Raw genomic sequence first — 115343 nt, forward strand, 5'->3', positions numbered from 1 at the left:
GCGCTGCTCCTGCGGGCGGACGGCCGGGCCGAGTACCTGCCGACGCCCGGTGGACTGCTGATCGGGGCCTTCCCCCAAGCCTCCTTCACGACGATCCGCACCGCCCTCCACCCGGGCGACACGCTGTTGCTCTACACCGACGGCCTCACCGAGGCACGCACGGGGGAGAAGAGCGACCTGTACGGCTACGACGCGCTGCAGTCGTTCGCCACCGAGCTCGCCCCCGCGGACCCGCGCACCGTGATCGACGCCCTGATCCGGCTGCTCGTCAGCTTCGGCGACGGACTCGACGACGACACGGCCCTCCTCGCCCTGGGGCGCCCGCGGCACTCCGGCACCGCACCGACCGGGACCGTGGCCGGGTGAACGGCTACGCGGCTTCCGGCGGGGCCGAGCCGGCGGACGCGCTCAGGGTGGCGCCGACGCCGCGGACCGCGGTGGCGTGGCTGCCGCCGCCGGAGCTCTGGCCGGCGATCCAGGAGATCCGCTGGGAGCACGATCCGCAGGTACGCCGGTGGCCGCCGCACGTGAATCTGCTGTTCGGCTTCGTACCGGAAGAGGAGTTCGAGCGGGCCGTACCCCTGCTGTCCGCCGCGGCGGCGGGGAGTACGGCGTTCACGGCGCGCCTGGCCGGGGTGCGCCACTTCCGGCACCGGCACTACGCCACGGTGTGGCTCGACCCGGCCGCGTTCGACCCGGCGCCCTGGGCCCGTCTCCACCGGGAGCTGAGGCGGCGGTTCCCGTTCTGTCAGGGACGCGGGGAACGTTTTACCCCGCATCTGTCCCTCGGCCGCACCCAGGACCCGAACCGCCTGGCCGCCGAGTGTGCCGTGCGGCTCGGAGCGCTGTCGGCGGTGGTCGAGGAGGTGGTCCTGCTCTCCCGGCGCGACGACGGGCCCATGCGCCCGCGGGCCGTGATCACCCTGGGCACGGGCGAGGTGCACCGGACACAGGAGTACTGAGGTGCCGTCCCGGCGTCCCGGGCCGATGCCTGCCCGGCCCGGCTGGTGAGGCGGGTCGATCCCCTCGCGGACCACGGCGGCCGGGCGGCGTCGGGGGAAACCGCTGGCCGGACCGATCGGCTCGAGGCCGGGATGGGCCGATGCGAGGGGATGCGAGACCGCTCCCCGCGGCGGGGCGCCGGTCAGGGCAGCGGGGTGCCGCCGGTCGCGTTGAGGATCTCGGCCGTGATGAAGCTCGCCTGGGGCGAGGCGAGATACACGTAGGCGGGGGCCAGTTCGGCGGGCTGGGCCGGGCGGCCGAGGGGGCTCTGCTTGCCGAACTCCGCCGTGTCGGGCATGGTCGACGGGATGAGCGGGGTCCACACCGGTCCCGGCGCGACGGCGTTGACCCGGATCCCGCGTTCGGCGAGCATCTGGGCCAGCCCCTGGGTGAAGGTGACGATCGCGCCCTTGGTCATCGCGTAGTCCAGCAGGTGCGGGCTGGGCTTGTACGCCTGCACCGACGTGGAGTTGATGACGCAGCCCCCGGCCGGGATGTGCGGCAGGGCGAACTTGGTCAGCCAGAACATCCCGTACAGGTTCGTCCGCATCACCCGGTCGAACTGCTCGGTGCTGATCGCCTCGATGCCGTCGGGCTGGGACATCTGGTAGGCGGCGTTGTTGACGAGGACGTCGATGCGGCCGAACTCGGCGACCGCCCGGTCGATCAGCGACCGGCAGTTCTCCTCGTCGCGGATGTCGCAGGACACGGCCACCGCCTTGCGGCCCGCGTCCTCCACCAGCCGGGACGTCTCGCGGGCGTCCTCCTCCTCGTCGGCGAGATAGGTGAAGAGCACGTCGGCGCCCTCGCGGGCGAAGGCGAGCGCCACCGCCCGGCCGATGCCGGAGTCCCCTCCCGTGATCACGGTCTTGCGGCCGTCGAGACGGCCGGCGCCGCGGTACGACTCCTCGCCGTGGTCGGGCGGCGGGTCCATCGGGCCGGTCCAGCCCGGGTGCGGCTGGTCCTGGGAGGGGAAGTCGGGGCGGGCGTGCTGTGTGACCGGGTTCGGGCGGTCACCCTGCTGGTCCGTCACGGTGTCCTCCTGCGTCTCGGGGGACGGAACAGGTCACCGGGTTCCCTCATGGCGGCGGGCGAAAAGCGGCCCTCGCCGGTCAGGCCGTGGACGCGTCCGGGCCGCCGGAGCGCATCCGGTCCCTGCGGGCGAGGTTGTAGATCCGCAACAGGTGCTTCGCCACGGCACAGGGAGCGGCGTCGGCGTGGCACTGGCGGCAGGTCCGCATGTGCTGCTCATAGGTGAAGCGCGCGTTTTCCAACGCGTCGTTGACAGAGGACATCGACTTCTCCGGGCAGGGCGCGCCGCGGGGGACGGCGCAGAGTTGACTGACTGGTACACCCGGAACTAGGTGATCATGTTACTGGCGGTACTGGGAAACCCGTACCGCGGTCTTTCACTCCGGCGGGGCCGAAGCCGAAATTCCGCTTCCTCGTTGTCCCAGGTGACCCGGTACGCACGGCCGGCGAACCAGGCGAATGGCGCCGCACCTCAGGCACGTCCGCAACGGCGGCCGGCGCCGCGAGGTGACCGTCGCCGTGCGCGACACCCGCTCCGAGCCCGAGGCCGCCCGGCTGCGGTGCGCGCGCTGGCGGTCGGGGTCGGCGCCCGCATCGTGCTCACCATGGCCGGGACCCAGGTGCTGCCGGCCGTGACCGACGCCTGCGAGAGGGCGGCGGTGCCGTGCGTGTCCACGACGTTCCCCTGGCCGTGCTGGCGACGGCCCGCCGGCCCGAGGGCGCGGCGGCGCGGCGGCCGGGGGCCTCACGGCGACGCAGGCGCTGGATGGCTGTACCAGCCATGCGGTGGCCGCCGCCGGTGAGGCCGACGTCGCCGGCCGGATCGCGCCCGGCCGCCGTGCCGACCTCACCGCGCTGTCCGTCGACCCCGTGCAGGCGTCCGCCGGCGAACTCGCCGACGCGCCGGTGGTGTTGACGGTGACGGGTGGCCATGTGGTGCACCAGGGGCCGTCGGCGCCGGGGCGGTAAGATCGTCGTACGGCATCGCGTGTCGGTCACCGGCCGGGTGAGGCATGGAGGTGCCCGTGAGATTGCCCTCGGAGGCATTCCACTCATGTCAGTCGAGCTGAACCACACCATCGTCCACGCCCGGGACAACCGGGAGTCCGCCGCGTTCCTGGCCCACGTCCTGGGGCTGGAGGTCGGGCCCGAGTGGGGCCCGTTCGTCCCGGTCGCCACCGGCAACGGGGTGACCCTGGACTTCGCCACCGTCCCGGCGGAGTCGATCGTCATGCAGCACTACGCCTTCCTCGTCTCCGACGAGGAGTTCGACGCCGCCTTCGCCCGCATCCGGCAGGCGGGGATCACGTACTACGCCGATCCGCACGGAAAGCAGCCGGGCGAGATCAACCACCACCACGGCGGCCGGGGCGTGTACTTCATGGATCCGGCCGGACACGGCATGGAGATCATCACCCGTCCCTACGGCAGCCACTCGCAGCCGGCCGAGTCCTGAGCAGGCGGGCGGGCCGGGGTCTCGGTCCCGGCCCGCCCGGTCGGCCGCTCCCGGCGGCGGCACGGCAGACTGTGGGGGTGAACGACCACCCTCTGCTCGACCAGGACCCCGCTCCGGAGTGGTACGGCCGGCTGCGGGTGCGGACCGACGACCTCTCCCCCGCCGACTGGCTGACCGGATCGGGACAGGGCGCGTTCGGCACCGTGGCGGGCGTCGCCGCGCCGGGCTTCGCCGCCTACGCACGGATCCTGCATCCGGCCCGGCTGGACGAGCGGCCGGTGCGCTGGTCGACGGTGGCCGCCGCCCATGGCACGCGCGTCACACCGGTCACCCGCTGGCACGAGGTCATCGGGGCGGACGACGCCTACGCCGACCGCTCCGACCACGGCCTGCCCGGCGTGTGGGACGAGCATCCCGAGGAGGGGCCGACCCCGCCGGATGTCGCGCGGGCGCTGCTGCCCGTCCTGGCCCGGCACACGGGGACCGCGGACCGGTGCTGGTTCGGACTGTGGTGCGGGTACGGCCGCTGGGACTGGGGCCGGTTCCCGACGTTCGAGACGCCGGGCCGGGACGAGGTCCTGCTGGCCGGCCGGCTGGCCGACGCCGGCTCCCCCGTGACGCTGGACGAGTTCGCCGAGCTCCCCGACCTGTGGTGGCCGCAGGACCGCGCCTGGATCGTCGGCGGAGACGTGGATCTGGTCAGCACGTATGTCGGCGGTTCACCGGAGCTGGTCGCCGACCTGCTGGCCGCGGCGGAGCTGGAGACCCATCCGGTGTCCCCCGACGACCCGGTCGGCTGAGCACGCTACGACCGGACGGAAGCGGGAGGCCGCCGACGGCGGCCTCCCGCGTTCCCTCGCCGGGGAGCAGTGGCTACGGCGTCACGACGCTGCCGCCGAAGGTCACCACCAGGTGGCCGTCGGAGGCGAAGGACCAGCCGAGGGCGCCCGCGTACGAGGAGCAACGGGAGCCGTTGCCGCCGGTCCAGAACTGGTTGGAGCCGTCGGCGTTCCCGACGGTCTTGTCGTTGGACCCGCTGACGGCGAAGCGGCAGGAGGTGTTCGTCCGGAACACCGAAGTCCCCGCGTCGAAGGAGAAGTTGCGCTCGGCGTTGTCGACGCCGACGTTGTCGGAGATCGTCATCGTGCCGGGGTTGCTGTTGTAGGTGAACCCGTGGTGGCCGTTCCTGTAGGCGATGCTGTGCCGGACGACGTGGTTCACCGCGATGTCGTCGCCGCCGAGCTTGTAGCCGTTGCGGTCGCCGTTGGAGTTGACGGTGCCGTCGCTCAGCGTGCCGTTGCCGTAGGACAGGGAGTACTCGATGGTCACCGGGCCGATGGCACCGGTGTCGGTCTTGGCGTACAGGTCCCAGCCGTCGTCGATGTTGTGGTGTGAGACGTCGTAGCGGAAGACGTTCCCGGTGCCGGTCGTGAGCTTCGCGGCGAAGCCGTCGGCGTCCTCGCCGTCGGAGTCGGCGTTGTCGTGCGACTCGGAGCTGACGATCAGGTTGCTCGAAGGCCACTGGGAGCTGGGGGTGGTGGAGGCGATCCGGCCGAGCTGAAGCCCGGTGTCCCGGTTGTAGGCGGTCACCACCCGCTCCACGATGTTGTTGCTGCCGCCGACGTAGATCCCGTTGTCCCCGGCGTGCTCGACCGTGAGGCCGTACAGCCGCCAGTAGTCGGCGAAGAGCTGGATACCCCGGTTGGACGAACTCTCGCTCTGAGCCGAGAAGTTCAGCACGGGCTTCTCGCCCGGGTAGGCGGACAACGTGGTGCGGGCACTGGCGGTGCCGTTGCTGCCCGCCGGGATGGTGATCGTGGAGGAGTAGCCGTACGTCCCGCCGCGCAGGTAGATCGTGCCGCCGGGGGTGATCCGGCTGATGGCCGAGGTGAGCGTGGTCGGGGCCGACTCCGTGCCGGCCGCGCCGTCGGTACCGGCCGGTGACACGTAGAGCACGGCGCCGGTGGCCGCCGTGGCCACGTCGACGTCGAGACAGTCGAGGTTGGGCAGGCCGTCGGCGGTGGTCGGAGTGAGGCGGATCGTGTTGCTGCCCGCCTTGACCGGCACGGTGAGCGTCTTGGTCGTCCAGGTGGTCCAGGCACCGGTGGCCTCGAACGACGCGGTCGCGGCCGTCGAGCCGTTGACCGCGACGGTGGCCGGCCGCGCGGTGGCCGTGCCGTTGGCGAAGCGGACGCCCAGGGTCGCGGTGCCCGCACTGGCGGCGTTCACCGTGAACTGGGCGTAGGCGCCGGAGGCGTTGGTGCCGTTGCAGAACCCGCTGCCGGAATAGCCGGTCCAGTCGGAGTCGATGGTGCCGGTGCAGACCGCGGTCGAACTCTCGGCCTCGTACCTGGTCGTGGCGGCCTGGGCCGTGGTGCCGGACAGCGCTACGAGCGCGCCGGCGAGCAGACCGGCGCATGCGAGGGCTGGTCTCAGGAACATCGGCTTGTCTCCCTGCGGGTTGGCTCGGCTATCGGATGCGAGTGGTCCAGGGGGGTGAACCCGGCGACCGGTCATGGCATGGTGAGCGGTGACGGTAAGCGCTTTCCCCTGGACCTTCCCGACGGTAGGGAGACGTCATGCACACGTCAACAGTCGTGTACATGATTCCTATTCAGATGAGTGAATCCCTGGAGGGGGGTGGGGAATTACTCGCCAGGGGCGAGGGTGCGGGCCACGACGGCCGCCGCGTCGGCGATCAGCGCCTCGTCCACCGGCGCGTCCGGGGTGGTCCTGCTGGACAGGACCACCAGCACGAGAGGGGTCCGCCGGGTCGTCCAGGCCACGCCGATGTCGTTGGCGGTCGCGTAGTCGCCGGTACCGGTCTTGTCCGCCACCACCCACTCCCTCGGCAGCCCCTTGCGGAACCGTGCCGAACTGGTGGTGTTGCCCTTCAGCCAGCCGACGAACCGCTCACGGTCGGCGCGGGCCAGCGCCCGGCCCAGGGTGACGCGCTCCAGGCTCGCGGCGATCGCCTCCGGAGTGGTCGTGTCGCGCGGATCCCCGGGGATGGCGGTGTTGAGCTCCGGCTCCCAGCGGTCGAGCCGGCTCACCTCGTCGCCGAGCGACCGGTAGAAACGGGTGAGACCGGCCGGGCCGCCCAGTTCCCGGAGCAGCAGGTTGCCGGCCGCGTTGTCGCTGTACTGGATCGCCGCCGCACAGAGGTCGGCCACGGTCATGCCGGTCGCCAGATTCTCCTCCGTCCGCGGCGAGTTGGGCAGGATGTCGTGCGGCGGGTAGTGCACCACCCGGTCCATCGGCGCGCAGTCGGCCTGGTCGCGCAGGACCGCCGCCGCGGCGAACGCCTTGAACGTGGAGCACATCGCGAACCGCTCCCCCGCCCGGTGGGACACGGTCCGCCCGGTGCGGACGTTGCGCGCGTACACGCCGAGCCGGGCGCCGTAGCGCCGCTCCAGCTCGGCCAGTTCGGCGTGTCCGGCGGGCGACTCGGCGTGCGGGGCGGCGGAGGCGGCGGGTGCGGACAGCGCGGTGGTGGTCATGGCGGCGCCGGTGAACGCGAGGCCGGCCTTGATCAGGCGGCGGCGCGGCAGCCGGACGGGGCGGTCGGCGTTGGTCATGAGTGAGGTCCTCCAGGTCGGTCCGTCATCGGGGTGGTCTTCGGCGTCGGTTCCGGCGCGGGTCTTCGCCGGCGGTCGTCGACGGTGACAGCGAAACAGCGGGAGCCCACTCATGTCCAAGAGAGAACTTTGAAGGTCCCATACCGTATTGATATGAGTGCGGGGTGGATCTCCTGGCACACCTAGAGGCGTATGTGGCGACGGCCGACGAGGCGAGCTTCTCCCGGGCGGCCGATCGGCTCGGGATCGCCCAGCCGCTGCTCAGCCGCCGTATCAAGGTGCTGGAGGAGCACTTCGGCGGCTCGCTCTTCGACCGGTCCCGGCGGCAGATCGCCACCACCGAGCTGGGGATGCTGCTGCTCCCGTACGCCCGGGACGTGCTGGACCGGACCCAGCGGTTGCGGCAGGTCGCCCGCTCGGCCCGGCGGTCCCGCGTGTGCGCCGTCGGAGTGCCCGCGGACTGCGCCCCGGCCGCGCTGGCCCGCGCCATCCGCGCCGGCGCCGAGCACGGGATCACCCTGGGCATGCGGGAACTGCCGCCCCGGGAGCGGGCCTCCGGGGTGGCCGACGGTTCGCTCGGGTACGCGCTGGTGCGGGCCGCTCCGGAACAGGCCGCGTTCCGGGTGCCGTTGGGGCTGGCGTCCGCGCCGGGACCGGAGGGCGGCGCGAGCGGGGCTCCACCGCGTACGGTCCACCTCGAAGAGCTACGGCCACGCCGCGGTCGCACCGCCGGGGCCGCCGCCCCGCCGCCCCTGCTGCTCCTCGGGGAGGACCAGGTGCCGTACTTCGAGGATCGGTTGTACCGGGCAGCCGCGCGCGCCGGACTGCCCGAGAGCCGGATCCGGCCGGCCGGGCCGGCGGCCACCGCGCTCGCCGAGACACTGGCCGGGAGCGCGCTGCTGCTGTGTGCCGAGCCGTTCGCGCGACAGCACGGGGCCCATTGGAGACCCCTCGCCGACCGCGCCCTGCACCGGGGGTACGACGTGAGCGCCGCCCCGGGCCACGCCGGCACGGGAGCCGCCCCGGGCTGGCTGACCTCGCTGCTCACGTCGGCCGTGGGCGCGGTGCCCGCCCGGCGCGGTGGGCCGGGGCCGGGGGCCGGGGACGAGGACGCTCGCACACGGCTGGCGGCTCGCGGGTGAGCGGGGTCTGGGGCTCGTGGATGGGTGGGACAGAGGGCTTGCGGATGAGCGGGGTGGAGGGCTCGCGGATGATCACGGCAGGCGGCTCGCGGGGGAACACGGCAGGTGGCTCGCGGGGGAACACGGCAGGTTGCTCGCGGGGGAACACGGCAGGCTGTTCGCCGATGCATCCCGGCAGGCGGCTCGCGGATGGACACAGCGGGCAGCTCACCGATGAACCGGCAGGCAGCTCACCGATGAACCCGGGAGGCAGCTCACCGATCAACACAGCAGGCGGCTCACCGAGAGGCACGACGGGTCGATGAACACGGCAAACCGCTCAACGATCGGCACGGCAGCGGCGCACCGGCCGGTGTACGTCGGCGACGACAGTGCCCTCCTCGACGTCGCCGAGGCCATCGCCGCGGACTGGGCGGCGCTCGGTGTCCGCGGCTCCTTCCTCGCCCGTAACCTCGACACCGGCGAGCAACTCGGCTTCGACGCCGAGGAGTCGACACCCCTGGCGTCGGTGGTGAAGGTCCCGCTGGCCCTGGTCGTGCTGGACCGGATCGCGAACGGGGACCTCGACCCGGCGCACCCGGTCACGGTGGACCCCGGCGCCAGCAGCGTCGGCCCCACCGGGCTCGCCGCCTTCCGGTACCCGGCCACCGTGGCCGTCGGCGACCTGCTCACGCTCATGCTGTCGGTGAGCGACAACGCCGCCGCGGACGCGCTGCTCGACCTGGTGCCGGTGGCGGACGTCGACGCGCGGCTGCGCACCTGGGGCTGCGACGGGATCCGGATGCGGCACCGGATGAACCACCTGTACGAGTGCGCCGCCGGTGCCGCGGGCAACGACTTCTCCCTCGCGCTGGAGCTGGCCGTCCGGGACGAGCGGGCGGGCCGGCACACCATCGAGACCCTGGACCCGGCTCATGCCAACGCCGGCTCGGCCGCGGCGCTCGTCGGCCTGCTGGAGCGCGTGTGGTGCGATCGGATCGCCGGTCCCGGGGCGACGGCGGAGCTGCGGCGGCTGATGGGGCTCCAGGTGTTCACGCAGCGGCTGGCGAGCGAGTTGCGGACGGACACGCTGCGGTGGAGCGGGAAGACGGGCACGTTCCTGCATCTCCGGCATGAGATCGGGGTCGTCGAGGCCGAGTCCGGGGAGCGGGTGGCGATCGCCGCGCTGACCCGTGCGGGGCGCCGAGCGGGGCTGGCACCGGACATCGACCTCGCAATCGGGGTGGCGGGGCGGGAGGCGTTCGAAGCGTTGCGGAAGTAGGTGCCGGGCGCGCCGGCGCCATACGGCGACAGGTCGTCACGCGACCGCCGGCTTTCCCGCGGCCAGGCGCATCGGCGCCATGCGACGGCGAGCGCCCCTTGCCGGGCGTCTGTCCGGGTCGGCGTTCCGTGGCATCGGTCAGGTCAGCAGGCGTTGTTCCTTCGCCACCGCCACTGCGCCCGCCCGCGTGTCCACGCCGAGCTTGTCGTAGACGCGGCGCAGGTGGGTCTTCACCGTGGCCTCGCTGATGTAGAGGGCGCGGGCGATGGCGTGGTTGGAGAGGCCGCGCGAGAGGTGGGTGAGGATGTCCAGTTCGCGGGGTGTCAGCGTGGGGCGGGGGTTGCGGAGACGGGACATGACGCGGTCGGCGACCGGGGGCGAGAGGGCCGGGCGGCCCTGGGCGGCGGCGTGGATCGCGGTGAACAGGTCCTCGGCGCGCTCGGCCTTCAGCAGATAGCCTGTGGCGCCCGCGTCGACGGCACGGGTGACGTCGGCGTCGGTGTCGTACGTGGTGAGGACCAGGACGTAGAGCGCGGCCAGCAGCACGGACAGGGCGATCACCCAGGGGGTGTGCGGTCCGTCGGCGTGCCGGGCCAGGTAGCGGGCGACGGACGCGGACAGCAGCACGAAGAACGCCGTGTGCATGACGACGGTGAGGGCACGCGTGTCGTCGCGTTCGGGTACGGGCACCGCGGGCACCTCCCTCTCCGCGCTGAACTGGGCAAACACCCTCCATTGTGCCCACCCCCAGCCCCTCCGGGGTCATCCGATCGGATGACCCCACAGGCAACCGGTCCGGCGACGGAACCCGGCCCGTCCGGGGCCGAGGATCGGTTCCGGGAGCGACTCCGCCCCCGCCCCCGCCCCTACCGGAAGGTTCCGCACCATGCCCAGCCGTAAGAAGCCGTCCCTCCGTGCCCGCGTCCTGGTGGGCGGCGCCGCCCTGGCCGTCGCCGGTGCCGGTGTCGTCGGCACGGTCGCCGCCAACGCCGCCGATTCCACGGACGCCACGCCCGACGCCGCTCCCGTCGCGGCCCGGAACGGCGAGCTGACCCAGAGCACGCATCTCACCCTGGACGCCGCGACGAAGGCGGCGCGCGCCGCGGTCGAGGCCGCCGAGAAGGACGGCCGGCACGTCTCCGTGGCCGTCGTCGACCGGAACGGCAACACGCTGGTCACCCTGCGCGGCGACGGCGCGGGCCCGCAGTCGTACGTCTCCGCGGAGCGCAAGGCGTTCACCGCGGTGTCCTGGAACGCGCCGACCTCCGAGCTGACGGGGCGGCTGGCGCAGGCCCCGACCCTGAAGGACATCCCGGGCACGCTGTTCCTCGCGGGCGGCACCCCGGTGACCGCCAAGGGCGCCCCGGTCGCGGGCATCGGTGTCGCGGGCGCCCCGTCGGGCGACCTGGACGAGCGGTACGCCCGGGCGGGCGCGGCGGTGCTGGGCCGTTGACGCGCCCGGTCCCGCCGGAAAGCAGGACGTCCGGGCCCGCCCAGCGGGGCGGACCCGGACGTCCTGTTCAACGGGTCGGGCGGGATGCGACCGGTCGGTCAGACGAGGTCGAAGCGGTCCGCGTCCATGACCTTGTTCCAGGCGGCGACGAAGTCCTTGACGAACTTCTCCTTCGCGTCGTCGCTGGCGTAGACCTCGGCGAGCGCGCGCAGCTCGGAGTTGGAGCCGAAGACGAGGTCGGCACGGCTGCCGGCCCACTTCACCTCGCCGGTGACGGCGTCGCGGCCCTCGAACGTGGTCTGGTCCTCGGAGGTCGCCTTCCACGTCGTACCCATGTCGAGCAGGTTGACGAAGAAGTCGTTGGTGAGGACGCCGGGCGTCGTGGTGAGGACGCCGAGCTGCGACTGCTGGTGGTTGGCGCCGAGGACGCGCAGGCCGCCGACGAGGACGGTCGTCTCCGGGGCGCTCAGGCCCAGCAGGTTCGCCTTGTCGAGCAGCAGGTACTCGGCCGGGAGGCGGTTGCCCTTGCCGAGGTAGTTGCGGAAGCCGTCCGCGGTCGGCTCCAGCGCCTCGAAGGACTCGACGTCGGTGTGCTCCTCGGTCGCGTCGACACGGCCCGGCGTGAAGGGCACCTGGATCTCGTAGCCGGCTTCCTTGGCGGCCTTCTCCACTGCGGCGGCACCGCCGAGGACGATGAGGTCGGCCAGGGAGACCTTCTTGGCGCCGGAGGAGGCGTTGAACTCCTGCTGGACGTTCTCCAGGGTGCGCAGCACCTGGGCCAGCTGGTCGGGGTCGTTGACCTCCCAGCCGCGCTGCGGGGCGAGGCGGATGCGGGCGCCGTTGGCGCCGCCGCGCTTGTCGCTGGCGCGGAACGTCGAGGCGGACGCCCACGCGGTGGTGACCAGCTCGGACACGGACAGGCCCGATTCGAGCAGCTTGGTCTTCAGGGCGGCGATGTCAGCGTCGTCGATCAGCTCGCCCTCGCGCTCCGGCAGCGGGTCCTGCCACAGCAGCGTCTCCTGAGGGACCTCCGGGCCGAGGTACAGCGACTTCGGGCCCATGTCGCGGTGGGTCAGCTTGTACCAGGCGCGGGCGAAGGCGTCCGCGAACTCCTCCGGGTTCTCGTAGAACCGGCGGGAGATCGGCTCGTAGATCGGGTCGAAGCGCAGCGCGAGGTCGGTGGTCAGCATCCGCGGGCGGTGCTTCTTCGACGAGTCGTGCGCGTCCGGGATGATCTCGGGGGCGTTCTTGGCCACCCACTGGTTGGCGCCGGCCGGGCTCTGCTCCAGCTCGTACTCGAACTCGAACAGGTTCTTGAAGAACCCGTTGCTCCACTGGGTCGGGGTGCTGGTCCAGGTGACCTCCAGGCCGGAGGTGATGGCGTCCCCGCCCTTGCCGGTGCCGTAGGTGCTCCTCCAGCCCAGGCCCTGGTCCTCCAGCGAGGCGGCCTCGGGGTCGGGGCCGACGTGGTCGGCGGGGCCGGCGCCGTGGGTCTTGCCGAAGGTGTGGCCGCCGGCGATCAGGGCGACGGTCTCCTCGTCGTTCATCGCCATGCGGCGGAACGTCTCGCGGATGTCGCGGGCCGCGGCGATCGGGTCCGGGTTGCCGTTCGGGCCCTCGGGGTTGACGTAGATCAGGCCCATCTGCACGGCGGCGAGCGGGTTCTCCAGCTCGCGCTCGCCGGTGTAGCGCTTGTCGTCCAGCCAGGTGGTCTCGGGACCCCAGTAGACGTCCTCCTCCGCCTCCCAGACGTCCGCGCGGCCGCCGCCGAAGCCGAAGGTCTTGAAGCCCATGGTCTCCAGGGCGACATTGCCGGTGAGGATCAGCAGGTCGGCCCAGGAGATGCTCTGGCCGTACTTCTTCTTGACCGGCCACAGCAGACGGCGGGCCTTGTCGAGGTTGCCGTTGTCCGGCCAGCTGTTGAGCGGGGCGAAGCGCTGCTGGCCGGCCCCGGCGCCACCGCGGCCGTCGCTGATGCGGTAGGTGCCCGCGCTGTGCCAGGCCATACGGATCATCAGCGGGCCGTAGTTGCCGAAGTCGGCGGGCCACCAGTCCTGCGACGTCGTGAGCACCTCGGCGATGTCCCGCTTCACGGCCGCGAGGTCGAGCGACTTGAAGGCCTCGGCGTAGTCGAAGTCCTCGTCGAGCGGGTTGGCCACGGCAGGGTTCTTCGCCAGGATCTTCAGGTTGAGCCGCTCCGGCCACCACTGGCGGTTGCCACCACCCTGGGCCGGGTACAGGGCCCGGTCATGCGCGACGGGGCAACCGCCGCTCCCCTCCTCCGACTTCGAGTCTGTGACGATCGCGTCGTGGTTCTCAGTCATGGCAATCCTTCCGAACTGTGCGGAACTCGGTGCTCAGGAACTGCGGCCGGTGGAACAGTCGGGGCACAGGCCCCAGTACACGACCTCGGCCTCGTCGATGGCGAAGCCGTGGTCGTCGGCGGCGGTCAGGCAGGGCGCATCACCGACGGCACAGTCGACGTCGGCGACGGCACCGCAGGACCGGCACACGATGTGGTGGTGGTTGTCGCCCACACGCCCCTCGTACCGGGCCGGGTGGCCGGCCGGCTCGATACGGCGTACGAGACCCGCCGCGGTCAGCGCGTGGAGGGCCTCGTAGACGGCTTGCAGGGAGATGTGGCCTACGCGATCGCGGACTCCGGAGGCGATCGCCTCGACGCCGAGGTGGTCGCCGTCCCGGACGGTCTCCAGCAGCGCGACGCGGGCTGCCGTCACGCGCAGGCCGGCACCGCGGAGCTCCTCGGCGGTGGTCGGAGTCGGGGAGGCGGTCATGCCGGCGAACCTATCCTCATAAACACGAGGGATTCAAGAAAACGAACGGTGCAATTTTGGCCGCGTGTCGTCGCCCCACGTCCACTTCCGCGCCCTCCCGCCCGCTGCGCCGCTCGCCCGGGCGTACGTTCACGCATGCGCCTTCCGGGCCGGCCGGAGGCTGGTCCCCGCATGCCCGCATCATGTTGCCCCGACCGGGCGCGATCCGCACGGCGAGCCGGACGGTCCTCCGAACCGGTGATGCGGGTGCACTCCGGGCAGGCCCGCCGCACGGCACATAACCCACCGTGCGGAACATAAACCAAAAGAGCACATGAACCCGCCCAAGTGAGACACTCAGAGCCCGTCATCGAGATGGCCGTCGAGAGGGGCGCTCATGGACCTGGACGCCGTCGCCGACGAGCTGTACGGACTGCGCCCGGAGGAGTTCGTGGCCACCCGCGACCGCCGCGCCCTGGATGCCCGCAAGGCCGGTGACCAGGCCCTCGCCAAGGAGATCGGCGCGTTGCGGCGGCCGAGCCTGGCCGCCTGGGTCAGCAATCTGCTGGTGCGCCGGCAGCCGGAACAGGTGCAGCCGCTGCTCGGCCTCGGCGAGGAGCTGCGCCGGGCGCACCGCGAGCTGGACGGTACACAACTGCGCAAGCTGGCCCGCAGGCAGAACGAGGTGATCGGCGCGCTGGGACGGCAGGCCCGGCAGCTCGCCGCCCAGGCGGGGCATCCGGTGGGCGAGGGCGTCCAGCGCGAGGTCGAGGAGACCCTGCACGCCGCGCTCGCCGACCCGGAGGCCGCGCGGGAGTGGGCGGCGGGCCGGCTGGTGAAGCCGCTCAGCTCGATGATCGGGTTCCCCGCGGCCGACGAAGTCCTGCTCGGCCGCCGGCCCACTCCCGAGCCGAGGAAGCCCGCCCGGGGCAAGGGCCGCAAGGAAGACGAGGCCCGGCAAGAGGACAAGGCCCGGAAGGAGCGCGAGGACAGGGAGAAAGAGGAACAGCGCCGGCGCCTCGCCGAGGCCCGCGAGGCCGAGCGGGAGCTGCGCGCACAGCAGGAGGTGGCCGACGCCGCCGCGCGGGCGGTGGTGGAGGCCGGCGCGCGGCTGGCCGAAGCGGAGGAGCGGGTCCGTGAGCTGCGGGAGCGGCTGCGGGACGCCGAGGAGGAGCAGCAGCGGGCCCGGGCCGCAGAGCGGGACGCGCGGGACCGGGAACGGCAGGCCGGCCGCGCCGTCCGGGAGGCCCGGCGCCGGGCCGAGAAGGCCGCCGCAGAGCTGGAGCGCCCGGCGGCGGGTGCGGGCTCCCGCGGCTGACGACGTGGCCTTTCGACAGCGCCGGGCAATCTCCTGGTCCGCCGCCACGGGCGAGCCGAAGCGGGCCGGCACCGGGCCGGCCCCCTTGGCTGCTCGACTATCGGCCGTGGCCACCCCCACCGTGACCGCCACCACCGTGACCGCCACCGCCATGGCCACCTCCGCCATGACCGCCGTGGCCGCCGCCACCGTGACCGCCATGACCTTCATGACCGAATCCGCCATGACCGAATCCGTCGTGACCGTATCCGCCGTGGTCATAGCCGCCGTAGCCGTGACCGCCGTACCAGCCGTAGTCCTCGACGTCGTACCGGACGTTGTCATAGCCCCGTCCGTAGCCGCCGTAGCCGCCGTAGCCGCCGTAGCCGCCGTGGTCACCGTGGTCGTCGACGGTGTAGTGGGCTGCCGCCGGGGAGGCCGGAGCGGCGGAGGCCGACGCCGCGGCACCACCCAGAGAGAGGGCGAGACCTGCCAGGGCAGCGAGGGGCCACTTCGCAAAACGCATAACTAGTCTCCTATGGAGGGTATCTGAGGTACTGTCAGGCGAATTGGACGTGAGGGACCGCCAGACCACCGGTTCGCCAAAGGACTTGGGATGGACAGCGGCCCGCCCACACGGACACCCATACGGGCATGTCCGTTTCGTTCTCTTATTTCCTTTTTCAACCGTGCGTCGGCCGAGATGAAGGGGCAAGCGGTGAGGGGGGTAGTGGCTCTACCCGGCTGAGCCAGGGCATGACGGCGCACGGAGCAGGGGTGCGAGGGCCACCGGGAACACCAGGGTCCGCAACGGCAACGGCCGGCCGTCCAGGCCTGCGGTCGTCAGCTTCGGCCGTACGGAGTGACCGAACGGTCGTACGCGCTCCTCCCGCGCGACTCGTGCCGGTGAGGCGAGCCGGCGGTCCGGCGCGGCGGTGTCGGTGAACCGGACGACGGCGTGGTAACGCCTGCCCTGAACTCGGCCTCCCTGCCCGGCTTCACCTCCCAGGTGAAGACCACGGTCACCGCTTCACGAGCCACTGACGCGATGTCTCCCATACCAGAATCGTACGGTTGCAGCACTTTTGAGGCGGCATGAGAATGAAAATGCCCGTTTGTTGGAGGTGACCCATGTCTGTACACGGTCCATCCCTCACCCAACGTGGGCACACACTCGCGGAGCGGGGCCCGGGACCGGTCAGGGTCACCCTGTCGGTGAACGGCGTGGAGCGTTCTCTGGAGATCGAGCCTCGCGTCAGCCTGCTCGACGCCCTGCGCGAGCACCTTTCCCTCACCGGCGCCAAGAAGGGCTGTGACCAGGGAACCTGCGGGGCCTGCACCGTCTGGGTGGACGGCACTCGCGTACTGGCCTGTCTGACGCTCGCCCTGACGTGCGAGGGGCGTGCGGTCACCACGATCGAGGGGCTCGCCGAGGGGGACCAACTGCACGCCATGCAGCGGGCGTTCATCACCGAGGACGCCTTCCAGTGCGGCTACTGCACGCCGGGTCAGATCATGTCGGCCGTGGCACTGCTCAAGGAGGGCCACGCCGGCGACGACGCCGAGATCAAGGAGTGGATGAGCGGCAACATCTGCCGCTGCGCCGCCTATCCGCACATCCGGGCCGCGATCCGCGCCGTCCGCGACGGAACCTAGGAGCCCTGCCGTGCAGCCGATCACGTACTCCCGGGTCACCGACCCCGCGACCGCGGTCGCCGCCGTCAGCGCCGATCCCACCAGCGACTTCCTCGCCGGCGGCACCACCGAGATCGATCTGCTCCGCCAGAACGTCCTCCACCCCCGGCGGCTCGTGGACATCAATCACCTCCCGCTGACCGGCATCGAGCCGACCCGGGAGGGCGGCCTGCGCATCGGAGCCCTCGCCCGGATGAGCGAGGTCGCCGCGTCGCCCGTGGTGCGCGAGCGCTTCCCGCTGATCTGCCAGGCCCTGGAACTGGGTGCCTCGGCACAGCTGCGTCACATGGCGTCGATGGGCGGTAACCTGCTGCAACGGGTGCGGTGTTCGTACTACCGGGACGCCCGGTCGCCGTGCAACAAGCGCGATCCGGGCACGGGCTGCTCGGCGCTCGACGGCTTCAGCCGCGGGCACGCCGTCCTCGGCACCAGCAGGCACTGCATCGCCACGCACCCTTCGGACGTGGCCGTGGCCCTGATGGCGGTGGACGCACGGGTGCACACCCTGGCCCCCGACGGCGAGCGGGCCTATGCCTTCGAGGACTTCTTCCTGCTGCCCGACGACTCCCCGCACCGTGAGCACCCGATGGAACACGGGGAGTTGATCACGGCGATCGAGGTGCCCGCGATGCCCGTGGCCCGCCGTTCGCTGTACCTGAAGGTACGGGACCGCGAGAGCTACGAGTTCGCACTCGTCTCGGTGGCGGCCGCGCTGTCCCTGGTGAACGGCACGGTGGCGGACATCCGCGTGGCGCTCGGGGGTGTGGCCACGAAGCCCTGGCGGGCCCAGCGGGTCGAGGACTTCATGATCGGCGCCCCGGCGAACCGCGTCAACTTCGCCCAGGCGGCCCTGGCCGAACTGGCCGCCGCCCGGCCGACCCCCATGAACGCCTTCAAGGTCGAACTCGCCCAGCGCGCCATCGTGCGCGCCCTGGAGACCCTCACCGACGACGGCACCGGGAGCCCGGCATGACGACCGCGACGGCCATCGGACAGCCCCTCGACCGCGTCGACGGCCGGTCCAAGGTCACCGGCAGCGCCCGTTACTCCGCCGAGATACCGATCCCCGGCACGGCCTACGCCTGCCTGGTCGGGTCCCGGATCGCGAGCGGGCGCGTGACCGGGATCGACGCGAGCACCGCCCTGGCCGAGGACGGCGTGCTCGCCGTCCTCACCCATCAGAACCTGCCGAGGATCGCGGAGCAGCCGCCACTGACCCCCTCACTGGCCGGCACCGCGGCGCCCGGACAGACGTTCTTCCCCTTGCAGGACGACGTGATCCACTACGCGGGCCAGCACATCGCGATCGTCGTGGCGGACACCTGGGAGCGGGCCCAGCACGCGGCGAGCGTGCTGCGCGTCCGCTACGAGGAGACGCAGCCGGTGATCACCCTCGATCAGGGCCGCGACCGGGCGTACGTGCCCGATCGCATCTTCGGCGGCTGGCTGCCGGGCCGGATCCGGCGCGGGGACGTCGAGGCGGGCCTGGCCGAGGCGGACGTACGGGTGGAGGCGACCTACACCTACGCCGCGAACCATCACAACCCCCTGGAGGCATCGAGCACCACCGCCGCGTGGGACGCCGACGAGCTGGTGCTTCACGACTCGACCCAGGGCGTCAACGCCACGCAGATCACCGTCGCCCGGCTGCTCGGGACCCCGCTGTCGAAGATCCGGGTCGTCAGTCACCACGTGGGCGGAAGCTTCGGCTCCAAGGCCATGATCCACGACCATGCCGCGCTGGCCGCGCTGGCCGCCCGCGAGGTCGGCAGGCCGGTCAAGCTGGTGCTGACCCGCGAGCAGATGTTCACGTCGGTCGGGCACCGTGAGGAGCAGGAGCAGACCATCGCCCTGGGCGCGACGCGTGACGGCCGGCTGACCGCGATCAGGCACCACAAGCTGTCGCCGACCTCGCACTTCGACGACTGGGCCGAGCCGTCGATCGGCGTCTCCTCGGAGATCTACGCCTGCCCGAACTTCGACGGCGTCTACCGGATCTTCCGGGCCAACACCATGACCCCGACGTTCATGCGGGCACCCGGCGAGGCGAGCGGCATGCTCGCGCTGGAGTGCGCGATGGACGAACTGGCCCAGGTACTCGGCATGGACCCGGTCGCCCTGCGCCTGCGCAACCACGCGGACGTCAGCCCCTCCTCGGGCCTGCCCTGGTCCAGCAGCGGCCTTCGCGAGTGCTACGAGCGGGGTGCCGCGCGCTTCGGCTGGGAGGGCCGCGACCCTCGGCCGGGTGTGCGCCGCGAGGGGAACTGGCTGATCGGCACGGGCATGGCCAGCGCCGGCTATCCGGTCGCCCCGCCCGCCAACCCGCAGCGCGCGCGTGCCCGCGTCTACGCCGACGGCACCGCGGTCGTCCAGGCCGCCACTCCCGACTTCGGCACGGGTGTCACCACGGTCATGACCCAGGTCGCCGCCGACGCCCTCGGCCTGCGGGTGGACCGCTGCCGGTTCGAGAACGGCGACACGGACCTGCCCAACATCGCGGCCGCGGTGGGCTCCGCGGGGGCGGGCATGATCAGCGCCGCCGTGCACAGTGCCGGGGTCGCGCTGCGCGACCAGCTCGTCCACCGGGCCGTCGCCGACGCCGGCTCCCCGCTGCACGGTGCCGACCCGCTCGACGTGGTCGTGCGGGACGGGGTGATGACCTCCGGGACGGCCTCCGAGTCGTACGCCGGTCTGCTCCAGCGCACCTTCCAGCCCGACGCCGAGGCACTCGGCGTGTGGAGTCCGCCCGGCCAGGGCGCCGAGTTCGCGATGATGACGTTCGGGGCACAGTTCGCCGAGGTGGCCGTCGACCCGGAGCTGGGCCTGGTCCGGGTGCGGCGCATGACCGGGGCCTTCGCTCCCGGCCGGGTGCTCAACCCCAAGACGGCCCGGAGCCAGCTGATGGGCGGCATGCTCTGGGGGCTCGGCCAGGCGCTGCTGGAGGCCAACCACATGCATCCGCGCACCGGGCACTGGGCCAGTGCGAGCCTGGGCGAGTACCTGGTCGCCGTCAACGCGGACGCCCCCGACGTCGACGTGGAACTGGTCGAGGTCGGCGACAGCGTGGTGAATCCGTTGGGCGTCAAGGGCGTCGGGGAGATCGGTCAGGTGGGTGCCGCCGCCGCGATCGCGAACGCCGTCCGTCACGCGACCGGCCGCCGGGTGCGACGGTTCCCGATCACCATCGAAGACCTGCTGTGACGTCCGGCTGCGCCGGGCCGCGCGGCTGCGTCCCTCAGCCGGCGGCGAGCGCTCCGTCGCGTTGTACGACCATCATGGCCATGTCGTCGTGGACCAGGCCGCCGGCGTGGTCGCGCAGGTCGGCGACGATCTCCCGCAGGAGCGGGCCGGGGGCGAGCTCGGACCACTTCGCGAGGCGTTCGGCGAGCGGGTAGAACGCGCCGTCGCTGTCGCGGGTCTCGGTGACGCCGTCGGTGTAGAGCAGGATCCTGTCCCCGTCGTGGAAGGGGAAGGTCGCCGCCGTGTACGCCGTGCTGTCGGACAGGGCGCCCAGACCGAGCGGCGGCGCCGGGTCGGTGACATGCAGGGCGGTCGCGGTCCCGGACGAGCGGCACAGCAGGAGGGGCGGCGGATGCCCGCAGCTGATCATGTGCACCACGGGCTGGTCGTCCGGGATGTCGAGCACCACGGCGGTCACGAAGCGTTCCCCGACGTCCGGGTCGACTTCCGAGAACTCGTTGAGGCCCCAGTGGACGGCGTCCTCCACGTAGGCGACGAGTTCCGGCAGCGGGACGGGGCGGTGGGCGACGGCGCGGAAGGCGCCCAGCACGATGGCGGTGTCGCTGATGGAGGCGAGGCCCTTCCCGCGGACGTCCCCGATGACCAGGCGGGTGGAGCGGGAGGTCCGGGCCGCGGCGTAGAGGTCCCCGCCGATGTAGGTGTCGGCCTCGGCGCTGTGGTATTCGCTGGCGAGGGACAGTGGTCCGGCGCGCGTGGGGAGCGGACGCAGGACGACACGTTGTGCGGTGTCCGAGACGGCACGCGCTCTGAGCAGTTCCCGTCCGCGCCGGTCCCGCAGGTGGGTGAAGGCGACCAGCAGCACGCAGAGCGCCGCGAGCGTGCACAGTTCGACCAGCACGCTCTCGGTGACGAGGGTTCCCCGCTCCGTGCCGGCGGCGATCAGCGCGAGGACGGCGAGTGCGCCGACCAGCGACGTGGCTCTCGGGCCGTAGGCCATGGCGGTGAACGCGGTGGCGACGACCAGGAGGTGGGCGAGATGGATGTCCGGCGGCAGGAACGCGTCGGCTGTCGGGATGGCGATGACCAGCAGCAACGGGACGGTCAGCCAGAGCGGGTGGGGTGATCCCCGGTTCCAGGCCGGCAGGACCTCGGTGGTGGATGTCTTCGTCGTCGCAGCCGTCACGTCGTGCTCCGGTCCGGGGTGCGGGATCCGTTACCGCAGGAACCGTCGGTGCGGGGTCCGTCGGTGCGGGATCCAAGTGTGGCGCCGTCGTCGATGAGCCGGGTGAGCCATTCGGCCAGCAACGCTCGTTCCGCGGGTGTGAACGATCGCGGAGGGTCGCAACGCAGCAGCGCCGCCAGGGTGGTGGCGGCCCGCTGCGTGCCGGCCGACGGGGATGTGTCGCCCGCGGACGCCTCCGGCGTCAGGACCCCCGCCAGCACCACGTCCCTGACCCGCGCCGACAGGTCGGTGTCGGGCCGCGTGCCGGGCCGGGTCAGCAGGGTGAGGGCGACACCGGTGTTCGCGGCGATCACGATGTCGGCCGCCCGGTCCGGCTCGACGGCGAGACACCCGGCCTGTGCCACGCGCTCCAGCGTGGCGTGCAGCAGCGCGTGCATCTCGTCGATCGCCTTGGGTACGCAGGCCGGCCCCGGGTCGGCCATCAGGCGGTACAGATTGGGATGCTCCAGGGCGAACTGAGTGTGCTGGTCCCAGCCCCGCCGTAGGTCCGCGACCGGGTCGGCGGTCGGCTCGGCGGCCCGTTTGGCGACCAGATACCGGGCGAACCCCTGATCCACGACAGCGGCCAGGAGGCTGTCCTTGTCGCCGAAGAGGCGGTAGATGACAGGCTGCCGCACACCCGCCTTCTCGGCGACGCCTCGGGTGGCCACGTCACCGGTGGGTGACGCCTCCAGCAGTTCGGTCGCCGCCTCAAGGATCAGCGATCTATTGCTCATGTTATCAACGATACCGGAGGTTATTTAATCCGAACATACTTATCTTTTTCCAGATTTCCGCCCGCGTCGGCGGGGACAGCGGTTCAGCGAAGAGCTCGGCGACCAGCTGTTCGTGGACGGTCTTTCCGTCAAGCTGCCAGGTGACCCGTCCGGCGGCGGTGTCGATGGTGATCTCGCAGTGGTGGAGCTGTCCGGGCGCCGCGGAAGGGCTGTACAGCGGGTCGCTCACCACGCGGGTGAAGGGTGAGGTCACCCCGGGGTACGGCAGGCGTTCGGTGATCGCGAACGCGGTCTCGCCGCTGGTGCAGAGGTCGTAGACCCAGCCGTTGACCGGATCGCAGAGCACGAAGGCCGCGAAGCCGTCGCGGTGGTCGTACGGCGTCGCGTTGATCGCCTCGGCTGCGATCGAGGCGGAGAAGCTGAGCCTGCCGGCCTCGGGCAAGGTGAAGTCCTCGGTGGAGAGCACGAGGAACTTGCAGTTGTCGGCCGTCTGGACGGGGTGGCTCTGGGTGAACCGGTCGACGGCGATCCGCACACCACCATCGCCGACCGTGACGTTGGCTCCCGGCTCGTCAGCGACGAACGTCGTGCCGTCCGGGAGTGGGTCTTTCCCTTCGCGCTGACGATCTGGCCGTGATGGGCGTCGAAGCGGGCGGTCTGCACGAGCCGCCCGACGCCACAGTTCACTTTTGGCCAGGGGTCAGAGGACAACCAGTGCCCTCCGCGACGGTGGGACGGCCAGTACCAGGCGAAACGGCTGTCCGGCGGACACCATGGTCAAGTGGGCGGAACCGGCCCGGCTCGCAGGGCTGGGGACCTCTACGCGGAGCCGCCCGGCGCAGTCGCCGACGAATCCGCTGACCATGCAGGAGACCCACGGGAACGCCCCGGACAAGACCGACCAGGAGTGCACCCACGCTGCTGTTCCGGGAGGGCGCTGCGGCCGGGGACCTCAACGCGGAAGCAAGACGGCCCGATCGTCACGACGGGGACAACAGACCGGGCCCCGAAGGCGAGGGGCCGTCGGCGCGGACGCCGTTCGTGACCCGCAGGAACTCCAGCTTTTCCGCGTCGGCGGAACCCGCGGCCACCGTGTAGACGACGAGCCGGACGTCGCAGCCCGGGACGGTGAGCACGTCGCAGTCGCACGTCACCTCGCCGACCTGGGGGTGGACGATGGTCTTGCGGGCCGAGACGTGCGGACCGACCGCGCCCTCGTCCCACAGCCGGGAGAACTCCGCGCTGGTGGACCGCAGTTCCTCGACAAGGGCGGCCAGGCCACGGTCGCGCGGGTAGTTGACGAGAGCCGTGCGCAGGTCGGCGACGAGGGCGGGGCTGAGGGCGTCGTCTTCCTGGAGCACGGGCCAGGCCGCGAGCCCTGAGGGCGCTGCGGTGAAGACCGCCCGCACCAGGTTCCGCTCGTCGTGTGTCCGTGCGCCGGGGTCGCCCAGCAGCGCCGCCCAGGCGGGAGTCCAGGACAGCAAGGTCCAGTCGGCGCTGAACACACCCACGGGGAACTCGCCGAGGCGAGCCAGCATCCGTTGGACCCCGGCTGGAACATGCGTGGAGATCGTCCCCTCCTGGGGAGGGAGGAGGCCGGCCAGCCGGTAGGCGTGATCGCGTTCCATGGGCTGCAGCTGCAGAGCCCTGGCCAGGCTCGCGACGACCTGTGCGGAAGGGCTCGTGGCGCGCCCCTGCTCCAGCCGCACCACGTAGTCGACCGACAGTCCCGCGAGTTCGGCCAGTTCCTCGCGTCGCAACCCCAGCGCACGTCGTCCGGGCCGCGAAGTCCGCCCGACGTCGAGGGGAGAGAGCCGGTCGCGCCAGCGGCGCAATGCCGTACCCAGGGTTTCGTCCACGCGACCATTGTGTCCGCCGGAGAGCCGTCGTGCCTGGTACTGGCTGTCCTACCGTCGCAGGGGGCACTGGTTGTCGTCGTAGCACGGGCCGACAGTGAACCCATGACCACAACATTCATCACAGGAGCCAACAAGTCCCTCGGGTACGAGACCGCCCGCCGCTTGATCGAGGCCGGCCACACCGTCCTCGTCGGCGCTCGTGATCCAGAGCGCGGCCAGGCGGCCGCCGACGCGCTCGGCGCCCGTTTCGTCCAGATCGATGTGACGGACGACGCGTCGGTGGCCGCGGCCGCCGCCGACGTCGAGGCCCGCGAGGGCGGCATCGACGTCCTGATCAACAACGCCGGTGTTCTCGGGACGCACAGCCCCGCCGACCAGATCACCGCCGCCGACGCGAGCGAGGTGTTCGAGGTCAACGTCGTGGGGATCGTCCGGGTGACGCACGCGTTCCTGCCTCTGCTGCGCAAGTCCGCGAACCCTGTCATCGTCAATGTGTCCAGCGGTATGGGGTCGTTCGCGGCCACCCATGACCCCGAGCGCGTCGAGGGCCGGGCCGTCGCACCGCTCTACACGGCGTCGAAGGCCGCCGTGACCATGCTGACCACGCAGTACGCGAAGTCCTTGCCGGACGTGAAGGTGAACGCGGCCGACCCGGGCTACACCGCGACCGACTTCAACGGGCACAGCGGACCGCAGACGGTGACCGAGGGGACCGACGCGATCGTCGGACTCGCCACCATCGGGTCGGACGGCCCGACCGGAACCTTCCGTGACCGTCACGGTGAGATGCCTTGGTGATCCAGTGATCCACCTCTGAATCCGGGCGCGCCCGGCAGGAAGGAGGGTTATGACACTCGTTATAGACCGGGGTAGGCTCAGCTCGCCGAGACACTGACGGACGCCGTGCTCGTGCCCGAGGTCGACCAGTTCGCCCCGGCCGCGCGGGTCGGATTCCAGGTGCACTTCACCGAGCGGGAGCCCGACATGATGGCCGTCGGCGGCCGGCTGCTGGCGGATGCGGGACCGGCCGCCGACGCGATGGTGATCGACGTCACGGTGATGGACGGCGACTGGCGCCAGGAAGTCCGCGCCGAGGTCCTCAAGCGCGTCCTGGCCGCGATGGCCGACGCCTGCGGTCCGGCGGAGCCGTCGCCGGCCTGGTGGGTCACCTTCCGCGTGATCGACGAGGGCAGCTGGGGCTCGCGCGGCGCCGTGCTGTCCGTCCTCTCCCTCCTCGACAGCGGCGTGTTCACCGAGGAGAAGGCCGAGGCCGTCCGCACCGCGCTCAGCGCGTGAGAAGCGCGCGGCCGGCGCCCCGCGCTCGCCGCGTGGGGCGCCGGCCGCGTTGTTTGATCACGGCACGTCCAGGAAGGAACTGGCCGGCTGAACTGTCCGGGGGTTCACGGATTGCACCCGCCACCGCGGTGAGCGGGCTCACCCGGGCGGGCGCACCCGGTCCCGCCGTCCGTGGCATGCGCGGTGGTCCGTCGTTCGGCAGCAGTGTGATGTTTCGCATGCGACGTGATGGACCGGGGGCCGGCGGGCAACGTACCCCTTCATGCCCCACGCGAACCCCCTGCGGCAGGTGATGTGATGACCACGGCGACGACCCCGGCGCTCCGGACGCCACCCGCCCGGACCGGCGCGGCGACCGCCGGGTCCCCCGCACCGGCCGCCCTGCCCTCCCTGCCGTCTCTCACCGGGCTGCGCTGGATGGCGGCGCTGCTGGTGTTCGGACTGCACGTGCACAACTTCGGCTGGTTCGGCGGCACCGGTGGCCGCCTCGTGTCCTGGGCCTTCGGCGCCGGCGCCACCGGAGTGTCGTTCTTCTTCGTCCTGTCCGGATTCGTCCTGACCTGGTCGGCGCGGCCCCACGACCGCGCGCTCGCCTTCTGGCGGCGGCGCGTCGCCCGGATCTACCCGGTGCATCTGGCCACCCTCGCCGTCGCTCTCCTCATGGCGTACACGCTGACGCACCAGGCACGGCCCACGGCGAAGCAGACGCTGGCGAACGCGCTGCTGCTGCACTCCTGGTGGCGCCCGTGGTGGCAGACGCTGAACCCGGTGAGCTGGTCACTGGCCTGCGAGGCGTTCTTCTACGCCGCCTTCCCGCTGCTGATCCTGCTGCTGCGCCGGCTCGGGGCGCGCGGCTCGGCCGCGCTGGGCGGCCTGTCGGTGGCGGCGGTCCTGGTGCTGGCCTGGGCGGACGCCCACCACTGGTGGACCTACTCGATCTACTCGTTTCCGGCCGCGCGGCTGCCCGAGTTCGTGCTCGGTGCGGTCACCGCGCGGCTGGTGCTGCTCGGCCGCTGGCGCGGACCCGGTCTGGAGGCCTCGCTCGCCCTGGCCGTCATCGGCTACTTCATGGTCCCGCAGGTCACGCCCGGCTACGCCGCCACCGTGTGCACCATCGCCGGGTTCGCCCTGCTCATCCCCGCGGCGGCGGTCGCCGACCTGCACGGGCTGCCGTCCCTGTGGCGGGGCCGGCGGATGGTACGGCTCGGGGAGCTGTCCTTCGCCTTCTACATGATCCATCTGCTGGTGCTGCGCGCAGCGACGGAGCTGCTGGGCAAGAAGCCACATTTCGGCGCACTGCCGGGGCTGGCGGTCACCGCGACGGCGTTCACCGTGTCGCTCGCGCTGTCCTGGGCGCTGTACGAGGGAGTGGAGCGCCCGGCACGGCGCCTGCTGCTGCGCCGCCGCCGTCCTTCTCCGCAGCCGGACCCCGTACCGGTCCGCCGGGAGGCCCCGGCACCGGCGCGTGACTGACCCCTGCGGTCACGGCCGGTCGCACGCACGGGTGACGTCCGCAACAGCGAGGAGAGTCCCGCGGGTTTCGGGGTAGGCGGCTCACCGACACCGGCCCGACGGCACACGTCGGCGGGCCGACACCAGGTGAACGCACCGAAGGAGCCGAGTCGACGTGCGCGGGAAGCAGATCGGGGGGAGCGCCCGGCCGGGGACGGCCGGGCCGTGCCCCTCCCCTGTCCGTCGACTGGTCCGCGCCGCGACGGAACACGACGCTCCGCGCCGCGGCACGGAGTCCTACGGCACGGCCCGCGCCGCACACCGCGACCCGGCCCGTGCCCCGCACCACGGCACCGCGGCGTACGCCCCCGCCCGTCCGGCCACACAGGCGTCCACGGCCACGGCCCCGCTGCCCCTCGTGAGCACGGGACCGGCCTTAACGTCCCGGGCGGCGCGGTGGCGGTCGGCACGGTCACTGCCGGCGGCGTCCGCCCGATGTCCCCGGCCAAACGACGCTGACCTGGGGAAAGTTGCCGTTGTCGCACAGTCGGGACCGGGTTTGGCCCGGCCGGACGGCGAGAGCTACGGTGGGCGGTCGGCAATGATCGATTCGGATAGCCGGCCGACCGGCGGACCTGGCTGTGCGAGAGGAGAGGATGAGAGTGCCCGAGCAGGAGACGGCCGAATCGGCACCGCAGGTGGTGAGTTCCTTCCTGGAACGGCGCAAGGAGCAGATCGCCCAGCGCTGGGCCGACGCCCCCCTGTTCCGTTCGGTCTTCACCGTCTCCCGCGACGAGGCGGTCGAGGCGTGCAAGGCCGTGGTGGACGCGCTGTCCGAGGTGGCCGTCAGCGGACGGCTGGAGGACATCGGGGCGCCCGGCTTCGCACCGGTGCGTGACCAGTTGGGGCGGATGGCCCAGACCCGGACTCGCACCGGATCCACCCCGGCCCAGATCGCCGACGAAGTGGCCGGACTGCGCGTCCCCGTGGTCGAGTTGCTGCGCGAGGAGTTCGCCGACCCCGCCACCCCTCAGGCCCAGGAGTGCGTGCTGGCGCTGACGCTCCTGCTGGGCACGCTGCGGCTGGTCGTGCTGGAGACGGCGCTGGACGCGAACGCCGAGCTGATCGAGCGGCAGCGCCAGCAGCTCCTCGAAGTGGCCACCCCTGTCATCAAGTTGTGGGAGGGCACGGTCGCCGTACCGCTGATCGGGACACTGGACAGCGCGCGCAGCCAGGTCGTGATGGAGTCGCTGCTGGAGGCCATCGTCGACCAGCGGGCCCGGTACGCCATCCTGGACATCACCGGCGTGCCGACGGTCGACTCGCTCGTCGCGCAGCACCTGATGAAGACGGTGGCCGCGGCGCGTCTGATGGGCGCGGAGTGCATCGTGTCCGGGATCCGGCCGGCCATCGCGCAGACCATCGTGCAGCTCGGCATCGACCTGGGCTCGGTGCTCACCCGCGCCTCGCTGTCCGACGCGCTGGCCTACGCGCTGGGCAAGCAGGGGATCGAGGTGTCCCGTGCGGACGCGGGTGCGAGCGCCCGGTGAACCAGCCCACTCCCGCCCAGCCGTCCCAGGTCCCGGTGCTCGCCCTGGGCGACATCCTGCTGGTCTCCCTGCAGGGCGAGCTGCACGACGGCATGGCCGAGCAGTTGCAGCACGACATCACCGAACGCATCGCCACCAGCCGGGTGACCGGTGTGGTCCTCGACATCTCCGGCGTGGACATCGTCGACTCGTTCCTCGGCCGGGTCCTCGCGGAGATCGCCTCCACGGCCAGCCTGCTGGCGGCCCGTACGGTCCTGGCCGGCATGCGGCCCGCCGTGGCGATCACCCTGGTCGAGCTGGGGCTCACCCTGCCCGGCCTGGTCACCGCCCTGGACGTCGACCGTGCCATGGAACTGCTGTCCCAGAGGGGGAGCTGATGCAGTCGTCCGGCCAGGCTTCCGTGACGAGCCTGCCCATCGGCTCGGACGCGGATCTGGCCTGGGTCCGGCAGCAGGTGCGGCAGTGCGCGGCGCAGCTCGGCTTCGGTCTGGTGCAGCAGACCAAGCTGGTCACGGCGGCGAGCGAGCTGGCCCGCAACACGCTGGTGCACGGCGGCGGCGGGCGGGCGGAGATCACGCCGCTGGACAACGGTCGCAGCCGTGGTCTGCGCATGTGTTTCATCGACAGCGGCCCGGGCATCCGCGACCTGGAACTGGCCATGACCGACGGGTACACCAGCGGTGGCGGCCTCGGACTCGGGCTGAGCGGAGCGAAGCGGCTGGTGCACGAGTTCAGCGTGGACACCGAGCCCGGCCGGGGCACGACCGTCACCGCCGTCGCCTGGGTGGCCCAGGTGCCCGCGTCGCGTCCGGGGGTGGGATGAGCCGGGTGTGGGAGATCCCGGTGCACGACTCCACGCGTGTCCGGGACGCCCGGATCGCGGCCCGTGAGGCGTGCGGACAGGCGGGCCTCGCCGCCGCGCGCACGGCGGCCGCGGAGCTGGTCGCCACCGAGCTGGCCACCAACCTGCTCAAGCACGCCGGTGGGGGCCGCATGGTGGTCAATCTGGTGATGGCGCCGGCCGGCGGGGAGGACACGTCGGTGCAGCTCTTCTCGCTCGACAACGGTCCGGGCATCCCCGATGTCGGCGCCGCGCTGCGGGACGGCTGGTCCACCGCCGCCGGCTCGCTCGGCGCGGGTCTGGGGAGCTGTCAGCGCAGCGCCAACGCCTTCCATCTGTACAGCCTGCCGGGCCGTGGGACGGTGGCGGCGGCGCGGATCGACCCGGAGCCCGGCCGGCGCGGGACACCGGCGGCACCGGTGCCGGCGGGCGGCATCACGATCGCCCTCACGCAGGCCGAGCACAGCGGTGACGCGTGGAGCTGGGTGCGCTCCGGGAGCCTGCAGACGCTGCTGCTCGCGGACGGTCTGGGGCACGGCCCGAAGGCCGCGCACGCCTCCACCGCCGCGGTGGAGGAGCTGCGCCGCACCGCCCATCTGCCGCCGGCCGACATCCTGCGCCGGCTGCACACCGCGCTGCGGCCCACCCGGGGCGCGGCGGTCACGGTGGCCCAGGTGGACACGGACCGGGCGGAACTCAGTTTCGCGGGCGTCGGCAACGTCGGCGCCCGGGTGCGCACCGGGGACTCCTGGACGTCCCTCGTCTCCCATCCGGGGATCGTCGGCGCGTACTTCCCGGCGCACGTTCCCGTGCGCCGGGTGCCGTGGCGCCGGGACAGCCTGCTCGTCGTGCACAGTGACGGACTACCCAGCCGATGGCGTCCGCCGGAGGACCCCCGGCTGCTCGCCGACGACCCGTCGTTGGTGGCCGCGGCCATCCTGCGCGACGCGGGCAGCCCGGCCCGCCCCGCACGCGACGACATCAGCGTGGCCGTACTGGCCCCCGACCGCCGGACCAGCGCCCATGACAGCCGCCTCTGAGAACTGGACCATCGCCTCCGCCGCCGACGCGGCCCGCGCCCGTGCACTGCTGGCGCGGCTCACCGCGGACGCCGGGGTGCCCGCGCTCGACCGCGCCCGCTTCCTGGCCGCGCTCGGCGCCCGGCTGCGCCGTGCCCTCGGCACCGGCGGCGCGGACCTGGCCCTGGCCGCCGAGGCGGGCGGGAAGCTGCGGGTCGCCCTGGGCGGTCCGCAGCCCTGGCAGCACACGCTCGTCTGCCCCGCCCCCGTGACCGGCCCGCTGCCCGGCCTGGACGAGGCCCCGCTCGCCGAGGCCCTGCTGGGCGCCGACGAGGACACCGCCGCGCTGCTGGCGCACCTGGCGGAGACGGAGAAGCTGCTGCGGTTCCACCGGGAGGAGCTGCACCAGACCAACCAGGGCGTGCTGGCGCTGCACGCCGAGCTGGAGGCGGCGGCGCTGGCACAGCGCGAACTCCTCGACGCGGAGCGGGCGGCACGCGCGGAGGCGGAGAAGGCCCGCCGTCTGCTGACCTTCCTGGCCAACGCGAGCGCGGTGCTGAACGCCTCCCTCGATCACGAGGACATCCTGCGCCGGCTGCCCGAGCTGCTGGTCCCGGAGTACGCGGCGCACGTCGACGTCTGGCTCGTGGACGACGAGCGGATCCTGCCGGCCGAGCGGGCGGCGGCCACGGTGACGGCGGCGCGCACCGGCCGCCCGCAGCACGCGGGCCCCCACCCCGGTGACCTCCCCGGCGTGGACGACCTGCCGGCCTCCGCGCTCTCCCCGGACCGGCCGCTGCTGTGCCTGCCGCTCGGCGCGCGCACCGTGCAGGGGGTGCTGACGCTGGCGGCGCCCGGCGAGCGCTTCGACCCGGACACCACCGTGATGCTGCTGGAACTGGCCCGGCGGGCGGGCATCGCCCTGGACAACGCCCGCCAGTACGAACAGCACCGGGACGTGGCCGAGGCCCTGCAGCGAGCGCAGCTGACCGAACTGCCCGCCACCCCGGGCCTCGACCTGGCCGCCCGCTATCTGCCGGCGACGCACGGTCTGAACATCGGCGGCGACTGGTACGACGCCTTTCCGCAGCCGGACGGCAGTGTGCTGGCGGTGATAGGGGACGTCACGGGGCACGGGCTGCGCGCGGCGGTGATCATGGGCCAGCTGCGGACCGCGCTGCGCGCCTACGCCGTGGAGGGCAACGGCCCGGCGCGCATCCTCACCCTGCTGCACCGGATGCTCCGCCATCAGCAGCCGGAGTTGTACGCGACCTGCGCGATCGCCCGGTTCACACCCGGGGAGCCCGGAGTGGTGTGGGCGGCGGCCGGACATCCGCCGGCCATCGCGCGCGGTCCGCACGGCGAGGTGCGGGTGCTGGAGGCGAGACCGGGGATCATGCTGGGGGTTCCGCTGGCGTTCTCGTACGAGGAGCACACCCTGGAGCTGCCGGTGGGCTCGACGCTCGCGCTGTACACGGACGGTCTGGTGGAGCGGCGGTCCGCGGGGATCGACGCGGGCATCGACCGCCTCGCCCAGGCCATGGAGGCGCTCGGCCGGTCGGATCTGGCGGATCTGGACGGGGCGGCCGACGCGCTGCTCAAGCCGATGCTTCACGACTCCGAACACGACGACGACATCTGCCTGTTGCTGTGCCGCACCACGGCTGAGTGAACAGCCGGACGCCGGCTCCCGGTGGTGCGGGAGCCGGCGCGGGACCGCCGTTCGATGCTGCGACGGGTGCGGACGACTGTCCGAAGACCGTCAGGCGGCGGACGGGAAGCGTTCCCAGACCCGGTGGGTGCCGAGCAGCTGGGTGAGCTGCTGGAACGCGGCGGTGGCGGTGTCGTCGGCGATGACACCGGGCGCCTCCAGCGGGATGCCGGCCGCCTCCAGGGCGCTCTGTCCGCCCTTGGCGGCGCCGATGGCCTTCCCGTGCCGGAAGGCCTCCGCCAGCAGCAGCCCCACCCGCGGGTCGGGGGTGGCCGGGTGGCCGTTGGGCCGGCCCGCCTTGGCGTCCCGGGCGCCGTAGGCGTCGGCGCCGACACCGGGGGTGCCGGCCACCAGCAGCGCGTCGAACTCCACGGAACGCGCGGTGGCGTAGGTCCGCTGGACGGTCAGGGCGTCCTCGCCGTCGCCGAGGGTGCCGCCGGCCGGTGCGACGATCAGCGGGACCATGCCGGCGTCCAGCACCTCCTGGCGTACGGCCCGTACGCCGTCGAGGTCGCCGTCGGGGCCGGTGACGATGCCGATGATCCGGCCGTCGGTGGGCCAGGTGTGTCCGATCTGGGAGAGGGCGGGGCTGGGCTCGACGTCGGCCAGCGGCACCGTGGGCGCGGGGGCGGGCAGGCCGAGGCCGGCGGCGACGCCCTGGCACAGCTCCGGGTCGATGTTGGCCAGGACCTGGAGCGCCCGTTCCCGGATGGCCTGCTCGTAGCACTTGCCGAGTTCGAAGGTGTAGGCGCCGATGATGTGCTCGCGTTCGGGCGGGCTCATGCTGAGCCAGAACCGGCGGGGCTGGCTGAAGTGGTCGTCGAACGACTCGGGTGCCTCGCGGACCTTGGTCGCCTCCGGGATCCGCACGGGTGTCTCGACGTAGGCGCCGTCGAGACCGGCTCCGGGGGTGAACGGGCAGCCGCCGTCGAGCGAGTTGGGGCGGTACGGCGCCGTGCCGCGGTGCACGGCGGTCTGGTGCATGCCGTCACGGAGCATGTCGTTGACGGGTGCGTGTGGCCGGTTGATGGGGAGCTGCGGGAAGTTGGGGCCGCCGAGGCGGGTGATCTGGGTGTCCAGGTAGGAGAAGAGCCGGCCGGCGAGCAGCGGGTCGTCGGTGATGTCGATGCCGGGGACGAGGTGGCCGACGTGGAAGGCGACCTGCTCGGTCTCGGCGAAGAAGTTCGACGGGTTGCGGTTGAGGGTGAGCAGCCCGATCGGCTGCACGGGGGCCAGTTCCTCGGGGACGATGTTCGTCGGGTCCAGCAGGTCGATGCCCTCGAAGGTCTGGTCGGGGGTGTCGGGGAAGGTCTGGATGCCGAACTCCCACTGCGGGTAGGCGCCCGCCTCGATGGCGTCGGCGAGGTCCCGGCGGTGGAAGTCGGGGTCGACGCCGTTGATGATCTGGGCCTCCTCCCACACCAGGGAGTGCACGCCCAGCTTCGGCTTCCAGTGGAACTTGACCAGGGTGGTTCCGCCTTCGGCGTCCACCAGGCGGAAGGTGTGGACGCCGAAGCCCTCCATCGTGCGGTACGAGCGCGGGATGCCCCGGTCGGACATGTTCCACAGGGTGTGGTGGGTGGCCTCGGTGTGCAGGGTGACGAAGTCCCAGAAGGTGTCGTGGGCGCTCTGCGCCTGCGGGATCTCCCGGTCGGGGTGCGGCTTGCCGGCGTGGATCACGTCCGGGAACTTGATGGCGTCCTGGATGAAGAACACCGGGATGTTGTTGCCGACGAGGTCGAAGACGCCCTCGCTGGTGTAGAACTTCGTCGCGAAGCCCCGGGTGTCGCGGACGGTGTCGGAGGAGCCGCGGGAGCCGAGCACGGTGGAGAAGCGGACGAACACCGGTGTCTCGACGTCCTCGGCGAGGAAGGCCGCCTTGGTCACGTCAGCGGCGGTGCCGTAGCTGCGGAAGACGCCGTGCGCGCCGGCGCCGCGGGCGTGGACCACGCGCTCGGGGATGCGCTCGTGGTCGAAGTGCATGACCTTCTCGCGCAGGTGGTGGTCCTGGAGGAGCACCGGGCCGCGGGGGCCCGCCTTGAGCGAGTGGTCGGTGTCGTAGAGCCGGGTGCCCTGGGCGTTGGTCAGGTAGCTGCCGCTCTGCGCCATCCGCGCCTGGTCGGCGCCGGTCGGCTGCCCGGTCGGCGAGACCGTGTCCGGGCCGCTCTGGTCGGGCTTGGGCGGGTACGGCTCATGGGGGTCGGTCGGCTCGGCGACCGGCGGAGACTTGGGTCCCGGCTTGCCGGGGATACCGTCCTCGGGGCCCGCCGGCCCGCCCTGCAGGGCGTCCGCCACCTTGTCCGCCGCTCGCTTCAGGGGATTCGTCTCGCTCATCAGTTCCAATTCCTTCGCTGGTCACGGGGCGGGCCCGGCAGGGGGCGAGGTGGGTGTCCGAGGCGTGGCCGCCCGCACCGGGGCATGCGGCCGGCACCAGGGACGTACCGGGCGAACTTCGATTGAAAGGGATACGACAGGACTCGTACCGAGGTCCCCGGGCCGGGGCGTCCGAAACCGGGAATCACGGGGATTTCCGGTCGGGGTGAAGTCGGGCCGTCTCCCATCGAGTTGCCGGGGCGGGAGGCCCGCCGGACGCCGGTCCGGACCCGGGGACCACCGGCAGGGCCAGGTGCCCCCTGCCGAGGACGTGTTGATCGGCAGGGCCGGCTTCTTGACCCGGGGCAGGCGGTCACCCTGCGGCCGCCCGCACACGCCACCCTAGGCGCTGACCCCGTCCGGCGCAGGTCGGGACGGGCCTGGGAGTACGGCCCCGCGGCCGCCGGTCACGGGCGCGCCACGACCCGGAAGGTCTTCAGGGAGGAGTCCGCCGCGTCCGGGACGAGGAAGCCGTGGGCGACACCGCTGCGCAGGTAGTCGACGACCTCGGCGGTGATCACCTCGCCCGGCGCCACGACCGGCACGCCCGGCGGGTACGGGCTGATGGTCTCGGCGGCGACCCGGCCCACGGCGCGCTCGGCGGGCACCTGTTCGGCGGGGCCGAAGAAGGCGTCGCGGGGCAGCACCGCCTGCTCCAGTTCCAGGGCGTGGGGCTCGGGCAGGTGCACGGCGGGCTGCCGCTCGATGGTGTCCGCCCGTTCCGCCAGCGAGCTCACGGACTCCACGAGGAGTTTCTCGGTCTCCTCGTCGTCGGAATGGGTGATGGAGGCGCTGATCCGGCAGGTGTCCGAGCCGCCCACGTCGATGTGGCAGTTCGCGCGCAGCCACTCGGCCGCCTGCATGCCACTGATGCCGAGGTCCCGTACGTCCACGACGATCTTCAGGGGGTCGAACTCGGCGGCCAGGCCCTCCTCGATGATCTCCCCGCCCATCACCCGCAGGCCCGTGAGTTCCCGCAGCCGGGCCCGGATGCGCTCGGCACGGTGCAGGGCCGCGTCCAAGAGGCCGTGCCCCTGTTCGACCATCTGCCGACGCCAGCCGTCGAGGGTCGCGTAGACCAGGGAGGAGGCGCTGGTGGTGCCGAGCAGGTCCTCGCGCTGTTTGAGCACGGTGGGCGAGACCCGGTCGTGCTGGAGGTGGAACACCGAGCTCTGCTCGATGGCGCCGCCCATCTTGTGGACGCTGGTGACGACCAGGTCGGCGTCCGCGTCCATGCCCCAGGCCGGCAGGTCCGGGTGGAAGGGCAGGTGGGCGCCCCACGCCTCGTCCACGATGAGCGGGACGTCGGAGGCGTGGCAGGCGTCGGCGACCGCACGCACGTCGGCGCAGGTGCCCCAGTCGGTCGGCGTGATCAGCAGCATGCCCTTGGCGTCGGGGTGTTCGCGCAGCCGGTTGCGCACGTCGTCGGCCTCGGGCGGATGGGCCATGTGCCGTTCGGCGTCGAACTTGGGGTGGACCCAGATCGGTTCCACCCCGTTGATGATCACGGCGGCGATGACCGACTTGTGGGCGTTGCGGGACAGCAGCAGCTTCTCCCCCGGTCCGGCGACCGAGCACATCGCGGTCTTCACGGACAGGGAGCTGCCGCAGGTGGAGAAGAAGGCGTGCTCGGCGCCGACCGCGTCGGCCATCAGCTCCTGGGCCTGCTCCAGCACGCCCTGGGACTGGCGGCGGTCGTCCAGCCCGTTGAGGCTGAGCACGTCGGCACGGAAGACGTCCAGACCGAGGATCTCGGCCACCCGGGGGTCGGTACCGCGGCCCTGTTTGTGCCCGGGTGGCCCGTACGCCACGTCTCCTCGCCGCCGGAACTCCTGCAGAGCCTCCAGGACGGGTACGCGTGAGTGATCCATGGCTGTCCTCCTGAGCTGGTCGGTGCCGCGTCCACCGTGTTGCACCGGCCGCGCTCCCCAAACACGCGGCCGGTGTCAGGGGGCCGTTCGGTGGAACCCGGCCCGGCACGGAACACGCCCGCCGAACCCGAGGAGGTCTCGTGTCGCTGTACCAGCGGATCCGGGAGGAGACCGCGCTCCGCGCCGACGCGCTGTGGACCGTGGCGTCCGCCCTGCACGCCGACCCGGAGACCGCGTTCGCCGAGCACCGGGCGGCGAAGCTGCTCACGGGCGAACTGGAGCGCGCGGGGTTCGAGGTGCGGCGGGAGGCCGCGGGCCTGCCGACCGCCTTCACGGCCCGCTCGGGCGAGGGCCGGCCGGTGGTGGCCTTCCCCCTGGAGTACGACGCCCTGCCCGGGCTCGGGCACGCCTGCGGGCACAATCTGATCGCGGCGGCGGGCCTCGGGGCGGCCCTCGTCACACAGGCCGTGCGGGACGGCACCGGGGGCACGGTCCTGGCGGTGGGCACGCCGGCCGAGGAGGGCGGTGGCGGCAAGGCCCTGGAGGTGGAGGCCGGGGTCTTCGACGGGGTGGACGCCGCCCTGATGTTCCACCCCGGGGTGTACGACTGGGTGCGGGCGCCGCTGACCGCGCAGGAGCAGTACCGGGTCGCCTTCCGGGGCCGGGCCGCGCACCCGACGGGCAACCCGACCGAGGGCATCGACGCGCTCGCGGCGCTGGTCGAGCTGTTCAACGTCCTGTCGGCGCTCGGGCGGCGGCTGCCGGAGGGGTCCCATGTGCAGGGGATCATCACCGAGGGCGGTACGGCCACGAACATCGTCCCGGAGCACGCCGGGGGCCGCTTCGGGCTGCGCGCGGTCACCACGGCGGCCCTGGACGAGCTGGCGGAACAGCTCCGCACCGCCGCCGAGGGGGTGGCGCTGGCGACCGGCACGGCCGTCACGGTGGAACGCGCGAGCGTGCGGTACGAGCACTTCAGGGACAGCTCGGTGCTGTCCGAACGGTTCGCCGGGCACCTGGACCGCGCCGGGATCACCCTCACCGCGCCCACGCCCGGCGTCTACCTGGGCTCCTCCGACATCGGCAATGTCAGCGGCCGGGTGCCCGCCATCCACCCGTTCGTCGCGATCATGGGCGCCGACGGCTCGGACCACACGCCGGAGTTCGCCGAGGCCGCGGCCTCGGAGCGGGCCCGCCGGGTGCTGACGGCGGTGGTGGAGGCGCTGGCCTGCACGGCGGTGGACATCCTGCGGGACGCGGACCTGCGCGGCCGCGCCTGGGCGGACCTGCACCTGACCGCGGACTGACGGCCGTGGGCCCGCCGAGCCCGGGCTGACCGCCGTACGCCCGCACGGCCCGGCCGTCGTACGGCAGTTCAGCCCGGCCGGCCGCAGCGGACCTCGCGCTCGTCCTCCCGGCCGGCGGCCTCGGCCTGGGTGCGCACGTGTTCCACGGCGGCGGGCAGGGCCCGGCGGATCACCTCGGGCAGCCGGCCGCGCGACGGCCACTCCACCAGGCAGCGCGCGACCTCCCGCAGTTTGATGTTGGTGTGCTGCGACATGTGCCGCAGCACCTCCCAGCCCTGCTCCGGACGCAGCCCGCCCACGGTGATGACCACGCCGATCGCCTGGTCGACCAGGGCGTGCGAGCCGAGGGCACGGCGTAGCTGCTCCACCTCCTCCTGGAGTGCCTTCACCTGGTCCGTCTGCTCGTCGCGTCCGATCATGGGCTCACCCTCCGCACCACGGTCGCCGAACGCCAGCCGCCAGGCGAACAACAGGGCAAGAGGCCGTACAGAAAACGAAAAATCGCTGGTGGACGGGCCCTGGAAGCGGAATCCGGGGGCAGCCGGGGCACATGGAGACACTCACCTTCGACAGCCACGACCTGGACGTGACGGAGGATTTCCTCAGCCGGGCCTACGCCAGGATGCGCATCGCCAGCGGGACGCCCGGCTCGACCCACGCCCGGATCCACCGCGCCGGCATTCCCACGGTGAGCGTCGACGAACTCGCGCTGGACTTCGAGATGGCCTACTCGGTGTCCCCGCTGGGCCGGATCTGCCTGTGCGTCGTGCACGAGGGAACCGTGCGGGACCACGGCTTCCGGGGTGTCGAGGACTCCTTCGGCCCCGGTGACGTGGTGTTGTTCGCGCCACCGGACCTGCCGTACGCGGGCCGCATCTGCAACGCCCGCTACAACATCACCATGCTGGATCCCGCGCTGCTCGCCCAGGTGGCCGGAGACGGCTCGCGTCCGGTACGGCTGACCGGGCACCGGCCGCGCTCGGCCGCCGCGGCGCGCCATCTCAGCCGTACGATCGCCCATCTGCGGGACGATGTGCTGTCCGACGCCGAGATCGCGGACCAGCCGCTGATCGCCGCCACGGCCGCCCAGCACCTGGCGGCGAGCGTCCTGGCCGCGTTCCCCAACACGGCGCTGGACGAGCCCGCCGCCCACGGCGCCGACGCGCACCCGGCGGTGCTGCGCCGCGCGCTCGCCTACATCGACGACCACGCGGACCAGCCCGTCACGGTCGCCGACATCGCCGCCGCGGCCCATGTGACGGTACGGGCGCTGCAGTACGCCTTCCGCCGCCATCTGGACACCACTCCGCTGGCCCAGCTGCGCCGGGTGCGGCTCGCGCACGCCCATCACGAGCTGGTGGCCGCCGACCCCGGCGAGGTCACGGTCACGGAGATAGCGGCCCGGTGGGGTTTCCACCACCCGGGCCGCTTCGCCTCCCTGTACCGGGACACCTACCGGAAGGCCCCGCACGAGACCCTGGCCGGCGGCTGACCGGCGGCTGAGCGGTGTCCTACGGGAAGGACGTCACCTTGGACGGGACCGTGTCGGTCCCGGAGGTGGGTGCGCCGGTGCTGTTGACGACGTGCGCGTACTGGCCCTTGCCGCCTAGGGAGATCACCAGCAGGTCGTGCATCTTGATCCCCGAGGCCACGGGCACCTGGAAGCCGTGCGCCTGGACGATCGAGGGATCGGCCGTGTAGTTGCAGTAGCTGCCCAGGCCCCACGCCTCGTGGGTGGTGACGGAGTCGGCGACCTTGTAGGCCGCGTAGCCGGTGATGCCGTCGTGGGTGATCGCGGCGGCGTTCGGGGCGTCGTAGGCCTTCTCGTTCTGGAAGAAGATCGTCCGGCCGCGTTCTCCGTTCCAGTAGACGTCGTACTTGTTGAAGTGCTCCACGAACAGGCCGGTGGCGAGGACGTCGTCGCCGTTCACGCGCAGGCCGTAGTCGGCGCGGTTGGTGTCCCAGCCGACGCCGCTGCCGTGGTCGGCGCGCCAGAGCCAGGTGTGGTCGATGATGACGTCGTCGCTGTTGACCACCACGGAGTTGGTGGCGAGCCCGGGCCCGGCACCACCGACGCGGATGAACACGTCCTGCATGGTGGTGGGGTTCGCGGAGTGGTCGGCGGTGGCGCCGGGGGTGCCGATGCGCAGCAGCGTGTCGGAGTTGACCGGGCCCGCGTCGATCAGGAATCCGGCGAGCCGCACGCCGTCGACGTCGGCGACGTGCATCGCGTCGATGCCGTTGTCCGGGACGAGGGTGGCGAGGCCGAGGCCGAGGACGACGGTGTTGGGCCGGGTGACGTCGATGGTCTGGTCGAGGTGGTAGACGCCGGGGGTGAACAGGAGGTTGAGGCCCTGGGCGAGGGCCTGGTTGATGGTGGCGGCCGTGGCGCCCGGCTTGACGACGTAGAACTGGTCGAGCGGGATCGACGTGCCGGCGTTCGCGGGCCAGGAGACGCCCCGGGCGTTCGTGCGCTTGGCCGGGACGAACACCTTGTAGGCGGAGCCGTCGAGGTAGAGGAACGGCTTCTCGCGGGAGACCGGGGTGGTGTCCAGGGTGGTGTACGGGCCGCTGTCGAAGTTGGTGGCGGGGGCGCCCTGGACGCCGGAGAAGGTCATGTTCCACACGCCGTTGGTCCAGCCGCCGACCGAGCTGTCCCGGGTGTACCACTGCTGCTGGGAGTACGGGCCCACCGTGCCGTCGATCTTCGAGTCCGCGACGTAGCCGCCGGAGGCCCAGCCGTAGCCGTTGGGCGCGAGGTTGAGGCCGCCCTGGACGTGGATGCGGCGGAAGGGCGCGGCCTGGGCGACGGCCCAGCGGTCGGTGCCGTTGACCGGCTTGAGGGCGAGGTTCTCCGCCGAACGCCAGAAGTTCTGGGTGGCGTTGCCGTTGAACCAGCCCGCGTCGACCGTGATGTCCCCGTTGATCTGGGTGTCGTCGGGGTTCAGGCCGAGGCCGGAGATCGAGGTGTAGAAGCCGAGTTGGGCGTTGATGTTGTTGTAGGTGCCGGGCTTGAGCAGGAACTGGTAGCGGCCGGTGCCGAACTGGGCCGACTCCTGCTTGGCGAAGACGTCGTCGAACTTCTGCTGGAGGCCCGGGGTCGAGGGGTCGACGACGATGACGTTCGGGCCGAGGTCGCCGCCGCCCTGGACGGGCGGGACTCCGGTGGTGCCGGTGTGCACGGCGGCCTCCCACAGGGAGTAGCCGTAGCCGGTGCCGCGGGCGGTGCCGTAGATCCGGACGTACCGGCCGGAACCGCTGACGTCGTAGGACGCCGTGCCGCCGGTCGCCCCGGTGACGCTCTTGAGGGTGTTCCAGCTCTGCCCGTCGGTGGAGGCCTGGATCTGGAAGTCCTTGGCGTAGGCGGCCTCCCAGTTCAGGTCCACCTTGCACAGGTTCTGCACGGAGCCGAGGTCGACCCGGAGCCACTGCGGGTCGGCGGCCTGGCTGGACCAGCGGGTCCCGGTGTCGCCGTCGAAGGCGGCCGAGGCGGGTGTGCCGGCGTTCTCGGTGGTGGAGGCCGTGGCGGGCCTGCCCTGGGCGGCGTTGGCGGTGCCGCAGCCCGCCTGGGTGCCGTCCGCCGCGCCGAACACCTGGAACTCCCAGAGCGAGTAGCCCCAGGTCGTGGCCCGGTGCACGCCGAGCATCCGTACGTAGCGGCCCTGGCCCGACACGTCGAGCGTGTCGGTGCCGCCGTCGGAACCGGTGACGGACTTCAGATCGGTCCAGGTGCTCCCGTCCCCGGATATCTGGACCTTGTAGTCCTTGCCGTACGCGGCCTCCCAGTTCAGGACGACCCGGGTGACGGTGGCGGTGCTCCCGAGGTCGACCCGGACCCACTGGTCGTCGGTCGCGGCCGAGGACCAGCGGGTCCCGGTGTCTCCGTCGACGGCCTTGGCGGCGGCGGTGCCGCTGTTCTCCTCGGACGACGCGGTGGCGGACTTCCCCTGGGACAAGGGGGTTTCGGCGGCGGTGGCCGACGGGTGGGTGGCGGGCAGGGCGAGCAGCGCGGCCGTGGCGGCCAGCGCTGTGCCCAAGGATCTCAGTCTCATTCGGCGGCTCCAGACGTGTGGGGGTTCAACGGGCGCAACCCACGGCTTAGTTCATGTTTTGATTTAAGGGATGAACCAACCCGGCCACAAGCCTTCGGACACCAGATCCTTCAACCTCCGTACCGCGACACGCCGGTGGCTAGCGCCCGACCGGGCTGAACGACAGGGTCTGTTCGGCCGCGGTGCGCCCGCCGCCGACGGCGCCGCCGGTGGTGTCCGTCCAGGTGCGCGGCGGTGTGGTCTCGGCGAGGCGGCCCGTGCTCGCGGAGAGGCCGAGCACGAGGCCGCTGTAGCGGTTGACGAGGCGGTAGGTACCGTCGGCGGCGGAGCCGGGGATCACGAACCACTGCTGTCCGACGGTCGGTCCGGCGGCGCGGGCCGCGGTGACCGTGGGCTCGGCACCCCAGGCGCGACCGGCCGTCCTCGCGGAGTCGACGCCCAGCAGCCGGCCGGTCGCCGCGTTGGCGAGGGTGAAGGCACCGTCGCCCGTGGACGTGAAGGACCACGACTCGCGGGCGGAACCGGTGGGCTGGGCCACGGAGGTGACGGCGGATCCGCCGGGCACCTGGGCGAGGATCCGGCCGGTGCCGGCGGAGATGCGGTACCGGCGGCCGGTGTGCACGGGCGGGGCGGCCGGCGTGGCCGGGTCGACGGTGACGTCGACGTGCTCGCCGGAGGCGTCGTGGGAGCAGCCGAAGGAGCAGTAGGCGCGGAAGGTCCTGCCGACGATCGCCGAACCGGTGCGGCTGACGGGGTCCAGGAACCAGCGGTACCAGGAGGCGGTGGTGTAGTCGCCGGTGTCGCCGATGAGCTGCCACTTCTGCGTGGCCAGGTCGTCGGTGGCGTAGAGGTACTGCGGTGCGCCGCCGCTCTGGTCGACGGCCTGCGGCGTGCCGATGTAGCGGCCCAGGTGGGCGTCGTAGGCGATGTTCATCACGAACAGCGGGGAGGTCGGGGGCATCGTGCCGGCCGCGATCTGCTCCGCTGCGGTGCCGGAGTTCGCCGGGTCGTACTCTTCGGAGGCCGGGGTGTAGCCGGTGGGGTGGCCGGCGTCGACCGGGACGATGTTGCTCTCCCGGCCGCCGGTGCCTGGCTGGGTCCAGGCGCCGTCGTACCACTTGCACCAGGAGCCGGGGGCCATCTTCGCGGCGATCGGGGCGCGGGCCACGTGCTCGTGGAAGGCCTTCCAGCCGCCGCTCTTGTCGACGATCCGGGAGCCGTAGAAGACGTAGAAGTAGCCGGATGCGGTGTCGACGAACAGGCGTTGGTCGCCGTCGCCGTAGGAGTACGTCTCGTGCGGGAAGGCCGCCGTGTCCCCGCGCTCGGTGCTGTACGGCGAGGTGATCACGTGGTCCTTGATGCTCCAGGTGCGGCCCTGGTCGGTGGAGACGGCGTAGTCGACGGCGTCGTAGTGCAGCCCGTCGCCGAAGGGCTGCGGGGTGAACTCGTTGTGCACCAGGCCGTACCAGTCGCCGGTGTCCGGGTCGGCCCACACCCCGGACAGGTCGCAGTAGTTCTTGCGCGCGTAGCGCGAGCCGGCCGGCGCGTACGTCGCCTCCCGCCCTGTGGGGCCGTTGTCGCACCGCCAGGTGGTGTCGTCGTTGCGGTCGGCCGGGTTGGCCGGGTTCACGGCCTCGCTGAGGGTCCGGTCGAAGGTGGCGCTGTCGAAGTCCTTGCCGGTGTAGAAGTCCCAGACCCGTGGGTCGTCGGCGCCGTAGAGCGCGGCGGACTGCTGGTAGTGGAAGGTGCCGTCCTTGTCGAGGTACGGGGTGGCGGGGGTGTCGGTGGGGTGGCCGAACGGCACCGGGGTTCCCACGGTCACGGTGTAGCCGGTGTCGCCCGGGGGCGCGGTGTGCGCGGGGGTGGAGGTCTGCGCGGGGAACGCGGCGCCGCCGCACAGGACCAGGGCGACGGCCGCGGCCAGGGTGCCGCCTGATCTGGTCGACCGTCGTACTGGGCTCAACAGTCGCACGGGTGCTCCTTGTCGCCGAAGGGCCGGTCGCACGGAACGATCCGGCTCCGGCGGCGTCCCCGGCAATGGACTCCTGTGGTCCGCCTCTTGCACTTTCGTGCGCGGACGGCGATCCGTGCGATCACTTTCGCACACGCGGGCGTGCGCGGGTCAGCGCGGCTCGGGCGGGGCGGCGGACAGCGGGGTGTCCCAGGCGAGTTGGCGGACGAGCTGCTCGTCCGGCCCGGCGGGAGGGGCCGTACCGGGTGCGGGGCGGGACGGCGTGCGGGTGCCCCGGGTGAGGCCGCCGCTGACGGTGATGTTGTGCTCGGTCCGCGGGCGCCGGTGCCGCTCGTACGCGGCGCACGCGGCCCGCGGATCGGGCAGGTCGCGCAGGGCCTTGGCCAGGACGACGGCGTCCTCCAGGGCCATCGAGGCGCCCTGACCGGTCGCCGGCGAGGCGGCGTGGGCCGCGTCGCCCACGAGCAGGACCCGCCCGGCCCGCCAGGCGGTGCCGAGCGGCAGCTCCGTGGCGTTGGTGACCATGAGGGAGTCGGCGGAGGCCTCGACCAGTGCGGCGGCGGGGGTGTCGTCCTCCCTGAGCAGCGGCAGCAACTGCGCGCGCAGCACGGCGGGTGGCGCGGCGAGCGCTCCGGCGGGCAGCGGATCTCCGCCGGCGCGGGCGAACCAGTACGTCTCCCCCGCCGGCGACACCGCGTACCCGAAGGCGGTCGTGCCGCCCCGCACCATGGTGATGGCGCCGACGGGGCCTGGCCCGGGCGCGGTGCCGGTGTAGCCGTAGTAGACCCGCTGGCCGGCGTACCCGGGCCGGACCTCGGGCATGAGCAGCCCGCGCACGGTGGAGTTCAGGCCGTCGGCGCCGACGAGCAGGTCGCCGGTGGCCGTGGAGCCGTCGGCGAAGCGGGCGGTGACGTCGTACCGGCCGTCCGTCACGGACACCAGCCGGGCGCCGTGGCGCAGCCCGATACCGCGCCGGACCGCCTCGCCCTGGAGGGCCGCGTTCAACTCGCCGCGGCGCAGGCAGCGGTAGCGCAGGGCGGGGTCGTCCGCCTCGCCCAGTGGTGCGTGCGCGACCTCGGTGCCCTGACCGTCGAGCAGCCGCAGCGAAGTCAGCGGAAAACCGACGGCCGTGACGGCGTGCGTGGCGTCCAACTGGGCCAGGGCGCGCATGCCGTTGCTCGCCAGGGTGAGGAAGGCGCCGATGTCCTCGGCCGTGTCCGGGTGTGCCTCGAACACGGTGACGTCGACACCGGCCTTGTGCAGGCCCAGGGCGGTCGCGGTCCCCGCGATGCCGCCGCCGATCACCAGTACCCTCATCGCATCCACTCCGTAGCGGATGAGGGTACAGGTGGCGATGCCGGTCGCTCCCGCTCAGCCGGCCGAAGTGTCCTGTGTCGCCTCGCGTGCTTCGGTGAGGGCTCGCTGCCTGAGGTTGCCGCCGAACAACTGCATGGTGGCGGCGGCCAGGATGTCGTCCCTGCCGATGGTCCGCCCGTCCCCCCTGCGGGTGGACAGGGCCCAGAGGGGATCCTTGAGGAGCGGGGGTGGGGCCGGTTCGCCCGACATCACCGTGGTGACCGCACCAAAGCGTTTGACCCCGCCCTCGCGGACGACCATGGCCGCGTCCCGGGCGAGGTCCGTCAAGAACACGCTCGCGATTCCGTCCAGGTCGCGGACCATCGCTGGGACGGCCGTCGCCCCCTGGCTCCGCAGCAGCTTCTTGACCCCGGCCTCGAACCTGTGGGCGCCGACCACGGCGCTCGGTTTGCGCGACCTGCCGCGCTTGCGAGAAGGCACGATGGCACCCTCCGCGTCGTACAGGACACCGGTCAGACCTTGGAACGTCGGGCTGTGGTCGTACCACTTGTGCCCCACCTCAAGCTCGACGTTCCGGTCGATCGCCGAGAGAAGGTCACCGGGTATCAGCTTCTTCCGGGCCTCCTCCGCCGCCGCTCTCCTCGCGCCGTCGATGATCGCCGTCAGCACCGTCCGCGTCACCGACGCGGCGGCCCACGCGGCCGACCGAGAGACGTGCATCGAGGTCACGTCCCTGAACACCGCTTTGACGAGAGAAGGCTTGAACGGCGAGGCATCCATGACCGAGGCGGTCTCGGGACCGCCGCGCTCGGGGCGTGCGGGCTGTGTGGTCATCAGGAGAAACGCTCCCTGCTGTCGGAGTATCAGAGGCCCACACTTCACCACGCGGACCGCTGTCTTCCCCCATCCTCCGTCGAAGCGGCACCGGGCCGACGGGTGAGTAGCAGCTCCTCGACGCGGCGTCGCCCGGGTGGCGCAGCAGGCCCCCGGCCCCGTCGGCGAGTTCGGTGGAGCATCCGACGACCGCTGTACCGGCCGGCCGGGCGAGTGTGGTGGTACGGCCGACCTACTGGAAGCGGCCTTCGTCGTCGTACCTGCCGGGCAACAGGTCCGCGGAGCGGCGAGCGTGCCGGTGACCGCGCCGACGATCGCCTCGCTCCTCTCGCGGGCCTTGCTGCACGGCTTCGGCGAAAGCCGGGTCCCGGACCGTGCGCCGCGCGCCACCGGTCCGCCTCCGGCCGCCGTGCGAGCCGGTCCTGAGGCACGCGACGGCGGTGCCGTGCACCGGCACGCCCCCCGTGTGACGGGTTGTCGCCGGTGAAGTGGGTACTCCCCGGCCATGCGGGTGAGCGTGGTGGATGCGGGGTCGAACACGGTCCGATTGGTGATCGCAGATGTGGAGGGTGGTGTTCCGCTGCCGGTGCACACCGTCAAGTGGAAGCTCCGCCTGTCCGAACAGGTCGGCCCGGACGGCACCATCGCCGAGGAGGCGGTGGAGCGACTGGTGAAGGCGGTGGCCGCGGCGGGCGCCACGGCCCGGCGGTGGCACGCGGCGGGCCCGCTGGCCTTCGCGACCGCGGTGGTGCGCAGCGCCCCCAACCGCCATGAGGTGCTGCAACGGGTGGCGTCCGGCACCGGCATCCGCATGTGCACCCTGCCCGGTGAGACGGAGGCCGAGCTGACCTTCCTGGCGGCGCGCCGCTGGCTGGGCTGGAAGGCGGGGCCCCTGGCACTGCTCGACATCGGCGGCGGCTCGCTGGAGGTGGCCTTCGGCCGCGGCCGGCTGCCCGACTTCGCCGCGTCCCTGCCGCTCGGCGCGAACCGGCTGACCCGGGAGTACCTGGGCGTCCAGGACCCGCCCGGGCCGGGCGAGCTGAAGGAGCTGCGCCGCCGTATCCGCCACGAACTGCGGGACGTGGCCTCGCGGATCCGCTGGGAGCGTCCGCGCACGGCCGCCGTGACGTCCCGTACGTTCCAGCAGCTCGCCCGGCTGTGCGGGGCCGCGCCGGGGCGGTTCGGCCCGTTCGTGGACCGGGAGCTGGTCTGCCGGGACCTGCGCGCGGCGGTGCACACCCTCGCGGCGCTGCCCACCACCGAACGCGCGCAGCTGCCCGGGATCTCCGCGCCGCGCGCCGCCCAGAGCCTGGCCGGAGCGGTCGTCGGGCACACGGCGCTGAAGCTCATGGGCCTGCCCCGGGCCGTCGTCTGCCCCTGGGCGATCCGCGAGGGCGTGCTGTTGCGTTATGCCGAGGACGGCGCCGACTGGTGGACGGACGCCGCCGGTGAGGCCGGCGCCACCGCCCCAACCCCCGCGGCACCGCTCCGTATAGCGAGCCCGTCCCCGTGACGGATGGTCATGGGTCGGCCTGGAGTCGTCCTGACGGTCGGCCGCACACAGGGGGACCACCCCTGCCCACGTTCGGGTGAGCGGTGCTTCAGGGCGGCCGGCCGGGTGGAACGCTCCCACGTGAGGCCGGGTCCGGACCACCACCCGCCCGCTCATCCGTCCGACCGTCCGAAGGGACACCTCATGCGCGCTCGCGCCCCGCGCCGCCGGACCGCGACGGCCCTCTGCCTCGGCCTGCTGACGGCAGGCGGCGGGATGCTGCCGGCCCCGGCCGCCGTCGCCGCGCCCGCGCCTCGTGCGGTGCCGCCCTACTACTACGACTGCGCCGGCACCTCCGAGGACCAGCACTCCGGCACGCTCGTGGGCGAGGGGTGCGCCAAGGTCTCCGAGACGACCGAAGGCGACGGCGTCTACGTCGAGGACCGGGCCGGCCGGAACGACTGGCGCTGCGACCGGGTCGACGACGTCGGCACCAGCGCGATCAGGGGCCACGGGTGCCGAGCGGTGGAGAAGGACTCCTGGTAACTCCCCGTCGCATCCAGCGGGGGCGCGATTGTGCCCAAGTCACCCAAGGCCTCGACGAGTTGTGCGTGGGAACGTCCCTGCGGTGACGGTCGGCGCGAGCAGGGGCGACCGCGCGGGCGAGGCGGACGCGCGGCCGTACCGGTTCATCGTGCACGGCGGCACGGCACCGGCGCGGGTCCTGCTCGACGGGCGCCGACCGACGCCGACTCTTGACGTGTCTGGTTCAGACCTTTAGCTTCTCGGGTCACCGGCGAACAAGAATGCGTTCAGCGTTCACCATCCTGAACGCCTCCTTGCTTCACACCGGTCCGCATCCGGTCCGACGAAGGAACCCCCCACATGACCCGATCCCGGATTCCCGCGACGACGGCCACCGCCGTCCTCGCCCTCGCCCTCACCGCCCTCGGCACCGGCGGCGCGGACGCGGCCGACCCGCATGTCGCACCCGGCGGCAACTTCGACCTGTCCGTGTGGCAGCTCCAGGAGCCCGTCGGCTCCCCCGGCAAGCCCACCACCATCCCGTCGTCCCGGCTCCAGGGGGCGAACGGCTACCAGGACGCGTACTTCTACACCGACACCCGCGACGGCGCCATGACGTTCTGGGCGCCCGAGAAGGGCGTCACCACGCCGAACTCCAAGTACGCCCGCTCCGAGCTGCGTGAGATGAACCGCGACGGATCCGCCGCCGACTGGGCGCTCAGCGGCAGCCACCGGATGAGCGCGACCCTGCGCGTGGTGTCCGTGACCAAGAACGTCTGCGTCGGCCAGATACACCTCGGCTCCGGCGGTTCCTCCACCAAGCCGCTGGTGGAGCTGTACTACCACGCGGGCGGCGACATCGTCCTCGGCACCGAGGACTCGCCGGCCGGCGGCCAGAGCCAGCACCCCGTCGGGCACGTCTCCCCCGGCAAGACCTGGAGCTACACCATCGCCGTGTCCGGCGGGAACACCATCGACCTGACCGTGAACGGCACGACCACGCACTACGCCATCCCGTCCTCCTTCAAGCCGTACAAGCAGTACTTCAAGGCCGGCTCCTACAACCAGTCCTCCTCGGACAGCACCACCAACGGCGCCCGCGTGGCCTTCTACGGGCTGACCGTCTCGCACGGCTGACACGCGGCCCGACCTGCGCGACTGGTGCGAACGGCGGGACGGTCGTAGCGTCGGGTGCACGCGGTCGGACACAGCACGACGGGTGGGAGCGACCATGCGCGGATCAGTGACGGGAACGGCGATCGTCCTCGCGGCGGGAGCCCTGCTGACAGCGGCCATGACCACGGCGACGGCCAGTCCGCCGGTCACCGCCACGACGCAGCCTCGCGCCGGCACATCGCCGTCCCACACTGGTACGTCGCAGCCGGTCCTGGTCGACTGCCTGTGGAATCGCACCGTCCGGCCCGACGACTTCATCCTGGCCTGCGGCGACGGAAACAGCCGTCTCACCGGGCTCCACTGGATCAAGTGGAGCCCGGAGGGGGCGGAAGCCGTAGGCATGAACATGGTCAACGACTGCAAGCCGTACTGCGCGGCCGGCTCCTTCCACGCCTACCCGGTGACCGTCCGGCTCGACGAGCCCGAGCCCTGGAAGAAGCACCCTGAGGTGCACCGCTACAGCCGGATCAGCCTCACCTACCAGGAGAGCCGTCCGGAGGGCTTCAAGCAGGTCATGACGTATCCGCTCTGGGACTGACGGCACCCGCGCGGGCTGCGCGGCCGGGCCGTGCGTCTGCCGGGCGTGCCTCGTACGGCGCGTGCCGGTGGTCCGCGCGGGCGATCCCGCGGCCCCGGCTCCTGCCACCGGTGACCCGTCCCCCCTCATGTTGGTGTGACCCGCACGCCGGCGCCTCCGCGCGCCGACCGAAAAGAGGTCACATGCCCCGCCTCCCCCGTCTGACCGGTGCCGCCACGGCCGCGCTCGCGCTCGGCCTCCTCGCTGCCGCGCCCGCCACCGGCCAGGACCCCCTCGTCACCGACGCGCGCGTCCTCGCCCACCTGGACCTGGCCGCCGGGCAGACGCCCGAGAACATCGCGCTCGACCTCGACGGCTCCGCCGACCTGACCTTCGCCTCCGCCCGGCAGATCGCCCATGTCACCGACGACGGCCGCATCCGGACCCGCGCCACCCTGCCCGCCGTCGCGCACGCCGCCACGCCCCTCGTGCACAGCGCCGTGGTCACCGGCATCGCCCGCGCCCACGACGGCACGCTGTACGTCAACTACGCCACCGGCACCCGCGCGACCGGTGTCTGGCGCCTCTCCCCCGGCGACGCACCGGAGCAGATCGCCGCGCTGCCGGCCGACGGGCTGCCCAACGGACTGGCCCTCGACGAGCAGCGGGGCGTGCTCTACGTCGCCGACTCGGCGCGCGGAACCGTCTGGCGCGTCCCGCGGTCGGGCGGCACGGCCACGGCGTGGGCGACGGGCGCGGCGCTCGCCCCGCTCCCGGCACGGCACGCGCGCGGCTTCGGCGCCAACGGCATCAAGGTCCGCCGGGACTCCGTCTGGGTGTCCAACACCGACCGGGGCACCCTGCTGCGCATCCCCGTCCGTCCGGACGGGGCCGCCGGCCCCGTGGAGACCCGGGCCGACGGACTCGCCGGCATCGACGACTTCTCGTTCCCCGGCCACGGAAGGAGCGTGCTCGCGGCGCTGAACACCGGCAACAGGGTGGTCCTGGTCCGCGCGGACGGCACCGTCACGAACGTGCTCAGCGCACAGGACGGCCTGTCCAACCCGACCTCCGTGGCCGTCCGCGGCCGAACCGTGTACGTCCCGAGCGCCGCGTCCACCACCCGCCACGACCCGAACCTCCTCCTCGCCCACCTGCGCCACCTCATCGGCCGGGGGTAGGCCTCGGCTGGGGACCGGGACCTGGCCCGGCCCAGCGAGCACCCGGGCGCCCCGCGCCCCGCGTCGTCGGCCGCGCGTCGGTCAGGTCGGCGGGTCGCGCGAGCCCCGGTGTCGGCCGGGCGCGGTGCGAGGGGCGCGGCGGTGTCAGGCCAGTTCCGCCAGGAGGTCTCCGCCCTCCACCTGCTGGATGCGGTTGATCGCGAGGCGGGAGACGCGTCCCGCCTTGGGGGCCGTGATCGTGGCCTCCATCTTCATGGCCTCGATGGTGGCGATCGTGGCACCCGCCTCCACCTCGTCGCCCTCGGCGACCGCGAGGGTCACCACACCGGCGAAGGGTGCCGCGACGTGGCCGGGGTTGGAGCGGTCGGCCTTCTCCGTCACCGGGATGTCGGAGGCCGCCGCACGGTCACGGACCTGAATGGGCCGTAGCTGGCCGTTGAGCGTGGACATCACGGTCCGCATGCCGCGCTCGTCGGCCTCGCCGATCGCCTGCAGCTCGATCAGCAGCCGGACGCCTGGCTCCAGGTCGACGGCGTACTCCTTGCCCGGGCGCAGGCCGTAGAAGAACGCCTTGCTGTCGAGGACGCTGGTGTCGCCGAAGGACTGGCGGTGCGTGTCGAACTCGCGGGTCGGGCCGGGGAACAGCAGCCGGTTGAGGGTGGCCCGGCGGTCCTTCGCCAGCCCCTCGCGGTCCTCGGCGGACAGCTCGGGCGCGGGCTTGGGTGCCGCCCGGCCCTGGAGCGCCTTGGTGCGGAACGGCTCCGGCCAGCCGCCGGGCGGGGTGCCCAGCTCGCCGCGCAGGAAGCCGATCACCGAGTCCGGGATGTCGAACTTGTCGGGGGTCGCCTCGAACGCGTCCGGGGACACGCCGGCGCCCACCAGGTGCAGGGCCAGGTCGCCGACGACCTTGGAGGAAGGGGTGACCTTGACCAGCCGGCCGAGGATGCGGTCGGCGGCGGCGTACATCGCCTCGATGTCCTCGAAGCGGTCGCCGAGACCGAGGGCGACGGCCTGGGTGCGCAGGTTGGAGAGCTGGCCGCCGGGGATCTCGTGGTGGTAGACGCGGCCGGTCGGGGAGGCGAGGCCCGCCTCGAACGGTGCGTAGATCCTCCGGACGCCCTCCCAGTACGGCTCCAGGTCGCCGACCGCCTGGAGGTCGAGGCCGGTGGGCCGGTCGGAGTGGTCGGTGGCGGCGACGATCGCGGACAGCGACGGCTGGGAGGTCGTGCCGGCCATGGAGGCCACCGCGCCGTCGACGGCGTCGGCGCCGGCCTGGATCGCGGCCAGGTAGGTGGCGAGCTGGCCGCCGGCGGTGTCGTGCGTGTGCAGGTGGACCGGCAGGTCGAACTCGCGGCGCAGCGCCGAGACGAGCTTGGCGGCGGCCGGGGCGCGCAGCAGGCCGGCCATGTCCTTGATGGCCAGGACGTGGGCGCCGGCCTCGACGATCTGCTCGGCGAGGCGCAGGTAGTAGTCGAGCGTGTAGAGGCGCTCCGACGGGTCGTTGAGGTCCGCCGTGTAGCAGAGGGCGACCTCGGCGATCGCCGTGCCGGTCCCCCGTACGGCGTCGATGGCGGGCCGCATCTGGCCGATGTCGTTGAGGGCGTCGAAGATGCGGAAGATGTCGATGCCGGTGGCGGCGGCCTCCTGCACGAAGGCGTCGGTGACCTCGGTCGGGTACGGGGTGTAGCCGACGGTGTTCCGGCCGCGCAGCAGCATCTGGAGGCAGATGTTGGGGACGGCCTCGCGCAGGGCGGCCAGTCGCTCCCACGGGTCCTCGGCGAGGAAGCGCAGCGCGACGTCGTAGGTGGCGCCGCCCCAGCACTCCAGGGAGAGGAGCTGCGGGAGGGTGCGGGCGACGACCGGGGCGACGGCGAGGAGGTCCTTGGTGCGCACCCGGGTGGCGAGCAGGGACTGGTGGGCGTCGCGGAAGGTGGTGTCGGTGACGCCGATGGTCGGCGACTCGCGCAGGTGCCGGGCGAAGCCCTCGGGGCCGAGGTCCATGAGCAGCTGGCGCGAGCCGGCGGGCGGCTCGCCGGCGGGCAGCGGCGGCAGCTTGGTCAGCGGGTCGAGCAGGTCGGGCCGCCGGCCGTGCGGCTGGTTGACCGTGACGTCGGCGAGGTAGGTGAGCAGCTTGGTGCCGCGGTCGGCGGAGGAGCGGGCGGTCAGCAGGTGCGGGCGCTGCTCGATGAAGGAGGTGGTGACCCGGCCGGCCTGGAAGTCGGGGTCGTCCAGGACCGCCTGGAGGAACGGGATGTTGGTGGCCACGCCACGGATGCGGAACTCGGCGACCGCGCGCCGGGCCCGGCCGATGGCGGCCTGGAAGTCCCGGCCCCGGCAGGTCAGCTTGACCAGCATCGAGTCGAAGTGCGCGCTGATCTCCGTACCGGCGTGGGTGGTGCCGCCGTCGAGGCGGATGCCGGAGCCGCCCGGGGAGCGGTAGGCGCTGATCCGTCCGGTGTCCGGGCGGAAGCCGTTGGCGGGGTCCTCGGTGGTGATGCGGCACTGGAGGGCGGCGCCGCGCAGGGTGACGGTGTCCTGGGAGAGGCCGAGGTCGGCGAGGGTCTCGCCGGAGGCGATCCGCATCTGGGCCTGGACCAGGTCGACGTCGGTGACCTCTTCGGTGACGGTGTGCTCGACCTGGATGCGCGGGTTCATCTCGATGAACACGTGGTTGCCGTCGCGGTCGAGCAGGAACTCGACCGTGCCGGCGTTGCGGTAGCCGATCTCGCGGGCGAAGCGGACGGCGTCGGCGCAGATGCGGTCGCGCAGCTCTGGGTCGAGGTTGGGCGCGGGGGCCAGCTCGATGACCTTCTGGTGGCGGCGCTGCACCGAGCAGTCCCGCTCGAAGAGGTGGATGACGTTGCCCTCGCCGTCGGCGAGGATTTGCACCTCGATGTGGCGGGGCTCCACGACGGCCTTCTCCAGGAAGACGGTCGGGTCGCCGAACGCGGAGGCGGCCTCCCGGGAGGCGGCCTCGATGGACTCGCGCAGCTGGGCCGGGTCCTCCACGCGGCGCATGCCGCGCCCGCCGCCGCCGGCGACCGCCTTGACGAAGACGGGGAAGCCGATCTCGTCGGCGGCGCGCACCAGTTCGTCCACGTCGGTGGAGGGCTGGGAGGAGCCGAGGACGGGCACGCCCGCCGCGCGGGCGGCGGCTACCGCGCGGGCCTTGTTGCCGGTCAGCTCCAGGGTGGCCGCGCTGGGGCCGACGAAGGTGATGCCGGCTTCCTCGCAGGCGCGGGCCAGTTCGGGGTTCTCGGACAGGAAGCCGTACCCCGGGTAGACGGCGTCGGCGCCCGCCCGGCGGGCGGCGCCCACGATCTCCTCGACGGAGAGGTAGGCCCGCACCGGGTGCCCCGGCTCCCCGATCTCGTACGCCTCGTCGGCCTTCAGCCGGTGCAGCGAGTTGCGGTCCTCGTGCGGGAACACGGCGACGGTGCGCGCCCCGAGTTCGTAGCCCGCCCGGAACGCGCGGATGGCGATCTCTCCACGGTTGGCGACCAGCACCTTGCGGAACATCCTGGATTCCCTTCAGCTGCCTGCCGGCGACGAACACCCTGGTGTCAGCCACGCCTGCCGTACTCGCGGCCACCTTAGGGGGTGCCCGCACGGGTCGATGTGCGAAAACCATCACATTGACGGGGTGGGCGGCGCCACAGGGGCGCGCCGGTCCGGGCCGGTCGGAAGCGGCAGCGCGGCCCCCTGGGGGCTGAGGTCGCAGACGAGGTGGTCGAGGAGAAGTCGCGGTAGCCGGCGGCCAGGTCGGCGAGGGTGCCGGTGAGGACGGGCCATCCGGGGTCCGTAGGTCCGCGCGGCCGGTCGGTACGACGTTCACCCCGGCGGTGACGCGCCGGGTCGCGGCCGGCGGCAGTGCAGGCCTCGCGCACGGTGTGCAGCGCGGGGGCGAAGCCGGCCGCACCCCGCGCGGGCGGAGTTCGCCACCGTGGGCCCAGGAGTAACGGCCGTCGAATTCCGTCTTTCCGGTGCGCAGCAGTGACGCGATGATGTGCAGGGCTTCCTGGAAGCGGGCCAAGGACGGCGGGATTCCGGAAAGCCGGGCGCAGGAAGAGCGTTCCGAGTTGAATCCGGGAGGTGGCCTCGGCGAGCGCGCTGAGGGTTCTGCCGATTCCGCCGAGCCGGACTAGCGTTCGACGAAATGCGACGGGACCTTCGAATGGGTGTTTCCCGGGCCCTCGGCCGTCAGGGTGGGACCGGGGACAGGCGGGACTGTGCGCGAGGACCGTCGACGCGTGGGCCAGAGGACCCGCACGGCGAAGCGGAACCGCTCCCCCCGGCCGTGCAGGAGGCCGAGGACGATCGCCGCGGACACCGCGATCAGGTGCTCGCGGCCGGCCAGGTTGGGGACGGCGATGGACTCCCACACCATCGATCCGCCGGTCAGCGTGAACACCACCGGCGCGCGCCGGACCACCGAGAGATAGGTGAACAGGCCGACCACGGCCGCGGAGGGCCCGGTGTCCAGCACCTGGCCGGCCTCGGGCGGCAGCCCGAATCCCCACCAGCCCGGCCCCAGCGCGATCATCAGGCGGGCGGTGAGGGTGCCGGCCAGGGTGGTGGCGTAGGCGATCACCAGGGTCCGGGCCCGGCCCAGGGCCAGTTCGGCGAGGGCGAAGGCGAGGAAGAGCTGGGTGATGCCCGCCCATACCGGCAGATCGAGCGCGGGGACGTAGAGCGACACGGGGGTGCGCAGCAGGGACAGCCACAGCGGCAGCTCGGCCCGGACCCCGCCGAGCCGCTCCACCCACAGCTCTCCCGTGGGGTGCTGGGCGATGTCGTGGAAGAAGATGACGCCGAACGCGGCGACGAAGGCCAGCAGCAGCCCAGACAGTCCGCGCCGCACGAGCCGCCGCACCGGGTCGACCACGATGGCGTGCCACTCGCCCCACAGCGTCCGCCCGGTGAACCGGGCGAGCCGCGCGAGCAGCGGGCGGACCCGCGTGGTGCGCCCTTCGACGGTCATGAGGCTCGGCAGCCCGTCGCCGTCGGCTCCCCCGTCACCCGCATCGCTCCCTTCACCTCGCTCCCGGCGGTCCGACCGTGCGAGGCGGTTTGTCCGTCATCCGTCCGCTTCAGGCGCCACCGTGCGGATGTACGGATCGCTCCGGTACGGCCCGCCTCTCCGTGCAGTCCAGCGAGCCGGGAGGCGGGCGTCAAGATCCGTGGCGAGGGCGCGCCGGTGTGGGAAGACCCACAGGCGCGCGGCGCCGAAAACAGGGGCCGGGAGGCAACCGGCACCCCCGATGAACCGTCCTTGGAAACGGGCTTTCCCGGGGCCGCGGTCAGGAACGAGCACAGAACCTTTCTGTTTCGATCACGAACTCTCGTATAGTGACCGCCAGTTCACCACCGGTGTCTCGTCTCACCACCCGATGTTCCTGCCAGTCCCGCCCCAGCCCGCCGTCTCCGCCGCAAGGATCAGACCGGACCGATGACCGCGCCCACGCATCCCGGCGACCGACCTTCCCTCCGTACGTTCGTCTCCGCCCTCGCCGTGACCGGTGTGCTGTCGGCGCTCGTGGTCTGCGCGGCCGTGGCCACGGCCCCGGACTCGGTGCGCACCCCGCTCGCCATCGGCGCGGGCGCGGCGGCGGTCGTGCTCAGCGCGGCCGTGGCCACGGCCGCGCACGCCCTGCGGACCGCGCGCGGCACCCGGCGCAGGCTGGAGGGCGTCACCCAGGACATCGGACGGCTGCTCCAGCAGCAGGCCCGTACGACCGAGGAGGCGCGCCAGGAGCAGCAGCGGCTCATCGACGAACTCGCGCAGCAGCGCACCGAGTTCACGGAGTCGTTCGCGGCCGAACGCGCGCGTCTGGAGGAGGAGGGCGCGCGGGAGCTGGACCGGCTGGCGAAGGAGAACGCCCGTCTGACGGGCGAGTTGGAGCGGGCCCGGCGGGAGCGGGCCGCCGCGGTGGCGGCGACCTCCAACGCCGCCGCCCGGATGCAGGCCCTCGCCACGGCGACGCTCGCCGACCTGCGGGCGATGGAGGACCGGCACACCGACGAGGACGTGCTGGCCGACCTGCTCCATCTCGACCACCGCACCGCCCAGGCCGGCCGGCTCGCGGACTCCATCGCCGTCCTCACCGGGGCGCGTTCGGGCCGCCGGTGGGCGCGGCCGATCGGGATGGAGTCGATCCTGCGCGGTGCGATGGGGCGGATCGCCGGGTACCGGCGGGTGCGGGTGCACTCGGTCAGCGAGGCGGCCGTCGCCGGGCACGCCGCCGAGGGCGTGATGCACGCGCTCGCCGAACTCCTCGACAACGCCGCCAACTTCTCGCCGCCGACCGCCGAGGTCCACGTCTACGTCGAGGAGGTGCCGGCCGGGGTCATCGTGTCCGTGGAGGACAGCGGACTGGTGATGGGCGAGGTGCAGTTGCGCCGCGCCGAGCTGGCGGTCTCCGGTGACGCCTCCGAGCTGGGCGGTCTGACCGGCACCCGGCTCGGGCTCGCCGTGGTCGGCCGGCTGGCCCGCAAGCACGGGCTCAAGGTCTCGTTCCGGCCGTCGGCGCGCGGCGGCACTGGCGTACTGCTGCTCATCCCGCAGGAGATCCTGACCAGCTCCGCCCCCGCACCCGCCGAGCCGGCCGCCGCGGCCCCGCGACCGGAGAGCGGCCCGTCCGCGCCGGCACCGGCCGCCGTGGACACAACCGTCGTCCACGAGCCCGCCGCACCGCCGGAGGAGGGACCGGCCGGCCTGCCCAAGCGCCGCCGGGGCCGCACCCTCGCCCGAGCGGAACGGGGCCGGACGGCACCGGACACGGCCAAGCACCGTACGGCCCGGGGTACTTCGGACCACGGCACCGCGTCGGACTCCGATGTGCCCCGCCTCGCGCCGGCCCCTGCCGAGCACGACACCGCGCCGGACGACGCCGAGCACGGCACCGTGCCGGACACGGCCGGGCACCGCACCTCACCGGCCGACGACGGGCCCCGCGCCGTCCCGGCCTCCGACCTGGGCAGGGCCCGCGCCGCCCGCTTCAGCAGCTTCCGTCAGGCGGTACGACCGTCCGCGCCGGGCACCCGCCGTCCCGGCCACGCGCCGGCCGACCCCGCCACAGCCGGGACCCCGAACCACCACACCACCGACCCCTCGCACACCCCGCCGCCGGACGGCGTGCCGGCCGGCGACTCCTCGTACAGCTCCGACGAACACGGCTCCCCCGCCCCCTCTCACCCGCACGCGCACCCGGAAGGCGACACCACTTCATGACCGGCCCGACCACCGCCGACGACAAGCTCACCTGGCTCCTGGAGGGCCTGCTGGAGAGGACCCCGGGTGCCCGGCACGCGCTCGTGCTGTCCCGGGACGGGCTGAAGCTGTGCCGTACCCCGGAGCTGAGCGTCGACCAGGCCGACCAGCTCGCCGCGATCGCCGCCGGCATCCAGTCGCTGTCGCACGGCGCGTCCGTGGAGTTCGGCGACGGCAGCGGCGGCGTGCGCTCTGCGATGACGGAGTTCTACGGCGGTGTGCTGTTCATCGTGGAGGCGGGCGCCGGCGCCCATCTGGCCGTGATCGCCACGGAGGACGCGGACGCCGGCGTCATCGGGCACAACATGAGCGAGTTGGTGGAGCAGCTCGGCGAGCACCTCACCGCTCCGCCCCGTACGTCATGAGCCGACCCGACACGGACCGGTCGGACATGAACCGCCCGGGCATGAACCGTCCGGGCCGGGACGACGCCCCCGACCGGCTCTACACCATCACCCAGGGACGCACCCGCACCGGCCCCGACAACCCCTTCGACCTGGTCACGCTCGTGGTCGCCGAGTCGGAACCGGCGGCCGGCATGCAGTCGGAGCACGTGGCGATCCTGGAACTGACCCGGTTCCCCGCCTCGGTGGCGGAGATCGCCGCCGAGCTGCGGCTGCCCGTGGGCATCACCAAGGTCCTGCTGTGCGATCTGCTCGCGGCGGGCCGGGTCAGCGCCCGGCACCCGCGCAGACCGGCCATTTCCGATCCCGACATCCTGGAGCAGGTGCTCGTTGGACTCCGCAACCTCTGACGCGCGCACTTCCGCGCGCACCCCGTTGGGTGCCTCCGCCGACCAGGGCTTCAAGATCGTGGTCGTGGGCGGCTTCGGCGTCGGCAAGACCACGCTGGTCCGCTCGGTCAGCGAGATCCGCCCCCTCAACACCGAGGAGACGATGACGCAGGCCGGTGTGACGGTCGACGACATCCGCCAGGTGCGCGGCAAGTCCGGCACCACCGTCGCCTTCGACTTCGGCCGGATCAGCCTGGACGCGCGCAATGTGCTGTACCTGTTCGGCGCGCCGGGCCAGGAGCGGTTCTGGTTCCTGTGGGACCGGCTGTTCTCCGGCACGCTCGGCGCGGTCGTCCTCGTGGACACCCGGCGGATCGACGACTCCTGGTACGCCATCGACCGGCTGGAGCACCACGGCACGCCGTTCATCGTGGCCTGCAACGACTTCGGCGGCCCGGTCCGCGCCGGCGCGGACGTCCGGGAGGCCCTCGACCTGGATCCGCAGGTGCCGCTGGTCGACTGTGACGCCCGCTCCCGGGAGTCGGCCAAGCAGGTGCTCATCACCCTGGTGCAGCACGTGAAGAACCGGTACGCCGACCCGTCCGCGCGGGCGGTCCTGCCCCGACAGGAGTTCGTGTGACCACGCCCGACGCCGTCCCGCTGAGCGGCCCCCGGTTCCAGACCGAACCCGCCCGTCTGTACCGGGAGATGCGGCGCGACCACGGCGCCGTCGTACCGGTGCTGCTCGACGGCGGCATCCCCGCCTGGCTGGTGCTCGGCTACCGGGAACTGCACCAGGTGACCGGTGACCCGGTGCTGTTCAGCCGGGACTCGGACCTGTGGAACCAGTGGGAGAACATCCCCGCGGACTGGCCGCTGCTGCCGATGATCGGGCACAAGCAGCCGTCGATCCTCTACACCGTCGGCGAACGGCACCGGCAGCGCGCGGCGATGATCAGCAACGCGCTGGAGGCGGTGGACCCGTTCGAACTGCGCGCGCACGCCGAGCGGTTCGCGGACGAGCTGATCGACGCGCTGTGCGCGGCGGGCGAGGCCGATCTGGTCGCGCAGTACGCGATGCTGCTGCCCGTGCGGGTCCTGGCCCGGCTGTACGGCTTCCCGGACGAGGACGGTCCGGGGCTGGTCACCGCCCTGAACGACATGATCGACGGGCGGGAGCGTGCGCTGGCCGGGCAGGCCCATCTGGCCGCCTCCATGGGGCAGTTGCTGGCCGACCGGAAGAAGGAGCCGGCGGCCGACGTGGTCTCCCGGATGCTCGCCGACGAGAGCGGGTTCAGTGACGAGGAGATCGCGCAGGACCTGATGGTGATGATGGCGGCCGGGCACCAGCCGACCGCCGACTGGATCGGCAACTCGCTGCGGCTGATGCTGACCGACGACCGGTTCGCCGCCTCCCTGTTCGGCGGGCGCAACAGCGTCGCCGAGGCCATGAACGAGGTGCTGTGGGAGGACACGCCGACACAGAACGTGGCGGGCCGCTGGGCCGCCCGTGACACGCACCTCGGCGGCCGGCGCGTCAAGGCCGGTGATCTGCTGCTGCTAGGTCTGCAGGGGGCCAACTCCGATCCGCAGGTGCGGACCGACGCCTCCGCGCTGACCGGCGGCAACAACGCGCACTTCTCCTTCGGTCACGGCGAGCACCGCTGTCCGTTCCCCGCGCAGGAGGTCGCCGAGGTGATCGCGCGGACGGGTATCGAGGTGGTCCTGGACCGGCTCCCGGACATCGATCTGACGGTGCCCGCCGACTCCCTCACGCGTCGGCCCTCACCCTGGCTCAGGGGGCTGACGCGGCTGCCCGTCCGGTTCACCCCCGTACCCGCACGCTGACCCGTCGCCCCGGCCGATCCGCTGTTCCGCCGCCCGCCCGGGGGCTTTCCCCGGACCGGCGCCGTACCCGCCGTACCCGACCCCTGCCCTGGGAGGCACGTCACGATGACGACCGGTACCGAAGCACCCCGCATCGCCCTCGATCCCTTCGTCACCGACCTGGACGCCGAGAGCGCGGCGCTGCGCGCGGCCGGCCCGCTCGCCGCCGTGGAACTGCCGGGCGGCGTCCCGGTGTGGGCCGTCACCCACCACGCCGAGGCCAAGGCGCTGCTCACCGACCCGCGGCTGGTGAAGGACATCAACGTCTGGGGCGCGTGGCGGCGCGGGGAGATACCCGCGGACTGGCCGCTGATCGGCCTGGCCAATCCGGGCCGCTCCATGCTCACGGTGGACGGCGCCGACCACCGCCGGCTGCGCACCCTGGTCGCGCAGGCGCTCACCCCGCGCCGGGTGGAGCGGATGCGGGAGCGGATCGAGAAGCTCACCCAGGACCTGCTGGACGCGCTGCCCGCGGACGGCGGGACGGTCGATCTGAAGGCGGCCTTCGCCTACCCGCTGCCGATGTACGTCATCGCCGACCTGATGGGCATCGACGAGGCCCTGCTGCCCCGGCTGAAGGTGCTGTTCGAGAAGTTCTTCTCCACCCAGACCCCGCCGGAGGAGGTCGTCGCCACCCTCACGGAGCTGGCGCAGCTCATGGCGCGGACGGTGGCGGCCAAGCGGGCCGCGCCGGGCGACGACCTGACCAGCGCGCTGATCCTCGCCTCGGAGGACGGCGACCGCCTCACGGACGAGGAGATCGTCTCCACCCTCCAGCTGATGGTGGCGGCGGGCCACGAGACCACGATCTCGCTGATCGTCAACGCCGTCGTGAACCTGTCGACCCATCCCGAGCAGCGCCACCTGGTGCTGTCGGGCCGGGCCGACTGGTCGGCGGTCGTCGAGGAGACGCTCCGGTACTCCACCCCCACCTCCCACGTCCTGATCCGCTTCGCGACCGAGGACGTACCGGTCGGCGACAAGGTGATCCCGGCCGGGGACGCGCTGATCGTGTCGTACGGCGCGATCGGCCGGGACGAGAGTGCCCACGGCCCGACCGCCGGAGAGTTCGACATCACCCGCGACACGAGGAACCGGCACATCTCCTTCGGCCACGGCCCGCACGTCTGCCCCGGCGCCGCCCTGTCCCGGCTGGAGGCGAGCGTGGCCCTGCCCGCGCTGTACACCCGCTTCCCCGGCCTGGACCTCGCGGTCCCCGCGACCGAGCTGCGCAACAAGCCGGTGGTCACACAGAACGACCTGTTCGAACTGCCGGTACGCCTGAATCCGTAGCGCCGGGGAACCTCCGGGCGTGTCCCGCACCCGGTCTCCCCCCGTGGGAGGCCGAGTGCGGGATCTCTCCGGCCCCGTCAGGCGGCAGGGTTCTCGGGGCTCGCGGGTTCCTTCCCCTTCACGGTCGTGGCGGGGGTGCGGCTTTCCGGGACCTTGGGGCCCGCGATGTCGTCGGCGGCGGGGTGGGGGAACAGGAATTCCTCGAGTGCCGTCGTGGCGAAGAGAAACCCGATCATCAGGACGGGCACGAGCAGGGCGATCAGGAACACAGCACCTCCCGCAGGTCGGTCTGTGGCACCTGGCTGGGCCGCTCCCAGCGTGCGCCCGAACGGCGTAACGCGCATGTCGTCCAGGTCACGCTGGGGTCCCCGGGGCCACCCTGGACGGTCGCCCGCACCGGCACGGCTTGACTTCGAGAGCGCTCCAGCTCGTAGCGTCGCACAACGCCGGTGCGCGTGCCCCGCACCCGGTCTCCTTCACGGGATGCCGGGTGGCGGATTCCGTCGCTAGATGGAAGGAGGCCCTCGCGCCCGGAGAACGACCGACGAGTGCACGAAAGGCTGTGACCCCACATGCAGAAGCGCAGGCTGCGGGACCTCCAGGTATCGGCCATCGGGCTCGGATGCATGGGGATGTCCGCCTTCTACGGCTCCGCCGACCAGGAGGAGGGCATCGCGACCATCCGGCGCGCCCTGGAACTCGGCATCGACTTCCTGGACACCGCGCAGGTCTACGGGCCGCTCACCAACGAGACACTCGTCGGTGAGGCGATCAGGGGCCACCGCGACGAGTACGTCATCGCTACGAAGTTCAACTACCGGATGGACGACGCCGTTCCCGGCGACATGAGCACGGTCGGCCGGCAGGACGGCTCGGCCGAGCACGTGCGCAGTTCGGTGCACGGCTCGCTCCAGCGGCTCGGCACCGACCACATCGACCTGTACTACCAGCACCGGGTCGACCCGAACGTGCCCATCGAGGAGACGGTCGGCGCGCTGGGTGAGCTGGTCGCCGAGGGGAAGGTGCGGTACATCGGGCTGAGCGAGGCGAGCGCGGAGACCATCCGGCGCGCGCACGCCGTCCACCCGGTCACCGCGGTGCAGAGCGAGTACTCGCTGTGGTCGCGGGACGTGGAGGCCGAGGTGCTGCCCACCTGCCGGGAGCTGGGCATCGGCTTCGTGCCGTACTCGCCGCTCGGCCGGGGCTTCCTCGCGGGCCGCTTCACCTCGCCCGACGAGCTGGACGAGAACGACTTCCGGCGCACGAACCCGCGGTTCACGGAGGCCAACCTGGAGGCGAACCTGCGGCTGGCGGAGAAGGTGAAGGAGATCGCCGCCGAGAAGGACGTGACCCCGGCCCAGCTCGCCATCGCGTGGGTGCTGGCCCAGGGCGAGGACCTGGTGCCGATCCCGGGCACCAAGCGACGTACCTACCTGGAGCAGAACGCCGCGGCGGTGGGCATCGAGCTGACCGAGGACGACCTGGCCCGTATCGATGCGGAGCTGCCCTCGGCGGCGGGTGAGCGGTACGACGAGGCCGGGATGAGGGCCGTCAACCGCTAGAGCGCCGGCGCGCGGCGGGCGTGCGGGTCCGCGGCCCCAACGGCCGGGTGGTCACTGGTGCTGAGCCACCGCTGACGCCGTACCGCCCGCACCGCGCGGTACCGGGAGGACCCGGCTGGATCACCGTGCCCCGCCCCGTTCCCGCCGGCTGCGCCCGGCGACCACCGCGAGGTCCAGCGCCGCCGCCAGTGCGAGGAGCCCGCACACCGCCGCGAGGGCGGTCAGCGGGCCGGTGCCCGGGCTCTCGCCCGGGCCCTGGTGCGCGGCCCACACCGCGAACCCGGCGGTCGCCGCGGCGAACAGGGGCAGGAAGACGGCGGAGAGCAGCAGCCGCAGCCGCAGGGCGCTGCGCGCGGTGGCCGGTTCGGTGCCGGTGCGGGGGAAGCGGCGGCGTGGCGCACCGGCCCGGGAGACCGGCGCCGTCGTCCGTCCGTGCTGGTACCGGCGCATACTGCCTCCTCCGGCCGGGCCGTTCGCTCCGCCACCTTCCGCGTACCAGGACGGACCGGGCTGAAACCGGCCCTGTGAGGAACCCCACGCGCGGCCCAACTGTCGTACGCCCGAGGCCGTTTGACGGACGTCGCCGCGTGCCGGCGGACGCCGTGGCGTCGACCGTGCCACCCCGTCTGCCAGCATGGTCGGCGCCCTGACCAGGCAGCCCCGGCCGTGCAGCGCTGCCGATCCGACGGGCTCGCCGGTCGTCCCCGACTTTCCCGGTTGTCGAGTACCCCGTCGTGTCTTCTGACCCTGCCCAGCCCCTGTCAGCGCCCATCACCGCCCCGGCCTCCCGTTCGCCGTGGCGTTCCCTCCGGCACCGGGGCATGCGCTGGTGGTCGGCCGCGAACTTCGTCTCCAACGCCGGCACGTGGATGCAGCTCACCGTGCAGAACCTGCTCGTGCTGCACATCACGGGCTCGGCGACGGCGACCGGTCTGTCCATGTCCGTCCAGGCGGCGCCCGCGCTGTTCGTGAGCCTGCTCGGCGGCGCGGCCGTGGACCGCTGGCCCCGGAAGCTGACGGTCACCGTCAGCCAGGCCCTGCTCGGCGCGGTCGCCTTCACGACGGCGCTGCTGGTGGCGCTGGACCGGATCGACATGACGGCGCTGCTGGTACTGGCCGGCGTGACCGGAGTCATCGCCACCGTCGACGGACCGGCCTGTGCCCTGCTCGGCAACGATCTGGTGCCGGTGGAGGACGTGCCGTCCGCGATCGGGGTGGGTGCGCTGGTGCACAGCGCGGGCCGGCTGGCCGGCACGGCCATGGCCGGAGTCACCGTCGGTTTCCTCGGCACGTCCGCCGCGTATGCCGCGAACGGGCTGTCTTTCCTGTTCGTGGCCGCGGTGGTGCCCTTCCTGCGGCCGGTGCCCGGGGCCGCAGGGGAGCCGGCGGCCGGGGAGAGGGCGGTTCCGGCGCGCGCGGGCATGACCGCGCGGGAGGGGCTGTCCTTCTTCGCGCGCAGGCCCCGCCTGGTCGCGCTCGCGGGCATCACCGGGCTCAGCTCCGTCTTCGGCCGCAACTACGGCCTGACGCTCGCCGTCCTCGTCACCGGACCACTGGCCGGCGGCGCCGGGGCGTTCGGCACGGTGTCCACGGTGCTCGCCGTCGGCGGCATCGTCGGCGCGGTCCTCGGTGCCCGGCTGCGCAGGCCGTCCGTGCGGACCGTGGGTCTGCTCGCGGCGGGGGGCGCGCTGCTCCAGGTGGTGGCGGGCCTGTCACCGTCGCTGGCCGTGCTGCTGGTGCTGGTGCTGCCGATGGCGATCGTGGAGTCCGTCTCCGACACCGCCGGTACGGCCGTGCTCCAGACCGACCCGCCGCCGCATCTGCGGGGCCGGGTGCTCGGCGTGTGGAGCAGCATCGGCACGGTGTGGAGCCTCGGCGGTCCGCCGCTGCTGGGCCTGCTCATGGAGTGGGCCGGCGCACGCGGCGCGCTGGTGGCCGGCGGCCTGCTCATCGCCGGGTCGATCGGCGCGGGCCTGCTGCTGCGCCGCCGCACCGCACCGGTGCCGCTGACACTGCCCACGAAGGACGGCGACGTCACCGGCCGCGAGGCGCTGAGCACGGCGGCATGACACGTCCCGGGCGGAGCCAACCGGGCGGACCGACGGCTCCGCGCGGGCGGCTCCGCCCGGCGTCAGCCGACTGACCACGTCCGGCACCACCCGCGCCAGCCGTCAGCCGACTGACCACGTCCGGCACCACCGGCGCCAGCCGTCAGCCGACTGACCGCGTCAGCACCACCCGCGCCGGAAGAGCCACCCCTGCCAGCCGGCCTGCCCCGCCTGGCGAGACCACCCGGCCCGGCACCGCCCGGCGCCCCCGTCACCCGTGTCGGCTCGGCAAGTGGTACACGTGGAAGGCCTGGCCGATCACCGGCTGGGCCACGTTGCGCACGCGGACGCCCCCGCTGGTCATGCCGTGCTCGGTGCCGGCGTGTGCGTGGCCGTGGACCGCGAGGTCGGCACCGCCGGTGTCGATGGCCTCCGCGAGCAGGTAGCTGCCGAGGAACGGGTAGATCTCCAGCGGCTCCCCGGCCAGCGTGTCCGGCACCGGCGAGAAGTGGGTCAGCGCGATCCGTACGTCGCAGTCCCACTCGCTCAGGTTCTTCAGGGCGCTGTGCAGGCCGTCGGCGGTGCGCCGGGTGTAACGGACGAACTCCTTCATCAGCGGTTCGCCGAACTCCCCCGCGCAGCGGCCGACGAAGCCGCCGCCGAAGCCCTTGGTACCGGCGACCCCGATCCGGGCGCCGTCGGCGGTGACGACGGCCGCCTGCCCTTCGAGGACGTGCGCGCCCGCGTCCCGGAGTATCGCGGTGACCTCCTCGGGCCGCTCGTCGTGGTGGTCGTGGTTGCCGAGTACGGCGACGACGGGCACCCCGAGGTCCTTGATCTCCCGGGCGACGATCGCGGCCTCCTCCGGTGTTCCGTGGCGGGTGAGGTCGCCGGCGAGCAGCAGGACGTCGGCGCACGCGGGCAGTGTCTCGAAGGAGGGCCGCAGGGTGCCCTGGCTCTCGGGGCCCATGTGGATGTCGCCCACGGCCGCGACGCGGATCATGTCAGGTCCTCTCCGTGGTCGGGCGAGGAGGTCCCGGCGATGAGCAGGTCGCTGTGGACCGGGTGCCCCGCCAGTTCCGCGCGGGCCATGCGCAGGATGTCGTCCCGGCACTGGGTGGACGGCACGGTGCCGGTGAGCAGGACGGTGTCGCCCCGCAGTTCGAGCCGTACGCCGAGTTCCGCGAGGTCTCCGCAGGCCAGGTGCTCTGCGAGGTGGGCGACGCGGTAGTCGAGGCTCCCTGCCGCCGGCGGGGGCGGCGGGCTCGTGTCGGTCATGGCTGCCCCTCCTGGGCGTCGATCACGTTCAGCCGTTCGAGGAGGAAGAGGAAGGCGGCCGGCATGGGCTGGCCGCCGCAGGTCGTGCGGACCTCGTCCCAGTCGACCTTCTCGCGGACGGCGCGGGCCACCGGCAGGACCGACCCGAAGTCGCAGTAGTGTTCCGAGAAGGCGCTGATCAGGCTGCGGATCAGGTCGGTCGGCGACAGGACGGGCATGAGCACCGAGTCGACCGGCAGGACGTGGGCCCGGTCGAGCATGTCGCGGGTGACGGGCTGGTGGGCCAGCGCGAAGATGATGTCGATGTTCTGCCCGTGGCAGGTGGTCTTCACCAGCCAGTCCTCCGGCGGGGTCCGCACGGGCAGGCCGGCCTCGCGCAGTGTTCCGGCCACCGCTTCGGCGTCCTCGGGCAGGATGGCGAAGTCCGCGTCGTGCTGGAGATAGCGGCTGCCGCCGTGGGCGTAGACGGCCACGCTCCCGGCGAGCGCGAAGTGGTGGCCCGCGCGTTTGAGGAGTGCGCCGATCTCCTTGGCGGCCTCCAGGATCGCCTGGCTGCGGTCGTGCGGCAGTTGCGCCGAGTCCGGCGCGGACGAGAACCCCGGGTCCGGCCCGTCCGCGGCGAGGCGGAGTTCGGTGACCTCCGGTCGCCGGAGGGGCGCGGTGTCCTCCCCGTTGTGCGTCATGACCTCTCCATTCGGCACCCTCACGTCCCGGGGCGGCCGGATCGGCCCCGGGGTCCGTACGGGTACCCGGCGCGTCGCCGGCGACACGACGTGACCGGAAGGGTTCACCCCTTCGATGCCGAGCGCCGGAGCGCTGGGTGCCGGGGGCCGGGTGGGACCGGCCGGGCCCTGCCCGCCGGTGCCGGTTCCGGTGCCGGTGTCGACGGCCGGCTGGGCGGCTGGTTCGGTGGCAGTCGCCGTGCGGCAGCAGCCCCTCAGCGAGTGGCCGGTCGACCAGGCCGGGAGCACGCTGGTAGGCATGGCACCCGGGGCCGCGCGCGTCCGCCTCCGGCAGCCGTGGCAGTCGGTCCACGCGCTGCTGGTGTTGCCGGTCGTGCTCATCGTGGTGATCACCGTGGTGGACCTGCGGCTGCCCTGGGACATCCATGTCGGGCCGGCCCTGGTGATCGCGCCCGCGCTCACCCCCTCCTTCGCCGGTCCCCGGGCGACGGCGGGCATCGGGGCACTCGCGATGGTCGCCCAGCTCCTCATCGGCCTCCACCGCGGTGGGCTCGCCACCACCAACCACGTCGTGCAACTCATCACCCTCGCGGTCCTCGTGGTGCTCACCGTTCTCTACAGCGCCCTGCGCGAACGCCGGCAGGCCCAGCTCGCCCAGGTCCGCACGGTCGCCGAGGCCGCACAGCACGTCCTGATGTGGCCGTTGCCCGAGCAGATCGGCCCGCTGCGGATCGCCTCGCTGTACCTGGCCGCGGAGGACGAGGCCCAGATCGGCGGCGATCTCTACGCGGCGACCGTGAGCGACGGCTCGGTCCGCCTCCTCATCGGCGACGTCCGCGGCAAGGGGCTGCCCGCCATCGGCGAGGCCGCGCTGCTGCTCGGCTCGTTCCGGGAGAGCGCCCACCGGCACATCCCGCTGGTCGAGCTGGCGAGCCGGCTGGACCAGAGCGTGACCCGCTACGCGGCCGATCTGGAGACTCCCGAGGAGGAGGGCGAGCGGTTCGCCACCGCGCTGCTCGTGGAGATCCCGGACCGCGACCCGCTCACCCGGTTGACCAGTTGCGGTCATCCCCCGCCGCTGCTGCTGAGCCCGGGGCACGTCGTGACCGTCCCGAGCCTGCACCCGTCGCCGCCGCTCGGGGTGCACGCGGGCGCCGAGCACACCCTGGACGTGTTCTCCTTCGAGCCGGGCGACACGCTGCTGCTGTACACGGACGGGGTCATGGAGGCCCGGGACGAGCGCGGTCAGTTCTATCCGCTCGCCGACCGGGTCGCGCGGTGGACCGAGGACAGCCCCGAGGCGCTGATGCACCACCTGCGGCGCGATCTGCTCGCCCATGTCGGCGGCCGGCTCGGCGACGACGCCGCCCTCATAGCGGTCCACCGCACCCCCGTCGAGCGCCGCCACCACCACGGCCGCGGCGAGATGGCCCACCACGGGTGAACGCCCGGCGGGGACGCCGTCCCTGCACGACAGGGGCCGGACGCCGGTACGGCCCACGATGCGGGCATCGGCCACCCGGGGCCCCCTGGCCCGCCACCGGTGAACGCCCGGCAGTGCCGCCGACCGGGGCACGATCCGGGAGCCGGGCACCGGAGGACGTCAGCCGACGCACGATCCGGGCATCGGCCACCCGAGGGCACCGGCCCCCGGCCCGCCACCACTGAGCACCCGGCAGGACCGCCGCCCGAGGCACGATCCGGGAGCCGGGCACCGGAGGACACCAGCCGGCACACGATCCGGGCATCGGCCACCCCAGGACACCGGCCCCGGCCCGCCACCACAGAGCGCCCGGCAATGCCGTCGCTCGCCCTTGGGCCGGGCACCGGGGACGCCAGCCGGCACACGACCAAGCCCGGGCACCGGAGGACGCCGACCGACGCACGACCCAGGCCGGGCACCGGAGGACGCCGACCGACGCACGACCCAGGCCGGGCACCGGGGGACGCCGACCGACGCACGACCCAGGCCGGGCACCGGAGGACGCCAGCCGGCGCACGATCCGGGCATCGGCCATCGGCCACCCGAGGGCACCGGCCCCCGGCCCGCCACCACAGAGCGCCCCGGCGATGCCGACGCTCGCCCCCGGGCCGAGCACCCGAGGACGCCAGCCGACGCACCCAGGGCCGAGCACCCCGGGACGCCGACCGACCCACGACCAGGCCCGAGCACCGGGGGACGCCAGCCGGCGCACGATCCGGGCATCGGCCGCCCGAGGACACCGGTCCGTGGACGACCCGTGTGTCGGCCGACCCGCGTCTTACGGCCGGAACCAGGGCGAACGCCTGACTTCCGGCGGATAGCGGTACGACAGCACCCAGTCGGGTGCCTTCGGCCGCCACGTTCAACTGGCCTTGCGGCAAAGTTCAGTTCAGGGGGTGGCCCCTCCTGCCGAGGCGTTGCGAGAATCTGCGGCGCCTCGACAACAGGGAGCCCACGTGCGTCAGTTGACCTCCGCGATCGCCGCCGCCCTCGGCGCGCTCGCCCTCGTCCTCACCTCGTCCGGCACCGCCGACGCCAACGTCCTGCAGTTGCTGCCGCAGAACGCCGACGGCCTGGAACAGACCTTCTCCCCTGCCTACGACTACGACGGCGACGGCTGTTACGCCACCGCCGCCATCGGCAGCGACGGCACCATCAACCCCGGCCTGAAGCTGGGCGGCGACGTCAACGGCCACTGCCACGACTACGCGCAGCTCGCCAACGCCAACACCTACTCGCGCGAGAAGTGCAACAACGGCTGGTGCGCGGTGATGTACGCCAGCTACTTCGAGAAAGACCAGGCGACCCTCGGTCCCGCCGCCATCGGGCACACCCACGACTGGGAGCACGTGGTGGTGTGGATCAAGGACGACACCGTGCAGTACGTCTCGGTCTCCCAGCACTCCGGGTACCAGGTGGCGAACCGCTCCTCGGTGCGCTTCGACGGCACCCACCCGAAGATCGTCTACCACAAGGACGGCGTCTCCACCCACTGCTTCCGGTTCGCCGGCTCCAACGACGAGCCGCCGGAGAACGTGACGGGCGGCTGGTTCTACCCGCGGCTGGTCGGCTGGAACGGCTACCCGGCGGGCTACCGCGAGAAGCTGCTGAGCGCGGACTTCGGGGCGGCCACGATCAAGATCGACGACGGCGACTTCCAGTACGCGCTGGCAAACTCGATGCCGTCGGGCATCCCCTTCGACCCCAACGCCTGACCCCGGGCGCGCTCACCGGTCCGGTCCCGGCGCCGGGGCGGCGGCACCCGGCGGGCGCGGGTCCCGCTCCGAATGGGGCGGGGCGGGGCCCGCGCCCGGCGCCCCGGTCAGCCGGCCGGCTTGAGGTCGGTGATCTTCAAGGTCTTCAGGTCGGACTGCACGTCGATCCGGCTGACCTGCGCGTGCGGCCCGTCCCCCCAGGTGAGCGTGACCCTGCTGGTGGCGTGGCCGGCACCGGAACCGGTGTAGGCCACCTTCCACCTCACCGGCACGTTCTGCGCGAACAGGATGCCGTCGGCGTGCTCCTTCTTCTCGTAGGCGGCGACCTTCTTCCGCGCGGCGGCGGAGAGGTAGAAGCCGCGCAGCGCCTTCGCGCCGGCCGCGGCGGTCGGGTCGTCGGTGGCCCAGACGGCGTCGATGTAGGCGCCGTAGAAGTCGGCCACGTGCTGGGTGACGTTCCTCGGGTCGCCCTGCGCGGACGACACGGCGGCGGCACGGGTCGTGCCGCTCGCGGAGGCCCCCGCCAGGGCGGGCGTGACGGCGGCCAGGGTGAGGCCGGCCGTGAGGGCAGCGGCGGTCAGGAGAGTCTTACGGCTGCGCATGGACATGTGTCCCATTCCCCCGGTTTCTTCGCGACCGGTCTGATCCCGGCCGTCGACAGACCCTAAGACCGCTTTCCCCCCGCCCCGGTTCCCCTTTCCACTCCACTCTTTCCGGTCATTTCCGGTGCGGCCGCTCCCGCCCTTCGACGAGTCGGGCGAGGTTGTCCAGGGCCATGCGGGTGCCCCGTTCGTTGTCCTCGGGCGGAATCGCGTCGGCGACGCCCTCGTGCCGGATCTCCACGTCCGTGCCGCCGTCGGCCGCGGTGAGCGTCGTCGTCATGGTCATCGGGGACCGCAGGGCGTCGTCGCCGGTCTCGAAGGCGAGGACCTCGACGACCAGGGCGCCGGGCACGAGCCGGGCGAAGTGGCCCCGGTAGGTGTCCGTGCGCCCGTCCGACTTCCCGGCGCCGGCCGGGTCGTCGTAGGTGAGGGAGACCCGGAAGGCTCCGCCCTCACGGGCGTCGAAGGTGTGCACGCGGGCGGTCATGCCTGCCGGGACCCGCCAGGCCGCGACCGCCCCCGGGTCGGTCAGGGCCCGGTAGACGGCGTGCGGGGGCGCCTGCACGTGCCGGGTGACGCGGGTGGTGTACATGGGCTCACGGTAGCGGCCGGCGCCCGCCCCGGCCGTCGTACGACGGGAGGCGGGGCCGAGGTCCGGGAGGTGGGTCGGACCCCGGCCCCGGGTCTGTCACGGCTTGCGGGCGACCGCGCCGTACATCGCGATGTCCTCGTCCCGGATGCCCTGTTCGCCGCTGCCGTCGGGGTGCCACTTGTGCACCTGGACGATGCCGGGTTCGACCAGGTCCAGGCCCGTGAAGAACTCGTGGGCCTCGTCCAGGGTGCGCAGCCGCATCGGCATGTTCCGGGCCGCGTACTCGCGGGCGACCCGGCCCACCTCCTCGGGCGCGAACTCGGCGGTGCCGATGGACATCGCCAGGTGGCTGCCGGACGGCAGCGGCTCCAGCAGCCGCCGTACGACGCCGACCGCGTCGTCCGCGTCCAGCATGAAGTGGACGATCGCGATGACGGTGAGGGCGACGGGCCGGCTCAGGTCCAGGGTCTCGCGCAGCTCGGGGGCGTCCAGGATGGCCGCCGGGTCACGGAAGTCGGCCTCGATGTAGGCGGTCCGGCCCTCGGGGGCGCTGGCCAGCAGGCCCTGGGAGAGGGTGAGCACGATCGGGTCGTTGTCGACGTAGACGACCCGGGACTCGGGGGCCACCGCCTGGGCGATCTCGTGCAGGTTCGGCGAGGTCGGGATGCCGGTGCCGATGTCGAGGAACTGGCGCATGCTCGCCTCCTCGGCGAGCCAGCGCACGGCACGGTTCATGAAGTCGCGGTTGGCCCGCATGTGCACCGGGAGAGCGGGCCACTCCCGGGACATGGCGTCGCCCGCCTCCTTGTCGGCGGGGTAGTAGTCCTTGCCGCCGAGTATGTAGTCGTAGATGCGGGCGGAGTGGGCATTCTCGGTGTCGATCCGGTCGGCCGGCCATCCGTTGTCGGGCAACGCCGTGTCTCCCATTCGGTCGGTGGGGCTCGGGGCTTCGCGTCAGCAGGTACGAGGGCGGGGCGGGCGGGTGGCGGGGCGGGTCACAACTCCTTGCGCAGCGTGGCCAGTAGCGTCTCGGTCTTCCTGGCGGACGCGGCCTGGGCGCTCAGCCGGTCCAGGGCCTCCCGGTAGACCACGACCTCGTCGGCCTTGTCCAGGTAGACCGCCCCGACGAGGCCGCTGAGATAGGCGATGTCCGGCAGTTCGCGGGCCCGGAACCGGAAGACGTGGAAGGCGCCGGCCGACAGGGCGGGGTGCGGGCCGTTGGCGAACGGCATGAGCTGCACGGTGACCTGGGGCAGCCGGTTGACCTCGATGAGGTGGTCGATCTGCGCGCGCATCACCTCGGGACCGCCGACCGGCCAGCGCAGCACGGTCTCGTCCATCACCACCCACAGCCGCGGCGGGGTGGCCCTGGACAGCAGTTCCTGGCGGCGCATGCGCAGGGCGACGCGGCGTTCGGTGGCCTCGGCGGAGACGTGCGGATTCGCCGCGGTGAGCAGGGCGCGGGCGTAGTCCTCGGTCTGCAGCAGACCGTGCACGAACTGGTTCTCGTACGCGCGGATCTGCAGGGCCGCCTGTTCCAGGCTGAGGTAGGCGGAGAACCAGTCGGGCATGACATCGCGGTACGCGTGCCACCAGCCACGCTTGTTGGCCTCGCGCACGGACTGCAGGAAGGTGTCGATCTCCTGCTGGTCGGTGACGCCGTAGACCTGGAGCAGTTTCTCGGCGTCCGCGAGCCGCAGCCGGGACACCTTGGCGGCCTCCATGCGGCGGATCGTCGAGTGGCTGACCCCGATGGCGGCGCCCGCCTCGGCGTAGCTGAGGCCGGCCCGGGTGCGCAGTTCCTCCAGCCGTCTGCCGAGGATCATGCGCAGCACGCAGGGGGCGCCGCCCCAGTCGGTCTCCGCGGTCACGCCCACCCCCCTTGTCAGTCCCAGGACACCCTCGCATGCGATCCGTGTGCGCGGCCCATTCGATCACGTTCTGGCGGATGCAGCATGCACTTCGCCACTTGCAAATTTCAACTTGTCGGTTGCGGAGCGTGGTTGGCGGGTGCCAGAGTGGACTCACTGCTCCGGCCGACCCACGGAGCAGGCGGCGCGGGCGGCTCGGGGGAGACAGTCCGCCACCACGGCCTGTCGGCAGGCGGTGGGACGTCTGCTATCCGAACGGCCGGCCGACGCCCGCACCCTCACCCGAGAGGCCGGACGAAAGGCGCACGGCGATGGCTCTGCCCTCCCTCCACCGACGGCTCCCTCGACCCACCGACCAGGACAGACAACGCGCCGCGCGCGAACGGCGGTTGTTCCCGCGCGGCGACTGCGCCGCGCCGGCTGCCGACCCCACCCGGCGCCCCTGAACCACCCGGAGGCGAGCGCCCCGGTCGACTCCCTGGGCCCCACGGCCCCGACCGGCCTCGCCTCCGGGGCCACACGCCCGCCCGGGCCGCATGCCTGCCGGGCGTGCTCGTGACCGCGGGCACCGCCCGTCGCGCGGGCGGACTGCCGCCCCTCCGCCGAAGACCACCGCCACGAGGTCTCCCCTACATCGACGCGGGAAAGGACGCACCGGACCCCGCGCACCACACCGCCCCCGGACCATCCCCCACTCGTCCGAAGGACAGCCATGCACCACACTCCCACCCCCACTCCCACCACCCAGGCCGCCGACCCGTCCTGGACCCGCACCCGCCCCAAGCCCGGCTCCCAGGAACAGGCCGGCTGACCGGGCGGCGACCAGCGGCGCGGCCCGCCCCGCGCCCGTCAGTCCCGTTCCGACACCGAGGGAGACCCCCGGCGGTGCCCTGCCCGTCCCGGCCCTCGCTTCGCCCACACCCCGCAGCGCTACGGCATCCCGCCGCGACCCGCTAGATTCGCCGCCGGTGCGGAGCGTCCGTGCTCTCGGTGGGCCGGTGCCGTGTCCGCCGTGTGTGCTGTGGTGCCGGGGGTCTCATGGGCTGGTCGCTGTTCCGCCGCAACCGGATCGCGTCGGGGCTTCCGGTGCCGGGGCGGTGTGCGCCCGGACGGCACGTGCTGGCCACCGAGCGGCTGTTGCTGTTCACCCCGCGCACCCGCCTGGACGTGGCGGCGGCGCTCGCCGCGAGCGCGGACGCCGAGGCGCAGCGGTGGCTCGGCACCCAGGCGGACGAGGTGTTGCCCGACCCCGCCGTCCGCCGGGCCCTGCTGGCCTGGCGGCCCGCCGGGGAGGACGGCCGCCGGATCCCCCGCGAGCTGGCGGAACCCTTCACGCCCGGCCCGGACGATCCGCTCCTGCTGGTCTGTGTGCGGCGGTCCGACCTCGGTTACGCCGGTGCCCTCGAACTACAGCACCTGGTGGGCGAGATGGGCGGCTGGCTCGCGCCGGGCTGCCGTGGCCAGGGCCTGGGCGCGGAGCTGTTCCGCGCGGGCCTGGAGCTGGCCCACGGCCACCTGGGACTCGCCACGGTCCGGGCCGGGGCCGAGCCCGGGAACACCGCGAGCCGGCGCTCCCTGATCCGCGCGGGCTTCGTCCCCGACCAGGGCCCGCGCCGCCACACCCTGCCCGACGGCCGTGTGGTGGACGCCGTCTGGCACCGGCACGACACCCCGACGCCGGTGCGCTGCCTCTGACCGTCAGGACTCGTCCCGGCGGCGCCCGGTCACCCGGTCCGGGTCCGGGTCCGGCCACCGTACGTCGTAGGCCCGGCCGAGGTGTTCGAACCAGCGGATCAGCCGTGCGCCGGCGTCGAGTTGGCCGGTGAGCACGCCGTGCCGGGCGCTGGTGGGGTCGGCGTGGTGGAGGTTGTGCCAGGACTCGCCGAGGGACAGCGGGGCCGGCCACCACACGTTCCCGGAGCGGTCCCGGCTGCGGAAGGGGCGGGAACCGGCCGCGTGGCGGATGGAGTTGATGGACGAGGTCACGTGGTGCACCAGGCAGATGCGGACCAGTCCGGCCCAGAACAACGCGGTGAGCGCGCCCTGCCAGGAACGAGTCAGCGCCCCGCCCAGCAGCGCGGGCAGGGCGAGGGAGGCGAGGACCAGGACGCCGAAGCTCCGGGAGATCCGCAGCAGGGCGCGGTCGCGCACGAGGTCGGGCGCGTACCGCGGGGGCGGGGCGTGTTCGGTCGCGAACAGCCGGCCCAGGTGGGCGTGGAACATGCCCTTGGCGAGGGCGCGGTGTGAGTGGCCGTACCGCCAGGGCGAGCGCGGGTCGCCGTCCCGGTCGGAGAACTGGTGGTGTTTGCGGTGGCCGGCCACCCAGGTGATGAGCGGGCCCTGTACGGCGAGGCTGCCGGCCAGCGCGAGCGCGATCCGCAGCGGCCCCCTGGCCTTGAACGAGCCGTGGGTGAAGTGCCGGTGGCAGCCGACCGTGATGCCGCGTCCGCTGACCAGATAAAAGGCGACGGCGAGCGCGAGGTCCACCGGGCTGAGCCCGTGCCGCCAGACCAGCGGCACGGCGGCGAGCAGGGCGAGGAAGGGTACGGCCGACGAAGACACCGATCAGCAGTCGCTCGCCGGTGGGCCAGGAGCGGGTGCCGGCGGCCGGCGAGGTGGGTCCGGAGAACTCCGAGGGCATCGCGAGCCTTTCTCGGCCGGGGCGGCCCGGTCGACGGCGGTGAAGGCGAGCACGGCGTTCTGGCCACCGGAGCCGAAGGAGTTGCTGACCGCGGCTCGTATCCGCTGCGGCCGGGGCACCTTGGTGACGACGTCGAGGTCCATCGCCGGATCGAGCGTGTCCAGGTTGGCGGTGGGCGGGATCAGCTGGTGGCGCAGGCTGAGCACGGTGCAGGCCGCCTCGATGGCTCCGGCCCCGCCGATGGCGTGCCCGATGGCGCCCTTGACCGCGGTGACGGGCGGGGGACGGCGGAAGACCCGGTGCAGCGCGTTGTGCTCGGCGGCGTCGCCCTGCGGGGTGGCGGTGCCGTGCGCGTTGACGTGGTCGATGTCCTCGGGGGCCAGGCCGGCGTCGGCGAGGGCGCCGCTCAGGGCGCGGGCGGCACCGTCGCCGGCGGGGTGCGGGGCGGTGAAGTGGTGGGCGTCGCAGGAGGCGCCGAACCCGGCGAGCAGCGCCTCGGGGCGGGCGCGGCGGGCACGGGCGACCTCGGTGCGCTCCAGGACCGGGGTGGCGGCACGGCGGGACAGGGCGCGCATCTGGGCGAAGCAGGCGGCGGTCATGCGCAGCCGGGCCGACTCGCTGCCGCCGGCCAGAACCAGGTCGCAGTGGCCGGACAGCAGCCAGTCACGGGCCAGGCCGATCGCGCTGGTGCCGGAGGCGCAGGCGGTGCTGACCACCATGTTGGGGCCGAGGGCGCCGAGGTCCAGGGCGATCTCGGCGGCGGCCATGTTGGGCACGCTGCGCGGCAGTGCGAGCGGGGACACCCGCTCGGGGACCTGGTCGGCGAGCCGGTCGAACTCTGCCTGCCAGCCCTGCATCGACCCGGTGCCGACGCCCATCACCACGCCTACCCGGGCCCCGTCCCAGCCGTCCGGGGCGAGCCCGGCGTCGGCGACGGCCTCGCGGGCGGCGAGCAGCGCGAAGGTGGTGAACCGGTCGAGCCGGCGGGCCCGCCGGTGCCCGAGCAGGCCGGCCGTGTCCAGACCGGACACCTGGCAGGAGAAGGCCACGGGGAGCCCGGAAAGGGCAGGGTCGGCGGTGGCGGCGGACCGCCCGGCGCACAGGCCCGCCCAGGCCGCGTCCCTGCCGATGCCCGCCGGGGTGACCAGTCCCAGTCCGGTGACGGCGACCGGGGCCCGTCGCGTACCTGCTCTCACCTGCTGCATGAGGCGTGATTATCCGGACCGTTCGGCGGGGTCCCCGGCCACCACGACTCGTTCGGCCCAGGTCCGGCGGTGCTACCACCCGGATGCGCGAACGTGGAACGCCGGGCCTCAACGCGGCCCGGCGGACAGGCGGCAGCCCGCACCGGGTTCAGCGCCCGTCAGTCCGGCGTCCTCGCCAGGCCATGCCCGGCCGGGGTCCACTGCCCCGCCTGGCTACCGCGCTCGTCGGTGGCCAACCGAGCCCCGTATCGACCGCTGTCGCCGGACTCACCGTCCCTCGGTTCCGCCGCCCCCGCCGGGCCCACCGTGTGCCCCTCGGGGTCCGCCCTCCTCCGCGGATCCGCCTTCCTCCCCGGCCCCGCCGTCCAGCGCGCTGACCGCGGTCGACCACGCCTGGGCGAGTGCGGTTTCCAGGTCGTCCAAGGGGTGGTCGGACGTGTCCAGCCGGAGGGCGGGGCCGATGTGGACATGGACGCGGGGGCGGCGTACGGGCGCGGTGGCCCAGCCGGCGAGCTGTTTGGCGAGGCTGCCGGAGGAGACCCGGCGGGCGCCCGCGTGCCCGACCGGAAGCACCGGCGCGCCGGTGGACAGGGCGAGGCGGACCACCCCGGACTTCAGGCGTCCGGGCGGACGGTCGTGGGAGGCGCGGTAGCGGGGCAGGCCGCCCTCGGGATAGACGAGTACGCCCCGCCCTGCGGCGAGGGCGTCGGCGGCGGCCCGGAGGGCGTCCCCAGCGCGGCGGCCGCCCCGGTGGACGGGCACGTAGCCCTCCCGGGTGAGGGCCCGGCCGAGCAGGGGCACCCGCCACAGTCCGGCGGTGGCCAGGACGGCGGGACGCAGGCCGAGCCGGTGCAGGGTGCCGATGAGCAGGACCGGGTCGAAGAACGAGGTGTGGTTGGCGGCGAGGACGTATCCGGTGCCGGACGGCCGCACCAGGTGCCGGGTGCCGCTCACGTCGGTGTCGCTGAAGACGGGCGCCAGGGCCCCGGCCCATGCGGACAGCATCGGGCCCTCCTCTCCGCTGTGTCTCCCCCGTGCAGATCATCACCGGCACCGCGCTCCCGCGCACGCCCATTCTGCTCCGAATGCCTGTTTGACGTGCGGTGCCCACGCGCCGGTGGGCGAACGGCCGTCCCCGGTCCCGGCAGCGGCACCTGCACCTGTCCCGGCTGCGGCACCTCCTGCCGGGGCGGCGGCCGGGGCAGGTGCGGTGGCCGGAGGTGCGGCTGCCGGGGTAGGTACTGCGGCCGGTGCGGGGGCGGCTGCGCCGGCACCGGCGGCCGCTCCAGCACCTGTCTCGGCTACGGCACCTACACCGGCGGCCGCTCCTCCTCCCGCGGCTGCTCCGGCGCCGCCGGCTGCCGCGCCTGCACCGGCGGCAGCGCCTGCCCCAGCTACGGCACCTGCTCCAGCACCAGCCGCCGCTCCAACGCCTGCCCCGGCACCAGCGCCCGCAGCTGCGCCAGCCGCGGCTCCAGCACCGACGCCCGCCCTGGCACCAGCCGCCGCCCCGGCGCCCGCCGCTGCCACGCCGGCTGCAGCCACCCCCGGCATGGGAGCCGGTGCGGCCCCGCCCGGCAGCGGCGGAGGCGGCGGGAAGAGGACCCCGGGCGGCACCGGCAGGACCGGCGGCGCGGGGGGCAGAGCGGGCACAGGGGCGACAGGGGGCGCGGGGACAGAGGCCGGTGGGGGGAAGGGGCCCGGGCGGAAGCGGCGCCGGCGAGGGAGCCGCCGCGGGTGCGGGCGGCGGGGCCGGTGGTACAGGCTCCGGGGATGATGCCGGGGGACGGGGGTGGCGGCCGTGGGCGGATACTGGGTGAACTGACCAACAGCGCGGCCTACGGGCGGACTTCGACCCACGCCGGACGGCGGGGCACGACTGTACGAAGATCACTCCGGTGGCCACGACGGGCATCCGGCGCTCACCTGACCGCACAGCCGAGGCGGCGGGCCGGCTCAGGCGTCGGGCATCAGGCCCGCCGCGACCGTGGCACCCAGTTCCCAGCACGCCTGGATGTCGGCCTTGCCCGGTTCGCCGGTGACGGTCACCGGCTCTGCCGCCCGGCGCCAGCCGAGGCCTGTGGTGACGGTCTCGACGGCCCGGACGGCACCGGTGACGTCGTTGCCGCCGTGGACGTAGAAGCCGAAGGGGCGGCCCCGGGTCTCGTCGAGGCAGGGATAGTAGATCTGGTCGAAGAAGTGCTTGAGGGCGCCGGACATGTAGCCGAGGTTGGCGGGCGTGCCGAGCAGGTAGCCGTCGGCTTCGAGCACGTCGGAGGCGGTGGCCGACAGGGCCGCCCGGCGTACGACGCGCACGCCCTCGATCTCGGGCGTGGTGGCTCCGGACACGACCGCCTCGAACATGGCCTGGCAGTTCGGCGAGGGGGTGTGATGGATGATCAGCAGGGTAGGCACACCCGGCACCCTGCCGTGCGCGTACCGTCCCTCGCAAACGGCGGCTTCGAGGCGACTTTCACGGCACACTTCGAGACGCGCACTTCGAGGCGCACTTCGAGGCCACGCGACCGGCTCGCAGGGGACGGGACGCGCGGCCGGGCCGAGACAGGAGGATCAGTCGTGGTCGACGAGGACCGCAGGGCGCAGGCCGCCGTGGTGTTCGACGCGCTGGGGCTCAGCTACGAGCAGGCGTTCGCCGACTCCGCACCGCACCGGGCGTCGCTGCGCTGGCTGGTGGAGCGGCTGGCACCGGGCAGCAGGGTGCTGGACGTGGGGAGCGGGACGGGGCGCCCGACCGCGCAGACACTGGCCGAGGCCGGACACCGCGTGCTGGGCATCGACATCTCACCGGTCATGGTCGACCTGGCCGTGCGGCAGGTTCCCGGGGCGGAGTTCCGGCTCGCCGACATCCGCAAGACTGCGTTGCCGGAGGCCTCGTTCGACGCCGCGGTCGCGTACTTCTCGCTGCTGCAGATGTCCCGCGCCGAACAGGCGGCCGTCGTGGCGAAGCTGGCCCGCGCGGTACGGCCCGGTGGCTTCGTCGCACTGGCCACCGTGCCGCTGGACCTGGAGGACACGGAGGGCCTCTTCATGGGGCAGCCGGTACGGGTGACGAGCTTCGGCGCCGAGGCGTTCACCGAACTGGTCTCCGGCGCGGGCCTGAAGGTCCTGGCCGAGGAGCAGACCGTGTTCACCCCGCGCGGCCCCGAGGCGGGACCCGAACCGCAGCTCTTCCTCCACTGCGTGCGCGAGGCCGGGTGAGGCGGGACCGGTGAACCGCGTCCCGGTCGGCGTTGTCGGTGCCCTCGGTTACAGTGGCGGCTTCGAACCAAGGGGAGGCAACAGTGCAGGTCGGGGTGGGGACCGTCGGGGGCCGCATCGTCGTGGCGGCGGCGCTCGCCGCGGTGCTCGGCGGGTGTGCGGAGTCGGCGGACGGCGACGGCAAGAAGCCCGCGAGCCCGTCGGCGAGCGCCAAGGGCACGGCGGCCGGGGGCACGGGTGCGAAGGGCGCGGCGGCGGCCCGCGGCGGCACGATCGGCGCGGCCGGTTCGGCCTGCGAACTGCCCGTCAGCTTCGACATTGCCCGGCACTGGAAGGCCAAGTCGATCGACGCCGACAAGGAGTTGGCCAAGGCCTCGAAGGGCGAGGACGGCGATCTCAGCGGGGCGCTCGCCGACAGCTTCCTGCGGCAGGGCCCGGTCACCGCCGCCTGTGAGATCGACGCCAAGCCGGCCGGCAACATCGGCTTCCTGCGCGTGTGGAAGGGCAAGGCCGGCGACGCGGACGCGGGCGGTGTGCTGCGCGGGTTCGTCGCCGCCGAGGACGACGTCAGCAAGGCGACGTACCACTCCTTCAAGACCGGCGGCGGCGTCTCCGCGGTGGAGGTGGAGTACCTCTACACGAGCAAGCTCCTGGACGAGACCAAGAAGGAGAGCGCCTTCGCCGTCAGCACGCCCGACGGCCCGGTCGTCCTGCACCTGGGGGGCATGGACACCCAGGAGCACGAAGAGATGCGGCCCGCGTACGACCTCGCCAAGCAGACGCTCAAGATCGGCTGAGGACCGAGGACCTGTCACTCACGCACGGGCCGTGGCCCGGCCCAGGTAGGTGAGAGGACCGGCGTCGGCGACCGGGATCTCGTGGAAGCCGACCCGGTCGTAGAACGCGCGGGCGGCGGTGTTGACGGTGACCATGCCGAGGTGGACCGCCTGGACGCCCTGGCCGCGCAGGGCGTCCAGGAAGGTGTGCAGCAAGCGGCGGCCGTGGCCCCGCCCCTGCCAGGGCGGCAGCAGGTCGATGTGCAGATGGGCGGGGTAGGCGGCGAGTTCGGGGACGAGCATCCGCTCCGGGTGGTGCAGGAGATGGATCATCTCCTCGGTGGGCGTGCGGGGCGGCGCGGTGGGTTCCGGATAGCGGTCGGCCAGCCGGGGGATCCAGCTCCGCCGGAAGTCCTTCACGAAGCGCTCGGTGTCCGCCGTACCGACGATGTATCCCACGGCCCGGCCCGTGCCGTCGTCCAGCACGAAGGCCAGGTCCGGGTCGAAGTGGCAGTACGGCTCGGCGAAGAGCGACGGCATCAGGCGCTGGTCGGGATAGAGGGCCCGGGAGTCGCCCCCGTTGTCCGCGGTGCGGACGCAGACGTCGGCCACGGCGTCGCGGTCGGCGGAACGGTAGGGCCGGATCAGGGGGTTCGGATCGAGGGACGTCATGGCCCCATCCTGACCCCCTTGGGAGCGCTCCCACAAGGGGCCGTAGGGTCACGGCGGCGACCACCTCATAGGGTGGCCGCCGTCGTACGCGGACGGTCAGTAGCGCATGCGCCGGGCCCGGAGCAGCATGAACAGGCCCGACAGGGCGAGCAGCGTGCCGATGGCGGCGGGCCACAGATGCGCGCCCGTCTCCGCCAGACCGCCCTGGCTCGCCTGGGGTTCGGTTTGGGCGGCCGGCGGCGGGGCGTACGCGGCGGCGGTGGCGGTCTGCCCGGGCGCGGCGGTGGACGGGGCCGGTGCCGAACGCACCGGCGTGGACCGGGGTTCGGCGGACACGGCGGGTGCCGCCTTGTCGTCCGTGTCGTGCTTGGTGGTCCGGGCGGGCGACGTCGTCGCGTCGTGCCGTGGCGCCTCGCCGGTCCGGGACGCCGAGGGCGCGGGCGGGGAGGTGACGCTCCCGCCGTTCTCCTCGGTCGAGCCGTCACCGGGCGCCGCCGTGGCACTCGAACCGGTCGTGGGCGTCGGCGTCGCGGTGGAGTCGTCGTCGGCGTCGGCACCGCAGGTGCGGCCGGAGTTGATGCAGTCGACCATCTCGCGCATCAGGTTCTCGCTGAAGACGTTGATGAAGTCGCCGTGGTCGGTGACGGGCTTGTGCAACTGCTCGGGGAAGGAGTCCACCGCGAACAGCGGCACGGTACGTCCGCCGTCCGCGACGCTCGGCGCGTCGACGTCGTAGACGATGCGCTGCACCAGCTGCGGAATGGGCTGGAAGCCGGCCGGGCAGGAACCGTCGGCGGCCGCGAAGGCCACGTGGGTGCGGTGGTTGGCGCTGTCGATGTTGCGGCCGTCCCAGCAGCTCTGGAAGCGGAAGGTGCGCACCACGTCGCTGCCCGGCGGGCACAGCGGGTACTTGTCCTTGAGCTGCCGGTTCTCGTAACCGGTGCAGCTCCAGGACGCGTTGGCGTTGCCGGGGCCGTTGACGAAGGCCTTGGCGTCGCCGGTGATGATGCGCAGCAGGCGCGGCATGGCGGTGACCTTGCCGCGCGGGTTTCCGACGAAGGTCAGCGTGACCTGCTCGGGCGTCACGATCTGGCCCGCGTTGCCCTCCGTACCGCCGCCCGGGGCTCCGGCGTCCCGCTCCTGGGTGCCGTTCTGCAGGCGCAGCACCGGCCAGTAGTACGACGACTTGTCGCCCTGGTCCGCACAGCTCGTGCCGGCCTCGGCCAGGTCCTCGTCGCTCGCGAAGGCGTTGTTGCCCTGGTTGCCGATGTAGTCGTGGAAGTGGTGGGCGCCGTTGGAGACGCCGGGGGCGACGATGACGTTGTCGGAGTTGAACAGGCCACCCGCGTTGACCCCGCAGTCGGAGGTGAACGTGCCGCGCGAGGCGTCGGCGGCCTGTGGCGGCGGGGCGGACGCGTCGGGGGCTACGGCGGTGATGTCCGCGTAGTCGGAGACGACGGGCCCGTTGCCGCCCTGACCGGCACCGCTCTGCCCTTGGCCGGTGCCGCCCTGTCCCTGACCGCCGTCGTTCTGCCCTTGGCCGGTGCTGCCTTGGTCCGCACCGGCACCCCCCTGGTCCTGGCCGGTGCCGCCCTGCTCGCCGTCGTCCGGGGTGCCGGTGGCCTGACCGTTGTCGCCGGGGCGCAGGGTGCAGGCGGCCAGGTCGTCCAGGCCCTGCGGGCGTTCCCCCGCCCGGTCGATGGCGTCGGCGATCCGCCCGATGGACTCCGACCGCTTCTCCTCCAGCGGCTTCATGATCGTTTCCTCGGCGGAGCCGGCGTCCTGGCCACCGGCCCGCCCCGCCTGCTGCACCTGCTGGTACGCCGCCGCGATCTGCTGGTCCAGCACGGCGAGTTCGCGGTCGACATCGGGACGGGCCGCGTCCGGCACGGCCGTCAGCCGGCTGCCGACGTCGGGGCAGTCGATGGTCGCCATGCCCGAGGACAGGACGCGTCCGGAGGAGTCCGTACCGGATCCTTCGCCCCAGCCCTCGGTGGCCGAGGCGTAGACGTTCGCCCCGACGAGCCCGGCTCCGCCGAGCATCAGAGCGACCGCGGCGAGGGTCGCGCGTCGTGCGCCGGTCGGGCGTCTGCGCCTGTTGCGTACCAAGGTCGTCCCCTGTGTGTGATCGCCGGTGGTCTGACCGCCGGTGGGTGTGGCCGGCGGTCGGGCATGGAGTTCCCCGGCTTCATACGGGGGGCGGAGTCGCTGTGTTCAACAGAATCGCGAATTCACCGGGACCTCACAGGAAACCATGGTCGCGACCCCTTCCCCGTCGAACGTCGTCGCGAACATCACGAATATGTATCGGACATTTCACGCCTCAACCTTCACACGAGGTACACACGTTGGCTAGGTTGACGCGAGGCCGCCGCCCGGCTCTGCCCCGGCGCGCCGCCCAACTGCCCTGCGGGGCAAGGAAGGAGCACGTCTTCCATGGCGCCGGAGAGCCGCGACGAGGTGCGACAGCGGATCGCATCCCTCTACGACCAGGCGGAGAACGACACCGGTAACTTCAACGCGACCCGGGCCATGGCCGCCCGGACGCGTTCACGAGGCGTACCGCTGGCCAAGCGGGCGGGCCGGCGTTCGGATCCTGCGCTGGACGAGGTCGCGCGGCAGTGGTTCGACGCGGCACGCGCCGATGTCGGCCCGACCGTTCCCGCCGTACTGCCCGCCGACCGGCTGCCCGACAGGCCTGCCGCGCCATCGCGTTCGCGAGAGCGGATGGAGAGGCTTCCGCTTCCAGGGGGTGAGCGGGAGGTCCGCGCCCTACCGGTTGGCGGCACTGAGCCCCTCGGTCTGCCGAGCGGTGGCAGCGCGGCTCCTGGTCTCCCTGGTCTCCCTGGTCTCCCGAGTGGCGGCGGGGAGATCCGTGCCCTTCCGGGCGGTGAGCGGCGGGCGCTGGGCATGGGCGGCGGCCTGCTCGGACAGCGGTCCGCGGCGCTGGAACCGGGGACCGGCCAGGCAGTGGCCGAACTGACGACGGGCTCGGCGACAAACCCGACGAGCGGGTCCCTGCCGACGGGGCCCTTGGATGCGGAGTCCTTGCAGGCCGGGCCGCTGCCGGTCGGGGCCTTGCCGGTCGGGGCCCCGCCGGCTCTGGAGACCGGCCGGTCGGCGCTGGTCGATGCCACGAGCACCGGGGAACTTCCAGGCGTGCCGCTGGCTTTGAGCGACGGTACGGCAGACACGGCCGGCTGGGGCACGGCAGAACCGGCCGCGTGGAGCACGGCAGAACCGGCCGCCTGGGCCACGGCAGGACCGGCGAGTTGGGCCATTGCAGAACCGGCGAGCCCCGCCGTCCTGCCGGACGTCGTGCACACCGCCGCTCAACGGGCGGCGGTTCAGCTGCCCCGGGCGCTCCCCGGCGCCGCCGGATTCGTTCGCCTGTCCCCCGCTGCCTCCAAGGCCGGCATTCGGCGCAAGCTCGACACAGCGCGTGCCCTGCTGTCCGGGCGCACGGCCCAACTCGGCTTGCCGAACGCCGGGGTTCGGCCGGTACCGGTGCCGCCCGACTGGTCGGCCGGCGCGCGACAGATGGCACAACCCGCCATGACCTCGTCGGTCCAGTGGCAGCAACAGGGCGCGGAACCCGCTTTGTCAGCAGCGACGGCAGGCACTCCGCCGGTCGACATCAGCCCTCCCGTGACCGACACCGGCGCCCTGCCGCTCCCCCTCCCCCTGCCCGCACCCGCGCCCGTCGAGCCCCCTCGCGCTCACCGTGCCGCCAAGGCCATCGCCTTCGCTCGGGCGCAGCTCGGGAAGCCGTGCGTGTGGGGCGCGACCGGGCCGGACTCCTACGACTGCTCCAGCCTCACCCAGGCCGCGTGGAAGGCGGCCGGTGTCACGCTGCCGCGCGCCGCGCACGAGCAGGCGCTGGCCGGAACGCCGGTCACGACCGCCGGGCTCGAACCCGGCGACCTCGTCCTCTTCTTCGAGGGCGACCGGCATGTGGGCCTGTACGTCGGCGACGGGATGATGGTCCACGCCCCCGGACCGGGGTCGTCCATCCGCGAGGAGTCGATCTACGGCGCCGGCGAGGCGGCGATCCACCGGATCATCCGTCCGGCCTGACAGATGTCGGCGTCGGCGTCGACTGCCCGGACGACGGTCGTTCAGCCGCCGCGCCGGGACAGCGCGGCGTGGAGAGCCGTGGTCCACGGCAGCCGGCGGGGGTCGGGGCCCGCCGTGTCCCAGGCCACGCGTGTGCACGACCACCGTCCACCAACCCCGCCGCACTCATAAGGCGCCCCTGGACAAGGCATAAGATCAGCTTATGAGGTCATAGACCGGACCCGCGTACCGACTTAGGACAGCCTTAGTTTAGGCTTCGTGATCAAGTCGCCCATTCACGCGCGAAGGGAACCTGATCATGCCGCGCCCCCTGCGGGTAGCCATCGTCGGAGCCGGCCCCGCCGGGATCTACGCCGCCGACGCCCTGCTCAAGTCCGAGGTGGCCGCCGACCCCGGTGTGTCCATCGACCTCTTCGAGCGGATGCCCGCCCCGTTCGGCCTGATCCGGTACGGCGTCGCGCCCGACCACCCGCGCATCAAGGGCATCGTCACCGCCCTGCACCAGGTGCTCGACAAGCCGCAGGTCCGCCTGTTCGGCAACGTCGACTACCCGACGGACATCAGCCTGGACGACCTGCGCGCCTTCTACGACGCGGTGATCTTCTCGACCGGCGCGATGGCCGACCGGGAGCTGCCCATACCCGGCATCGACCTGGACGGCTCCTACGGCGCCGCCGACTTCGTCTCCTGGTACGACGGTCACCCGGACGTGCCCCGCACCTGGCCCCTGGAGGCCGAGAAGGTCGCCGTGCTCGGCGTCGGCAACGTCGCCCTGGACGTCGCCCGCATCCTCGCCAAGACCGCCGACGAGCTGCTGCCGACCGAGATCCCGCCGAACGTCTACGACGGCCTGAAGGCCAACAAGGCCATGGAGATCCACGTCTTCGGCCGCCGTGGCCCGGCACAGGCGAAGTTCAGCCCGATGGAGCTCCGCGAGCTGGACCACTCCCCGAACATCGAGGTCATCGTCGACCCCGAGGACATCGACTACGACGAGGGCTCGATCGCGACCAGGCGCGGGAACAAGCAGGCCGACATGGTGGCCAAGACGCTGGAGAACTGGGCGATCCGCGACGCCGGCGACCGCCCGCACAAGCTGTTCCTGCACTTCTTCGAGTCTCCGGCCGAGATCCTCGGCGAGGACGGCAAGGTCGTCGGCCTGCGCACCGAGCGCACCGCCCTGGACGGCACCGGCAACGTCAAGGGCACCGGCGAGTTCAAGGACTGGGACGTCACGGCGGTCTACCGCGCGGTCGGGTACCTCTCCGAGAAGCTGCCCAAGCTCCCCTGGGACATCGACTCCGGAACCGTCCCGGACGAGGGCGGCCGGGTGATCGAGGAGGGCGGCACCCACCTGCAGTCCACCTACGTCACCGGCTGGATCCGGCGCGGCCCCGTCGGCCTCATCGGCCACACCAAGGGCGACGCCAACGAGACCGTGGCCAACCTGCTGGACGACTACGCGGGCGGCCGTCTGCACACCCCCGCCTCGCCCGAGCCGGAGGCCGTGGACGCCTTCCTCGCCGAGCGGAACGTCCGCTGCACCACCTGGGAGGGCTGGTACAAGCTGGACGCCGCCGAGCGTGCCCTGGGCGAGCCGCAGGGCCGCGAGCGCGTGAAGATCGTCGAGCGTGAGGACATGCTGCGGGAGAGCGGGGCGTAAGCGCCCTCCCTTCCTTCGGGTCCAGGGGGCCGGCGCCGGTGCGCCGGCCCCCGCGCCGCTCCGTCACGCGCCGCCCGGGCGAACAGCTCGTGCAGCGGGACCGGTGACAGCGGCCGGGGTGTAGCCTCCCGCGAGTCCGGGCGTGGTGGGGGGTTCCAGCCCGGCCGGGCCCTCGGTGGTCGGGCGGGCCGGGGCACCGGCGCGGCGTCCCGCGGCGATGCGGCGCTTGGCGGCCCCGGCACCGGCGGCCATCCGCTCGGCCTCCGCGTCGAGCACCGTCACGCCGTCGTCGGTGAGCCGGTAGTAGCGCCGCAGCCGGCCCTGCTGCACCTCCTCCCGGTCCAGCACGATCAGGCCGTCGGCGGTGAGCCGGTCCAGCACGCCGTACAGCGTGCCGACCCTCAACTGCACCTCCCCGTCGGACAGTTCCTCGACCTCGCGCAGGATGCCGTAGCCGTGCCGCGGCTGGTCGGCGAGCGCCGTGAGGACGAAGAACGCCGCTCGGGTGACGCACCGGGGATGACTCGATCGGGTGTCTTCTGGCCGGAAGGCCGCGCGTGCGGTCCGGGGCAGGGCGATGCCGGGCCTCGGGCTGCGCGGCGGCAAAACGGGTGAGGTGAGTGACGCCGTTCGGGTGGGTGACGCCTCACGTACGTGACGCGAACGGAGCCCGTCCCGCACGTGGCGCGAACGGGGCCCGCCCCTGAGCGGATGGACGGGCGGGCCCCGTTCGCCGGACATTGTGGGTGCCGCGACCGCCGACCGGGCACGGGTGAACCGCGGTCACCTGATGCGCACCGCGCGCACCCCGGGCGTACGGCGCACACCCCGTGCTCCGGTCGCACCCCCGGGCGACGCGCGGGGCCGGGCCCCCGCCGCCGTGTCGCCCCGCCGAACGGTGATACTGGGAGCCGCACCCGCCCCCATCAGCAGATTGGCTCATGTCGAACTCCGCCGGCGACCGCGCCACCATCCCGCAGACCCTCTGGGCGGCCCGGGGCCGCCACACCGGTACCGCCCCCGAGGACGTCGTCCGCCGCACCTTGCGACGACACAAGGAGAGCGGGGACATCGACGACTTCGCCGAGCCGCCCGCGGCCGAGGACCCGGCCCGGCGGGTCTTCGAGGCCCGCTGGCGGGCCGGCGCCACGGTGACGGTGCGGGCCCGGCTCACCCTCGTCCCACGGGCGGGCCGGCTGCCCGGCCACGAGTGGCGGCTGGTCGCGGAGGCGGAGCGTCCGTGGGACGACGCCTGGCCGTCGCCCGCGACGCTCTTCTGGCCCGAGGGCGGCTCGGCCGAGGGTGACGACGGCGCCTGGGACCATCACCCCACGGTCGCGGGCCTGCGCCTGCGGCACGTCAACGCGCTGCCGGAGGACGACAAGGAGATGCGGCGCCGACTGCGGGACGCGGCCCGGGAGGCGTGGTGCGTCCATGTCGTCGTCCACGAGGCGATGACCCCGGACGAGCGGGGCCGGCTGCCGCTGGCGCGGCTGCTGCCGCCCGGGCTGCGGCACCACGTGGTCGAGCACCGGGCCACGCCGCAGCAACTGCGCGCCGTCAACTGGGCGCTGAAGGACCTCGGTGTCGAGGTGCCGCGCGGCGGCGCGGTACTGCTGCCGCCGGATCCGGCGCCGGAAGGGTACGACGGCCGGGAGCACAGCGTGCGCAACGTCTTCCTGGACGGTTCGGAACCGGCCGAACTCATCACGGCGCTACGGCACTTCGTCGCCCTTCCCCGGCCGCTGCCGAAGGACGCCGAGGAGGCGCTGACGGACCTGCGCGAGAACTGGACCCTGTTGACGCTTCAGGAGGAGCTGGAGCGCGAGCGGCGGCTGGTCGCCATGTACGCCGAGGCGCTGGAGGCGATGACGAAGTCCCGGGACCTGTACAAGCAGGCCGCCGAGCAGGCGCTGGAGGCCCTGGCGGCGTACCGCGACGTCCCCGCGCCCGCGCTCCCCCAGCAACGGCCCGCCGCCCGGACACCGGGCGCGCTGCAGCAACTGACGCGGACGTTCGAACGGCTGAAGCTGACGGCCATGGGCAGGCAGCAGGAGTCTGCCGCCGATGCCTCGCCGAACGGCACGGCGCGGGAGGACGACGGCGACGGGGTCGCGGGCGCCGGCGGCGATGCGGACGGCCGCTCATCGTAGGAGTTCGTCGGGGTACATGGACGGTCATGCCGTTCGTAGGCGCCCCACTCGGACAAGGAGCCGGAATGGACACGACCACGACCCTGCTGGTGATCGCCGCCGTCATCGCGGTGGCGCTGCTCGCCGTCGCGGTCCGTCTGCTGGTCCGGCTGGTGCGGGCCCGGCGGACGCTGCGACGGGCGGGGCTGCCGACGGGACCCCGGTGGGTGTTCTGGGGCGCGGTCGCGTATCTGGTGCTGCCCACCGATCTGCTGCCCGACCCGGTCTACCTGGACGACATCGGCGTGCTGCTCCTCGCCCTGCGCAGTCTGCGCGCCGCCCGGCCGCTGCCGCGCGGGACGACCGAGCCCTGACCGGCCGGGCGCGGTATGCCGCACCATGGGGCGATGCGAACCGTGTTCACCGGCATACCCGGTGCCCCGACGGCCCCCGACGTGGCCGTGGTCGTCGACGTGATGCGGGCGTTCACCGTGGCCGCCTGGGCGTTCCGGCGCGGAGCCGAGCGGATCGTCTTCGCCGGCACGCGGCGGGAGGCGCTGGCGCTGAAGGCCCGTCATCCGGACTGGCTCGCCTGCCAGGACGGGGCGCCGGCGCCGGGGTTCGACCTGGTCAACTCGCCGGCCCGGCTGCGTGCGCTCGACCTGCGGGGCCGTACGGTCGTCCAGAAGACCACCGCCGGGACGGCCGGGGCGCTGGCCGTGGCGGACGCCGGGCTGCTGCTGTGCGCGAGCTTCGCGGTGGCCGGGGCGACCGCCGAGGCGCTGCGACGCGCCCGGGCGCAGGAGGTGACCTTCGTGGTCACCGGGGACGGCGGACGGGCCGAGGAGGATCTGGCCTGCGCGGAGTACATCGCGGAACGCGTGCGGGCGGACGACGCCGACGCGGGCCCCTACCTGGACCGGGCCCGGCGCTCCACCGGCGCCGCACGGCTGGCCGACGGCGTGCGGCGCGGGTGGGCCGGTGTCGACCCCGAGGACATGGCCGTGTGCCTGGAGACGGACACGTTCACGTCGGCCATGGCGGCCACCCGCGAGGACGGCCACCTGGTGCTGCGCCCATGGGCATCCTCCGCGGAGCCGGCCGCCCTCCCCTAGAGGAGTCCGGCAGCATGGCCCGGACACCCGCCCGTCAGCGGGCCCGGCCCACCGGACGATCTCAATCGGCGTTGCCCCGCTCGGCGTTGCCCATGGTCAGGGACGTGAGGAGGACCACCAGCGCGCCGAGCGCCGCGGTCGCGGCCATGGGGCCGGCCAGCCACGGCGGGGCGAGGGTCGCCGCCCGCAACCGGGCCGGGTCCGGCAGGTTGAACCGTCCGCCGAGCACGTGTCCGGCCGCGAGCACCGCCGTCACTCCGACCGCGGCCGTCGCCGCCACGAGCCGGGCCGGCGCCGCCCGCGCGGTGAGGGCGAGCGCCAGCAGGCCGCACAGCGCCGAGGCGAGCAGGGTGGCCCCGAGGACGCCGTGGGACAGCCCGGTCCACGAGCGCGGGGCGTGCGCCATCCCGCACAGGAACACCAGCAGCGCTGCACACCGGGCGGCCCACAGGCAAGCCGTCGGCGTCCGGCCGTTCCCCGCCCGGTCCGCAGCCGCCGGTCGCCTTTCCGCCGACGGTTCCGCACCGGACCACAGCGTCTTCGCCCGCCCCTGGATGACGAACCGACGGGTCTTCACGGGCGCTGCCGCAACCGACCGACCCGCCGTCGCCGGCCCTTCCGGAGCCGACCGACCCGCCGTCGCCGGCCCTTCCGTGACGGCCCACCCCGCCGTCGCCGATCCCTCCGGGGCCGGCACGTGCACCGACCCCGCCACGGCGAGCGCCCGTTCCGCCTGGAGCTGGTCACCGGCCGCGCGGTCCTGCGGATCCGGTACGGCCACCGGCTCGGCGGTGGCGGACAGCGGCCCCACCTCGGCGCGGGCCGGCTCCGCCTCGGCCTCTCCCGCGTCGCGTTCCGCAGCCAGCCGGCCGATCAGCTCGGCGAGTTCCTCCACGGGACGGTGCACCGCCACCGCCCGCACGGCGGCCTCCGCGCAGTGGGGTTCCACCGGGCTGAGGTGCAACAGCTGCACCAACCGGGTGACGTCCTCCACCGACCGGTCGACCGCGACCGCGCGCAGCGCGTCGGCTGTCATCCGGGCCGGCTCGGGCGAGCGCTCCAGCAGTGTGATGAGCCGGACGACGTCCTCCACCGGGCGGTCGGCGACGGCGGCGTGGATCAGGCCGTGCAGAGGGTCGCCGTACTCGGGTTGCGCCACGGGGAGTGGCGGTACGGGCGGTGTCGGAAGGTACGGGGACGAGGTGAGGACGCCGGGGGCAACCGCCGGTGCCGGGGGTATCACCGAGTCGTCGGGACGGGGGGATGAAGAGCAGGTCGTCATCTCGGCTCCAGGAGAAGGGTGCGACCGCACCTGCGCCCCGTCTGCGGTCGCCGCGTTACGGAGTCCATTACTACGAGCGGGCTTCGGAGCGCGCCACTCGGGCGGGGCACTGGTGTGAGCCGGGCTGCGCGGCCCCTGCCGTGACGCTCTCCACCCCGCCCAGGTGCGTTCCGCGCGTCTCGTGGCGCATTCTTGCTGTGTCATCCACCCGGAGCCGCACGGGACGAGGTGGGACCGATGGCCGGGAGCGACGAGCAGGCGGTCCGTACGCGGGCCCGGCTGACCGCGCTGCTGGCCGACGCCTCGACCGGCGCCCTCACCGCGGCCGGCGGCCGGGTGGCGGGCGTGTACCTGCGCTCCCGCGTCCCCGGCCTGCTGCGCCTCGCGGTGCTCACGGGGCTGCCCGGACCGCTGTTCAGGTCCTGGTGGCGGCTGCACACCGGCCGGCCGTTCCCGGTCGCCGACGCCTACCGGCTCGGCATCCAGGTGGTCCTGCCGAACGCCACGGAGACCATGCGCCGGTATCCGCAGTTCGCGGCCGGTCTGCCCTTCCCGTTCGGGTCGGTGCACGTGCCGGTGCCCGGCGGGGCCGGGCCGCTGGGGGTGCTCACGGTCCTGCACCCGGCGGTGACGGACACCGTGGACGACCTGCTCGACCGGGAACTGCTCGGCCGGCTGGCCGAGGGCCTGGGCGACGAACTGCTCGGCCTTGCCGACGGGGACGAGAGCGCGATCGTCTGGGACGGCGAGCCGCTGTGCGTACGGCCGCCCGCGAGCCGGCCCGCCCGGGCCGCCGTAGGACGTTTCAGCTGTGACCCGGCGACCTCCGTGGTCCGTGCGGACGACCGGTTGCACACCCTGCTCGGGCTGCGCCCCGGCGAGTTCGCGGGGACGATGACGGCGTTCGCGAACGCCGTGGCCCCCGCCGACGCGCACCGGGTGCTGGCCGCGCTGCGCGACACCGCCGCCGGGAAACCGCCGAGCGCGCCGCTCAGTCTGCGCGCCCACGACGGCACGCCGCGGCTGCTGGACCTGTGGCCGGTCGGCGCGGACCGCGCGGACGGCGACACCGAGGCGGCGGTCCACGGGGTGCTGTTCGACCCCGGTACGGCCGCCTCCGCCGACGGCGCGGCCGACCTGCTGCCGGAGGGCGTGCTCTGCCTGGACCGGCTGGGGCTGATCGTGTACGCCAACCCGGCGGCGGCCCGGCTCACGGGCCGGCCGCGGGAACGGCTCCTGGGGCAGGCGTTGTGGGACGCGCTGCCCTGGCTGACCGGGCCGCCGTACGACGACCATCTGCGCGGAGCCCTGCTCTGCACGGAGCCGGTGCACTTCCACGCCCGGCGGCCGGCCGGCGAGCGGGACGACCCCGGTGAGGGCGACTGGCTGGCGGTCTCGGTGCACCCCGGCACGGACCTGCTGACCTGCGTGCTCGTCCCGGCGAGCCGGGTGGACGCCGCGAGCGAGCCGGTCCCCGAGGTCCGGGCCCCGGAGAGCACGGTGGCGGGCGCCCACGCGATGACGCCGCTGTACCGGCCGATCGCGCTGGCCATCGCGCTGACGGACGCGGTGACCGCCCGGCAGGTGTCGGCGGTGGTCATGCAGGAGTTGCTGCCCGCGTTCGGCGGCCGGCGGCTGGCCATCTACCTGCTCCAGGACCGGCATCTGTACCTGGCCTGGGAGACGGGGTTCCCGCAGGGGTTCCTCGCGCCGTTCGAGGGCATCGGCCTCGACGCGCACGTGCCCGGTGTGGAGACGCTGACCACCGGCCGGCCGCTGTTCTTCGAGTCCATGGGACAGCTCGCGGCGGCCTATCCGGGGCTCGCCCTCGACGCGCAGGTGGGTTCGCGTGCCTTCCTGCCGCTGATCGCCTCCGGCAGGCCGGTGGGCTCCTGCATCCTCGGCTTCGACGGCGAGCGCGGGTTCAGCACGGAGGAACGTGCGGTCCTCACCGCGCTCGCCGGGCTGATCGCGCACGCGATGGAGCGGGCGCGGCGCTACGACGACGAGGCGGCCCTCGCCCGCGGCCTGCAGCAGGCCCTGCTGCCCCGGCGCCTGTCGACGCATCCGCGGGTGGAGACCGTGGGGCGGTACCTGCCGGGGACGCAGGGCATGGACGTGGGCGGCGACTGGTACGACGTGGTGGAGGCCGGGGACGGGCTCGCGCTGGTCATCGGCGATGTGCAGGGGCACGGGGTGCAGGCGGCGGCCACGATGGGCCAGCTGCGCAGCGCCGTGCGGGCGTTCGCGCTGGGCGACAGACCGCCGGACGAGGTGCTGAGCGGCACCAACCACCTGCTGATCGACCTGGACCCCGGCCAGTTCGCCAGCTGCTGCTATCTGCGCCTGGATCCCGCGACCGGCCGGGCCCGGATCGCGCGGGCGGGCCATCCGCCGCCGCTGCTGCGCCGTCCCGACGGCCGGACCCGGCTGCTGGACGTCTCCGGGGGTGTCGTCCTCGGCGTGGATCCGCATGCCCGGTACCCGGTGACCGAGCTGTGGCTGGAGCCGGACGCGATCCTCGCCCTGTACACCGACGGCCTGGTGGAGCGGCCCGGCGCCGACATCGACGACGGCATCGCGTCGCTGCGGCTGGCGCTCGCCCACGCCGGTGCCGGCCGGCGCGGCGGGCGGTCCCTGTCCGGGGTCGCCGACCGGCTGACGGCCACCGCCCGGCACGCCGCCGACCGCCCCGACGACGTGGCCCTCCTCCTGGCCGTGCGCCGCCCGCCACTGCCTCCCGGCCCGTGACCGGCCCACCCCACTCCCCCGGCCCCGTCCCCTCCGCGGCCCTCGGCTGTCGTCGTCCCGGGTGATGGTCTCGCCTGACGGCGCCGGGCAGTGTAGACATGGGCACATGGTGCGACTGCCCGGCCGGCCCCTGTCTCGGCCGCCCCGATCTTTCGGGTACCCGCGCGCACCGCACAGCCCGCCGTCGGCGAACCGCGGCCCGGGCGGCAGCCGGCCGGGGGTGCTCCGGTCGGCGGTGACCGGTCGCAGCGTGGCCGGGCAGGTGTTCGTCCTGCAAGTGGTGATCGTGCTGCTGCTGGTCGTCTCGGCCGTGGTGGCCCAGGTGCTCCAGGTACGGCACGACAGCGACACCGAGGCGAGCAACCGTTCCCTGGCCGTGGCCGAGACGTTCGCCAACGCGCCCGGCACGGTCGCCGCCCTGCGCTCCCCGGACCCCACGGCCGTGCTCCAGCCGCGCGCGGAGGCGGCCCGCAAGGCGACCGGCGTGGACTTCATCGTCGTGATGAACACCGACGGCATCCGCTACACGCATCCCAAGGCCGACCGCATCGGCAAGAAGTTCGTCGGGACGATCGCCCCGGCCGTGGCCGGCGGCACGGTCACCGAGCACATCACCGGCACCATCGGCCCGCTGGTGCAGGTCGTGGTGCCGGTGAAGGACTCCGGTGGCCAGGTGGTGGGCCTGGTGGCGGCCGGAATCACCACCGCGCACGTGGGCGGGGCCGCCGACCAGCAGCTCCCGCTGCTGCTCGCCGCCGCGGCCGCCGCGCTCGCGCTGGCGACCGCGGGCACGGCCCTGGTCAGCAGACGGCTGCTGCGCCAGACGCACGGCCTCGGGCCGTACGAGATGACGAGGATGTACGAGCACCACGACGCGGTGCTGCACGCGGTCCGGGAAGGCGTGCTGATCGTCGGCGGTGACGGCAGGCTGCTGCTCGCCAACGACGAGGCCCACCGGCTGCTGGACCTGCCGGCCGACGCCGAGCGGCGGCATGTGCTGGAGCTGGGCCTGGACGACGAGACGGCGGGACTGCTGGCCTCGGGGCGGATCGCCACCGACGAGGTGCACCTGGTCAAGGACCGGCTGCTGGCCATCAACCAGCGGCCCACGGACCTGCGCGGCGGTCCGCCGGGCAGTGTCACCACGCTGCGCGACTCCACCGAGCTGCGCGCCCTGTCGGGCCGTGCGGAGGTGGCCCGGGAGCGGCTGAACATGCTGTACGAGGCCGGGGTGGGCATCGGCACCAGCCTGGACGTCACCCGGACCGCGGAGGAGCTGGCCGAGCTGGCGGTGCCGCGGTTCGCGGACTTCGCGACGGTGGACCTGTTCGACGCGGTGCTGGGCGGTGAGGAGCCGCGGCCCGGGACGGCGCTGCGCCGCACGGCCTGCGCGGGGATACGCAAGGACGCCCCGCTGTATCCGCTCGGCGAGCGGATCCGGTTCGTGACCACCTCGCCGCAAGCGCGCGCCCTGACGACCGGGCAGTCGGTCGTGGTGCCGCGGCTGCGCGACGAACCCGGCTGGCGGGCGCAGGATCTGGAGCGCACCGACCAGGTGCTGGCGTACGGCATCCACTCGCTGATCACCGTGCCGCTGCGGGCGGGCAATCTGGTGCTGGGCGTGGCGAACTTCTGGCGTGCGGAGAAGCCGCAGCCGTTCGACGCCGAGGAACTGGCCCTGGCGGAGGAGCTGGTGGCGCGGGCGGCGGTGTCGATCGACAACGCCCGCCGGTACACCCGTGAGCACAGCATGGCGGTCACCCTCCAGCGCAGCCTGCTGCCGCGCACCCTGCCCGAGCAGGGCGCCCTGGACCTCGCCTACCGCTATCTGCCGGCCCAGTCGGGGGTGGGCGGCGACTGGTTCGACGTGCTGCCGCTGTCCGGCGCCCGGGTGGCCCTCGTCGTCGGGGACGTCGTGGGTCACGGGCTGCACGCGGCGGCGACGATGGGACGGCTGCGTACGGCCGTGCACAACTTCTCCTCGCTGGACCTGCCGCCGGACGAACTCCTGGGCCTGCTGGACGAGCTGGTCGGCCGGCTGGACCAGGACGAGACCCCGGCGACGGGCGCGTCCGTGGTGACGGGCGCGACCTGTCTGTACGCGATCTACGACCCGGTGTCCCGGCTGTGCTCGATGGCCCGGGCCGGCCATCCACCGCCCGCGCTGGTGCGGCCGGACGGCGGCGTGGAGTTCCTGGACGTGCCCGCGGGACCGCCGCTGGGGCTGGGCGGGCTGCCGTTCGAGACGGCCGAGCTGGAACTGCCGGAGGACAGCCGGCTGGTGCTGTACACCGACGGTCTGGTGGAGGACCGGGAGCGGGACATCGACGAGGGGCTCGGCCTGCTGCGCGACGCGCTGCTCCGGGCGCCGGGTGGCTCCCCCGAGGACACCTGCCGTACCGTGCTGGACCGGCTGCCGGCCCGGCCGAGCGACGACGTGGCGCTGATCGTGGCCCGCACCCGGGTGCTGGGCGACGACCGGGTCGCGCAGTGGCAGGTGCCGTCCGATCCGGCGGCCGTGTCGGAGGTGCGGGCCTCGGTGACCCGGCGGCTGGCCGACTGGGGGCTGGACGAGCTGGCGTTCACGACGGAGCTGATCCTGAGCGAGCTGGTCACCAACGCCATCCGCTACGGGCGCGGCCCGATCGGGGTACGGCTGCTGCGCGACCGCACGCTGATCTGCGAGGTGTCCGACCGCAGCACGACCTCGCCGCATCTGCGGTACGCGGCGAGCACGGACGAGGGCGGCCGGGGCCTGTTCCTGGTCGCCCAGCTCGCCGAGCGCTGGGGCACCCGGTACACCCCGCACGGCAAGGTGATCTGGGCGGAGCAGCCGCTTCCCTGACTGTGCGGGGCGCGGGGAAATCGTTTGAGGACCTGTCGGCCGGCGGGTGATGATCTCCGGCATGTTCTCACGCAGGAATCGCCGCGCCGCCCGGCCCACGACCCCCGCGCTCCGCGCCGCCTGGGAAACCCTGGACGCCGGGGATGTGCCCGGCGCGCTGCGGCAGGTGCGGGCGGCCGGGGAGGATCAGCCGCTCGGTGAGGTGGCCCTGGTGGTGGGGCGGGCGGCGGGCTCGGCCGGGTTCGACGACCTCGCCGACGCCTCGGCCGCGCTGGCCGCCGCCCGTGAAGATCCGCGGGCCCTCTACGACTTCGGGTACGCGTGCGTCGAACGCGGGGTGTCCGATCTGGCGATTCCCGCCCTGCGCGCGGCCCTCGGCCTGAGCGGTGGGGCACTGCCGGTGCTGCGGGAGCTGGTGTCCGCGTACGAGGACGGGGGCCGGCACCGGGAGGCGGTGGCCGAACTGGCCCGCCACGAGGACCGTTTCGCGCACTGGCCGGACCGTTATCTGCTGGTGTACAACGCGGTGATGGCGGGCGATCTGGAGGTGGCGCGGCGTCAGCACGCCCTGCTGCCCGACCCGGAGGACGAGCGGTGGCGGCCGGCGCGGGAGCGGCTGGACCGGATGCTCGCCCGGGCCGCCGACGCCGAGCGGGCGGGCCGGCTCGACACGGCCGATCTGCGGGGCTGGCAGTACGTGCTCGGCGGCACGGTCCTCGGCACGCTGTCCCCGTGGGGCTACGACTCGGGCATGAACGGCCGCTACGCCTTGCTGCAGGACACCCCGGACCAGTGTCTGCGCGGCCTGCTGCGGCTGCGGGACCTGCTGGCGGCCACCGGGGCACGGCCGCGCTCGGTGTCGCTGCTGCCGGACCGGGACTCGCGGATCCTCGGGCTGGCCGCGGCGGAGGTGCTGGGCCTGCCGGCGGAGCCGTTCGTCCCGGGCCGGGCGGACACGGTGGTCGTGGCGTACGACCTCGACGGGCTCGCGGCGCGCGACGGCGGGCCGGAGCTGATCGGGGAGCTGTTCGAGCGAGCCCCGGGGCAGGTGCTGCACGCGCAGGCGTGCTGCTGGACCGACCCACCCGCGGTCACCCCGGACAGCGCCGCCCTGCTGCACCAGTCGGTGATGGCGCCGTGGGGTGAGGGGCTGCGTCTGGGAGCGGACGGCGGGGTCGAGCGGGGCCCGGCGGACGACCGCCCGGAGGCGGAGATCGCCGCCGGGATCACGGCTGCGGACCCGACGCCCGATCCCGGGGACGGCGACGGCCCGGCGGACGGCGACACGGAGTTCGCCGCGTTCGCCACGGCCGTGCGGGGCACGTGGCTGCGCGGCGATCGGGCGCGTGTGCGGTCCGCCGGGCCGGTCCCGGGTTCCCGTTTCGCCTGAGCTCGGCGGCGGTCAGCCGCCGTTGAGCCGTGAGCGCAGCAGCTGCTTGCCCAGCTCGGCGCCCTTGCGGCTGTCGGACTGTGCCTTGCGGAAGAGCTCCACGACCTCGTTGTCCTTGTCGCGCTCGGCGTCCTGGATGTACTGCTCCAGGCGCAGGGCGTTGCTCAGGCACGCCTCGACGTACCAGATCAGGTTGTAGTCCTTGTCGCGGGTGCCGGTGACGTCGCCGGTCTCGCTGGTGCTGGTCATCCGGGGTCTCCTCCTTCTGTCGACCCTGTGCGGATTCCGCTTGCCGTGACCCCGGGTACCCGTGCGACCTGCGGGCACACCGGCCGATCGGACCGTCCCTACTCGTCGATCACGGCGCCGAAGCGGGCGCCGTGGGCGGTGCCGCCGAGCGCCGCGGCGCCGTAGGACCAGGAGCCGTCGGCGAGCAGCCCGCCGCCGCTCGCGGGCAGCAGCCAGACCGCGCCGTCGCCGGCGTTCTCGGCGGGCGCGGCGGCCACCAGCTCGGCGCAGCCGTCGCCGTCGGTGTCGGCGAGCCGCACCTGGGCGCCCCAGGCGTCGTCGGCCTCGGCCGTGCCGGGGACACCCCGGGTGTTCTGGTCGAAGGACTGGGCGCCGCTGCCGGTGAGACCGGTGCGGGAGCCGCGCAGCAGCCAGACGGCGCCGGCGTCGGCGACGGTGCCGATGTCCTCACCGGGCGCGCCGACGGCCACGTCCGCGTGGCCGTCGCCGTTCACGTCGGCCACGGACAGGTCGGCGCCCCACGCGTCGCCGTCCTCGGCGGTGCCGGGGACGCCCGGGGAGTTCTGCGACCACCACTGCGGGGCGGTGCCGGGGCCCTGGGTGCCGGCCGGGCCGTCGTCGCCGCCGTAGTAGACGGCGACCAGGCCGCCGGGTGCGTCGGCGTCGCCGGTGGCCTCGTCGGCGGCGCTGAGCTGGCCCACCACGAGGTCGTCGTAGCCGTCGCGGTCGATGTCGCCGGAGGCGGAGCCGAGGCCGCCGTGCAGGTCCCGCCGGTAGGCGAGGCCGTCGGGGCCGCCCGCGTAGTACGCCGACCAGCCCTTGGTGTAGTCGTCGTCGGGGCTGTAGCCGGAGACGACGAGGTCGGCGAAGCCGTTGTGGTCGTAGTCGCCGGTGGTGACGTAGCCGGGCTGGAGCCGGTGGCCGGTGGAGTGCGGGGCACCGACCTGGCGCAGGATGCCGGCGTGCCAGGTGAAGACGTTGAGGCCGACCTCCTGGTCGACCACCACGAGCTGGTCGGAGTCGATGTCGCCGGTGAAGCGGGCGGCGGCCACCGACAGTCCGAAGCGGGCGCCGACGGCGGGCTTCGCGGCGGTGACGGAGGCGTTCTGCTCCGCGCCGAGGCCGTCCTTCGAGCCGTACAGGACGGTGACCCGGCCCGCGTCGGCTACGGTGCCCTCGTCCTCGCCGGGCGCGCCGATCACCGCGTCGTCGTAGCCGTCGCCGTCCAGGTCGCCGGTGGCGACGGCCTGCCCGAAGTCGTCCCAGGCCTCGGAGCCGCCGGGCACGCCCTCGGTGGACTGGCTGATGACCTGGACCCGGCCCCTGGGGACGGTGGTGTTGGTGCCGATGCCGTTCGGGGCGCCGTACTGCACGGTGACGTAGCCGGCGCCCTCCTTGCCGTCGACGGTGCCCTCGGGGACGCCGGTGAGCAGGTCGGTGTAGCCGTCGCCGTCGAAGTCGCTGTTGCGGTCGGCCGCCGAGGTGCCGCCGGGTACGCCCGCGAACGCGGCCGGGGCGGCGAGGATGCCGGCCGAGGCCAGCAGCAGGAAGGAGGCCGCGGCGACGGCGGCGGAGCCTGCGGTGCGTCGGGTGATGCTGGTCATGTCCCTTACCCCCGAGGGTGATCGGTGTTCCGTCAGCCGGCTGGTCGGTGCCGGCGCATGGTTCGACCCGACGGGGGCGGGGGTGGTTGTGGCGCGCGGACGGGCTGTGACACGGCGGTGACAGACGTCGCCGTGCCGGGACGCGCGGGCGGCGTCAGCCGAGGGCGCGGTCCAGGTTGAACGCGGCGCTGATGAGGGACAGGTGGGTGAACGCCTGCGGGAAGTTGCCCTGTTGCTCGCCGGTGCGGCCGATCTCCTCGGCGTACAGGCCGAGGTGGTTGGCGTAGGTGAGCATCTTCTCGAAGGCCAGCCGGGCCTCGTCGAGCCGGCCGGCCCGGACGAGCGCCTCGACGTACCAGAACGAGCAGATGGAGAAGGTTCCTTCGTCACCGCGGAGTCCGTCGGGGCTGGCCTGCGGGTCGTAGCGGTAGACGAGCGAGTCGGAGACGAGGTCCTCGGTCAGGGCGTCCAGGGTGGACAGCCACTTGGGGTCGGTGGGGGCGATGAACTTGGCGAGCGGCATCATCAGCAGGGACGCGTCCAGGACGTCGCCGCCCTCGTACTGCACGAAGGCGCCCCGGCGCTCGGACCAGCCGCGTTCCATGATCCGGCGGTAGATGGTGTCACGGGCCTGGCGCCAGCGGCGGTGGTCGGCGGGCAGGCCGCGGTGGGTGGCCAGGCGGATGGCCCGCTCGATGGCGACCCAGCACATCAGCCGCGAGTACGTGAAGTTCTTGCGCCCGCCACGGGTCTCCCACACGCCCTCGTCGGGCTGGTCCCAGTGGTCGCACACCCAGTCGACCAGGCTGCACACGTCGTCCCACTGGCCGCTGGAGATGGGCTGGGCCCACTTGTCGTAGAGGTAGATGGAGTCGATCAGGTCGCCGTAGATGTCGAGCTGGAGCTGGCCGCCGGCGGCGTTGCCGACCCGGACCGGGGCGGAGCCCAGGTGGCCCTCCAGGTGCGGCAGTTCGCGTTCGGGCAGCTCGGTGCGGCCGTCGATGCCGTACATGATCTGGAGCGGGTCGGGGCCGTCGCCGCAGCCGGGGCTGATGTGCGTGGTCAGGAACCGCATGAACGCCTCGGCCTCGCCGGCGAAGCCGAGCCGCAGCAGCGCGTAGACGGCGAAGGCGGCGTCGCGCACCCACACGTACCGGTAGTCCCAGTTGCGCTCGCCGCCGAGCTGCTCGGGCAGGCTGGTGGTGGGGGCGGCGACGATGGCGCCGGTGGGGGCGTAGGTGAGGAGCTTCAGGGTGAGCGCGGAGCGGTGCACCATCTCGCGCCAGCGGCCCCGGTAGCGGGACTGGTGCAGCCAGCGCCGCCAGTAGGCGACCGTGGCGTTGAACTGGTGCTCCGCCTCGGCGTGGGCGCAGCCGCGCGGGGACACCTCGCCGTCGACCTGGTCGAGGGCGAACACGGCGGACTCGCCCTCGCCGAGCTTGAAGTCGGCGCGCGCGTCCCGCCCGTCGCACTCCAGGGCGACGGTCGAGGTGAGCGACAGCGACTGGGCGGGCGACTCGAACACGACCATGCCGTCCACGGGGCGCAGGGTGTGCGGGGCGGCGCCGTAGTCGAAGCGGGGGGCGACCAGCAGCCGGAAGGGGACGGTGCCGCGGACGCACACCACGCGCCGGATCAGCCGGTGCCGGCCCACGTCCCCGGGCTCCTCGCCGACGATCGGCATGAAGTCCTGCACCTCGCCGACGCCGTCCTCGGTGAAGAACCGGGTGATCAGCACGTTGGTGTCGGGGAAGTAGAACTGCTTGGTGCGGGCCGGCACGGCGGCGGCCAGCTCGAAGCGGCCGCCGCGCTCGGCGTCGAGGATCGCCGCGAAGACGCTCGGGGAGTCGAAGGCCGGGCAGCAGTACCAGTCGATCGTGCCGTTGCTGCCGACCAGGGCCACCGTGCGCAGGTCGCCGATGAGTCCGTGCTCGGCGATGGGCAGGTAGCGGGGGCTGCGGGGTCCGTCCCCGTGGAACGGCGAATCGGCCATCTGCGGCCTCCCGGGGCGATATGCGACTGATGCGAGTCTTTTCCACTTTAGGCGAGTGACTCGCGGTCGCGTGGGCAGGAACTCCTCACCCGCTCCCTGGGCGCTTCCGGATGCAGGAGGCGCCAGGGAGGGCAATGGTGAAAGTGTGCCCCGTTCGAAGGGCACCGGCACGGATGCGGTCATCCGGACCGAGGAGGAGGCATCATGTCGACATCCACACCCGAAGAGTCCCGTTCGTCGGACGACGTCTGCACCCCGGACGCCCTGCTCCACTCCGCGCCCGCACAGGACGTCACCCCTGAGGACCTGGTGATGGCGGCGGGCAGGGACGTCACACCGAAGACCCTCGACTGGGCGCGTCGCAAGCTGGAGTCGGAGGGCACGGCGGCCATCGAGAAGCTGCTGCCCTAGGGCGGTCCGGGGAGCACAGGAACACGAACGGGGAGACCGGCCGGACGCGCGTGCGTCCGGCCGGTGGCCTGTGCGCGGTGCCACACGGAGGGCAACCGCCCGACTACGGCCCGTCGCTGATCCCCGCTCACTCCGGCAGCCGGGTCTCGTCCGGTACGACGTGCATCGCCGCCTCCTCCGCCCCGGCCGCTCCGGCGTCGATGCCGACGTCCTCGGCGATCTCCTCCTTGGTGGTGTCGGCGTGGGCACCCTCGTCCGGGGCGACCAGCCGGCCCGCGCGGGTCGCGCCGGCCTCGGGGTCGACCGGCTCTCCCTCCCCGCCGGGCAGGTCGCCGATCTCGTCGCCGGCCGGCGGGGTCACATCGGGGACCTCCTGGCCGAGCCGTTCGTCCAGGCTCTCCCCCTCGTGCTGCTCGGCGGCGGTGGTCCCGTACTTGGTGACGCCGAGGGGCCGCTCGGGCGGGGAGTAGCCCTCGTCGAGCATGTCGTCGTAGGAGCGCTCGCCGACCGCGTCCTGCAGGTCCAGGGGCCCGGCGTCCTCCTGTTCCTCGTTGCTGCCCGTGGGCTGGTAGGCGTCGTCCGCCATGGGGCTCTGCTCGGACTGCTGGTCGCTCATGGTCGCCTCCTTGGGGTTCGCGGGGCGGTCCTGGTCCGCGTTTCCCGTGACCGGATCATTAACCCCGCCGGCGCCCGGACAGATCAGTCGTCGGACCGTTCGGCCAGGCCGGCCGTCCACTTCTCCTCGATCCGGCCCGCCTTCCACACCAGCAGGGCGACGGCCCACGTGGCGAGGAACAGGCCGACGATGACGAAGCCGACCATGTTGAGGTCGAGACCGGAGACCCGGTCCCAGAACGCGCCGCGCAGGTGCAGCTCCCCGGCGAGCAGGCCGAGCAGTTCCACCGTGCCGATGAGGAGTGCGACGGCGACCGACAGACCGGTGACGGTGAGGTTGTAGTAGACCTTGCGGACCGGCTTGGAGAAGGCCCAGCCGTAGGCGAAGTTCATGAACGTGCCGTCGATGGTGTCCAGCAGGGACATGCCGGCCGCGAAGAGCACGGGCAGACAGAGGATGGCGTACCAGGGCAGGCCGGAGGCGGCGCCCGAGCCGGCGAGGACCAGCAGGGCGATCTCCGTCGCCGTGTCGAAGCCGAGCCCGAAGAGCAGGCCCAGCGGGTACATCTGCCAGGGCCTGCTGATCGAGCCGGTGACCCGGCCGAGGAGGCGGTTCATGAAGCCGCGGTTGTCGAGCTGGGCCTCCAGGGCGGCCTCGTCGTAGTGGCCGGAGCGCATCCGGCGGAACACCTTCCAGATACCGGCGAGGATGACGAGGTTGATCCCGGCGATCAGGTACAGGAAGGTCCCGGAGACGGTCGTCCCGATCAGGCCGGTGACCCGGTGCAGGTGCGAGTCGTCGTCGCGGACCGGTCCGGCCAGTGTCTTCATGCCGAGCGAGAGCAGCAGGGCGAGGCCGAAGACCACGCTGGAGTGGCCGAGGGAGAACCAGAAACCCACGGACAGGGGCCGCCGCCCCTCCCCCATCAGCTTGCGGGTGGTGTTGTCGATGGCGGCGATGTGGTCGGCGTCGAAGGCGTGCCGCATGCCCAGGGTGTAGGCGGTGACACCGATGCCGACACCGAAGGACTCGCTGCCGAGGCTGAGGTGCCGCGGTGCCACCACGCCGACGAGCGTGCCCCAGCCGACGAGGTGCAGGACGAGGACGAAGCCGGCCATCCCGCCGACCCTGATCCACTCCTTCCGCGTCATGGAGCCGTGGACGCGGTGCCGGGCCGGGGGCGGGTCCCCGGCCCGGGCGGGGAGGGGCGGAGCGGAATCAGGGGCGGCCGTCACGGGAGGTGCGTTCCTTCGTGGTGCGAGTGCGGCTGCGCTCTACAGCCTTGTGCCATCTTTCCGTAGCTGCAAGCCATGTGCAGTAAAGGCCGCGGCAGGCCTTTCCCATGGGGAGGGAAAGCCGGCCTCCGGGGCCTCGAAGCCCCGGCACCGTCCGTCAGGGTGAGGCGTGCGGGCCGTCCGGGCGGCCGGCGCGCTGCCGGACGGTCTCGCGGCTGAGGTCCTCCGTCTCCGTCTCGGGCAGCCGCTCGAAGCCGTCCTCGGTGATGACCGAGACGACGGGGAAGATCCGGCGGTTCAGGTCCGGGCCGCCGGTGGCCGAGTCGTCGTCGGCCGCGTCGTACAGCGCCTGGAGCGCGGCGAGGGCCGCCTCCCGGCGGGACAGGTCCGGCCGGTACAGCTTCTTCAGGGCGCCCCGGGCGTACGGGGAACCGCTGCCCTCGGCGTGGAAGTGCCGCTTCTCGTACAGCCCGCCGGCCGCGTCGAAGCCGAAGATCCGGCCGCGTCCGCCGCCGGGCGCGGTGAGGTCGTAGCCGACGAGCAGCGGGACGACGACGAGGCCCTGCATGGCCTGGGCGAGGTTCTGCCGGATCATGGCCGAGAGGCGGGTCGCCTTGGCCGCGAGGGTCATGGCAACGCCCTCGATCTTCTCGAAGTGGTTCAGCTCGACCTGGTAGAGCCGCACCATGTCGAGGGCGAGACCGACGGTGCCGGCGAAGGCGACGGCCGTGTGGTCGTCGGCGGGGTGCACCTTCTCCAGGTTGCGCTGGGCGATGAGGTTGCCCATCGTGGCCCGGCGGTCCCCGGCTATCAGCACGCCGTCGCGGTAGGTGAGCGCGAGCACGGTGGTGCCGTGCGGGAACCGGTCCGGGGGCACCTGGACGCCGGGCGGGAACGGGGGCGCGGTGGGCAGCAGCGCCGGCCGGTGCGCGGCCAGGAACTCGGTGAAGGACGCCGTCCCCGGCGTGAAGAAGGCCTCGCTCGGCAGGCCCGCGCTGTCGTTCCCCGGCATGACTCCCCCTCCTGTGTCACACGGCAGTACCCGACTCCTACCTGAAGCGGGTGCGGGGGAAACTCCCCCGCCCTCACAGGGCCTTGCGGCGCACCAGCATCGCGAGCACCAGCAGACCGGGCAGCAGCGGCAGCCACACGGTCAGCAGCCGGTAGCCGAGGACGGCGGACGCGGCGGCGGCTCCCGGGGTGCCGGCGGAGGTGAGGGCGAGGGCCAGCGCGGCGTCCAGCGAGCCGAGGCCGCCCGGGGAGGGCAGCAGGGCGGCGGCGCTGCTCGCCGCGAGGTACAGCAGGGCCACCTGGAGCGGTGCGAGCGGCAGGCCCACGGCCCGGGTGACGGCGATCAGGACCAGCGCGTGCAGTCCCGCGAAGGCCAGGGAGCCGCCCCACAGGGCCGCCGCGCGGGCCGGGCAGGCGTGCAGCGCGCGGATGTCGGCCACCACGGTGCCGAGCGCTCGCCGGCAGTGCGGCCACCAGGGGGTGGCGAGCGGGACCGCCACCAGGACGACGACACCCAGGACGACGGCGACCGCCGTCGGGGAGACCTGCGGCAGGCGCAGCAGCCCCGGGCAGGCCGGGGCGAGCAGCGCGATCAGCGCCAGGCGGACGGCGGCGCCCGCCGTGGCCTTCACGGCGAGCGCGCCGGCCGAGCGGCCGGCCGGGAGCCCGCAGCGCGTCAGGAACCGCAGGTTCACGGCGCCCGCGCCGAGCCCCGCGGGCAGCAGGTGGTTGGCGGCGGAGGCGGCGAACTGGGCGGCGACCAGACGGGGTCCGGGCAGCCGCGGTACGACGGCGCCCTGCTGGGCGAGCGCGGAGGCCGCCCAGGTGCCCATGGCCGCGGCGGCCCCGGCCAGCAGCCACCCCTGGTCGGCGACGGCCAGCCGCCCGGCGCCGCTCTCGACCGCGGGCCAGTGCCGGTGGGCCAGGTACAGCGCGCCGAGCAGTACGGCGAGACAGACGCCGGCCTGCCAGCGGGCGCGCCGGCGGCCGAGGGAGGCGGTGAGCCCGGCCGGGGAGGTCATGAGGCGGCGCCCGGCACGGCGTAGTAGAGCCGCACCGCGCCTACGGGTACGGACGGCCAGTCGCGGGCGTACCGGGGCGGTGCGGACCCGGTCGGCACGAGCGTGGCGACCGGCGTGCGCCGCGCGGTCCGGACGATGCCGTCCTCGGTGATGTTGGCGTTGGGCCCGGCGGTCGCGGCGGAGGAGCAGCCGGCGGCGAAGGCGACCGGAATGGCCTCGTGCCCGGTGACCAGACAGGGCGCCCGCACCCCGCGGCGTTGCATCTCGGCCGCGGTGCGCGCCCAGGCGTCATGCGCGGTGGTGGCCGCGCCGACCACATGCAGGAGGACGGCGAGCTGCACGGCGAGGTGGACGGCGAGACCGACGCCGACCACCGCGAGGACCAGTGGGCGCCGGGCCGGGGGCGGGGCGGGGTGGGAGCCCGGGCGGCGGACCGGGTCCTGGGACGAACGGCGGGCCGTGCCGGGGAGCGGGCGAGGACCCGTACGCCAGTCGGGTCGCGGGGACAGACGCCGAATCGGGCGCGGAATCAGGCGTGACGCCGAGCGCTGGGCCGGCCGCGGGGCCATACGCCGACCGGGGTGGCGGGCTGGGTGGTGGTTCGGGGCGTGGGCCCGGCGGGGGCCCGTGGTCAGGTGTACCAGCGCGTCGGCGACCGGGATCGCGAGGAGGGCGTAGGCGGGCAGCAGGAAGCGGGGTGCCGCGTAGCCGATCAGGAACAGGTAGGGGAACGCGGCGGTGGCCGCGCAGGCGAGGGGCAGCAGCGTGGGCGCCGCGCGCCGGGCGCGGACGGCGACGACCAGCGCGAGGGCGGCCAGCACGGGCAGCGCGAACCACCAGAGCGTGACCAGCGGGTGCGGCAGGGCGCCGGTGCACGGCCGGCACAGCGTGCGCCCGCCCAGGCTGCGCAGTTGGTCGACGACGGCGAAGTGCCAGCCCAGGCCGCCCTGGATCGCCGAGCCGTCGGACAGCCGGCGCGCCAGACCGCCGTAGCTCGCATACGCCTCGACCACCCACTCGGCGGCGCCGGCGGCGAGCCCGGCGAGCAGGACGGCCAGTGCCCTCCAGCGGCGGCGCGCCAGGCCGAGCGCGAGCAGTGGCAGGGTCGCCCAGACCGCGTCCACCGGCCGCATCCACGCCATCAGCACCGCGCTGCCCGCCAGTCCCCACAGGGCGCCCCGGTCGGTGGGGGCGCGCAGGAAGCAGGCGACGGCGGCGAGGGCGGCGACGGCGACCCAGTAGTTGGGCATGGCCTGCGGGCCGTAGAACAGGGTCACCCACAGGGAGGCGAACAGGGCGCCGCCGAAGGCGAGCACCCGGACGGGGAGGAGTCCCCGCCAGGCGCGCAGGGCCAGGAACAGGGCGAGGCCGGAGAGGAGGGCCAGGTAGATCCGCAGCAGCGCCGTGGACGACGACCAGGTCGCCACGGGCGCGACCAGCAGGGAGACGCCCCGGGCGCGGGGTGCGCTGAAGAAGGAGGCGGGAGCGTGTCCGCTGACCTGGCTGACGTACACCGTCTCGTCCCAGCCGAGCCCCAGACCGGGCCGTACGAGGACCAGTTGGGCCAGGCTGAAGGCCACGGCGACGGCCGCCGTCGGCCAGACGGCGCGGCCGGAGCCGGCGGACGCGCGGCGCGCGTGCTCGCGTCTCGCCGCGTCGACTGTCACGTGCGCACCGCCGGCCATGACCACCCCTCCGTCCCCGTCCCCTACAGCCCGTAGGGTCCCACTGTCACCCTACGGCCCGTAGGGCCGGAGACGGGAGCAGGGGAAAACACGGACAAACTAACCCGAAGGTCCCGCGCCTGCCCGCAGGCAGGGCCATCCGGCCGACGGCCCTACGCGCTGTAAGGTTGGGGCATGGGTGGCACAGGGTCCCGCGGCAAGGGGGAACGGCGCAGCGCCGGGGCGCTGGAGAGCGAGGTGCTCGCCGCCCTCTGGGCCACCGAGCGACCGCTGACCCCGGCGGAGATCCAGCACGAGATCGGTGGCGGGCTCGCGTACAACACGGTCCATACGATCCTCAAACGGCTGTACGACAAAGGGCTGGTGCTGCGGGACGCCGACGGGCGGCGCGGCGCGTACCGGCCGGCCAAGAACGCGGCCGAGCTGACCGCCGCGGCGATGCACGAGGCCCTGGACCGGGGGCCCGACCCGATCGCCGCGCTCCAGCAGTTCGTGACCGGGCTGAGCGCCGAGGAGGAGCGGACGCTGCGCGAGCTGCTCGCCGGAGACGGCGCGTGAGGCCGGGCTCGTGAGGTTCGGCGCATGACGTTCGACGTGTACGCCCCGCTGGCGCTGTCACTGCTGCTGTCGGCCGTCGCTCCCGTGCTCGCCCGGCGGGCCGCGCCGGCGCTCGCCGCGCGTGTGCTGGCCTCGGCCGCCGTGCTGACGGCGGCCGCCACCGCCTGGTCGCTCCTGCTGCTGGCCACCGCGCTGCTCGGGGACGCGCCACCGGTGATCCGCGAGGCCCGCGAGGACGGGCACCCGCTGACCGACCCGGTGCCCACGGTGATCGGGCTCGCCGCCTGCCTGGCGCTGGCGGCCGTCGCCGTGCGCGTCCACCGGGCCGTGCGCGCCCAGCGGTGCACGCGGCGTGCGCTACGGCGGCTCGGCGCGGGGCAGCCGGCGGACACCGAGCTGATCGTCGCCGCCTCGGAGGTGCCGCGGGCGTTCGCGATCCCGGGACGGCCGGGCCGGATCCTGGTCACCTCCGCGATGCTGAACGCGCTGGACCCCGCGGAACGACGGGTGCTCCTCGCGCACGAGCGGGCCCATCTCACCCACCGGCACGGGCTGTTGGTGTCGGCGGTCACGCTCGCGGCGGCGGCCGATCCGCTGCTGGAACCGGTGCGTGCCGCGGTCGCCTTCCTCGTGGAGCGGTGGGCCGACGAACGGGCGGCGGCCGTGGTCGGGGACCGGCGGGTGACCGCGCGGGCGCTGGCCCGGGCCGCGCTCAGCGCGGGCCGGGCGCGCCTGGGCTGCGCCCTGCAGTTCACCGACCGGGCCGTCACCCGCCGGATCGCGGCCCTCCAGACGAGTCCGCCCCCGCGCCTGTGGTCCGCGGCCCTGGCCGTCCTCGCCCTCGGCACCCTGCCGGCCCTGCTCGCCGCGGACGCGACCAGCGACCTGCTGCACCTGCTGTCCGGGGCGCTCGACTGAGGGACCGCGAGCCCGGCATGGCGCGGCACCCCACGCCCCGGGCCGACGCCCAGCACGCCCCGCGACACCCCGGGCACTCGACCCCCGGCCCCTGCGAAGCCCGGGCCACCAGAGCCCGACGCCCCACCACGCCCCGGGGACACTCAACCCCCGACCCGTGCGAAGCCCGAGCCACCAGACGTCCAAGCCCACCACGCCCCGCGACACCCCGGGGCACTCGACCCCCGGCCTACGCGGAGCCCGGGTCACCACCGGCACCCGTCCCCGTCCGGCGAGCGGCATCCTCGGCAGTCGGCCAGCACCCCGACGGCACTCGACCACCACCCGGTGTCCAGCCCCGGCCGACGGCCGCTCACCCCCCGGACGCGCCGCCTCGTCCACCACCGGGCGCCCGGTGCACCGGTTGTTCCGGCGTAGGGCGCTGCGGTGCCGGTGGTACCGCGCGGACGGCCGGGTCGTCGGTGCGCACCGTCAGCGGCTCGCCGTGGTGGCGGAGCGTCAGCGGTGGCCCGTCCAGGAGCGCGTACGTCACCTTGTCCGCGCCGATGTCCACGCGCAGCCGGCGCCCGCGGAACTGGACGTGGAAGGCGAGGCGGCGCAGCCGCTCGGGCAGGCGGGGTGCGAACCGCAGCCGGTCGCCGTCGCGCCGCATGCCGCCGAAGCCCGCGACCAGGGCCATCCAGGTGCCGGCGAGAGAGGCGATGTGCAGTCCGTCCCGCGTGTTGTGCTCCAGGTCCTGGAGGTCCATCAGCGCGGCCTCGGCGGTGTAGGCGTAGGCGAGGTCCAGGTGGCCGGTCTGGGCGGCGATGACCGCCTGGCAGCAGGCGGACAGGGAGGAGTCGCGGACGGTCAGCGGCTCGTAGTAGGCGAAGTTCCGGGCGATCTGCTCCTCGTCGTGTTCCCGCTCGAAGTAGTCGCCGCAGGTGTACATGGCCAGCACCAGGTCGGCCTGTTTGACGACCTGCTTGCGGTAGAGGTCGAAGTAGGGGAAGTGGAGCAGCAGCGGGTACTGGTCGGGGCGGGTGCCCTCGAAGTCCCAGCGCTGGTAGCGGGTGAAGCCGGCGTGCTGTTCGTGGACGCCGAGTTCGGCGTTGTAGGGGATGTGCATGGCGTCGGCGGCGTCCCGCCAGGCCGCGCTCTCCTCCTCGTCCACCCCGAGCCGCCGCGCCTGGTCCGGGTGCCGTTCGACGGCGTCGGCGGCGGCGCGCAGGTTCTGGCGGGCCATCAGGTTGGTGTAGGCGTTGTCGTCGGCGACCGCGCTGTACTCGTCGGGGCCGGTGACGCCGTCGAGGTGGAAGACGCCGTGGGTGTCGTGGTGGCCGAGCGACCGCCACAGCCGGGCCGTCTCCACCAGCAGTTCCACACCGGTCTCCCGCTCGAAGGCCGTGTCGCCGGTGGCCTCGACGTACCGGACGACGGCGTCGGCTATGCCGGCGTTGACGTGGAAGGCGGCGGTGCCGGCCGGCCAGTACGCGGAGCCCTCCGGCCCGGCGATGGTCCGCCAGGGGAACGCGGCGCCGGCGAGCCCGAGTTGGGCCGCGCGTTCGCGGGCCTCGTCCAGGGTGCTGTAGCGCCAGCGCAGGGCCTCGGCGACGGCTTGGGGGGCGGTGTGGGTGAGCACGGGCAGCACGAACATCTCGGTGTCCCAGAAGGCGTGCCCGTCGTAGCCGGAGCCGGTCAGGCCCTTCGCCGGGATCGCGCGTTGCTCGGCGCGGGCACCGGCCTGCAGGACGTGGAACAGCGCGAACCGGACGGCCTGCTGGATCTCCTCGTCGCCCTCCACCTCGACGTCGGCGCGGGCCCAGAAGTCGTCCAGGCAGGCCCGTTGGTCGTCGAGGAGGCCCTGCCAGCCGTCGTGTCCGGCGGCGGCGAGCGCGGCGTCGACCTGGTCGGCCATCGCGGGCAGCGACCGGGTGCCGGACCAGCCGTGGGCGACCAGCTTCTCCACCCGCAGGGTCTGTCCGGGTTCCAGCACGGAGGTGACGGTCAGCCGGGCCACGTCGATGCCGCTCTCGCTGCGGCTGGTGGTGCGTTCGGGTCCGGTGACGACGTGGTCGGCGGCGACTGCGACCCTGAGACCGCTGCGCCGGGTGCGGTGCACCAGCCGCAGCCGGTTGCCGGAGGCGAAGCCGTCCTCCTGCTCCAGCGGGGACTTCAGCGCCTTCGCCGCGCGCGGGTCGCCGTCGGGGTCGGGCAGGCTCTCGTTGGCGACCAGCTCGGACTGGATCACCACCCGGCTGCGGCTGCCGACGGCCTCCACCTCGTAGGCGACGGCGGCCACCGCCCGCTGGGTCAGCGAGACCAGGCGGGTGGAGCGCACCCGGACCGTGGAGCCGGCCGGGGAGGTCCACTCGCAGGTCCGCTCCAGCACCCCGCGGCGCAGGTCCAGGACGCGTTCGTGGGCGACGAGCCGGCCGTAGCGCAGGTCGAACGGCTCGTCGTCCACCAGCAGCCGGATGATCTTTCCGTTGGTGACGTTGATGACGGTCTGCCCGGACTCCGGGTAGCCGTAGCCGGCCTCCGCGTACGGCAGCGGGTGCACCTCGTGCACGCCGTTGAGGTAGCTGCCGGGCAGGCCGTGCGGTTCGCCCTCGTCGAGGTTGCCGCGCCAGCCGACGTGCCCGTTGGACAGGGCGAACACCGACTCGCTCTGGGCGAGGACGTCGAGGTCGAGGGCGGTCTCCCGGACGGTCCACGGTTCGACGCCGTAGGAGCGGTCGGTGATCACTGCTTGCCTCCCAGTTCGGCCAGGTCCTTGACGACGGTGTCGGCGCCGTGCGCGTACAGCGCGTCGGTCTGACCGACCCGGTCGACGCCGACGACGTGGCCGAAGCCGCCGGCGCGGCCGGCGTCCATGCCGGCCAGCGCGTCCTCGAAGACGGCCGCGCGGGACGCCTCGACGCCGAGGTCGCGGGCGGCGGCGAGGAAGGTGTCGGGGTGCGGCTTGCCCGGCAGGTTCCGCTCGGCCGCGACCACGCCGTCGATCCGCACGTCGAAGAAGTGCTCGGCGCCGACCGCGCGCAGCACGTCCCGGCAGTTGGCGCTGGAGGAGACGATCGCGGTGCGCAGCCCCGCGGCGCGGACCGCCTCCAGGTACCGCAGGGTGCCCTCGTAGGCCTCGACCCCGCCGGTGCGGATCTTCTCCAGCAGCAGTTCGTTCTTGCGGTTGCCCAGGCCGTGCACGGTGCGGGCGTCCGGCGGGTCGTCCGGGCCGCCTTCGGGGAGGTGGATGCCGCGTGAGTCGAGGAAGGCGCGGACGCCGTCGGCGCGGGGGCGGCCGTCGACGTACTCGTCGTAGTCGGTGACGGCGTCGAACGGCCGTCCCTGTTCCCCCTCGTAGTCACGCAGGAAGGCGTCGAACGTCTCCTTCCAGGCCGCCGCGTGCACGACGGCGGTCTTGGTGACGACCCCGTCGAGGTCGAAGAGACAGGCCTGGATGGTGTCGGGCAGACCGAGCTGAGTCATATCCGGACTGTTCCCCGCGAAGTGGCCGTCCAGTGGGTGGCGCACGCCACACTCCCGGCGGGCGGGGGGTGTCACACTCTCTGTGTGCCGCTGACCTTCGACGATCTCCTCGCCCGTGCCCGTGCCCTGCCCCGGGACGGCCGGCGCGCCCTGCTCGGCATCGCGGGCAGCCCCGGTGCGGGCAAGACGACGCTCGCCGAACGGCTGGTGGACGCGCTGAACGGCGACGGCCCGCGGTGGGCGGCGCACGTGCCGATGGACGGTTTCCATCTGGCGGACGCCGAGCTGGACCGGCTGGGCCGCCGGGACCGCAAGGGCGCGCCGGACACCTTCGACGCGGCCGGGTACGCGGCGCTGCTCGGGCGGCTGCGCGAGGAGACCGACGAGGTCGTGTACGCGCCGGGGTTCGAGCGGGTGCTGGAGCAGCCGCTCGCGGGCGCCATCCCGGTGCCGCCCGAGGCCCGGCTGGTGGTGACCGAGGGAAACTACCTGCTGCTGCGGGAGGGTTCGTGGGCGCGGGTACGGCCGTGCCTGGACGAGGTGTGGTTCTGCGAGGTCGCCGAGGACGAGCGGATCCGCCGGCTGGTCGCCCGGCACGAGGAGTTCGGCAAGGAGCACGAGGCGGCCGTGGCCTGGGTGCTGGGCTCGGACCAGCACAACGCCGACCTGGTCGCGACGACGCGGCAGTGGGCGGACCTGGTGGTGCCGGCCGGCGTGCCGCTCCCCGCGAGCTGACGTTCCGCCGCCGGCCGGGCGGTGGCCCGGTCGCGTGCGATTCCGTGCGCCCAGGCCCGCGCGTTCACCCTCCGCACACGCGCCCGCCACCGAAGCCTCCCCGGCGGGACACGAACCGGTCCTGGATATGCGCCCGTTCACCTTCTAGCTCCCGCGTTCCTCCCGGGACCGCACAACTGCGCACATCGGCGGAGACGTTCCCGGAAAATCTCCGAGAGGCACAGGCATGCCGTCATCTTCCGGGCACCGCTCCCCAGTACTGAACCGGCGCGGGTTCCTCACGACCTCGCCTTCCGCGTCGGCAGGGGTGCTCGCCGCGCCGGCCGCCACCGGTACACGGGCGGGACCGTGCTGGCCGAGGGTGCGCTGGTGGCCGGCTCCGAGGACGCGCTCGGGCACGGGGACGCGCGGGTGACCGGCGGCACGCTGCGGGTGCCGGAGGGGCTGCGGGTGCGCGGCGCCTGGGTCCAGGACGCGGGAACGCTGGAGGTCACCGTGCGGGCCGGCGGCAAGGCGCCGCTGACCGTCGGACACCGGGCCGTGCTCGGCGGCCCGGCCGTGCTGGCGCTGCGGCTGGACGCCGAACGGCCGCCTGCCGCGGGCAGCACGCTGCCGGTCGTCGCCGCGCCCCGGCCGGCCGGGCGGTTCGAGCGGATCGAGGTGAACTCCGACCGGCTGCGGGCCGTACCCGTGTACACGGCAGAAGGTCTGTCGGTGCGACTCGTGCGGCGGTGACGGCCGCGGGGGCGGCGGCGGTGCGACGGTAGGGCCATGATCAGGCCCCCGCGCCGGTCCGCCCCCGCACGGCCGGTTCCGCCGCTGGACGGATGATGGCGCGCGAACAGAACCCGGTCCTCACCC

At 73.4% G+C, this 115343-nt stretch carries 101 protein-coding genes and 1 pseudogene (2 of these 102 cut by a window edge); 54 read left to right on the forward strand and 48 right to left on the reverse strand.

All coding sequences use genetic code 11. The features are described from left to right. Positions 1-366 carry the 3' end of a PP2C family protein-serine/threonine phosphatase gene (locus tag OO52_RS03020; RefSeq protein ID WP_030640632.1) on the forward strand. It extends 921 nt beyond the left edge of the window, so only the last 366 of its 1287 coding nucleotides appear in the window; the start codon falls outside the window, past its left edge; it ends in the stop codon at positions 364-366. Further along, positions 363-962: a 2'-5' RNA ligase family protein gene (locus OO52_RS03025; RefSeq protein ID WP_030640634.1), complete on the forward strand. Its 600-nt coding sequence runs from the start codon at positions 363-365 to the stop codon at positions 960-962. Before OO52_RS03020 ends, OO52_RS03025 begins: the two co-directional genes overlap by 4 nt. A 182-nt stretch (positions 963-1144) precedes the next feature. On the opposite strand, the gene OO52_RS03030 is transcribed toward OO52_RS03025, so the two are convergent. Then, positions 1145-2035, reverse strand: a complete 891-nt coding sequence (locus tag OO52_RS03030) for an SDR family oxidoreductase (protein ID WP_030640636.1) — start codon at positions 2033-2035, stop codon at positions 1145-1147. Between the two features lie 79 nt (positions 2036-2114). Continuing rightward, positions 2115-2297 carry a hypothetical protein gene (locus OO52_RS03035; RefSeq protein ID WP_030640638.1) on the reverse strand — a complete coding sequence of 61 codons (183 nt, stop codon included), beginning with the start codon at positions 2295-2297 and terminating at the stop codon, positions 2115-2117. 523 nt (positions 2298-2820) lie between these two features. Here OO52_RS03035 and OO52_RS46815 point away from each other — a divergent pair. The 3 genes from OO52_RS46815 (at position 2821) to OO52_RS03050 (ending at position 4290) form a co-directional block, all read left to right on the forward strand. Then, positions 2821-3003, forward strand: a complete 183-nt coding sequence (locus OO52_RS46815) for an amidohydrolase family protein (RefSeq protein WP_030640640.1) — start codon at positions 2821-2823, stop codon at positions 3001-3003. Between the two features lie 85 nt (positions 3004-3088). Then, complete coding sequence (locus tag OO52_RS03045; protein WP_030640642.1) at positions 3089-3490, forward strand: VOC family protein; 402 nt, start codon at positions 3089-3091, stop codon at positions 3488-3490. Positions 3491-3567: 77 nt separating this feature from the next. Continuing rightward, positions 3568-4290, forward strand: coding sequence for a hypothetical protein (locus OO52_RS03050; RefSeq protein WP_234339335.1), 723 nt, complete (start codon positions 3568-3570; stop codon positions 4288-4290). Between the two features lie 73 nt (positions 4291-4363). On the opposite strand, the gene OO52_RS03055 is transcribed toward OO52_RS03050, so the two are convergent. Further along, positions 4364-5932 (reverse strand): carbohydrate-binding protein, encoded by a 1569-nt coding sequence (locus OO52_RS03055; protein ID WP_030640646.1) that lies wholly within the window; start codon positions 5930-5932, stop codon positions 4364-4366. Positions 5933-6138: 206 nt separating this feature from the next. Next, complete coding sequence (gene bla / locus OO52_RS03060; protein WP_374101897.1) at positions 6139-6990, reverse strand: class A beta-lactamase; 852 nt, start codon at positions 6988-6990, stop codon at positions 6139-6141. A gap of 242 nt (positions 6991-7232) precedes the next feature. Between bla and OO52_RS03065 the strand changes: the two genes are divergently transcribed. Together OO52_RS03065 and OO52_RS03070 are read left to right on the forward strand one after the other, a co-directional pair. After that, positions 7233-8210, forward strand: a complete 978-nt coding sequence (locus tag OO52_RS03065) for a LysR family transcriptional regulator (protein ID WP_030640650.1) — start codon at positions 7233-7235, stop codon at positions 8208-8210. 301 nt (positions 8211-8511) lie between these two features. Beyond that, positions 8512-9471 (forward strand): serine hydrolase, encoded by a 960-nt coding sequence (locus OO52_RS03070; protein WP_037628547.1) that lies wholly within the window; start codon positions 8512-8514, stop codon positions 9469-9471. A 138-nt stretch (positions 9472-9609) separates the two neighbouring features. Here the strand turns inward: OO52_RS03070 and OO52_RS03075 are convergent. After that, a pseudogene (locus tag OO52_RS03075) lies at positions 9610-9999 on the reverse strand (DNA-binding response regulator); the annotation flags it as partial. Positions 10000-10357: 358 nt separating this feature from the next. Here OO52_RS03075 and OO52_RS03080 point away from each other — a divergent pair. Beyond that, the gene (locus OO52_RS03080) at positions 10358-10924 is read left to right on the forward strand and encodes a GlcG/HbpS family heme-binding protein (RefSeq protein ID WP_030640656.1); all 567 of its coding nucleotides are present in this window, start codon (positions 10358-10360) and stop codon (positions 10922-10924) included. Positions 10925-11022: 98 nt separating this feature from the next. Here the strand turns inward: OO52_RS03080 and katG are convergent, their stop codons facing one another. Together katG and OO52_RS03090 are read right to left on the reverse strand one after the other, a co-directional pair. After that, a complete protein-coding gene (gene katG / locus OO52_RS03085) occupies positions 11023-13248 on the reverse strand; it encodes a catalase/peroxidase HPI (protein WP_030640658.1) in 2226 nt (741 codons plus the stop codon). Between the two features lie 33 nt (positions 13249-13281). Beyond that, positions 13282-13719 (reverse strand): Fur family transcriptional regulator, encoded by a 438-nt coding sequence (locus OO52_RS03090; RefSeq protein ID WP_030640662.1) that lies wholly within the window; start codon positions 13717-13719, stop codon positions 13282-13284. A 376-nt stretch (positions 13720-14095) separates the two neighbouring features. Here OO52_RS03090 and OO52_RS03095 point away from each other — a divergent pair, with 376 nt between their 5' ends. Then, a complete protein-coding gene (locus OO52_RS03095) occupies positions 14096-15016 on the forward strand; it encodes a hypothetical protein (protein WP_030640664.1) in 921 nt (306 codons plus the stop codon). Between the two features lie 97 nt (positions 15017-15113). Here OO52_RS03095 and OO52_RS53910 read toward each other — a convergent pair whose 3' ends face one another. Beyond that, on the reverse strand, positions 15114-15521 hold the full coding sequence (locus OO52_RS53910; protein ID WP_078876698.1) for a hypothetical protein: 408 nt from the start codon (positions 15519-15521) through the stop codon (positions 15114-15116). Between the two features lie 605 nt (positions 15522-16126). On the opposite strand from OO52_RS53910, the gene OO52_RS03105 reads away from it, so the two are divergent. The 3 genes from OO52_RS03105 to OO52_RS03115 are packed head-to-tail and all read left to right on the forward strand — an operon-like array spanning position 16127 to position 19891. Further along, positions 16127-16651 (forward strand): (2Fe-2S)-binding protein, encoded by a 525-nt coding sequence (locus OO52_RS03105; protein ID WP_030640668.1) that lies wholly within the window; start codon positions 16127-16129, stop codon positions 16649-16651. Between the two features lie 10 nt (positions 16652-16661). Continuing rightward, on the forward strand, positions 16662-17663 hold the full coding sequence (locus OO52_RS03110) for an FAD binding domain-containing protein (RefSeq protein ID WP_030640670.1): 1002 nt from the start codon (positions 16662-16664) through the stop codon (positions 17661-17663). Continuing rightward, a complete protein-coding gene (locus OO52_RS03115; RefSeq protein ID WP_030640672.1) occupies positions 17660-19891 on the forward strand; it encodes a xanthine dehydrogenase family protein molybdopterin-binding subunit in 2232 nt (743 codons plus the stop codon). Before OO52_RS03110 ends, OO52_RS03115 begins: the two co-directional genes overlap by 4 nt. 34 nt (positions 19892-19925) lie before the next feature. Here the strand turns inward: OO52_RS03115 and OO52_RS03120 are convergent, their stop codons facing one another. From OO52_RS03120 to OO52_RS03140, 4 genes are all read right to left on the reverse strand, one after another. Then, positions 19926-21074: a PP2C family protein-serine/threonine phosphatase gene (locus OO52_RS03120; RefSeq protein ID WP_030640675.1), complete on the reverse strand. Its 1149-nt coding sequence runs from the start codon at positions 21072-21074 to the stop codon at positions 19926-19928. Continuing rightward, positions 21071-21850: a TetR/AcrR family transcriptional regulator gene (locus OO52_RS03125; protein ID WP_063738770.1), complete on the reverse strand. Its 780-nt coding sequence runs from the start codon at positions 21848-21850 to the stop codon at positions 21071-21073. The genes OO52_RS03120 and OO52_RS03125 overlap by 4 nt, the downstream gene beginning before the upstream one ends. 4 nt (positions 21851-21854) lie before the next feature. Next, entirely contained in the window at positions 21855-22547 is a 693-nt protein-coding gene (locus tag OO52_RS03130) for a DUF6081 family protein (RefSeq protein WP_324606040.1), read from the reverse strand. A 283-nt stretch (positions 22548-22830) separates the two neighbouring features. Continuing rightward, the gene (locus OO52_RS03140) at positions 22831-23709 is read right to left on the reverse strand and encodes a helix-turn-helix domain-containing protein (RefSeq protein WP_030640683.1); all 879 of its coding nucleotides are present in this window, start codon (positions 23707-23709) and stop codon (positions 22831-22833) included. 102 nt (positions 23710-23811) lie between these two features. Here OO52_RS03140 and OO52_RS03145 point away from each other — a divergent pair, with 102 nt between their 5' ends. From OO52_RS03145 to OO52_RS03180, 8 genes are all read left to right on the forward strand, one after another. Next, a complete protein-coding gene (locus tag OO52_RS03145; protein ID WP_030640685.1) occupies positions 23812-24507 on the forward strand; it encodes an SDR family NAD(P)-dependent oxidoreductase in 696 nt (231 codons plus the stop codon). 105 nt (positions 24508-24612) lie between these two features. Beyond that, the gene (locus OO52_RS51950) at positions 24613-25005 is read left to right on the forward strand and encodes a tautomerase enzyme (RefSeq protein WP_234337717.1); all 393 of its coding nucleotides are present in this window, start codon (positions 24613-24615) and stop codon (positions 25003-25005) included. Positions 25006-25302: 297 nt separating this feature from the next. Further along, positions 25303-26478, forward strand: a complete 1176-nt coding sequence (locus tag OO52_RS03155) for an acyltransferase family protein (RefSeq protein WP_030640689.1) — start codon at positions 25303-25305, stop codon at positions 26476-26478. A gap of 635 nt (positions 26479-27113) precedes the next feature. Then, positions 27114-28007, forward strand: coding sequence for an STAS domain-containing protein (locus OO52_RS03160; protein ID WP_030640691.1), 894 nt, complete (start codon positions 27114-27116; stop codon positions 28005-28007). Beyond that, on the forward strand, positions 28004-28384 hold the full coding sequence (locus OO52_RS03165; protein ID WP_030640693.1) for an STAS domain-containing protein: 381 nt from the start codon (positions 28004-28006) through the stop codon (positions 28382-28384). The genes OO52_RS03160 and OO52_RS03165 overlap by 4 nt, the downstream gene beginning before the upstream one ends. After that, positions 28384-28830 (forward strand): anti-sigma regulatory factor, encoded by a 447-nt coding sequence (locus OO52_RS03170; RefSeq protein WP_030640695.1) that lies wholly within the window; start codon positions 28384-28386, stop codon positions 28828-28830. The genes OO52_RS03165 and OO52_RS03170 overlap by 1 nt, the downstream gene beginning before the upstream one ends. Continuing rightward, positions 28827-29888 carry a SpoIIE family protein phosphatase gene (locus OO52_RS03175; RefSeq protein WP_199819893.1) on the forward strand — a complete coding sequence of 354 codons (1062 nt, stop codon included), beginning with the start codon at positions 28827-28829 and terminating at the stop codon, positions 29886-29888. The genes OO52_RS03170 and OO52_RS03175 overlap by 4 nt, the downstream gene beginning before the upstream one ends. Next, positions 29872-31539 carry a PP2C family protein-serine/threonine phosphatase gene (locus tag OO52_RS03180; protein WP_030640698.1) on the forward strand — a complete coding sequence of 556 codons (1668 nt, stop codon included), beginning with the start codon at positions 29872-29874 and terminating at the stop codon, positions 31537-31539. Before OO52_RS03175 ends, OO52_RS03180 begins: the two co-directional genes overlap by 17 nt. A 90-nt stretch (positions 31540-31629) precedes the next feature. On the opposite strand, the gene OO52_RS03185 is transcribed toward OO52_RS03180, so the two are convergent. Together OO52_RS03185 and OO52_RS03190 are read right to left on the reverse strand one after the other, a co-directional pair. Beyond that, positions 31630-33912, reverse strand: a complete 2283-nt coding sequence (locus OO52_RS03185) for a catalase (protein ID WP_030640700.1) — start codon at positions 33910-33912, stop codon at positions 31630-31632. A 446-nt stretch (positions 33913-34358) separates the two neighbouring features. Further along, on the reverse strand, positions 34359-35822 hold the full coding sequence (locus OO52_RS03190; RefSeq protein WP_030640702.1) for an aminotransferase class I/II-fold pyridoxal phosphate-dependent enzyme: 1464 nt from the start codon (positions 35820-35822) through the stop codon (positions 34359-34361). Positions 35823-35962: 140 nt separating this feature from the next. Here OO52_RS03190 and OO52_RS03195 point away from each other — a divergent pair, with 140 nt between their 5' ends. Further along, positions 35963-37129: an amidohydrolase gene (locus OO52_RS03195; RefSeq protein WP_030640704.1), complete on the forward strand. Its 1167-nt coding sequence runs from the start codon at positions 35963-35965 to the stop codon at positions 37127-37129. Between the two features lie 68 nt (positions 37130-37197). Here OO52_RS03195 and OO52_RS03200 read toward each other — a convergent pair whose 3' ends face one another. Then, positions 37198-37548, reverse strand: coding sequence for an ANTAR domain-containing protein (locus tag OO52_RS03200; RefSeq protein ID WP_030640706.1), 351 nt, complete (start codon positions 37546-37548; stop codon positions 37198-37200). A 131-nt stretch (positions 37549-37679) separates the two neighbouring features. Between OO52_RS03200 and OO52_RS03205 the strand changes: the two genes are divergently transcribed. Further along, on the forward strand, positions 37680-38621 hold the full coding sequence (locus tag OO52_RS03205) for a helix-turn-helix transcriptional regulator (RefSeq protein ID WP_030640708.1): 942 nt from the start codon (positions 37680-37682) through the stop codon (positions 38619-38621). A 19-nt stretch (positions 38622-38640) separates the two neighbouring features. Here OO52_RS03205 and OO52_RS03210 read toward each other — a convergent pair whose 3' ends face one another. The 4 genes from OO52_RS03210 to OO52_RS03225 form a co-directional block, all read right to left on the reverse strand. Beyond that, complete coding sequence (locus tag OO52_RS03210) at positions 38641-41181, reverse strand: discoidin domain-containing protein (RefSeq protein WP_030640710.1); 2541 nt, start codon at positions 41179-41181, stop codon at positions 38641-38643. 139 nt (positions 41182-41320) lie between these two features. Then, on the reverse strand, positions 41321-43153 hold the full coding sequence (locus OO52_RS03215) for an RICIN domain-containing protein (protein ID WP_051818173.1): 1833 nt from the start codon (positions 43151-43153) through the stop codon (positions 41321-41323). 150 nt (positions 43154-43303) lie between these two features. Continuing rightward, on the reverse strand, positions 43304-44470 hold the full coding sequence (locus OO52_RS03220; RefSeq protein WP_030640715.1) for an FAD-dependent oxidoreductase: 1167 nt from the start codon (positions 44468-44470) through the stop codon (positions 43304-43306). A 54-nt stretch (positions 44471-44524) separates the two neighbouring features. Beyond that, on the reverse strand, positions 44525-45304 hold the full coding sequence (locus tag OO52_RS03225; RefSeq protein WP_030640716.1) for a hypothetical protein: 780 nt from the start codon (positions 45302-45304) through the stop codon (positions 44525-44527). Between the two features lie 505 nt (positions 45305-45809). Here OO52_RS03225 and OO52_RS03230 point away from each other — a divergent pair. The 5 genes from OO52_RS03230 to OO52_RS03250 all read left to right on the forward strand — a co-directional run bounded on the left by OO52_RS03230 (position 45810) and on the right by OO52_RS03250 (position 50195). After that, complete coding sequence (locus tag OO52_RS03230; RefSeq protein WP_030640718.1) at positions 45810-46817, forward strand: hypothetical protein; 1008 nt, start codon at positions 45810-45812, stop codon at positions 46815-46817. 183 nt (positions 46818-47000) lie between these two features. Further along, entirely contained in the window at positions 47001-47342 is a 342-nt protein-coding gene (locus tag OO52_RS03235; protein ID WP_030640720.1) for a hypothetical protein, read from the forward strand. Positions 47343-47681: 339 nt separating this feature from the next. Further along, positions 47682-48458 carry a polysaccharide lyase family 7 protein gene (locus OO52_RS03240; RefSeq protein ID WP_030640722.1) on the forward strand — a complete coding sequence of 259 codons (777 nt, stop codon included), beginning with the start codon at positions 47682-47684 and terminating at the stop codon, positions 48456-48458. Between the two features lie 94 nt (positions 48459-48552). Continuing rightward, a complete protein-coding gene (locus OO52_RS03245) occupies positions 48553-49035 on the forward strand; it encodes a hypothetical protein (RefSeq protein WP_030640724.1) in 483 nt (160 codons plus the stop codon). A gap of 182 nt (positions 49036-49217) precedes the next feature. Beyond that, the gene (locus tag OO52_RS03250; protein ID WP_030640726.1) at positions 49218-50195 is read left to right on the forward strand and encodes an SMP-30/gluconolactonase/LRE family protein; all 978 of its coding nucleotides are present in this window, start codon (positions 49218-49220) and stop codon (positions 50193-50195) included. Positions 50196-50339: 144 nt separating this feature from the next. Here OO52_RS03250 and OO52_RS03255 read toward each other — a convergent pair whose 3' ends face one another. Both OO52_RS03255 and OO52_RS03260 read right to left on the reverse strand, forming a co-directional pair. After that, positions 50340-53714, reverse strand: a complete 3375-nt coding sequence (locus tag OO52_RS03255) for a pyruvate carboxylase (RefSeq protein WP_030640728.1) — start codon at positions 53712-53714, stop codon at positions 50340-50342. Positions 53715-54336: 622 nt separating this feature from the next. Continuing rightward, positions 54337-55176 (reverse strand): hypothetical protein, encoded by an 840-nt coding sequence (locus OO52_RS03260; RefSeq protein WP_030640731.1) that lies wholly within the window; start codon positions 55174-55176, stop codon positions 54337-54339. Between the two features lie 468 nt (positions 55177-55644). Here OO52_RS03260 and OO52_RS03265 point away from each other — a divergent pair, with 468 nt between their 5' ends. The 6 genes from OO52_RS03265 (at position 55645) to OO52_RS03290 (ending at position 61378) form a co-directional block, all read left to right on the forward strand. Continuing rightward, a complete protein-coding gene (locus tag OO52_RS03265; RefSeq protein ID WP_030640732.1) occupies positions 55645-57426 on the forward strand; it encodes a sensor histidine kinase in 1782 nt (593 codons plus the stop codon). Beyond that, positions 57423-57830: a roadblock/LC7 domain-containing protein gene (locus OO52_RS03270; protein WP_014676781.1), complete on the forward strand. Its 408-nt coding sequence runs from the start codon at positions 57423-57425 to the stop codon at positions 57828-57830. The genes OO52_RS03265 and OO52_RS03270 overlap by 4 nt, the downstream gene beginning before the upstream one ends. 41 nt (positions 57831-57871) lie before the next feature. Beyond that, a complete protein-coding gene (locus OO52_RS03275; RefSeq protein WP_030640734.1) occupies positions 57872-58219 on the forward strand; it encodes a DUF742 domain-containing protein in 348 nt (115 codons plus the stop codon). Then, positions 58200-58838: a GTP-binding protein gene (locus tag OO52_RS03280; protein WP_231406601.1), complete on the forward strand. Its 639-nt coding sequence runs from the start codon at positions 58200-58202 to the stop codon at positions 58836-58838. The genes OO52_RS03275 and OO52_RS03280 overlap by 20 nt, the downstream gene beginning before the upstream one ends. Next, complete coding sequence (locus OO52_RS03285) at positions 58835-60046, forward strand: cytochrome P450 (RefSeq protein ID WP_030640738.1); 1212 nt, start codon at positions 58835-58837, stop codon at positions 60044-60046. Before OO52_RS03280 ends, OO52_RS03285 begins: the two co-directional genes overlap by 4 nt. Before the next feature lie 105 nt (positions 60047-60151). Next, positions 60152-61378 carry a cytochrome P450 family protein gene (locus tag OO52_RS03290; protein WP_030640740.1) on the forward strand — a complete coding sequence of 409 codons (1227 nt, stop codon included), beginning with the start codon at positions 60152-60154 and terminating at the stop codon, positions 61376-61378. 77 nt (positions 61379-61455) lie between these two features. On the opposite strand, the gene OO52_RS03295 is transcribed toward OO52_RS03290, so the two are convergent. Next, positions 61456-61647: a hypothetical protein gene (locus OO52_RS03295; RefSeq protein ID WP_037628552.1), complete on the reverse strand. Its 192-nt coding sequence runs from the start codon at positions 61645-61647 to the stop codon at positions 61456-61458. Between the two features lie 303 nt (positions 61648-61950). Between OO52_RS03295 and OO52_RS03300 the strand changes: the two genes are divergently transcribed. Continuing rightward, positions 61951-62940 carry an aldo/keto reductase gene (locus OO52_RS03300; protein ID WP_030640742.1) on the forward strand — a complete coding sequence of 330 codons (990 nt, stop codon included), beginning with the start codon at positions 61951-61953 and terminating at the stop codon, positions 62938-62940. Between the two features lie 120 nt (positions 62941-63060). Here the strand turns inward: OO52_RS03300 and OO52_RS03305 are convergent, their stop codons facing one another. Further along, complete coding sequence (locus OO52_RS03305) at positions 63061-63390, reverse strand: DUF6343 family protein (RefSeq protein ID WP_030640744.1); 330 nt, start codon at positions 63388-63390, stop codon at positions 63061-63063. A 320-nt stretch (positions 63391-63710) separates the two neighbouring features. Here OO52_RS03305 and OO52_RS03310 point away from each other — a divergent pair, with 320 nt between their 5' ends. Then, the gene (locus OO52_RS03310; protein WP_267885015.1) at positions 63711-65009 is read left to right on the forward strand and encodes an MFS transporter; all 1299 of its coding nucleotides are present in this window, start codon (positions 63711-63713) and stop codon (positions 65007-65009) included. A 250-nt stretch (positions 65010-65259) separates the two neighbouring features. Here the strand turns inward: OO52_RS03310 and OO52_RS03315 are convergent, their stop codons facing one another. From OO52_RS03315 to OO52_RS03325, 3 genes are read right to left on the reverse strand one after another with little or no spacing between them, the layout of a single operon-like run. Continuing rightward, the gene (locus OO52_RS03315) at positions 65260-65991 is read right to left on the reverse strand and encodes a metallophosphoesterase family protein (RefSeq protein ID WP_030640748.1); all 732 of its coding nucleotides are present in this window, start codon (positions 65989-65991) and stop codon (positions 65260-65262) included. Further along, on the reverse strand, positions 65988-66266 hold the full coding sequence (locus tag OO52_RS03320) for a BON domain-containing protein (RefSeq protein WP_030640750.1): 279 nt from the start codon (positions 66264-66266) through the stop codon (positions 65988-65990). Before OO52_RS03320 ends, OO52_RS03315 begins: the two co-directional genes overlap by 4 nt. Further along, positions 66263-66949 carry a nucleotidyltransferase family protein gene (locus OO52_RS03325; RefSeq protein ID WP_030640752.1) on the reverse strand — a complete coding sequence of 229 codons (687 nt, stop codon included), beginning with the start codon at positions 66947-66949 and terminating at the stop codon, positions 66263-66265. Before OO52_RS03325 ends, OO52_RS03320 begins: the two co-directional genes overlap by 4 nt. A gap of 298 nt (positions 66950-67247) precedes the next feature. On the opposite strand from OO52_RS03325, the gene OO52_RS03330 reads away from it, so the two are divergent. Together OO52_RS03330 and OO52_RS03335 are read left to right on the forward strand one after the other, a co-directional pair. Beyond that, positions 67248-68393 carry a PP2C family protein-serine/threonine phosphatase gene (locus OO52_RS03330; RefSeq protein ID WP_030640754.1) on the forward strand — a complete coding sequence of 382 codons (1146 nt, stop codon included), beginning with the start codon at positions 67248-67250 and terminating at the stop codon, positions 68391-68393. Positions 68394-69388: 995 nt separating this feature from the next. After that, positions 69389-70147, forward strand: coding sequence for an NPP1 family protein (locus OO52_RS03335; protein WP_030640756.1), 759 nt, complete (start codon positions 69389-69391; stop codon positions 70145-70147). Between the two features lie 107 nt (positions 70148-70254). Here OO52_RS03335 and OO52_RS03340 read toward each other — a convergent pair whose 3' ends face one another. The 4 genes from OO52_RS03340 to OO52_RS03355 all read right to left on the reverse strand — a co-directional run bounded on the left by OO52_RS03340 (position 70255) and on the right by OO52_RS03355 (position 73212). After that, entirely contained in the window at positions 70255-70749 is a 495-nt protein-coding gene (locus tag OO52_RS03340) for a hypothetical protein (protein WP_234339337.1), read from the reverse strand. Between the two features lie 115 nt (positions 70750-70864). Next, entirely contained in the window at positions 70865-71341 is a 477-nt protein-coding gene (locus tag OO52_RS03345) for an SRPBCC domain-containing protein (protein ID WP_030640760.1), read from the reverse strand. Between the two features lie 96 nt (positions 71342-71437). Further along, positions 71438-72253: an SAM-dependent methyltransferase gene (locus OO52_RS03350; RefSeq protein WP_030640762.1), complete on the reverse strand. Its 816-nt coding sequence runs from the start codon at positions 72251-72253 to the stop codon at positions 71438-71440. 83 nt (positions 72254-72336) lie between these two features. Next, positions 72337-73212 (reverse strand): helix-turn-helix domain-containing protein, encoded by an 876-nt coding sequence (locus OO52_RS03355; RefSeq protein ID WP_030640763.1) that lies wholly within the window; start codon positions 73210-73212, stop codon positions 72337-72339. Positions 73213-74250: 1038 nt separating this feature from the next. Between OO52_RS03355 and OO52_RS03360 the strand changes: the two genes are divergently transcribed. Then, positions 74251-74907 (forward strand): GNAT family N-acetyltransferase, encoded by a 657-nt coding sequence (locus tag OO52_RS03360; RefSeq protein WP_030640766.1) that lies wholly within the window; start codon positions 74251-74253, stop codon positions 74905-74907. A 3-nt stretch (positions 74908-74910) separates the two neighbouring features. On the opposite strand, the gene OO52_RS03365 is transcribed toward OO52_RS03360, so the two are convergent. The 4 genes from OO52_RS03365 to OO52_RS03380 form a co-directional block, all read right to left on the reverse strand. Further along, complete coding sequence (locus tag OO52_RS03365) at positions 74911-75774, reverse strand: acyl-CoA desaturase (RefSeq protein WP_051818176.1); 864 nt, start codon at positions 75772-75774, stop codon at positions 74911-74913. Positions 75775-75777: 3 nt separating this feature from the next. Continuing rightward, positions 75778-77058 carry a beta-ketoacyl-[acyl-carrier-protein] synthase family protein gene (locus OO52_RS03370; RefSeq protein WP_078876702.1) on the reverse strand — a complete coding sequence of 427 codons (1281 nt, stop codon included), beginning with the start codon at positions 77056-77058 and terminating at the stop codon, positions 75778-75780. Between the two features lie 267 nt (positions 77059-77325). Then, complete coding sequence (locus tag OO52_RS03375; protein ID WP_063738771.1) at positions 77326-78063, reverse strand: lysophospholipid acyltransferase family protein; 738 nt, start codon at positions 78061-78063, stop codon at positions 77326-77328. 951 nt (positions 78064-79014) lie between these two features. Beyond that, positions 79015-79473 (reverse strand): flavodoxin family protein, encoded by a 459-nt coding sequence (locus OO52_RS03380; RefSeq protein WP_030640776.1) that lies wholly within the window; start codon positions 79471-79473, stop codon positions 79015-79017. A gap of 162 nt (positions 79474-79635) precedes the next feature. Here OO52_RS03380 and OO52_RS51955 point away from each other — a divergent pair, with 162 nt between their 5' ends. Next, positions 79636-80277: a class I SAM-dependent methyltransferase gene (locus OO52_RS51955; protein WP_030640778.1), complete on the forward strand. Its 642-nt coding sequence runs from the start codon at positions 79636-79638 to the stop codon at positions 80275-80277. Between the two features lie 83 nt (positions 80278-80360). Beyond that, positions 80361-81074 carry a lipoprotein gene (locus OO52_RS03390; RefSeq protein ID WP_030640780.1) on the forward strand — a complete coding sequence of 238 codons (714 nt, stop codon included), beginning with the start codon at positions 80361-80363 and terminating at the stop codon, positions 81072-81074. A gap of 18 nt (positions 81075-81092) precedes the next feature. On the opposite strand, the gene OO52_RS03395 is transcribed toward OO52_RS03390, so the two are convergent. Further along, on the reverse strand, positions 81093-81725 hold the full coding sequence (locus tag OO52_RS03395) for a GNAT family N-acetyltransferase (protein WP_030640782.1): 633 nt from the start codon (positions 81723-81725) through the stop codon (positions 81093-81095). Between the two features lie 96 nt (positions 81726-81821). Then, positions 81822-83768, reverse strand: coding sequence for a DUF1996 domain-containing protein (locus OO52_RS03400; RefSeq protein WP_030640785.1), 1947 nt, complete (start codon positions 83766-83768; stop codon positions 81822-81824). 1605 nt (positions 83769-85373) lie between these two features. On the opposite strand from OO52_RS03400, the gene OO52_RS52440 reads away from it, so the two are divergent. Both OO52_RS52440 and OO52_RS03410 read left to right on the forward strand, forming a co-directional pair. Further along, the gene (locus OO52_RS52440; protein WP_051816223.1) at positions 85374-85802 is read left to right on the forward strand and encodes a C40 family peptidase; all 429 of its coding nucleotides are present in this window, start codon (positions 85374-85376) and stop codon (positions 85800-85802) included. 298 nt (positions 85803-86100) lie between these two features. After that, complete coding sequence (locus OO52_RS03410; RefSeq protein ID WP_030640787.1) at positions 86101-87465, forward strand: FAD-dependent oxidoreductase; 1365 nt, start codon at positions 86101-86103, stop codon at positions 87463-87465. A 63-nt stretch (positions 87466-87528) separates the two neighbouring features. On the opposite strand, the gene OO52_RS03415 is transcribed toward OO52_RS03410, so the two are convergent. Beyond that, on the reverse strand, positions 87529-88071 hold the full coding sequence (locus OO52_RS03415; RefSeq protein WP_420711364.1) for a PadR family transcriptional regulator: 543 nt from the start codon (positions 88069-88071) through the stop codon (positions 87529-87531). A gap of 335 nt (positions 88072-88406) precedes the next feature. Here OO52_RS03415 and OO52_RS03420 point away from each other — a divergent pair, with 335 nt between their 5' ends. From OO52_RS03420 to OO52_RS03430, 3 genes are all read left to right on the forward strand, one after another. Beyond that, positions 88407-89618, forward strand: coding sequence for a hypothetical protein (locus tag OO52_RS03420; RefSeq protein WP_030640790.1), 1212 nt, complete (start codon positions 88407-88409; stop codon positions 89616-89618). Between the two features lie 65 nt (positions 89619-89683). Beyond that, positions 89684-89971 (forward strand): DUF1232 domain-containing protein, encoded by a 288-nt coding sequence (locus tag OO52_RS03425; protein WP_030640792.1) that lies wholly within the window; start codon positions 89684-89686, stop codon positions 89969-89971. 33 nt (positions 89972-90004) lie between these two features. Continuing rightward, the gene (locus OO52_RS03430) at positions 90005-90712 is read left to right on the forward strand and encodes a 2-phosphosulfolactate phosphatase (protein WP_030640794.1); all 708 of its coding nucleotides are present in this window, start codon (positions 90005-90007) and stop codon (positions 90710-90712) included. A gap of 61 nt (positions 90713-90773) precedes the next feature. Here the strand turns inward: OO52_RS03430 and OO52_RS03435 are convergent, their stop codons facing one another. After that, positions 90774-91871 (reverse strand): hypothetical protein, encoded by a 1098-nt coding sequence (locus OO52_RS03435; RefSeq protein WP_234339339.1) that lies wholly within the window; start codon positions 91869-91871, stop codon positions 90774-90776. Positions 91872-92231: 360 nt separating this feature from the next. Between OO52_RS03435 and OO52_RS03440 the strand changes: the two genes are divergently transcribed. From OO52_RS03440 to OO52_RS03450, 3 genes are all read left to right on the forward strand, one after another. Further along, entirely contained in the window at positions 92232-94745 is a 2514-nt protein-coding gene (locus tag OO52_RS03440; protein WP_030936747.1) for a SpoIIE family protein phosphatase, read from the forward strand. A 106-nt stretch (positions 94746-94851) separates the two neighbouring features. Then, positions 94852-97590, forward strand: coding sequence for a SpoIIE family protein phosphatase (locus OO52_RS03445; RefSeq protein ID WP_234337724.1), 2739 nt, complete (start codon positions 94852-94854; stop codon positions 97588-97590). A gap of 61 nt (positions 97591-97651) precedes the next feature. After that, a complete protein-coding gene (locus OO52_RS03450) occupies positions 97652-98980 on the forward strand; it encodes a hypothetical protein (RefSeq protein WP_030640802.1) in 1329 nt (442 codons plus the stop codon). 12 nt (positions 98981-98992) lie between these two features. Here the strand turns inward: OO52_RS03450 and OO52_RS03455 are convergent, their stop codons facing one another. From OO52_RS03455 to OO52_RS03465, 3 genes are all read right to left on the reverse strand, one after another. Beyond that, positions 98993-99229, reverse strand: coding sequence for a hypothetical protein (locus OO52_RS03455; RefSeq protein ID WP_030640804.1), 237 nt, complete (start codon positions 99227-99229; stop codon positions 98993-98995). Between the two features lie 98 nt (positions 99230-99327). After that, positions 99328-100833 (reverse strand): FG-GAP repeat protein, encoded by a 1506-nt coding sequence (locus OO52_RS03460; RefSeq protein WP_030640806.1) that lies wholly within the window; start codon positions 100831-100833, stop codon positions 99328-99330. Between the two features lie 154 nt (positions 100834-100987). Next, positions 100988-102826 (reverse strand): glycoside hydrolase family 15 protein, encoded by a 1839-nt coding sequence (locus OO52_RS03465; protein WP_030640808.1) that lies wholly within the window; start codon positions 102824-102826, stop codon positions 100988-100990. Between the two features lie 204 nt (positions 102827-103030). Here OO52_RS03465 and OO52_RS03470 point away from each other — a divergent pair, with 204 nt between their 5' ends. Next, the gene (locus OO52_RS03470) at positions 103031-103237 is read left to right on the forward strand and encodes a hypothetical protein (protein ID WP_030640810.1); all 207 of its coding nucleotides are present in this window, start codon (positions 103031-103033) and stop codon (positions 103235-103237) included. 127 nt (positions 103238-103364) lie between these two features. Here OO52_RS03470 and OO52_RS03475 read toward each other — a convergent pair whose 3' ends face one another. The 5 genes from OO52_RS03475 to OO52_RS03495 form a co-directional block, all read right to left on the reverse strand. Next, positions 103365-103853: a DUF5709 domain-containing protein gene (locus OO52_RS03475; protein WP_030640812.1), complete on the reverse strand. Its 489-nt coding sequence runs from the start codon at positions 103851-103853 to the stop codon at positions 103365-103367. 83 nt (positions 103854-103936) lie between these two features. Next, the gene (locus tag OO52_RS03480; protein ID WP_030640813.1) at positions 103937-105088 is read right to left on the reverse strand and encodes a HoxN/HupN/NixA family nickel/cobalt transporter; all 1152 of its coding nucleotides are present in this window, start codon (positions 105086-105088) and stop codon (positions 103937-103939) included. 157 nt (positions 105089-105245) lie between these two features. Then, entirely contained in the window at positions 105246-106100 is an 855-nt protein-coding gene (gene prcB, locus OO52_RS03485) for a proteasome subunit beta (protein WP_030640814.1), read from the reverse strand. Positions 106101-106173: 73 nt separating this feature from the next. Continuing rightward, entirely contained in the window at positions 106174-107121 is a 948-nt protein-coding gene (locus OO52_RS03490) for a lysylphosphatidylglycerol synthase domain-containing protein (protein WP_030640816.1), read from the reverse strand. Next, the gene (locus tag OO52_RS03495) at positions 107118-108806 is read right to left on the reverse strand and encodes a hypothetical protein (protein ID WP_030640818.1); all 1689 of its coding nucleotides are present in this window, start codon (positions 108804-108806) and stop codon (positions 107118-107120) included. Before OO52_RS03495 ends, OO52_RS03490 begins: the two co-directional genes overlap by 4 nt. A gap of 174 nt (positions 108807-108980) precedes the next feature. Between OO52_RS03495 and OO52_RS03500 the strand changes: the two genes are divergently transcribed. Continuing rightward, complete coding sequence (locus tag OO52_RS03500; RefSeq protein ID WP_030640820.1) at positions 108981-109364, forward strand: BlaI/MecI/CopY family transcriptional regulator; 384 nt, start codon at positions 108981-108983, stop codon at positions 109362-109364. A 24-nt stretch (positions 109365-109388) separates the two neighbouring features. Beyond that, complete coding sequence (locus tag OO52_RS03505; RefSeq protein WP_030640822.1) at positions 109389-110282, forward strand: M56 family metallopeptidase; 894 nt, start codon at positions 109389-109391, stop codon at positions 110280-110282. A gap of 352 nt (positions 110283-110634) precedes the next feature. Here the strand turns inward: OO52_RS03505 and OO52_RS03510 are convergent, their stop codons facing one another. Continuing rightward, the gene (locus OO52_RS03510; protein ID WP_030640824.1) at positions 110635-113010 is read right to left on the reverse strand and encodes a glycoside hydrolase family 65 protein; all 2376 of its coding nucleotides are present in this window, start codon (positions 113008-113010) and stop codon (positions 110635-110637) included. Beyond that, on the reverse strand, positions 113007-113747 hold the full coding sequence (locus OO52_RS03515) for an HAD family hydrolase (protein ID WP_030640826.1): 741 nt from the start codon (positions 113745-113747) through the stop codon (positions 113007-113009). The genes OO52_RS03510 and OO52_RS03515 overlap by 4 nt, the downstream gene beginning before the upstream one ends. 84 nt (positions 113748-113831) lie before the next feature. Between OO52_RS03515 and OO52_RS03520 the strand changes: the two genes are divergently transcribed. The 3 genes from OO52_RS03520 to OO52_RS03530 form a co-directional block, all read left to right on the forward strand. Continuing rightward, a complete protein-coding gene (locus OO52_RS03520) occupies positions 113832-114482 on the forward strand; it encodes a nucleoside/nucleotide kinase family protein (protein ID WP_030640828.1) in 651 nt (216 codons plus the stop codon). Positions 114483-114830: 348 nt separating this feature from the next. After that, complete coding sequence (locus tag OO52_RS03525) at positions 114831-115217, forward strand: hypothetical protein (protein ID WP_030640831.1); 387 nt, start codon at positions 114831-114833, stop codon at positions 115215-115217. 92 nt (positions 115218-115309) lie between these two features. Then, positions 115310-115343: the 5' portion of an ArnT family glycosyltransferase gene (locus OO52_RS03530; protein WP_030640833.1), read on the forward strand. 1694 nt of this gene lie beyond the right edge of the window; 34 of the gene's 1728 nt are visible here — the first part of the coding sequence; it begins with the start codon at positions 115310-115312; the stop codon falls past the right edge of the window.

The sequence above is a fragment of the Streptomyces flaveolus genome, assembly GCF_000716535.1.
In the GTDB taxonomy this organism is placed as follows: Bacteria; Actinomycetota; Actinomycetes; order Streptomycetales; family Streptomycetaceae; genus Streptomyces; species Streptomyces flaveolus_A.

Coding starts and splice junctions, on each gene's coding strand:
- OO52_RS03035 (WP_030640638.1), bottom strand. CDS start 2,297: ATGTCCTCTGTCAACGACGCGTTGGAAAACGCGCGCTTCACCTATGAG.
- OO52_RS03045 (WP_030640642.1), top strand. CDS start 3,089: ATGTCAGTCGAGCTGAACCACACCATCGTCCACGCCCGGGACAACCGG.
- OO52_RS03055 (WP_030640646.1), bottom strand. CDS start 5,932: ATGTTCCTGAGACCAGCCCTCGCATGCGCCGGTCTGCTCGCCGGCGCG.
- bla (WP_374101897.1), bottom strand. CDS start 6,990: ATGACCACCACCGCGCTGTCCGCACCCGCCGCCTCCGCCGCCCCGCAC.
- OO52_RS03070 (WP_037628547.1), top strand. CDS start 8,512: ATGAACACGGCAAACCGCTCAACGATCGGCACGGCAGCGGCGCACCGG.
- OO52_RS03080 (WP_030640656.1), top strand. CDS start 10,358: ATGCCCAGCCGTAAGAAGCCGTCCCTCCGTGCCCGCGTCCTGGTGGGC.
- katG (WP_030640658.1), bottom strand. CDS start 13,248: ATGACTGAGAACCACGACGCGATCGTCACAGACTCGAAGTCGGAGGAG.
- OO52_RS03090 (WP_030640662.1), bottom strand. CDS start 13,719: ATGACCGCCTCCCCGACTCCGACCACCGCCGAGGAGCTCCGCGGTGCC.
- OO52_RS03095 (WP_030640664.1), top strand. CDS start 14,096: ATGGACCTGGACGCCGTCGCCGACGAGCTGTACGGACTGCGCCCGGAG.
- OO52_RS53910 (WP_078876698.1), bottom strand. CDS start 15,521: ATGCGTTTTGCGAAGTGGCCCCTCGCTGCCCTGGCAGGTCTCGCCCTC.
- OO52_RS03105 (WP_030640668.1), top strand. CDS start 16,127: ATGTCTGTACACGGTCCATCCCTCACCCAACGTGGGCACACACTCGCG.
- OO52_RS03115 (WP_030640672.1), top strand. CDS start 17,660: ATGACGACCGCGACGGCCATCGGACAGCCCCTCGACCGCGTCGACGGC.
- OO52_RS03125 (WP_063738770.1), bottom strand. CDS start 21,850: ATGAGCAATAGATCGCTGATCCTTGAGGCGGCGACCGAACTGCTGGAG.
- OO52_RS03145 (WP_030640685.1), top strand. CDS start 23,812: ATGACCACAACATTCATCACAGGAGCCAACAAGTCCCTCGGGTACGAG.
- OO52_RS03155 (WP_030640689.1), top strand. CDS start 25,303: ATGACCACGGCGACGACCCCGGCGCTCCGGACGCCACCCGCCCGGACC.
- OO52_RS03160 (WP_030640691.1), top strand. CDS start 27,114: ATGAGAGTGCCCGAGCAGGAGACGGCCGAATCGGCACCGCAGGTGGTG.
- OO52_RS03170 (WP_030640695.1), top strand. CDS start 28,384: ATGCAGTCGTCCGGCCAGGCTTCCGTGACGAGCCTGCCCATCGGCTCG.
- OO52_RS03175 (WP_199819893.1), top strand. CDS start 28,827: ATGAGCCGGGTGTGGGAGATCCCGGTGCACGACTCCACGCGTGTCCGG.
- OO52_RS03180 (WP_030640698.1), top strand. CDS start 29,872: ATGACAGCCGCCTCTGAGAACTGGACCATCGCCTCCGCCGCCGACGCG.
- OO52_RS03185 (WP_030640700.1), bottom strand. CDS start 33,912: ATGAGCGAGACGAATCCCCTGAAGCGAGCGGCGGACAAGGTGGCGGAC.
- OO52_RS03190 (WP_030640702.1), bottom strand. CDS start 35,822: ATGGATCACTCACGCGTACCCGTCCTGGAGGCTCTGCAGGAGTTCCGG.
- OO52_RS03200 (WP_030640706.1), bottom strand. CDS start 37,548: ATGATCGGACGCGACGAGCAGACGGACCAGGTGAAGGCACTCCAGGAG.
- OO52_RS03205 (WP_030640708.1), top strand. CDS start 37,680: ATGGAGACACTCACCTTCGACAGCCACGACCTGGACGTGACGGAGGAT.
- OO52_RS03210 (WP_030640710.1), bottom strand. CDS start 41,181: ATGAGACTGAGATCCTTGGGCACAGCGCTGGCCGCCACGGCCGCGCTG.
- OO52_RS03220 (WP_030640715.1), bottom strand. CDS start 44,470: ATGAGGGTACTGGTGATCGGCGGCGGCATCGCGGGGACCGCGACCGCC.
- OO52_RS03225 (WP_030640716.1), bottom strand. CDS start 45,304: ATGACCACACAGCCCGCACGCCCCGAGCGCGGCGGTCCCGAGACCGCC.
- OO52_RS03230 (WP_030640718.1), top strand. CDS start 45,810: ATGCGGGTGAGCGTGGTGGATGCGGGGTCGAACACGGTCCGATTGGTG.
- OO52_RS03235 (WP_030640720.1), top strand. CDS start 47,001: ATGCGCGCTCGCGCCCCGCGCCGCCGGACCGCGACGGCCCTCTGCCTC.
- OO52_RS03240 (WP_030640722.1), top strand. CDS start 47,682: ATGACCCGATCCCGGATTCCCGCGACGACGGCCACCGCCGTCCTCGCC.
- OO52_RS03245 (WP_030640724.1), top strand. CDS start 48,553: ATGCGCGGATCAGTGACGGGAACGGCGATCGTCCTCGCGGCGGGAGCC.
- OO52_RS03250 (WP_030640726.1), top strand. CDS start 49,218: ATGCCCCGCCTCCCCCGTCTGACCGGTGCCGCCACGGCCGCGCTCGCG.
- OO52_RS03255 (WP_030640728.1), bottom strand. CDS start 53,714: ATGTTCCGCAAGGTGCTGGTCGCCAACCGTGGAGAGATCGCCATCCGC.
- OO52_RS03260 (WP_030640731.1), bottom strand. CDS start 55,176: ATGACCGTCGAAGGGCGCACCACGCGGGTCCGCCCGCTGCTCGCGCGG.
- OO52_RS03265 (WP_030640732.1), top strand. CDS start 55,645: ATGACCGCGCCCACGCATCCCGGCGACCGACCTTCCCTCCGTACGTTC.
- OO52_RS03270 (WP_014676781.1), top strand. CDS start 57,423: ATGACCGGCCCGACCACCGCCGACGACAAGCTCACCTGGCTCCTGGAG.
- OO52_RS03275 (WP_030640734.1), top strand. CDS start 57,872: ATGAACCGTCCGGGCCGGGACGACGCCCCCGACCGGCTCTACACCATC.
- OO52_RS03290 (WP_030640740.1), top strand. CDS start 60,152: ATGACGACCGGTACCGAAGCACCCCGCATCGCCCTCGATCCCTTCGTC.
- OO52_RS03300 (WP_030640742.1), top strand. CDS start 61,951: ATGCAGAAGCGCAGGCTGCGGGACCTCCAGGTATCGGCCATCGGGCTC.
- OO52_RS03305 (WP_030640744.1), bottom strand. CDS start 63,390: ATGCGCCGGTACCAGCACGGACGGACGACGGCGCCGGTCTCCCGGGCC.
- OO52_RS03315 (WP_030640748.1), bottom strand. CDS start 65,991: ATGATCCGCGTCGCGGCCGTGGGCGACATCCACATGGGCCCCGAGAGC.
- OO52_RS03320 (WP_030640750.1), bottom strand. CDS start 66,266: ATGACCGACACGAGCCCGCCGCCCCCGCCGGCGGCAGGGAGCCTCGAC.
- OO52_RS03325 (WP_030640752.1), bottom strand. CDS start 66,949: ATGACGCACAACGGGGAGGACACCGCGCCCCTCCGGCGACCGGAGGTC.
- OO52_RS03330 (WP_030640754.1), top strand. CDS start 67,248: ATGGCACCCGGGGCCGCGCGCGTCCGCCTCCGGCAGCCGTGGCAGTCG.
- OO52_RS03340 (WP_234339337.1), bottom strand. CDS start 70,749: ATGCGCAGCCGTAAGACTCTCCTGACCGCCGCTGCCCTCACGGCCGGC.
- OO52_RS03345 (WP_030640760.1), bottom strand. CDS start 71,341: ATGTACACCACCCGCGTCACCCGGCACGTGCAGGCGCCCCCGCACGCC.
- OO52_RS03360 (WP_030640766.1), top strand. CDS start 74,251: ATGGGCTGGTCGCTGTTCCGCCGCAACCGGATCGCGTCGGGGCTTCCG.
- OO52_RS03370 (WP_078876702.1), bottom strand. CDS start 77,058: ATGCAGCAGGTGAGAGCAGGTACGCGACGGGCCCCGGTCGCCGTCACC.
- OO52_RS03375 (WP_063738771.1), bottom strand. CDS start 78,063: ATGCTGTCCGCATGGGCCGGGGCCCTGGCGCCCGTCTTCAGCGACACC.
- OO52_RS03395 (WP_030640782.1), bottom strand. CDS start 81,725: ATGACGTCCCTCGATCCGAACCCCCTGATCCGGCCCTACCGTTCCGCC.
- OO52_RS03400 (WP_030640785.1), bottom strand. CDS start 83,768: ATGCTCGGCGGAGCCGGGCTCGTCGGGGCGAACGTCTACGCCTCGGCC.
- OO52_RS03410 (WP_030640787.1), top strand. CDS start 86,101: ATGCCGCGCCCCCTGCGGGTAGCCATCGTCGGAGCCGGCCCCGCCGGG.
- OO52_RS03420 (WP_030640790.1), top strand. CDS start 88,407: ATGTCGAACTCCGCCGGCGACCGCGCCACCATCCCGCAGACCCTCTGG.
- OO52_RS03425 (WP_030640792.1), top strand. CDS start 89,684: ATGGACACGACCACGACCCTGCTGGTGATCGCCGCCGTCATCGCGGTG.
- OO52_RS03430 (WP_030640794.1), top strand. CDS start 90,005: ATGCGAACCGTGTTCACCGGCATACCCGGTGCCCCGACGGCCCCCGAC.
- OO52_RS03440 (WP_030936747.1), top strand. CDS start 92,232: ATGGCCGGGAGCGACGAGCAGGCGGTCCGTACGCGGGCCCGGCTGACC.
- OO52_RS03445 (WP_234337724.1), top strand. CDS start 94,852: ATGGTGCGACTGCCCGGCCGGCCCCTGTCTCGGCCGCCCCGATCTTTC.
- OO52_RS03450 (WP_030640802.1), top strand. CDS start 97,652: ATGTTCTCACGCAGGAATCGCCGCGCCGCCCGGCCCACGACCCCCGCG.
- OO52_RS03455 (WP_030640804.1), bottom strand. CDS start 99,229: ATGACCAGCACCAGCGAGACCGGCGACGTCACCGGCACCCGCGACAAG.
- OO52_RS03460 (WP_030640806.1), bottom strand. CDS start 100,833: ATGACCAGCATCACCCGACGCACCGCAGGCTCCGCCGCCGTCGCCGCG.
- OO52_RS03465 (WP_030640808.1), bottom strand. CDS start 102,826: ATGGCCGATTCGCCGTTCCACGGGGACGGACCCCGCAGCCCCCGCTAC.
- OO52_RS03470 (WP_030640810.1), top strand. CDS start 103,031: ATGTCGACATCCACACCCGAAGAGTCCCGTTCGTCGGACGACGTCTGC.
- OO52_RS03475 (WP_030640812.1), bottom strand. CDS start 103,853: ATGAGCGACCAGCAGTCCGAGCAGAGCCCCATGGCGGACGACGCCTAC.
- prcB (WP_030640814.1), bottom strand. CDS start 106,100: ATGCCGGGGAACGACAGCGCGGGCCTGCCGAGCGAGGCCTTCTTCACG.
- OO52_RS03490 (WP_030640816.1), bottom strand. CDS start 107,121: ATGACCTCCCCGGCCGGGCTCACCGCCTCCCTCGGCCGCCGGCGCGCC.
- OO52_RS03495 (WP_030640818.1), bottom strand. CDS start 108,806: ATGGCCGGCGGTGCGCACGTGACAGTCGACGCGGCGAGACGCGAGCAC.
- OO52_RS03500 (WP_030640820.1), top strand. CDS start 108,981: ATGGGTGGCACAGGGTCCCGCGGCAAGGGGGAACGGCGCAGCGCCGGG.
- OO52_RS03505 (WP_030640822.1), top strand. CDS start 109,389: ATGACGTTCGACGTGTACGCCCCGCTGGCGCTGTCACTGCTGCTGTCG.
- OO52_RS03515 (WP_030640826.1), bottom strand. CDS start 113,747: ATGACTCAGCTCGGTCTGCCCGACACCATCCAGGCCTGTCTCTTCGAC.